The sequence below is a fragment of the Mesorhizobium sp. J428 genome (assembly GCF_024699925.1).
GTDB lineage: Bacteria > Pseudomonadota > Alphaproteobacteria > Rhizobiales > Rhizobiaceae > Mesorhizobium_A.
Genome location: NZ_JAJOMX010000001.1, coordinates 1,952,977 through 2,064,674 on the forward strand (window position 1 = coordinate 1,952,977; position 111,698 = coordinate 2,064,674).

Consider the following 111,698-nt stretch of genomic DNA (forward strand, 5'->3'; position numbering starts at 1 on the left):
GTCCCATCAGCGTCTCGGGCCGCGCACCGAACGATGCGCCGATGCGGCGCAGCTCTACGAAACCGCGCGTCACCAGTGCCGCCTGGGCGCTGGCGCCAAGCCCGGCGCCGACCACCGCGCCGGCGGCGATCGCGAGCACATTCTTCAGCGCGCCGCCGATCTCGACGCCGACGAGGTCATCCGAGGAGTAACAGCGGAACTGGGGCGCCGACAGAAGCCGCGCCAGCGTCGCGGCAAGCTCTGCGTCTTCGGCCGCCACGGTGACCGCGGTCGGCAGTCCTCGCGCCACGTCGGTGGCGAAGCTCGGTCCCGAGAGTGCTGCCGGCGGGTTGTCGGGCAGTATCTCGCGGATGATCTCCGACAGCCGCTTGCCGGAACTGCGCTCGATGCCCTTGGCGCAGATCACCACCGGCACGCCGGGACGGATGCTGCCGACGAGCCGCGACGCCACCTCGCGCAGCGCCTGCGCCGGGGCGACGGCCAGCACGCACTCCGCGCCGACGAGCGCGGCGTCGAGGTCGTCTGTCGCGGCCAGCTCCGCGTCGAGCGCGATGCCGGGCAGGTAGCCGGGGTTCTCGTGCCGTTCGTTGAGCGCACGCACCGCATCCGCATCGCGCATCCAGAAAGTGGTCGCATTGCCGCCGCGCAGCGAGGTGAGCGCCAGCGCCGTGCCCCAGGCGCCCCCGCCGAGAACAGCGACCTTCATGCCTTGGCTCCGCGCTTGCCGGCGCCGATCAGCGGCGCGGCACTTTCGTCCAGCGGCCAGCGCGAGCGCGGCGCGAAATGCATCGCCTCGTCCGGCTCGATGCCGGCGCTCAGCCGCTCCAGCCCCGCCCAGGCGATCATCGCCGCATTGTCGGTGCACAGCTTCATCGGCGGCGCGAGGAAACGGAAGCCGTTCCGCTCACAGACCAGTTCGAGCGCCGCCCGGATCGACTTGTTCGCCGCCACGCCGCCCGCGACGACGAGCGTCGGCTGGGTTTGGCCGGGGAACATGCCGCGAAACCGCGCCAGGCTGCGCGCGACGCGGTCCTGCAGCGTCTCGCCCACCGCTGCCTGGAACGACGCGCAAATGTCGGCGATGTCCTTCTCCGACAGAGGTGCGATCGCCGTCGCGGCCTGCCGAACGGCGGTCTTCAGACCCGAGAAGGAGAAATCCGGCCGCGCCTCGCCCTTCAGCGGACGCGGGAAGTCGAATCGCGAGGCATCGCCCGCAAGTGCGGCCTTCTCCACGTTCGGGCCGCCGGGATAGGGCAGTCCGAGCAGTTTCGCCGTCTTGTCGAACGCCTCACCCAGCGCATCGTCGATCGTCGAGGCCCAGCGCTCGTAGTCCCCCACCCCGCGCACGAGGATGATCTGCGTGTGGCCGCCGGAGACCAGCAGCACCAGATAGGGGAATGCAACGTCGTCGACCAGCCGCGCCGCCAGCGCATGGCCTTCGAGATGGTTCACCGGATACAGCGGCTTGCCGCTTACGCTTGCCAGCGCCTTGCCCGTCATCAGCCCGACGATCAGCCCGCCGATGAGCCCCGGCCCGGCGGTCGCCGCGATGCCCTCCATGTCGGCCAGACCCTTGCCCGATTCCTGCAAAGCGGCCTCGATGATCCCGTCCAGCGCCTCCACATGGGCGCGCGCGGCGATCTCCGGCACCACGCCGCCGAAGGCCGCATGTTCATCGATCTGGCTGAGCACGACGTTGGAGAGGATCTGCGGACGGCCGTCGGCGTCAAGCGCGACGACCGAGGCGGCGGTCTCGTCGCAGCTCGTTTCGATGCCGAGCATGAGGCGTGTCGGTTTCACCAGCTGCATTGCCGAATTGTGGACACCTGGCTAGGGAATGATACTGAGAGTGCCCGGCCGATCCGGACCGGCAGGGGTTATCACGGTCCGCACATCATGCAAACAGAACTGTTCAGGATAGGCACGCGAGGCAGCGCTCTGGCGCTGGCGCAGGCGCACGAGACGCGGTCCCTGCTGATGCAGGCACACGGCCTGCCGGAAGAAGCCTTCGCCATCGAGATCATCTCCGTCACCGGCGACCGCATTCAGGACCGCTCGCTCTCCGAAGCCGGCGGCAAGGGCCTGTTCACAAAAGAGATCGAAGAGGCGCTGCTCGACAGGCGCATCGACATCGCCGTGCATTCCTCGAAGGACATGCCGACCCGGCTGCCGCCCGGACTCGAACTGTCGGCCTTCCTGGAACGGGAGGACCCACGCGACGCGTTCATCGGCCGCACGGCACCGACGTTGAAAGGACTGCCGCCGGGCGCCGTGGTCGGCTCCTCCTCGCTGCGCCGCCAGGCGCTGATCCGCCGCATGCGGCCGGACCTCGAAGTCGTCACCTTCCGCGGTAACGTGCAGACCCGCCTGCGCAAGCTGGCCGAGGGCCAGGTGGACGGCACGATGCTGGCCAATGCCGGGCTCCGCCGGCTCGGCCTCGCGCACGAGATCACGGAACTGCTGCCGCTGGACGAGTTTCCGCCCGCGCCCGGCCAGGGCGCGATCTGTGTCGAGCAGCGGTCGGGAGACCTGCGCGCAGCGGCGATGCTCGAGCCGATCAACCATCGCGAGACCGCGACGGCGCTGGTCTGCGAGCGCGCCTTCCTCGGCGCACTGGACGGCTCCTGCCGCACGCCGATCGCCGGCTACGCCCGGATCGAAGGGGACCGGATCCTGTTCTCAGGACTGATCCTGACGCCGGACGGCACGAAATCGCACGACGTCGCGCTTGAAGGCTATGCCGCCGAGGCCGAGTCCATCGGCCAGCAGGCAGCCCGGATCGTCCGCGAAAAGGCCGGCGAGGAATTCTTTGACGGCTGGGCCTGAACCGCTGCGCCGCGTGCTCGTCACGCGGCCCGAGCCAGGCGCGTCGGCGACCGCGCGGGCGCTGCGGCTGGCCGGCTTCGAACCGGTCGTCCTGCCGCTGACGGAGATCCGCCCGCTGCCGGCCAAGCCGGTCGACGCGCAGGCGATCGACGCCGTCGCCATCACCAGCGCCAACGCGCTTCGCCACGCCTCTCCTTCGCTGCTGGCAGAGCTCGCGAGATGCCCGCTCTACGCGGTCGGTAAGGCCACCGCCGAGACCGCGCGCGAGGCAGGCTTTTTGAACATTTCTGTTGGGCCGGGCGACGCCGACGGCCTCGTCCGGCTCATATGCGACAGGCTGGGGGCGGACGCGACCGTCGCCTATCTCTGCGGCAGGCTGCGCCGGCCGGACTTCGAGGAGGGCCTTCGACAGCATGGCATTCGCCCGGTTCCCGTCGAAACCTACGACACCCTCACCGCCAGGATCGGCAAAGACGCTGTACGCCGGCTGGGCACGGCGCCCTTCTTCACTGTCCTTGTCCATTCCGCCGAAGCTGCGAAGGCGCTGGCAACGCTGGCCCCCGACCCGGCTTTTGTGCCATTGCTAGCGAACGCCCGACTAGTGGCAATCTCGCGCCGCGCGGCGGAGCCTGCCGCGCCTCTCTTCCCCGAGCGGATAGTGATTGCGGAGGAGCCGAACGACCGCGCGATGGCCGCGGCGCTGTCCGGGCTCCTCTAGCCGCGCCATACTGCCACCCTTTTCATCCTGTCGAATAGCCGGTAGTCATCGGACCGGTCCCGGAGGGTTCCGACATCGGCCGGCGTCAAGCGCGGGGAGCATGAAGATGGTGAATTCGCCGAAGATCCGGCATTCGAAGCCGCGTCGCGACCCGGTGACGATCGATCTCGACGCCGAGCCCGTGAAATCCGAACCCGTGAAGCCCGAAACGCCCGCGCCCGCAGCTTCGGCCAAATCGCCTGAGCCCACCCCGGAGGCGAAGTCTCCGGAAAAACCCTTGCTCGACGAGACCGTCTCGAAGCCGACCGCTGAAAGCGGCGCGAAGCCGCCGTTCGGCCGTGAGCAGCCCTCCGCATCGCCGCAGCAGACAGCCGGCGCCGACAAGTCCTCCCCGAAAACCCCGCCGCCGTCTCCGCCGCGTGCCGAACCGCGTCGTGGCGGCGTTTCGGCCATTGCCGCCGGCCTTCTCGGCGGCGTGGTCGCGCTCGCCGGCGCAGGCGCGCTGCAGTATGGCGGCGTGTTGCCGTCGCTCGGCGGGAATTCGACGGCGACCGCCGAGATCGAGGCCCTGCGCGGCGAGATCGGCGCGTTGAAGAACCAGGTCGCCGCTGTCCCGGCCACGGAAAACCTTGCTCCCCGGCTCGACGAGCTTGCCGCGGCGCTGAACGAGACCCGCACGCAGCTCCAGTCCCTGCAAGCCGGCAGCGGCGCATCGCCGGAAGCGGCAGCGGCGCTGGAGGAACGTTTCAAGGCCCTCGAAACGGCGCTTGCCTCCGTTCAGCAGGGCGGTGCGAACGTCGATCTCACGCCGGTGACACAGCGCCTCGATGCGCTCGATGCCGCCGTGGCAGAGGCGAAGCAGGCCGCCGCCGGTGCGGCGGCCCCTCTCGAACAGCGCCTCGCCGCGCTGGAGGCGCAGGTGGGCGAACTCGGGGGCAAGGTCGCCGAACAGGCGGAACAGCCGAGCGCGGCGCTGGCCATCGCAGCCTCCGCGCTCAAGGCCGCCATCGACCGCGGCGATCCGTTCATGACCGAGCTGGAGACCTACGCGTCGATCGCGCCGCAGTCGCCCGAGATTGAAGCCCTGCGCGGCATGGCGGCGACCGGCGTGCCCTCGCGCACCGCGATCGACGACGCTTTCCCGCCGGTCGCCAACGCGATGATCGCCGCCACGAATGTGCAGGATCCGAACGCCGGCTTCATCGACCGCCTGGTGTCGAGCGCCCAGTCGCTCGTGCAGGTGCGACCGGTCGGCACGGTGGAGGGCGAGGATGCCCCCGCCATCGTCGCACGCATGGAGGTCGCGCTGAAGAAGGGCGACTATGCCGGCGCCGGCGCCGAATACGACAAGCTTCCGGAGCCGGCCAAGGCGGCGGGCGCCGATTTCATCGCCAAGGTCAAGGCGCGTCAGGCAGCCGACGGGCTGATCGGCACAATCCTGTCCGCCGCGCTCAAGGCCTGAGCGCAAGTCCGTTTCCGGGGGTCGACCGATGTTCCGTATCCTGTCCTTCCTGATCCTCGTCTTCGCGCTCGGTCTCGGCTTTGCCTGGCTCGCCGAGCGGCCGGGCACGCTCCTCGTGACGTTCAGCGGCTACCAATACGAGGTGACGCTGATGGTCGCCGCGGCGATCGTGACTGCGCTTGTCGCCGCCGTCATGATCCTGTGGTGGCTGGTCAAGAGCATCTGGAACAGCCCCTACACGATCTCCCGCTATTTCCGCGTGCGCCGCCGCGACCGCGGCTACCAGGCGCTCTCGACCGGCCTGATCGCCGCCGGCGCGGGCGACGCCGATATGGCCCGCCGCAAGCATCGCGAGTCCGTCAAGATGCTGAGCGCCGACCAGGAGCCGCTGCTGCATCTCCTGGAGGCGCAGGCCTCCCTGCTCGAAGGCGACCATGCCGCCGCGCGCAAGAAATTCGAGACGATGCTCGACGATCCCGAAATGAAGCTGATCGGCCTGCGCGGGCTCTATCTCGAGGCCGAGCGGCTGGGAGACCGGGGCGTCGCGCGCCATTATGCCGAGCAGGCGAGCGCTGCGGCGCCGCAGTTGTCATGGGCCGCCAACGCCGCGCTCGAATCGCGTATGCGCGACGGCGACTGGGATGGCGCGCTGCGCCTGCTCGACGCGCGGAAGCCCATTGGCGCGGCCGAGAAGGAGGCCGCCGCGAAGAACCGCGCAGTGCTGCTGACGGCCAAAGCCATCAACCTGTCGCATGTCGATCCGCTCGCGGCGAAGAACGCGGCGATCGAGGCGAACAGGCTCGACCCGGGCCTCGTTCCCGCCGCCGTCATCGCGGCCAAGGCGCTCTTCCGCCAGGACGACCTGCGCAAGGGGGCGAAGATCCTCGAGGCAGCCTGGAAGAAGGAGCCGCATCCCGAGATCGCCGACGCCTATGTCCATGCCCGCCACGGCGATTCGGCGATTGACCGGCTCAAGCGCGCCCGCAAGCTGGCGGAGCTGCGCACCAACAACGCCGATTCCTCGCTCGTGGTCGCCCGCGCCGCGCTCGAAGCCGGTGAATACAGGGCCGCCCGGGAGGCCGCCGAAGCGGCGGCGCGGCTTGCGCCCCGCGAGGCGGCGTTCCTGCTGCTCGCCGATATCGAGGACGCGGACGGCGGCGACCAGGGCAAGGTGCGCGAATATCTCGGACGCGCGGTGAAGGCGCAGCCCGATCCGGCCTGGACCGCCGACGGCATCGTTTCCGAGAAATGGGCACCCTTCTCGCCGGTCACCGGCAGGATCGGCGCCTTCGAATGGCGCGTGCCGGTCGAGCGGATCGGCCAGGTGATCGAGCAGGCGCCGCAGGTCGTGGACGGCCCTGCCCCCGAGCCGGAGCGCGTCACCCCGCCTGCCATCATCCAGCGGTCGGAGCCTGCACCCGCCCGTGCGGAGGTGGTCGACGCCGAGATCGTCCCTGTGCCGGCCAACGACCGCTATCCGCCGATCCAGCCGCCGGAACCCGCCGCTGTCCCGCCTGCGCCCGCTCCGGAGACGCCGGCCAAGGCGGAGACACCTGTCGAACAGAAGCCGCAGAGCGCGCCGCCGGGGCCGCCCGCGCCGACCGTCGCCACGATCCTGGAAGAGCCCCCTGTTCCGCCTATTCCCGACGATCCGGGCGTCGATCCGGACTCCGCCGGGGAGAAGGAAGCCCGCCGCTTCCGACTCTTCTGACGGTTGCCGATCGGCCAGAACGCGTTAGATTTCAAAGGCGCCGATTCGGGCGTCGCAACTCCCTGCCTGTCGGTCCCACTTCATGTTCGAGCGTTTTCTTGCCTTCATAAGGGAACTCACCGGCGAGGAGACGGCCGGGCGCCGCCTCGGCACGGATCATCCAGCCGTGGCCGCCGCAGCGCTTCTCTTCGTCGTCATGGATGCGGACGGCGAGCGCGCCGAATCCGAGCGTAAGATCCTCGAGGAGGAGATCGCAGCGACCTACGACGTCCACGGCGAAAAGCTCGCCGAGATCATTTCTGCAGGCGAGAAGGCCCAGCAGGAATCGGTTGACCTCTACGCCTTCACCAGCATTCTCAACCAGCATCTCGATCACGAGAGCCGCATCGAATTCGTCGGCATGATGTGGGAGATCGTCTATGCCGACGGCGTCCGCACCGAAGTGGAGGACAACATCGTCTGGCGCGTCGCCGAACTGCTGCATGTCGAGAGGAGCGACAGGATCAGGATGCGGCACGAAGTCGAAGAGCGCCGGCCGGGATCATCTGGAACGAAAGATGAAGTCGAGACGGACTGAGATTTCCGAGCGGCCGAAGATCCTCACGGTCCTGCATCAGGAGCTGTCGAGCCCAGGCCGTGTGGGGCAAATCCTCGTCGCCAGCGGCTTCGATCTCGACATCCGCCGGCCGCCGCTCGGCGATCCCCTGCCCGAGACGCTCGAAGACCATGCCGGAGCGGTCATCTTCGGTGGACCGATGAGCGCCAACGACCCCGACGAGTTCGTCAAGCGCGAGACCGACTGGCTGGCGGTGCCGCTCGGCGAGAACAAACCGTTCCTCGGCATCTGCCTCGGCGCGCAGATGCTGGTGAACCATCTGGGCGGCAAGGTCGGCGGGCGCGAGGACGGCAAGGTCGAGATCGGCTGGTATCCGCTGAGGCCGACCGAAGCCGGCCGCGAGATCTTCGACTGGCCGGACATGGTCTACCACTTCCACCGCGAGGGCTTTTCGCTGCCCTCCGGTGCGACGCTGCTGGCCTCCGGCGAGCATTACGAGAACCAGGCGATCCGCTACGGCGACAATGCCTGGGGCGTGCAGTTCCACGCCGAGCTGACCCGCGCCATGATGCATCGCTGGGTGGTGCGCGGCGCGCAGCGCTTCGAGCTGCCGGGCGCGCAGGTCGGCCGCGATCATCTCGAAGGCCGCATGCTGTGGGACATCCGGCTGCGCGCCTGGCTGGGGGAATTCCTTGAGCGGATCTTCGGAGCCGCTGACCCGAGGCAGGCGGTGACGCGGGCGCGGAAAGCCTGATCCGCTGGCTTAGACCCGCCCGTTCAGGTGCCTGACCTTGCGCAGCGCCGGGAAGAGCACGCCCCACAGCCCGGCCACCGCGATCGCGCCGACGCCGCCGAAGACGACGGCCGGCACGGTGCCGATCAGCGCCGCCATTGTGCCGGCGCGGAATTCGCCGAGCTCGTTCGACGCGCCGACGAAGACCATGTTCACCGCATTGACCCGGCCGCGCACCCTGTCGGGCGTCCACAGCTGGATCAGCGTCTCGCGCACATAGACCGAGATCATGTCGGTCGCGCCGAGCATGGCGAGCGCGAAGATCGACAGCCACGGGATCGTCGACACGCCGAAGACGATGGTGAAGACGCCGAACATCGCGACGAAGAACAGCATGACCAGGCCCGCATGGTCGCGGATCGGATGGCTGGTCAGCCAGACCGCCACCATGATCGCGCCGATGCCGGGCGCGGCGCGCAGCAGCCCCAGTCCCCACGGGCCAAGCTCGAGGATGTCGCGCGCATAGACCGGCAGCAGCGCCACGGCGCCCGACAGGAGCACGGCGAAGAGGTCGAGCGAAATCGCGCCCAGCACGATCTTCTCCGACCAGATGTAGCGGAAGCCGGCGAAGATCGTCTCCAGCGATGTCTTCTCTGTCTCGGAATGCTGCGTCGGCTTCGGTATGCTCAGGATGAGCACACCGGCGGCCAGCATGAACGCCATCGCGACCGTGTAGGCCGCCTCCGCCGACAGGCCATAAAGCAGGCCTCCCGCCACCGGGCCGACGATCGTCGCCGTCTGCCAGGCGGATGAATTCCACGCCACCGCGTTGGCGAAATCCTCCGCCGGCACGAGATTGGCGACGAGCGAGGCAGAGGCCGGCGCGAAGAAGGCGCGCGCCACGCCGAAGACGAACAGGATCGCGAAGACCTCCGCGACGCCGGTGAGACCGCGCAGCGTCAGAAGCAGGATGGCCAGCGCGCACAGCGCCTCCAGGAAGGCGGCCAGCGCCATGATCAGCCTGCGCCCGAACCGGTCGGCCACGGAACCGGTGACCAGCACGAGCAGCAGCGACGGCGCGAACTGGATGATCCCGACGAGGCCGAGATCGAACGGATCGCGCGTCAGGTCGTAGATCTGCCAGCCGACGGCGACGGAGACGACCTGCGTCGCGAACGTGGTGAGAAACCGCGCCGCCCAGTAACGTGAGAAGGACGAATGGCGGAACGCGGCGAAGCGATGGGTGGAGGCGGAGGAATCAGGAGGCATGACCCAGGAGGGGGTGAGTTGGCGCCAGCATGAAGCCCCCTTAGACCAGTTCGAGCGACTGCGCGCGCGAAATCACGCGGCTGGCCCAATCTTTTGACGCTGCCTTGTCGACGGCCCACAACCCGCCATGATGGCACGTCAACCATTCAGGAGTTGGCGGAGACAGGAAATGCCGCGTCTAATTCTGCTTGTCGTCTGCGCCGTCGCCGGCGCAATCGCGCTGTACAAGCTCTACCAGTTCCTGCGCACACGCCAGTGGGACTGGACCGGCGTGGGCGTCGCCATCCTCTTCATCCTGCTCGCGATCTGGCTCCGTCACGAGACCGGCACAGGCGGACTGTTCGGCTAGGGATCAGCGCGACGACGAGCGTCCGGCGAAGAGCGCGGCCGCCAGGCCAAGCACGATCAGCCCGACCGCGACCGAGGCTGCCGGATGGCTCCTGACGCTCTCGCTTGCATACCTGGCTTGGCGGCGCATCTGATCCATCGTCGGCGCGAGCGAATCGCGAATTTCCTCCACGAGGTCGGCGGCGCTGTCGCGCGCATCGGAATAGGACTGCGCACCTCGCTTTCCCGCCTGGCGACGCAGCGTCTTCAGCTCTTCCTGCAGCGAATGGATCTGGTCCGCGAGGCGGCCTTCGACATCCTTGCGGGCGTTCAGGAAATTCATGGACATGGCAACACCTCGTTCGTCGTGACGATCGTCGCCACACAAACGCGGCCGCGCGGTTTGGGTTCCGCTCAGACGCCCAGCAGCAGCGCCGCCAACGCAAGCGCGGCCGGCAAGGCCTGGATGTAGAGGATCTTGATCCCCACGGTCGCAGCGCCGAAGAGGCCGGCGACGATCACGCAGCCGAGAAAGAACACCTTCACCGCGAAGCCGGCATCGCCGAGCCACAGGCCCCAGACGAGGCCGGCGACGAGGAAGCCGTTGTAGAGCCCCTGGTTCATCGCCAGCGTCTTCGAGGCGGCCGAGAACTCCGGCGTGGTGCCGAACGCCTTGCGGCCCGCGGGCGTGTCCCAGGCAAGCATCTCGAGATAAACGATATAAAGATGGATCAACGCGACGACGGCGGTCAGGACGTTGGCGATCATGGCAGGTTCCCCCGTGATCCCTTCATTGAGCATGCCACCGCCTGCCGCGCAACTTTCCGCTTGATCGCGCGGCGATGCCCGGCCCATCCTCCCTGACGCGGGAGAGGAACAGGGGGAGGAAGACGTGGCCGAACATACGGATGCCATCGTGGTGGGCGGTGGGCTTGCCGGGCTCGTTGCCGCCGCCGAACTTGCCGATGCCGGCAGGCACGTCGTCGTCCTGGAGCAGGAAGGCGAGAACTCGCTCGGCGGCCAGGCCTTCTGGTCGCTTGGAGGCCTCTTCTTCGTCGATAGCCCCGAGCAGCGCCGGCTGCGCATCAAGGACAGCCGCGAGCTGGCGTTGCAGGACTGGCTGGGCTCCGCCCAGTTCGACCGGCCCGAGGACGCGTGGCCGCGCAAGGTGGCCGAAGCCTTTGTCGATTTCGCCGCCGGCGAGATGCGCCCGTGGCTCCACGGCATGGGCATGCGCTGGTTTCCAGTCGTCGGCTGGGCCGAACGCGGCGGCGCGCAGGCGCACGGCCATGGCAATTCCGTGCCGCGTTTCCACATCACCTGGGGCACCGGCCCCGGCGTGGTCGAGCCCTTCGAACGGCGCGTGCGCGAACATGTCGTCAAAGGCCGCATCGAGCTGAAGTTCCGCCATCAGGCAAGCCGCCTCGTCACGACGAATGGCGCGGTCACCGGCGTCGCAGGCGAGATCCTCGAGCCTTCGACCGTGGAGCGGGGCCAGCAGTCCGGCCGCGCCGTCGCCGGCGTCTTCGAACTGTCGGCCGGCACGGTGCTGGTCACCTCCGGCGGCATCGGCGGCAACCACGAGCTGGTGCGCCAAAACTGGCCGGTCGCACGCCTTGGCCCCGCGCCGAAGCGTATGGTGTCCGGCGTGCCGCATCACGTCGACGGCCGCATGATCGCGATCAGCCAGGACGCGGGCGCGGCGGTCATCAATGCCGACCGCATGTGGCACTATACCGAGGGCGTCGCCAACTGGGCGCCGATCTGGCCGAACCACGGCATCCGCATCCTGCCGGGACCGTCGTCGATGTGGTTCGACGCGCGCGGCGAACGCCTGCCCGCGCCCTGCCTGCCGGGCTTCGACACGCTGTCGACGCTGAAGCACATCCTGTCGACCGGTTACGAATACTCCTGGTTCGTGCTCACCCAGTCGATCATCAAGAAGGAGTTCGCGCTGTCCGGCTCCGAGCAGAATCCCGATTTCACCTCGAAGAGCTGGCGCGCGGTGCTGAAGAACCGGCGCGGCAAGGGCGCGCCGCCGCCGGTGGAAGCTTTCAAGGAGAAGGGCGAGGACTTCATCGTCCGCAACACGCTTTCCGAACTCGTCGAGGCGATGAACGCGCTTGCGGGCGAAAGGCTGATCGACCACGACCACCTGAAGATGCAGATCGAGGCGCGCGACCGCGAGATCGCCAACCCCTTCGCCAAGGACGCACAGATCACCGCCATCAACGGCGCGCGAAGCTATCTCGGCGACAAGCTGATCCGCACCGCGAAGCCGCACCGCATCCTCGATCCGGCGCATGGGCCGCTGATCGCGGTCAGGCTCAACGTGCTGACGCGCAAGACACTGGGCGGCCTGCACACCAACCTCGATTCGCAGGTGCTCGACGCATCCGGCAACCCGATTCCCGGCCTTTATGCGGCAGGCGAGGTGTCCGGCTTCGGCGGCGGCGGCTATCACGGTTACAACGCGCTCGAAGGCACCTTCCTCGGCGGCTGCATCTTCTCCGGCCGCAATGCCGGCCGTCACGCCGCGCGCTCGGTCTAGCGGCGCGCCATGATCAGCCCCGACGCCCGCATCGCGATCGCCGGCGCCGGCTCCATCGGCTGCTATGTCGGCGCATGCCTCGCGCTGGCGCGGCGCAACGTCGTGCTTCTCGCCCGACCGCGGCTGGCCGATGCACTGCGCGACCAAGGCATGCGCATCACCGATCTCGACAGACGCGATCGAAGGCTTCTGCCGGGCGTTATCGAAACGACCGCCGACCCCGCCGCAGCACTGGCCGACGCCGCCGTGATCCTCGTCACCGTGAAGAGCGGCGATACGGCGGGCATGGCCGATCTGATCCGCCGCTTCGCACCGCCGAAGGCGCTTATCGTCAGCCTGCAGAACGGTGTCGACAACGTCCCGCTGCTGCGCGAGCGGCTCGGCGCAGACCGGGTCGTGGCAGGGATGGTGCCGTTCAACGTCGCCCAGACATGGCCCGGCGGCACACCTTCCTTCCATCGCGGCACCAGTGGCCACGTTGTCGTCGACGCCGGCCGACCCGACCTGCGCGCCCTGCTGGATGTCGAAGGCGTCGGCTGCGCGGATCATCCGGATATGGCCGGCCTCGCCTGGTCGAAGCTGGCGCTCAACATGAACAACGCGCTCAACGCGCTCTCCGGCCTGCCATTGAAACGCCAGCTCTCCGACCGTCCCTGGCGCCGCATCCTGGCCGCCCAGATCGACGAGCTGCTGCGCGTCACGAAGGCCGCCGACGTCGCTCTGCCGCCGATTGAAGGCGTGCGCCCGCGCACGATCCCGACCATCCTGCGCCTGCCGGACACCCTCTTCGGCCTCGTCGCCAGGCGCATGCTTGCGATCGACCCCACCGCGACCTCATCGATGGCCGAAGACCTGGCCGCCGGACGGCCGACCGAGATCGACTACCTGCAAGGCGCAGTCGTCAGGCTTGCGGAGGCGCACCGAACGCGCGCCCCGATATCGGAGGCGGTCATCTCGCTCGTCCGCGAGCGAGAAGCCGGTCGGGGGAGTATCGCTTCCGCTGAAGCCTCGTCGAGAATCAGCGCCTTCGCCGGAAAAACCCGCAGCGCTCTTCAAACGTCGACAGTTGAGAGTAGAGCAAAGGGCAGCTAGGCTGACTCTTACTTGGGGAAGAGGCGGTCAGCACACATGAAGCAAGTGCAACGAGCGATATCCTTCGTCGGGTTGCTTGTGGCCCTCGCCCTGTCGCAGTCCGCGATCGCCGACAGCAGCGTCGCGCGCGGTCCCGAGGCGCCTTGGGTCGAGATACTGGATGTTCCAGCCCCTGATCCGCTTTATGCCGACAGGATCCAGGGCGGACTTCATTACCTGCTATCGGAGTATCAGATCCAGCCGACTGAAGGCGGTTGGGAAACCTATAACCGCATTGCCTATAAGATCGTCGACCGCACCGGCCTGGAAAGCGCCGCCAGCATCAGTCTCGAGTTCGACCCGGAAGCAGAGACCGTTACGCTCAATCGGCTTAACATCATCCGGGACGGCGAAATCATAGACCAGCGCCAGGTTGCCAGGATCCAGACCGCGCGGCGGGAACCGGACGCGGAGCGCGGCGTGTTCGACGGCCGGCTGACCGCATACATCAATCTGGACGATGTCCGCATCGGCGACATCATCGACTGGGCAAGCACGTCCAGGCACAGTCCGGCGGTCGGCAAACACCTCTTTTACGCGGCATTCGAGGTGGAATGGACGGTGCCCGTGGGCCGCTTTCGCGTGAAAGCGTTTACGCCGCCCGGAAGGGAACTCGTCCACACATCCCGCGAGACCAAGCTTCAAGCTGATCTGGTGACCGAAGGCGGCATCAAGGCTCTCGTCTGGGACGTCATCAATCCCGAGCCGATTAACGATCAACCCAATGCGCCAGCGGACTTTCCCGTCCAGGGGCGCATTGAAATCTCGTCGACTCGAGATTGGGCTGACATCGTCGCCGCAGTGCGCCCGCATTACCAACTGAACCGGGCACTTCCGAAGACCTTCCAGACAAAGCTCGCGTCGATCGCCAACCGTTACGCCTCGGCTCAGGATCGGCTGATTGAGGCGATGCGCATCGTGCAGGACGATATCCGCTACGTCAGCCTTTCGATCGGCACCGGCACCTACATTCCGCGCAGCCCGGAGGAAGTGATCGCGAGCGGCTTCGGCGACTGCAAGGACAAATCGCTGTTGCTTGCGATCGCACTGCGCTCGCTGGGCATCGAAGCCGATGTGGCGCTCACCCATTCCTTCGAAGGGGCAGCATTGCTGCAACGTTTGCCTGCTGTGTCAGTCTTCAACCACGCCATCGTGCGGGCGAGAATTGACGGGAAACCCTATTGGATCGACCCGACGAACTATCTGCAGGGCGGGCGCGCCGACACGATCGTCGTCCCGCAGTTCGCCTACGCTCTGCCCTTGACCGACGACACGGCCGCCCTTGAGCCTATCCCCAGACCACGGCTGGTCGAACCGACGTCGAGTGTCCTGGAAACGTTCGACATGCCGCACGGCGAGGAACCGATGACGCTGCACGTCGAGACCACGTATCGGGCGGATTCCGCCGATTGGATGCGTTACAAGCTGATGAGTGAATCGCCGGCCAAACTGTCGAACAACTACCTCAAATATTACGACGGGCTCTATCCGGGCATAAGCCGTGTCGCCGCCCTGGACGTCAGCGACGACCGCGACGCCAACGTCGTGAAGGTTGTCGAGCGCTATGAACTCAGCGCCGCCAAGCTCAAGGCCGATGGCCTCATCAAGGAGTTCCCGCTCAAGGCCGACATCGCGCTCGGCGACTTTCCGACGCCGAGCAGCGTCGACCGCGTCGCGCCGGTCTGGATCGGACAGCCCGTGTTCAAGCAACACACCACGCTCGTACGCAACCTGAAGGCACGTTTCAGGGCACCGGAAAATTCGGCCCAAGATGTTGCGCCCTTCGCAGCACTCACGGCCGTCACCAAGGCGACCGATACCAGCTTCCAGGTCATCTGGACGTTCATGACCTTCACGGACCGGGTCTCACCCGCCTATCTGTCCAGATACTCGAAGCGACTGGACGACTTCTGGGCAAACTCGAAATGGACCTTCGACTTCACCTACGTCGCCAAGCCGGGCGAATAGTCTACTCCGCCGCGCTCTTGAACGCGCTGGCGCCGGTCTCGAACTGGAGCCGCGCCAGGCGTGCGTAGACGCCGCCCTTGGCGACCAGCGAGGCGTGCGTGCCTTCCTCGACGATCTCGCCGCCATCGAGCACGATGATGCGGTCGGCCTTGAGCACGGTCGCCAGCCGGTGCGCGATGACCAGCGTGGTGCGGCCCTTCATCAGCCGTTCCAGCGCCGTCTGCACCAGCGTCTCGCTTTCCGCGTCGAGCGCGGAGGTCGCCTCGTCGAGCAGGAGGATCGGCGCGTCGCGGAGGATGGCCCGCGCGATCGCGATGCGCTGGCGCTGGCCGCCCGACAGCGTCACACCGCGCTCGCCCACGACCGTCTTGTAGCCGGCACCGAGCTTGTCGATGAATTCGGACGCCAGCGCATCGTGCGCCGCGCGCTCCACATCGATCTGGTTGGCCTCCGGGCGGCCGAAGGCGATGTTGTCGCGCACCGAGGTGGCGAAGATGGTCACGTCCTGCGGCACGATGGCGATGCGCCGGCGCAGTTCCTGCGGGTCGGCCTGGCTGATATCGACGCCGTCGACGCGGATCCTGCCCGACTGCGGGTCGTAGAAGCGCAGGATCAGCGAGAAGATGGTGCTCTTGCCGGCGCCGGACGGGCCGACGATGGCGACCGTCTCACCCGGCTCGACCGTGAAGGAGACCGAGGTCAGCGACGGCATGTCGCGCCGCCCGGGATAGGCGAAGGATACGTCCTCGAAGGACACGCGCCCAAGCGCCGGCGAGGGAAGCGCCTTCGGATCGGCAGGCGCCGCGATCTCAGGCTCCTCGGCGAGGATCTCGGTCAGCCGCTCGGCGGCGCCGGCCGCCTGGCTGAGCTCGCCCCACACTTCCGACAGCGCACCGAGCGCACCGGCCGCGAACACCGAATAGAGCAGGAATTGGCCAAGCGTGCCGGCCGACATCGTGCCGTCCAGCACGTCGCGCGAACCGAACCAGAGCACGGCCACGACCGACGCGAAAATGGTGAAGATCGCGAAAAAGGTGAGGATCGACCGGGCGAAGACCGACGACCGGGCTGCGTCAAACGCCGCGTTGACCGCGCGCTCGAAGCGGGAGACCACGATCGGCTCGGCGGTGAAAGCCTGCATCGTGCGCGGCGCGCCGATCTGCTCGCTGGCATAGGCGGTCGCCTCCGCAAGCGTATCCTGCGCCTGCCGAGACTTGCGCCTCACCGACCGGCCGAAGGCGACGAGCGGCATGCGATCACCGGGATCGCGGCGACGACGAGGCCGGAAAGCTTCGGACTGGTCACGACCATCATCCCGACCGCGCCAAGCCCCATGATGGCGTTGCGCAACGCCACCGAGGACGTCGCCCCGACGGCGGACTTGATCTGCGTCGTGTCGGCGGTCAGGCGCGAGACGATCTCGCCCGATTGCGACCGATCGAAGAAGGCGGGCGACAGGGTCGTGACATGAGCGAAAACGTCGCGGCGTATGTCGGACACGACACGCTCGCCGAGAGTGATGACGAAGTAGTAGCGGCAGGCGGACGCCAGCGCGAGGACGGCGGCAATCACCACCAGCATGGAGAAGTAGTTGGCGATGAAGGCGGAGTCGCCGCCGTCGCTGAAGCCGTTGTCGACCATGCGGCGCACCGCGATCGGCAGCGTCAGCGTCATGGCCGCCGCGAGCAGCAGGAAGAACACCGATGCAGCGACCATGCCCTTGTAGCGGCCGAGATAGGGGAACAGCCGCGCCAGCGGCTTGAGCGAGCGGCGCCTTTGCTCGTCCTGGGTCGGTGTGTCTTCGGCCATCGCTCTGCGTTCCTCGTCCCGTCGGTCCGGGATCTGTTCTCATCAACGGTTCAGACGAGCCTAATCGTCCATTTCGGCGTCACGAAGCCTTGACGGAAATCAATTCGGCCTTGGCGCCCCTTCCGGCGCCAAACGATCGTGCCTTATACGCACAAGAGCCGTAATGGGCACGTGCCGTATTGTCGGCGGGGCGGACTTGTGCTTCTCGGGGTCGTGCTGTATAGGGCACGCCGACCGTTTTCGAAGCCGTAGCCGTCCATGGCCGCGGCTTCAAGCTTTAGAGACCGGGCGCATCGCCGCACCGCTGTTCAGGACGAGACCGATGAAAGACAAGATCCACCCCGACTACCACACGATCAAGATCGTGATGACCGACGGCACCGAGTACCTGACGCGCTCCACCTGGGGTAAGGAAGGCGACACGATGAACCTCGACATCGACCCCACCACGCACCCGGCCTGGACCGGCGGCAACCAGAACCTCCTTGACCGCGGCGGCCGCGTCACCAAGTTCAAGAGCAAGTTCGCCAATCTCGGCATTTAAGCCCGACGGCAGCGTCAGACATGAAAAAACCCCGCTTCGGCGGGGTTTTTTCATGTCAGGGCTTCTTGTCGAGATGCCCAAGCTGCTTTTCCGGCCACACCTTGTCGCGCAGTCGCCGCTTGAGTTCCGCCGCCTCCGGAAAGCCGCCGTCGCGCTTGCGCTCCCAGATCAGCTCCCCGTCGCAATGTACCTCGTAGATGCCGCCCGTGCCGGGCACCAGCGTCACCTCTGCGAGATCCGTGCCGAAGCTGGAGAGCAGTTCCTGCGCCATCCACGCGGCCCGCAGCATCCAGCTGCACTGGGTGCAATAGGTGATGCGGATGGCGGGTTTATCGCTCACGCCGCGCTGAGCTTTGCAAGTGTGGCGTCGTCCACCTCGAAGTTGGCGTAGACGTTCTGCACGTCGTCGTCGTCCTCAAGGGCTGCCACCAGCTTCATCAGCGACTGGGCGCGTTCTTCATCGACCGGGATGTTGTTCTGCGGCTTCCAGATCGTCTTCACCGACTGGGCCTCGCCGAGCGAGGCTTCGAGCGCGGAGGAGACATCGCCGATGCTCTCGAAGGCGCAGATGATCACGTGGCTCTCCTCGTCAGACTGCACATCGTCGGCGCCCGCCTCGATCGCCGCTTCCATCGCCTTGTCGGCCGATGCTGCGGATGCCGGGTAGACGATCTCGCCGACGCGGTCCCACATGAACGACACCGAGCCGGTTTCGCCGAGCGCCCCGCCGGCCTTGGTGAAGCAGGCGCGGACGTTGGAGGCGGTGCGGTTGCGGTTGTCTGTCAGCGCCTCGACGATGACGGCGACGCCGCCCGGCCCGTAGCCCTCGTAACGCACTTCGTCATAGTTCTCCGCATCGCCGCCGGCGGCCTTGTTGATGGCGCGCTGGATGTTGTCCTTCGGCATCGACTCGGCCTTGGCGTTCTGGATCGCGAGCCGCAGGCGCGGATTGAAGTTCGGGTCGGGCGCGCCCATCTTGGCCGCCACGGTGATTTCGCGCGCGAGCTTGGAAAAGGCCTTGGAACGCATCGCGTCCTGGCGGCCTTTGCGATGCATGATGTTCTTGAACTGGGAATGACCGGCCATGAGCCCTTCAGGTCCTGCAATGGTTGGATTTGGTGGGCTGCCTTACACCAGAAGCCTCGCTTTCGTCCAGAACCGCTCGTTCGGAACTCTTCTCGCGCAATCGTGATGACGGGATCGGCGCGAGCTTGACGATACTCTCGGTCAGACGAACCGGGAGACCCGACATGCGCCGCTTCCGCCTGGCACTCGTGGCCGCAGCATTGCTGGGAGCCTTCACGGCAGCCTCACACGCCCAGCAGGAGGATCCCGTTCCCTCCTCCTGCATCGCGATGGCGCAGTCGCTGCCGAACGTGGTCTACGCCAACTTCACGCCGCAGCTCGCGCAGGCCGACGTTGCCAAGGGCGAGGTAACCATCACCTATGTCGGCCATTCCACCTACTTGATCGACACGCCTGGCGGCGTGCGCGTCGCGACGGATTTCTCCGGCCGCTATCCAGTCGATCCGGTGCCGCGTGTCGTCACCATGAACAAAGCCCATTCCGGCCATTTCACCCGCGCGCCCGATCCATCGATCGAATATCCGCTCAACGGCTGGGCCGAGGGCGGCGAGCCGGCAAGGCACCGCGTCGTGGTCGGCGACCTTTACGTCCGCAACGTGCCAACCGACATCCGCACCTGGGAAGGCGGCATGGAGGTCAACGGCAATTCGATCTTCATCTTCGAGGTGGCCGGCCTGTGCATCGGCCATCTCGGCCATCTGCACCACGACCTCACCGACGCGCATTACGCCGCTATCGGCCGGCTCGACGTCCTGATGGTGCCGGTGGACGGCGGCATGACCCAGTCGCTGACCAATATGAGCAGGATCGCCGAGCGGCTCTATTCCTCGGTCATCCTGCCGATGCATCGCCACGCGACGCCGATCGGCGAGTTCATCTCGCTGATGGGCGAGGGCTTCGCGTCCGACTTCCGCTCCGAGCGTTCGATCAGGCTGTCGCTGTCCAATCTCCCCCGCCAGCCGACGATCGTCATCCTCGACGGCGTCTGAGCCCTATTGCAGGCACCTGACATAGTCGCCGGCGTTGCGCGCGCGGCGCTCGATGATGTTGGCGATGCGGCGCATGCTGGCCGACGGCTTCGCCGGATTGCGCAGGATCGGGTTAGGCAGCGCAGCCGTGAGAAGCGCCGCCTCGCGACGCGACAGGTTCTTCGCCGACTTGCCGAAATGGTGCTGCGCGGCCGCCTCCGCGCCATAGATGTTCGGCCCCAGCTCCGCGATGTTGATGTAGATTTCCATGATACGGTGCTTGGGCACCATGAGGTCGAAATAGACCGCCAGCGGCAGTTCGATCACCTTGCGCACGGACCCCAGCGGACGGTGCCACAGGAACAGATTCTTCACCGTCTGCATGGTGATGGTCGAGGCGCCGCGGGTCAGCTCGCCTTCCATCGCGTCGTTCAGCACAGCGCTCAGTTCCCGCAGGTCCACGCCGTAATGCGAGCAGAACTGGCCGTCCTCCGACATCACGATCGAATGGAGCAGCGGCGGCGCGACCTCCTCCAGCGACACCCATTGCCGGTCATAACCCTGCAGGGTCGCCAGATCCTTCAGCATCAGCGTCGAGACGGGATGCACGAAAGGCAGGATGTAGAGAAAGGTCAACACAAAGGGCAGCGCCGCCAGCACCACGAGCCCGACGACGATTCGCCTGACCCAGCCGCGCCTGCCTTGCCCTGCCCTCACCCTTCCCGCGGCCATGTCCGGCTCCGGATCGACGGCGGGCATGCTCGTCTTGGGAGTGCCTTTTGCCATTACAGACGGCATAAAGGCGCGACTTGCGGCTGGCAATCACCCCCCGCGCTTCACGGCGCGCTTTCCCGTGCTTGACCGCGCCGGGGAATGGCGGCAAGCGTCGCCGCCATGGAAAACGCACCGGTCACAAGCTTCGAGGAACGGCTTTCGGGCCATGCCGCCCGCGTCGAGCAGGAACTGCGCCGCCTGCTCGACGGACGCGACCGGACCGGCGAAATCGCTCGGCCGGAACGCCTGCTCGCTGCCATGCGCCACGGGGTTCTCAATGGCGGCAAGCGGCTGCGGCCGTTCCTCGTCATCGAGAGTGCCGCCCTGTTCGGCCGCGCCGGAGAGGACGTGCTGGCGACGGCGGCCGCGCTCGAATGCGTCCATTGCTATTCGCTGATCCACGACGACCTGCCGGCCATGGACGACGACGATCTGCGCCGCGGCCAGCCCACCGTCCATAAAGCCTATGACGAGGCGACCGCCATCCTTGCCGGCGACAGCCTGCTGACGCTCGCCTTCGACATACTCGCGACGGAGAGCGGGGAGGCAGCGCGGCCACCGCTCTCGCCGCGCCAGCGGCTCGACTTGGTGAAGGGCCTGGCGGTGGCGTCCGGTATCGGCGGCATGGCCGGCGGCCAGGCGCTCGACCTTGGGGCTGAGAGGGACCGGCCCGACGAGGCCGGCATCATCCGGCTCCAGGCTATGAAGACCGGCGCGCTGATCCGCTATGCCTGCGAAGCCGGCGCGATCCTCGGCGGCGCCACCTTCGCCGACCGCGAGCGGCTGGCCGAGTTCGGCTCGGCGATCGGGCTCGCCTTCCAGCTTGCAGACGACCTGCTCGACCTGACCGCCGACGCCGCCGCCATGGGCAAGGCGACCGGTAAGGATGCCGCCGCCGGCAAAGGCACGCTGCCCGCTTTGCACGGCGCAGAATGGACGCGGCAACAGCTGAAGGGCCTCGTCGACCAGGCACACGACCTGCTGGAGCCGTTCGGCGCCAAGGCCGCCGTGCTGAAGCAGGCCGCGACCTTCATCGCCGAGCGCAAGAGCTGATCTACCGGTTCCGCATCACCACGCAGGACCCGCCGGCCGTGCGAAGCGTGACGCAGATTTCGTCCGCCTCCCGCCTCGAGTCCGCTCCAATGCGCACCGCATAGATTCCACGTCGCCCGATCGGCGAGCGCACCCGGCTGACCACCGGCTCATGATCCGCGAGCACGCTGCTGAACCGCGCCTTCAGACGCTGGAACTGGCGAACCGCCGCGTCGCGTCGGAAATTGCCGGCGACCTGGACGCCCCACGGCTTGGTGTGCACGCTCGCCATCGGGATCACGGCGCTCATCGTCGCCGGCATAGCCCGGCATGCCGCATCGAACCCTGCCTCGGCGTCCAGCGGCTCGATCTTGCCGGCATAGGCGGGATCGGTGAACACGTCCGCCGGCTCGCCCATGATGTCGAGCACATAGTTCTCGGTCTCGAGCGGCAGGAAGCCGCCGGAGGACAACCAGCGCGTCACTCGGGTCTCGCCCGAATTGTAGGCCGCCGCCGCGAGCCCCAGATTGCCGAATCTGGCCTTGAGCTCGCCGAGATATTTCGCGCTCGCCGGAATGGCGAGGTCGGGATCGAAGGAATCGGTGAGCCCCCGCATCGCGGCTGTCCCGGGCATGAACTGCGCGATGCCTTCCGCGCCCGCCGGACTGATCGCGCCCGGATCGAACCGGCTCTCCTTCCAGATCAGCCGCGCGAAAAAATCCTCCGGCAACCGGTTCACCCGCGCATGGACCCAGATCAGGTCGCAGATACGGCCGATGGTGACGGCTGGCCTCGCGGGCTCGGCGCGGGCGTCCGGGCTGCAGAAGAGCAGCAGAAGTGCGACAAGGCTACTCCGCCGCCTCACTCGGAGCCTGCCCGAAGCGCTGCTCGATGTAGCTCGCCACCATCGCCTCGAACTCCGCGGCAATGTTTGCGCCACGCAACGTCGCGGCCTTCTTGCCGTCGATGTAGATGGGGGCCGCCGGCGTCTCGCCGGTGCCGGGCAGCGAGATGCCGATGTCGGCATGCTTGGATTCGCCGGGACCGTTGACGATGCAGCCCATCACGGCAACCTTGAGCTCTTCCACGCCCGGATATTTGGTCTTCCAGACCGGCATGTTCTTGCGCAGGTCGGCCTGGATCTTCTCGGCCAATTCCTGGAAGACGGTCGAGGTCGTGCGGCCGCAGCCCGGGCAGGCGGCGACGATCGGCACGAACTGGCGGAAGCCCATCGTCTGCAGCAGCTCCTGCGCCACCTGCACCTCGCGGGTGCGGTCGCCGCCCGGCTCCGGCGTCAGCGAAATGCGGATCGTGTCGCCGATGCCCTGCTGCAGCAGGATGCCCATCGCGGCCGACGACGCGACGATGCCCTTGGTGCCCATGCCCGCCTCGGTGAGGCCGAGGTGCAGCGCGTGGTTCGATCTCTCGGCGAGGTCCCTGTAGACGGCGATTAGGTCCTGCACGCGGCTGACCTTGGCCGAGAGGATGATCTTCGAGCGCGGCAGGCCGATCTCCTCGGCAAGCTCGGCCGAGAATAGCGCCGACTGGATGATCGCCTCACGCGTCACCGCGTCGGCCGTCATCGGAAAGCCGTTCGCCTGGTTGTCGTCCATCAGCCGGGTCAGCAGCTCCTGGTCGAGCGAACCCCAGTTCACGCCGATGCGCACCGGCTTGTCGTAGCGGATCGCCGTCTCGATGATCGCACCGAACTGCCGGTCCTTCTTCTCCTTGAAGCCGACATTGCCCGGATTGATGCGGTATTTCGCCAGCGCCTCGGCACAGGCGGGATGGTCCGCCAGGAGCTTGTGGCCGATATAGTGGAAATCGCCGATCAGCGGCACGAACACGCCGACGCGCTCCAACCGTTCGCGGATGCGCGGCACGGCGGCGGCGCTCTCGTCGCGGTCGACGGTGATACGGACCAGTTCCGAGCCGGCGCGATGCAGTGCGGCCACCTGTGCGACGGTTGCGTCGACATCGGCCGTGTCCGTATTGGTCATCGACTGGACGACCACGGCGGCCCCGCCGCCCACCGTCACGCCGCCGACATCCACGCCGACGGTGGCGCGGCGCGGCGCGGGCCCGGCTTGGCCGACGGCTTGTATCGGGGCGGCGATGGTCATGTGTGGTCTCCGCGACCGGATTCTACGGCATTCAGGTGGCGGAGGCGCTCCGTCATGTCAAGCTTGCGGGCCGAAGACGACGCTTCTGTGTCAGGAGCGGCGCCCGCTCGCAATGCGCGGCAACCGTTCACGGATCATGTCACGCTCGTCCGCGCTGAGGATCGTGGTGTCGAACAGCTTCATGCTCAGCAGCCCCTCCACGGCGAAGAAGACGACGAGAAGGTCGGCGGGATCGGACGATTCGGATTTGAGCCGGTCGAGCAGCCGGCGGCGATGCTGCCTCACCGGCACGAGGAAATGCGGATCCTCTGCCATGGCGGAGAATATCCACGATGCGGTCTCGTCGTCCTCGCATTTGAGCATGCTGAGCCGCAGATAGGCGGCCAGCAGCGTTTCGCCTTCCACGACGGCCTTGTCGAGTTCGCGCTCGAACTCCTCGACATAGCTCGCCACGAGCGCCTGCATCAGCTTGGCCTTGCTCGGGAAATTGTAGAGAAGTCCGCCCTTCGAGACGCCTGCGCGGTGAGCCACCGCATCGAGAGACAGGCTTCCCGGACCGGTTTCGCGCGCGACCTCTGCCGCAGCGGCCAGTATCCGTTCACGGGAATTTGCTCTCGGAGTCCTCATCGAATTTGCTGCACTGCACCTACAACGAATTGACAATACCGTCTAGACGGTACAGTTACGATAGGTGAATCAGATTGCGGAATCCAGCCGTTCGGCTGCATAGTTCCCCGCTCGCCTTTCCCGGAGTGCCTCGTGATCAAGCGTCTCATCATCGCCATCGTGCTGCTCGTGCTGGTGGTCGGCGGGATCGTCGGTTTCAACATGTTCCGCGACAACGCCATCCAGCAGTTCTTCGCCAACATGCCCGTCGTGCCGTCGCCTGTCTCCACCGTGAAGATCGAGCCCGTGAAATGGACCCCTGGCATCCAGGCGATCGGCACGGTGAGTGCCTCGCGCGGCGTGGATCTCACCGTCGAGACCAGCGGCATCGTCAAGGACATCAAGTTTGCCTCGAACCAACGCGTCGAGGAGGGTGCGCTCCTGGTGCAACTTGACGACTTGCAGCAGCAGGCGGACCTGTCCGCCCAGCGCGCCCAGGCGGCGCTCGACAAGCAGAACCTCGACCGCGCGATCGAGTTGCAGAAGCGCGGCGTCGGCTCCGAGACCACCGTGGAGCAGGCGCAGGCCGCCGCGACCGCGTCCGCCGCCCAGGTCACCAAGCTGGAGGCGGTGCTGGAGCAGAAGCAGCTTACCGCGCCCTTTGCCGGCACGATGGGCATTCCGAGGATAGACCTCGGCCAGTACCTCACTCCCGGCACCACGGTCGCCACCCTTCAGAACCTCGACGTGCTGCGCGCCGACTTCTCCGTTCCCGAGCAGAGCCTGAACCTGGTCCGGATCGGCCAGCCGGTCCGCTTCGGCGTCAACGACGCGGACATGCCCTTCCGCGGCGCGATCGTCGGCATCGAGCCGAAGGTCGACCCGTCCACCCGCCTGGTCCTGATCCGCGCCGAGATCGCCAATCCCGAAGGCAAGCTCGCGCCCGGCCAGTTCGTGCAGGTGCGCGTCGAGCTGCCCGAGGAGGACAACGTCATCGCGGTGCCGCAAACGGCCGTGGTGAGCAGCCTCTACGGCGACTTCGTCTACGCCGTCCGCCCGGCCGAAGCCAAGTCGGCCGCGGCGCCTGCGACGGAAGGGGAAGCCAAGCCCGCAGCCACGACGGCGGCCCCGGCACAGGCCGCGCCCGGCCTCGTCGCCCAGCAGATATTCGTCAAGCTCGGCCGCCGCTCCGACGGCCGCGTCGAAATCCTGGAAGGCCTGAAGGACGGCGACGAGATCGTCACGGCCGGCCAGAACCGCCTTTCGAACGGCGGACCGGTCGTGGTCGACAACACCGTCCAGCCGCAGCCCTCGGGCGACGCACAGGCAGACGCGAAATGAGCTTCTCCGACATCTTCATCAAGCGGCCCGTCCTGTCGACGGTGCTCGCCTTCCTGATCCTGCTGCTCGGCGCGCAGGGCATCTTCAACCTGCAGATCCGCGAATATCCGGAGGTCGAGGAGACGGTCATCACCGTCACCACCACCTATCCCGGCGCCAGCGCGGACCTGATCCAGGGCTTCATCACCGCGCCGATCTCGGCTGCGGTGTCGACTACGGAGAACATCGACTACGTCACCTCGCAGAGTCGCCCGTCGGCCTCGGTCGTGACCGTGCAGATGCGTCTCGGCGCCAATCCCGACGCCGCGCTCACCGAGGTCATCGCCAAGGTCAACCAGGTGCGCGGCCAGTTGCCGTCCGATGCCGAGGACCCGGTCATCGTCAAGGGCACCGGACAGCAGTTCGCGATCATGTATCTGGCGATGCAGAACCCGAACATGACCGGCGAGCAGCTCACCGAATATATCGAGCGCGTCATCCGCCCGCGCATGTCGACCATCGAGGGCGTCGCCGAGGTGCAGGTGCTTGGCGCCAAGGAATACTCGATGCGGGTCTGGATCGACCCGATCCGGCTCGCCTCGCGCGGCGTCACCGCGGCGGAGGTGCTCTCGGCGATCAACTCGTCGAACTTCCTCTCCGCGCCCGGCAAGACGCAGAACAAGTTCGTCTCCAACTCGATCACGGTCCAATCGACCCTGCAGAGCGCCGATGCGTTCGGCCAGCTGCCGCTCAAGTCGGATGCCGACGGCGTCGTGCGCCTGAACGAGGTGGCGAAGGTAGAACTCGCCGCCGCGAGCGAGGACACGCGCGTCAACTTCAACGGCAAGGAAGGCACCTTCATCGGCATCTTCCCGACCCCGTCCGCCAACCCGCTCGACACGTCGGCGGGGGTCGTAGGGCAGCTGCCGGCGATCCAGAACTCGCTGCCGGACGGCATGTCGATCAGCCTGGTCTACGATGCAACGGAGACCATCAGCGCCTCGATCGAGGAAGTATTCAAGACCATCGGCGAGGCGGTGCTCATCGTCGTCGTCGTCATCCTGCTCTTCCTCGGTTCGTTCCGCTCCGTGCTGATGCCGGTGGTGACGATCCCACTGTCGCTGGTGGGCGTCTGCTTCTTCCTGTTCGTGGCCGGATACTCGATCAACCTTCTGTCGCTGCTTGCAATGGTGCTGGCGATCGGCCTCGTCGTCGACGACGCGATCGTGGTGCTGGAGAACATCCACCGCCACATAGAGGACGGCATGACGCCGATGCAGGCGGCCTTCAAGGGCATGGCCGAGATCACGACGTCGGTCGTCGCCATGACCATCACGCTCGCCGCCGTCTTCGCGCCGCTGATGTTCACCGGCGGCCTGACCGGCTCGCTCTTCCGCGAGTTCGCCTTCACGCTCGCTGGCGCCGTGGTCATCTCCGGCCTGGTCGCCTTGACGATCACGCCGATGATGTCAGCCCGCATCCTGAAGTCCGGCAACCACAGCCGCTTCCAGAGGGCCGTCGATCACTTCTTCGACCGCTTCGCCAATGGTTATGAGCGTCTCGTCACAGGCTCGCTGAAATACCGGCCCGTGACGCTTCTGGTCGTCATCGCACTGGTCGGCGCGACGGCCTTCATGTTCGTCAAGACCTCCAGCGAACTGGCGCCGGAAGAGGATTCCGGCGCGCTGTTCGCGCTCATCACCGCCCCGCGCTACGCGACGACGGACTACACCCAGCTCTATGTCGACCAGATCCGCGAGCTGACCAAGGACATCCCGGAGGTCAAGGCCAACTTCTCCATCGTCGGCCTCGGCGGCGATACCAGCTCCGGCTTCTCGGTCTGGGCGCTGAAGGACTGGTCCGAGCGCGTACCCGCTCGCAAAAGGAGATCCAGGCCGACATCCAGGCGCAGCTCGCCAAGGTGGCGGGCGTGCAGGCGCTGGTCTTCGCGCCCCCCTCGCTGCCCGGCGCGGGCGGCGGCCTGCCGATCTCGGTCGTCATCCGCTCCACGGGCGAGCCGAGCCGCGTCTACGAGGTGGCCGAGCAGATCCGGCTGGAAGCGCAGAAGTCCGGCCGCTTCATCGTCGTTCAGAACTCGCTTGCCTTCGACGCGCCGCAGGTGACGGTCACCATCGACCGCGATCGCGCGGCGGCGCTCAACCTGCCGATCCGCGAGATCGGCACGACGCTCGGCCTGCTCGTCGGCGGCGGCGCGGTGGCGCAGTTCGACCGCGATTCGAACAGCTACGACATCATCATGCAGGTGCCGCAGGAATATCGCGACAATCCGGAGAAGCTCGGCCAGTTCTTCATCCGCTCGGTCTCGGGCGACATGGTGCCGCTGTCGGCGGTTGTCTCGGTCTCGACCAACGTCTCGCCGGCCTCGATCGAGCAGTTCAACCAGCTCAACGCCGCGACGATCTCGGCGCTGCCGCTGCCAGGCGTGTCGACCGGCGACGGCCTCGCGGCGATCGAGAACATCGCCCGGCCGCTGCTGCCGGACGGCTTCTTCATCGACTATTCCGGCCAGTCGCGCCTCGAGAGCCAGCAGGGCAACACGATCGCCATCGCCTTCGCGCTGGCCGTCGTCGTCATTTACCTGGTGCTCGCGGCGCAGTTCGAGAGTTTCCGCGACCCGTTGATCATCATGATGTCGGTCCCGCTGTCGATCTTCGGCGCCATCCTGCCGCTCAACCTGGGGCTCGGAACGTTGAACATCTACACGCAGGTGGGTCTCATCACGCTGGTCGGCCTGATCACAAAGCACGGCATCCTGCTGGTCGAGTTCGCCAACCAGCAGCGGCACATGAACGGACTTGGCCGGCGTGACGCGATCATCGCCTCGGCCAAGACCCGCCTGCGGCCGATCCTGATGACCACGGCGGCGATGTCCCTCGGCGTCGTGCCGCTGATCATCGCCTCCGGTGCAGGTGCGGCGGCGCGTTCGGCGATGGGAATGGTGATCTTCACCGGCATCCTCGTCGGCACCGCCTTCACGCTGTTCGTGGTGCCGATGTTCTACACCTTCATTGCGGCCAAGGACGCGCCACAGGACGCAGAGGAACCGTCGGCTGAGACGCTGGCCATGCCAGCGGAATAACACCGTAGAACCACGGCATTGGCTTCCCTGGTGCGACGCACTATCTCTGCTGCGCCGCACAAGTCCATTGAGGAGAATGCCATGCCAAGGGTAGCTATCGTCACCGGATCGACGTCCGGGATCGGTCTCGCCATCGCCGAGGCGCTTGCTGACCTCGGCCACACAGTCGTCGTCAATTCCTTTTCCGACACCGAGGCCGACCATGCGGTGGCGAAAGCCATCGCCGACGGCACGGGTGCGAAGGTCGTCTACCGCCAGGCCGACATGTCGAAAGCGGACGAGTGCCGCGCCCTCGTCGCCTGGACCGAGAAGGAGTTTGGCTCCGTCGACATCCTCGTCAACAATGCCGGCATCCAGTATGTCGCGCCAGTCGAGGAGTTCCCGGTCGAGCAGTGGAACCGCATCATCGCGATCAACCTCTCCTCCGCCTTCCACACCACCGCCGCCGCCCTGCCCGGCATGAAGGTCAGGGACTGGGGCCGCATCGTCAACATCGCCTCCGCCCACGGTCTGCGTGCCTCGCCGAACAAGTCGGCCTATGTCGCCGCCAAGCACGGCGTCGTCGGCCTCACCAAGACGGTGGCGCTGGAGAATGCCCGCTCCAACATCACTTGCAACGCCGTCTGCCCCGGCTTCGTGCTGACGCCGCTGGTCGAGAAGCAGATCGATGACCGGGCGAAGGAACTCGGTCTCGACCGCGAGACCGTCATCCGCGACGTCATCCTGGAAAAGCAGCCAAGCAAGAAGTTCGCCACGGTCGGCGAGATCGCCGCCGCGACGCTCTACCTCGCGTCGGAGGGTGCTGCCTCCGTCACCGGCACGACCATCTCGGTCGACGGCGGCTGGACGGCGCAGTGATGCGCAAGCCGGTCAACCTGGCGCTGCAGGGCGGCGGCTCGCACGGCGCGTTCACCTGGGGCGTGCTGGACCGCCTGCTCGAAGACGGCCGGCTCGACTTCGCGGCCGTCTCCGGCACCAGTGCCGGCGCGATGAACGCCGCGGCGCTCGCCGACGGCTGGATGCGCGGCGGACGCGAGGGCGCGCGCGAGCGTCTCTCATCCTTCTGGAAGAGCGTCGCGCGCAAGGGCCGCTTCTCTCCCGTGCAGCGGCTGCCCTGGGACATTTTCTGGGGCAACTGGTCGGTCGAGAATTCGCCCGGCTACATGTTCTACGACGCCATGTCGCGCATCTTCTCGCCTTATATGGCCAATCCCCTGAACGTGAACCCGCTCCGGGAGGTGGTCGAGGAAGAGATCGACTTCCGCAATGTCCGCAGCTGCAAGGGCATCAGCGTCTTCGTCTCGGCCACCAACGTGCAGACCGGCCGCCTGCGTGTCTTCTCCGGCGATGAGCTGAGCGCCGACGCCGTGATGGCGTCCGCCTGCCTGCCGCAGGTCTTTCGCGCCGTCGAGATCGACGGCGAGCCCTACTGGGACGGCGGCTACGGCGGCAATCCGGCGATCTTCCCCTTCTTCTACACCAACCATGTCGAGGACGTGCTTCTGGTGCAGATCAATCCGGTGATCCGGGAAGGCGCGCCGAAGACGGCGCAGGAAATCCAGAACCGCGTCGACGAGATCACCTTCAATTCCGGCCTGCTGCACGAAATGCGCGCGATCGCCTTCGTCAACAGGCTGATCGAGGAAGGGCGCGTTTCGCGCGACGAGTACCGCGCCATCCGCATGCATCGCATCGACGCCGACGAGGCATTCAAGGACCTGTCCGCCTCCTCGAAGATCAACGCGGAATGGGCCTTCCTGGAGTATCTGCGCGATCTCGGGCGCAGCGCCGCCGAGGACTGGCTCGCGGCGAACTACGATGCCGTCGGCGAGCATGCCACGCTCGACGTGTCGGGAGAGATTTCGGGAACGCCGCAACTCAGATCGCGCGGCCTCGGCGCGCGCACGCGTGAATTTCTGGCGACCCGCAGGAAGCCCGCCGCCTGACCTTCAGGTCGGCGTGACCGCGCGAGCTGTCATTGACACGAGGCTGCGCGCCGCCACGCGCAATTCGTCGAGGTTCTGCAGGCGCGCCTTCATGCCTTCGATCGCATCCCAGAACAGGCTTGCGAGCGTTTCCGCCGAATAGCCGCGGGCGGCCAGGTCGACGCCGCTGTCGCGGGCTGCGCGATCGAGCGCCTCGGCGACGAGGCTGGCCATTGTGCTCTTCCAGCCCGCGAGCACCTCGGCGGCCAGTTGGTTCTTCATGTCGAGGATCTCGGGGCCGTGCGGCGACCGCATGAACTCCTCCATCATCGCGAAAATCGATCTCTCGAGCAGAAGGTTCAGCCGCTCGTCGATCGGGCCGTCTCCGGCCAGAACCTGTCGTGCGCCCGCCACGGACGCATCGAAATAGCTGAGCGCGATGGCCTGGTAGATGTCGATCTTGTTGCGGAACAGCAGGTACAGCGCCGGCCGCGACATCTCCGCGGCCTTGGCGATGTCGTCCATTGTCGTGCGCTGAATGCCATAGGCGAGGAAAACTTTCGCCGCGCGCTCCAGGATGCGCTGGCGCTTCAGATCGTCTGGGCTGGCACTGCTATCGTTCAAGGGAGTTTCCGTCCGCCACATATCTCTTGACATAATGACGAAATTTGTCAAGTTGTCTCGGCAAGGCAAAAGCGTAATGCTCGCAACCCAGCCCAAGGAGGTGCTTATGCGTCTGACGGTCGATGGACAAGAGATCGAGGTCGACGCGGAGCCCGATATGCCGCTTCTGTGGGCCTTGCGCGACCTCGCCGGCAAGACAGGGCCGAAATTCGGCTGCGGCGTCGCCGCCTGCGGCGCCTGCACGGTGGTCATCGACGGCCAGCCCGTGCGGTCCTGCTCCATTCCGGTCGGCGATGTCAGCGGCAGCGTGACCACCATCGAGGGTCTCGTCGTCGACGGCAAGCTGCACCCGGTCCAGCAGGCCTGGCTGGAAGAGCAGGTCGCGCAATGCGGCTACTGCCAGGCCGGCCAGATCATGAGCGCCTACGCGCTGCTGGAAGAGATCGAGAGCCCGACCGACGAGGACATCGACAATGCCATGGGCGGCAATCTCTGCCGTTGCGGCACCTATCCGCGCATCCGCGCCGCCATCAAGAAAGCGGCGAACCTCAAGCTGGCGAGGGCCTGACCATGGCAAGCATCGGCAAGATCGCACGGCGCACCTTCCTGTTCGGCATGGCCGCCGTCGCGGGCGGCGTGGCCGTCGGCTACTACTATTACCGCAGGCCCTATCCGAATCCTCTCGAAGGCGAACTGGCCGAGGGTGAGGTCACCTTCAATCCCTATCTCAAGATCGGCTCCGACAATACGATCACGGTGATCGCGCCGCGCGCCGAGATGGGTCAGGGCATTTCGACCACGCTCGCCGCCTTCGTCGCCGAGGAACTCGACGTGACGCTCGACCGCCTCAAGGTCGAGCACGGACCGCCGTCCTATGCCTACTACAATGCCGCGATGCTCGAAGAGGGCGCCGGCTTCAACTTCTGGGACGACAGCTTCACGGCCGAGACGGTGCGCGGGCTGATGGGCGCGGCGGGCAAGATGCTGGGCCTGCAGGCCACCGGCGGCTCGACCGCGGCGCGCGACGGCTTTGACCGGATGCGCCAGGCCGGCGCGGCGGCGCGCATCATGTTGATCGAGGCGGCCGCCGCCCGGTTGGGCGTGCCTGCGCGCGACCTCGCGACCGACAACGGCACGATCGTCCACAAGGCGTCCAACCGCAGCGTCACCTATGGCGAGGTTGCGCTCGACGCCTCGAAACTGTCGCCGCCCTCGACCGTCGCGCTGAAAGAGAAGGCGGACTGGAAACTGCTCGGCAAACCGCAGAAACGCGTCGACATGCTGGCAAAGGTTACCGGCGCGCCGATCTTCGGCATCGACGTCCGGCAGCCCGACATGCTGTTCGGAACCGTTCGGATGAGCCCGGTCTTCGGCGTGAAACCCGTCCGTGCGGACACCTCGGCGGCTGCGAAGATGCCCGGCGTCGTCAAGATCGTGCCGATCGACTCCAGCTATGGAAGCGGCTTCGGCGTCATCGCGGAGAACACCTGGGCCGCGTTCAAGGCTGCCGAGGCGATCGATGTCGAGTGGGGTAAGCCGGATTATCCGCTTTCCAACGACGAGATCATGACCCGGATCGCGGACGCCGCCAAAACCGGCGAGGCGAGCCCGATGCGGGACGATGGCGATGTTGACGTCGCCTTCGCCGACGCGCCGCAGGATCGCGTCATCGAGGCGGAATACAGCGTTCCCTACCTGTCGCATGCTCCGATGGAGCCGATGAACTGCACGGCGCGGCTGAAAGACGGCGTCCTCGACGTCTGGGCGCCCAACCAGATGCCGGTGCTGGTGCGCTGGTTCTGCTCCGACATCGCCGGCGTGCCGGGCGATAAGACCATGGTGCACACCACCTCCATGGGCGGCGCCTTCGGCCGCCGTGGCGAGCTCGACTATGCGCTCTACGCCACCATCCTCGCCAAGGAGACGAATGGGCGTCCGGTGCAGGTGACATGGACCCGCGAGGAGGACATGCGGCGCGGGCCGTTCCGGCCGGCATCGGTTGGGAAGTTCCGGGCCCGCATCGGCAATGATGGCCTGCCGGTCGCCGTCGACATGCGGGTGGCGGCGCAGAACATGATGGCCTCGCTGATGAGCCGGACCTTCACGTCCCTGCCTGCCGGCGGCTCCGATCCCTCGATCACCGACGGATCGCGCAACCAGCCCTACACCATTCCCAACTACCGCGTTTCCGAGATCCAGGTGCCGGATCTGCCGATCCCCGTCACCTTCTGGCGCTCGGTCGGCAATTCCGTGAACGGCTTCTTCCACGAATGCTTCATGGACGAGATCGCTCAGGCGGGAGGCATCGATCCGGTCGAGATGCGGCGCAAGCTGATGGCGAACCATCCGGCCGCGCTCGCGGTCGTGAATAAGGTCGCGGAAATGTCCGGCTGGGGAGAGGCCCTGCCGGAAGGCAAGGCAAAGGGTTTCGCCTTTACGCTCTCCTTCGGCAGCTGGTGCGGACAGGTGATTCAGATCGCCGATACCCCTTCGGGTATCAAGCTCGAGAAGATGTGGATCGCCGTTGAAGTCGGCACGGCTCTCGACCCAGGCATCATCGAGACGCAGATGACGTCCGGCGCGGTCTACGGCCTGTCGGCAGCGATGGGCCAGGCGATTACCTTCGAGGACGGCCGGGTCGTCCAGTCGAACTTCCACGATTTCGACGCCATGCGCATCTTCCAGGCGCCCGAATTCGAGGTAGCGATCCTCGAGAATTTCCACCGCATGGGCGGCGCCGGCGAAGTCGGCGTGCCGCCGGCCGCACCCGCCCTCGCCAACGCGCTCTTCGCCCTCAAGGGCCAGCGCTTCCGCTCGCTGCCGCTGTCGAAGGAGGTCGCGTTCGCATGAAGTTCGTGCGCACATTGCTGACGGCCGCCGCCATCGCCGCGGCCGCCGCCACCGCCTTCGCCCAGGAGACGTCGCCCGCGACCGATTCCGCCGCCGGCCTCGCCTCCTGGGCCAAGGTCTATGAGGTCTTCTCGCATCCGCGCTGCGCCAACTGTCATGTCGAGGACGATCGTCCCCGCTGGTCGAGCCCGCACTACGGCGCGACGCGGGTTCACGCGTTCAACGTGCAGCGCGGAGCCGACGGCTCCGGTTTCGGCAATCCCGGCCTGCGCTGCACGACCTGCCATTTTGCAAGCAATTCCAGCGTGCTGCACGGGCCGCCCGGCGCCGAAGGCTGGCATCTCGCCCCGCCGGAAATGGTCTGGTTCGGCAAATCCTCGGCTGAGGTCTGCGCCCAGATCAAGGATCCTGCGCGCAATGGCGGCCGCACGCTCGACGAGGTCGCGGTGCATGTTCGCGACGACGGCCTCGTCGCCTGGGGCTGGAACCCCGGACCCGGCCGCGAGCCAGCGCCGGGCTCCGCGCAGGCCACGTTCGAGGCGCTCTCGGCATGGGCGGCCGCTGGGGCGCCGTGTCCATGAAGGCCGCCGCCGAAGGAGCCGGCCACGGTCGGCTTCTTTACATTTCTTTACAATTCGCAGGACTTTTCGAAACACGCAGGCACTAGTATGGCCTTCCGGATACCGGCCCGACTCATGACAGCAAAGTGTCAGGAGCAACGGACGAATGTATCTTTATGACTATATTGCGCTGCAAACTTGGAGTAAGAAACCGCCCGCTCCGGTCCGGATGCGTTCAGGATTGCAAGATGGCCGATGCGGCCCCACCTGAATGCACGGAGCGGCCGCGACGCGTAACGCGTCTTTCGCCCGACATGGGGATTTTTCGATATGGCGAAGTTCAGGTTCCACAAAGTCGCGGCTGTTGCTGTGCTCATCGGATTTGCCGCCTGGATGGGAACCGGAAGGTTCTCGTCGGTCGGTTCCGCATCGACGGAAACGGGGGCCGCGCAGGGCGAAGCAAAGCCGGCGGCTGTGGAGGCTGCGCCTAAGGCCCCGCGCACCGTCGCGGTTGTTACCCCGCCCCACATCCAGCATGAGCGCGCGATTCACCTTTCCGGCCAGACCCAGGCCGACAAACGCGCTGTGCTCGCCACGCGCGCGGCCGGCATCATCGAGCAGCTCACCGTCAAGCAGGGCGACAAGGTCGCCGCCGGACAGACCATCCTGGTGCTGAACGCCGAGGACAAGCCGGCGATGGTCGAGACCGCAAAGCAGCTGGTCAAGCAGCGGCAGGCCGAGCTGGAGGCCGCGCAGCGGCTGGCCAAGACCGGGACACTCGCCAAGCTCAGCCTCGACACGGCCGTATCGGCTCTCGCCCAGGCGGAATCGCAGCTCAGGGCTGCACAGGCCGATCTCGACCGCCTCACCATCGTCGCCCCGTTCGCCGGCATCGTCGACAGCGTCGACGTCGAGCTCGGCAGCGCCGTCGCGCAGGGCGCCCAGATCGCCACGCTGCTCAGCCTCGATCCCGTCGTGGTGAAGGGCGAGATCAGCGAGCGCGACTTGACCTACATCAAGGCCAACGACAAGGCCGACGCCTTGTTGGTCAACGGCGAACGCGTCACCGGCACCGTGCGCTACATCAGCCGCGAGGCGGCCGCGGCGACGCGCACTTTCCGGGTCGAGGTGGCGATTCCCAATGCGGACGAGCGCATTCCCGCCGGCATGACGGCCGAGATCACCGTGCGCGCGTCGCCCGCCGATGCGGTGATCCTGCCGCGCTCGGTGGTGACGCTCAGCGCCAATGGCGATCTCGGCATCCGCGCGGTCGACAAGGACGGCAAGATCGTCTTCTACCCGATCGACCTCATGGACGACCTTACCAACGGTCTGGTTCTCGGCGGCGTTCCGAAGGATGCGCGCATCGTCGTGGCCGGCCAGGATCTGGTCACCGAGGGCGATATCGTCAATCCGGTCACTGCCGACGAGCAGCTCATCAAGAAGCTGGTCGGCGAAGTCGCCGGCACCAATTGAGCGGCGCCCGGTCATGGATATCGTCAAGCTTGCCATCCGCAACGCGCGGCTGACGCTTTCGGTCCTCGTCTTCCTCGTCATCGCGGGCGCTCTCGCCTATCGTGCGGTGCCGAAGGAGGCCGAGCCCGACGTCGCCATTCCAATCATCTATGTGAGCCTCGCCTATCAGGGCATTTCGCCGGAGGATTCCGAGCGCCTGCTGCTGCGCCCGGTCGAGACGCAGCTGAAGAGCCTGAAGGGCCTGAAGGAGATGCGCTCCGCCGCCTACCAGGGCGGCGGCTATGTGCTGGTCGAATTCGACCCCTCGACCGACCTGTCGGACGCGCTGATCGATGTGCGCAACAAGGTCCAGGACGCCAAGCAGGATATTCCTGATGGCGCCGAGGAGCCGACCGTCAACGAGGTCAACGTCTCCGAATTCCCCGTGCTCGTCGTGACACTGTCGGGCGACGTGCCCGAGCGCGTGCTGACGGTTGCGGCCAAGTCGCTGCGCGACAAGATCGAGGAGGTTCCGGGCGTCCTCGAGGGCACTATCCAGGGTTCCCGCGAGGAACTGGTCGAGGCGATCATCGATCCGGTCAAGCTTTCGTCCTACGGCTTGAGACTCGACCAGCTCATCCAGGGTGTCGGCGCGTCGAACAGCCTCGTCGCCGCCGGCGCGCTGGAGGGCAGCGAGGGCAAATACGCCATCAAGGTGCCCGCGCTGATCGAGACGCCGGAAGACGTGGCGCGCCTGCCCGTCGTCGCCAACAACAACGCGGTGGTGCGCGTCCAGGACCTCGCCACCGTCCGTTCCACCTTCAAGGACGCCGAGACAATCACGCGGCTGGACGGCAAGCCCGCCATCGCCATCGAGGTGAAGAAGCGCATCGGCGCCAATATCGTCGAGACGATCGAGGGCGCGAAGCACGTCGCCGACGAGTTTGTCAAGACCGCGCCTCCTGGCATGGAGGTGACCTACACCCAGGACAAGTCGGTCTTCGTCAACCAGCTCCTGAACGACCTGCAGAACCACGTGCTGATCGCGGTGATCCTGGTCTTCATCGTCATCCTCTACGCGCTCTCCGGCCGGGCCTCGCTGCTGATCGGCCTCGCGATCCCGTCATCCTTCCTGATGGGTATCCTGGCGCTGGCGCTGATGGGTTACACGATCAACATGATCGTTCTGTTCTCGCTGATCCTGGCCGTCGGCATGCTGGTCGACGACGCGATCATCGTGACTGAATATGCCGAGCGGCGCATGTCCGAGGGCGCACCGAAGGAGCTGGCTTTCGAGGAGGCAGCCAAGCGGATGGCCGGTCCCGTGATCGCCGCTACCATGACCCGCATCGCCGCCTTTTCGCCGCTGCTCTTCTGGCCCGGTATTATCGGCGACTTCATGAAGTTACCTGCCGATCACGCTGATCGTCACGCTCGCCGCTTCCATGGCCTATGCGCTGATTTTCGCTCCGACGCTGGGCGCGATTTTCGCCAAGGCGCCGGAACATCCGGAGGGGCACGGTCGCGACGGCCTCTATATGGCGATCGTCAACAAGGCGGTGCACTACCCGGTCACCGCGCTGATCCTGACCGTGGCGTTGCTCGGCGGCGGCATGTGGTCCTACGTGAAGTTCGGCAACGGCGTGGAGTTCTTCCCCACCGTCGAGCCGGATTACGGCCTGCTCTACGTCCATGCCCGCGGCAACCTGTCACTTGCCGAGATGGACGCGGCGACCCGCGAGGCCGAAAACCGGCTGCTCGGCTGGCCCGGTGTCAAATCGGTCTACACCCGCGCCGGCAAGTCGCGCGGCGGCGGGCAGGATATCCCCGAAGATGTCGTCGGCGTGATTCAGCATACGAGTTCGTCGACTGGCGGGAACGTAAGTCTGCGCATGAGATCCTGGACGAGTTGCGTGTGAAGATGGCGGGCATTCCCGGCGTCGACGTCGAGGTGCGCGTGCCGGACGCCGGCCCGCCAACCGGCAAGCCCATCCAGGTCCGCCTTTCGGCCGTCAACCCGGAAGGGCTGAACGAGCATGCCGCAAAGGTCGCCGCCGAGGTCGCCAAGGTACCCGGCGTCATCGATATCTCCGACGGCCTGCCGCCGCCCGGCATTGACTGGGCGCTGGAGGTCGACCGTTCGAAGGCCGCGCAATACGGTATCTCACCAATTGCCGTCGGCACGGTCGTGCAGCTCGTCACCACCGGCCTGAAGCTGACCGACTACCGGCCGGCAGGTGCCGACGACGCAGTCGACATCCGGCTGCGTCTGCCGGAAGACCGTCGCACGCTCGCTTCGCTCGACCAGCTCCGCATCGAGACCGCGCAGGGCTCGGTGCCGATCTCGAACTTCGTCTCGCGCAAACCCGAGCAGACGGTCGGCATTCTCAACCGCATCGACGCCAAGCGCACGATCTCCGTACAGGGCAACGTCGCGTCCGGCTTCCAGGTCGCTGCGGTGCAGGCCGAGGTGTCGAAGGTCGTGGCAGGCATGGAGCAACCGGGAATCGAGTGGAAGCTGGCTGGCTCCAACGAGGACAGTGAGGAGGCCGGGGCGTTCCTGATGAATGCCTTCGGTGCGGCGTTGTTCCTGATCTTCATCGTGCTGCTCGCGCAGTTCAACAAGTTCACCAGCGTGGTGCTGGTGCTGACCTGCGTGGTCATGGCGGTCATCGGCGCGCTGCTCGGCATGCTGTTGACCGGCCAGGCCTTCGTCATCGTCATGTCCGGCATTGGCATGATCGCGCTGGCGGGCGTCGTGGTGAACAACAACATCGTGCTGATCGACACCTACGACCGGCTGCGCGACGAAGGCTGGGAGAAGCTCGACGCCGTGCTCGAGACCTGCCGCCAGCGTGCCCGCCCGGTCGTGCTGACGGCGCTCTCCGCCATCCTCGGCGTGCTGCCGATCGCCTTCGGCCTCGGCCTGGAGATATTCCACCACGAGACGACGATCAACGCACCCTCGACCCAGTGGTGGGTGGCCCTGTCGTCGGCGATCGTGTTCGGCCTGTCCTTCGCGACCGTGCTGACGCTGATCGTCACCCCGTCGATGCTGATGGTCTTCACCCGCGACAAGCATCGCAGGAAGCGCGGCTGGCTGTCGCGGCTGTTCCGCCGCAAGGACGATACGGTGGTCCCGGAAGTGTCGGCCGACGCCCCCGACCTGCCGTCGATGCCCTACCCGAAGGCTGCGGAATAGCCGGCGAAGGGCCAAAGACGGGCGCCGGAACAAAATTCGGCGCCCGTGCATTGTGATGCCATTCAGAGATTTTTCTCGGAAGGGGGTACTCACATGACTCTCAGCACAATCCTTCTCATCATCCTGATCCTGATCCTGCTCGGCGCGATTCCCGCCTGGCCCTATTCCCGGGGCTGGGGCTACGGACCCTCCGGCATCGTCGGCGTGATCCTCGTGATCCTGATCATACTGGTCCTGATGGGGCGGATCTGATCCGCGATCGAAACTGATCCAACGAAAAACGCCGCCCGAAACCACGGGCGGCGTTTCTCATGGTTCGTCGGGTTCGACGTCAGGCCGGCTCGAATTCCAGCGCGACACCGTTGATGCAGTAGCGCTGGTAGGTCGGCGGCGGACCATCCGGGAAGACATGGCCGAGATGGCTGCCGCAGGTGGCGCAATGCACCTCGGTGCGCACCATGCCGTGGCTGCGGTCGGTCGTCGTCTCCACGGAGCCCGGCAGCGGGTCATTGAAGCTCGGCCAGCCAGTGCCGCTCTCGAACTTCAGCGTCGATTCGAACAGCGGCGTGTCGCAGCCGACGCACTTGAACGTGCCCGGCCGCTTTTCGTAGAGCAGCGCGCAGCTGCCCGGCCGTTCCTACCATGCTCGCGCATGATGTAATACTGCTCCGGCGTCAGCTTCGCACGCCACTCGGCATCCGTTCGGGTGACGGGGAAGGTGTGGGTGTCCATGAGATTCTCCATCGGGCGCTGTCGCTGCCAATATGGGTATTTGCGGCGCACCCGGCAATGCGCCGTCGCGGTTGGCCGAAGACTCGGTGCGCAGAAAACAGCAGCCGGCGACATCAATTCGCCTTTGACAGTCGGCACTCAGGGCCCATCTGAAATCGCGAGATCGTCGGTGCGGACATTTTCTGGTTTATCCTTTGCCTCGCGGTCTGCTTCGCAGCACACGGCGCAAGCGCCGATCCGTGGAAAACCGTCGAGCCGGAAACTGCCGGCTGGTCCGTAAGCGCGCTCGCCGAGGCCAGGGCATCCTCGCTTGCCTTGAAGCCCACCGCACTCCTGATCGTCCAGGATGGCAAGGTGGTCGCGAGTTGGGGTGACGTCTCCAGGCGCGTCAATGTCGCGTCCGTTCGCAAGAGCCTGCTGAGCGCGCTCTATGGAATCGCCATCTCCGAAGGGCGCATCGATCTCGGCAGCACGCTTGCCCAACTGGACATCGACGACACACCGCCGCGCCTCACCGCGATCGAGAAGCAGGCCACCGTGCGCGATCTGCTGATGTCCCGCTCCGGCGTCTACCATCCGGCAGCCTATGAGACCGCCGACATCAAGCGCAAACGGCCTCCGCGGGGCAGCCATGAGCCCGGATCGTTCTGGTTCTACAACAACTGGGATTTCAACGCCCTTGGGACGATCTACCGGAAGCAAACCGGCGAAGACATCTTTGAAAGCTTCGAGAAGCGGATCGCCCTGCCGCTCCAGATGGAGGATTTCTCCGCGCGCGACGGCGAATATGTCAAGGAGAAGGCGTCTGAGCACCCAGCCTACCCCTTCCGCCTGAGCGCGCGCGATGCGGCTCGCTTCGGCCAGCTTTTCCTTGACGGCGGGCGGTGGGACGGTAGCCAGGTCGTGCCGGCAGCCTGGGTCAGGGACGCGACAACCGCATATTCCTTCACCAAGCGCGGTCGGCAGGGATACGGCTATATGTGGTGGTCGCTTCCGTCCGATGTCTGGGGCGAGAATGCCGCCTATGCCGCCGGCTATGGCGGCCAGGTCATTGCATTGCTGCCGTCGAAGCGACTGGTCGTGGTCCAGACCGTGGATCTGCGGCAGAACCCGAAGGGCATCCGAACCAGCAGCTTCCTCGATCTCCTGAAGAAGATCGTCGCCGCGGCCCCATAGAGGTCAACCCCTGAAAAGCGGCCACCGCCCGCTCAGTGCTTCCGCGACAATTCCTTCGTCGCGCTTTCCAGCCCCTGCAGCGTCAGCGGATACATCCGGTCCGTGAAGATGTCGCGGATCATCTGGATCGAATGGGTGTAGCCCCAGTGCTTCTGCTGCACCGGGTTGATCCAGATGGCGTTCGGCCAGTGCTGGATCACGCGATTCAGCCAGACGATACCGGCCTCCGGATTCCAATGCTCGACCGAACCGCCAGCGATGGCGATCTCATAGGGGCTCATCGAGGCGTCGCCGACGAAGATCACCTTGTAGTCGTGGCCGTATTTGTGCAGCACGTCGTAGGTCGGCGTCACCTCGTTGTGCCGGCGGCGGTTGTCCTTCCATACGCCCTCGTAAAGGCAGTTGTGGAAGTAGAAGAATTCGAGCTGCCGAAACTCCGTCCGTGCCGCCGAGAACAGCTCCTCGACCACCTTGATGTGATCGTCCATTGAGCCGCCGACGTCGAAGAACATCAATAGCTTCACCGCGTTACGCCGCTCGGGTCGCGTCTGCACGTCGAGATAGCCGTGCTCGGCCGTAGCGTGGATCGTGCCCGGAATGTCGAGTTCCTCATCCGCGCCCTCTCGCACCCAGCGGCGCAGCCGCTTCAGCGCCACCTTGATGTTGCGCGTGCCGAGCTCGACCGTATCGTCGAAATTCCTGAACTCGCGCTTGTCCCAAACCTTGACCGCGCGACGGTTGCGGCTTTCGTGCTGGCCGATCCGCACGCCTTCCGGGTTATAGCCATAGGCGCCGAAGGGCGACGTGCCGGCCGTGCCGATCCATTTCGAGCCGCCCTGATGGCGACCCTTTTGCTCCTCCAGCCGCTTCTTCAGCGTTTCCATCAGCTTGTCGAACCCGCCCAGCGCCTCGACCAGCTTCTTCTCCTCCTCGGTCAGGTGCTTTTCCGCGAGCTTGCGCAGCCATTCCTCCGGCAGGTTGGCAACGTCGATGCCCCCCTCGCCCGACAGCGCTTCCAGCCCCTTGAACACGTGCCCGAACACCTGGTCGAACCGGTCGATGTGCCGCTCGTCCTTCACAAGTGCAGCCCGCGCCAGATAGTAAAAGCCCTCGACGTCGTAAGTGACGAGATCGGCTTCCATCCCCTCCAGAAGGGTCAGATATTCCCGCAGCGACACCGGAACGCGTGCTGCTTTGAGCTCGAGGAAGAAGGGGATGAACATGGGCTAGACCGAAAGCTGCTTGAAGTTGTCCCGGAAGTTAATGCCAATTTCTAGCATGAAGGGTGGATCGAACCGGCGAATAGTGTCGTATAACGTTGGCCAACGATCCACCAACACGGCGCAACACCTACTCATGGCGGTCTTCTGATAGGCAGGCGCCAAGACAATGCCGCGCAAGTTTGCTCGTCGGAACGCGTGTGCTTCCGCTCGATTGCGCCTAATTCGCTGATCCCCGGTGATCACAAGCCACGTGTCGCCAGATACTGCGAGAAATTCGATCCACTCGACATCCTTGGGATCCTTCAATGGAAGCTCCCTAAGGTGGATGGCTTCGTGCCCAGAGCTTCGTATGAATCCGTCAAGCGTGCTGGCCATAACAGGTGAAGTGCAATTGTCAAACAGCACCTTCATGCAGCAGCTTTTAGTGAATCTTCAAACTCGACGGCACGACGAATTGCGGTAGGAGACACATGCCAAAGCATAGCAGCTCTATCGACGTCTCCTTCCGCTTTTGCGGCCGCGGCAAGCACCGACGTTGGAACGCCGGTATGAGATTCAATCGGTTGGCCAAAGGAACGCTCAGGATCAATGACGATTCCCTTGTCTCTTGAAACCGGCCACCACCTTGCAGGAACGGAGTTCTCGAAATCGACACCGCGCAAGCTTGCTTCGATAATTCGCTTGAACACAAACTGGCGTTTGAAGAGATCGATGAGTTTCGGGTCGCCGTCGTCCGTGGCGATCTCGAAAAATATCGAACGACCATCGGTCTTAAAGGTGCTCGTGGAAAGCGGTCGTTCGTCGTTCACGTAGCGTCGCGCTTCCACAATGGCGCGACGGATCATAACTGCGCTGATACCCGCCTCCATGAAAGCATGGGCGGTTCTCAATTCAATTAGGTCGCGAAACCCCAAGTAAGTCCTGCCATCACCGATATCGACTTGGGGTGTCCACAGAGGCTCATAATGCCGACCACCGATATGATGACCGCTTAGCCAACGGACGATCTTGCCGCCCGGTATGCGCAGAAGTCTGCTCGCTTCGGCGGGCGTATACAACCCAATCCCGAGCAACTTGTCCGCCTTGACGTCCGGCATTCTATTCATTTCATCATAGTACCACGATTTGCAAACCACGGGAATCCACGGGCGGCATCACCTCTCATACTCGATGAACCCCGTCCTTCTCGCGATCCGATCATAGAGCTGCCGGGCCGTCGCGTTGGTCTCGTGCGTCATCCAGTAGACATTGGTGATGCCCTGCCGGTCTGCCTCGGCGTAGACCGCCTCGATCAGCCTGCGCCCGACGCCCGTGCCGCGAACATCCGGGTCGGCATAGAGGTCCTGCAGGTAGCAGTTGTTCTTCGCCGACCAGCAGGTGCGATGGAGGATGTAGTGGACGAGGCCGGCCGCGCGGCCGTCGACCAGCGCGATAAAGCCGTTCGGCTCGTATTCGCCAGGATCGAACAGGCGCTTCCACGTCGTCACATAGGTCTCTTCCGGCAATACGGTCTTGTAGAAGGTCAGGTAGTCGGTCCACAGACGCTTCCAGTCGGCATGGTCGGACTGGCGCAAAGGACGGATTTCGACACTCGGCATGGCTGCTCCTGATGTCCGCCAATGCAATTCGCTGGTTGTCAGCGGCCCGGAGCACAGCTAAGCCGGACCGCGAAAACCCCGCAAGGGACGTGCGACGGCAAAGGATGGTCCAGTGCTGAAGAAGACCGACGCGGCGACGGACGACGGGCTGCACTTTCCCTGGGCGGAGCCGCCGGCCGGCGAGGCCTTTGTCGAAGTGGCTCCCGGCATCCTCTGGTTCAGGATTCCGCTGCCGTTCCGGCTCGACCACGTCAACATCTACCTGATCGAGGACGGCGACGGCTGGGCGGTGCTCGATACGGGAATTTCCAACCAGGCAACGCGCGACGCCTGGGAGCGGATCGTCTCCGGCCCGCTCGCAGGGCGCCGGCTGACCCGGCTGATCGTCTCGCATTTCCATCCGGACCATATCGGACTGGCGGGCTGGATGTGCGAGCGGTTCGAAATGCCGCTGCTCACCAGCCAGACCGGCTATCTCGGCTGCATCAACATCTCGCTCAGTCCAAACGCCATGGGCGAGAAGCCCTATCAGGATTTCTACCGTTCGCACGGCATGTCGCTGGAGACGGCGCAGCTCGTCGCCACGCACGGCAACGGCTACCTGCGCATGGTCTCACCCCTGCCGCCGACATTCCGCCGGCTCGTCGCCGGCGACGAGCTGGAGATCGGCGGCCGCCGTTTCGAGGTGCTTTCGGCCGACGGACATGCTCCGGAACAGCTTATGCTCTATCTCGCCGAGGAGAACGTGTTCCTGGCATCGGATCAGGTTCTGGCGAAGATCACGCCGAATGTCAGCGTCTGGGCGGTCGAGCCGGAAGGCGATCCTCTCGGGCTCTACATCAGGTCGCTGCGCGTCATCGAGAATGCGATTCCCGGCGATGCGCTGGTGCTGCCCGGCCATCAGCTGCCGTTCTACGGCTTGCATGAGCGGGCGCGCCAGCTCGCCGCCCACCACGCCGAACGCTGCGAGCGTATCGCGAAGGCCTGCGAGGAAGGCGCGAAATCGGTGGCGGACCTTGTGCCTGTCCTCTTCCCCCGTCAGCTCGATCCGCACCAGCTCAGCTTCGCGTTCAGCGAAACTCACGCCCATGTGAACTACATGGTTGGGCGGCGCGAACTCGTCTGGGATCGCGCGGAGCCGGAACGGCTCCGCGTCATGCTTGCCTGATCGGGCAGATTAGCCGCTGCGCCGCGCCATGAAGGCCAGCCGCTCGAACAGGTGGACGTCCTGCTCGTTCTTGAGCAGCGCGCCGTGCAGCTTGGGCAGGGCGTTCTTCGGGTCGGAGCGCAGCGTCTCGGGGTCTACGTCGTCGGCAACAAGCAGACGAATCCAGTCGAGCGCCTCCGAGGTCGACGGCTTCTTCTTCAGCCCCGGCATCTCGCGCACCTCGTAGAACTGGGTGAGAGCCGCGCGCACCAGGTTCTGTTTGATGCCCGGATAGTGCACGTCGACGATCTTCTGCAGCGTGTCGACCTCGGGGAAGCGGATATAGTGGAAGAAGCAGCGGCGCAGGAATGCGTCCGGCAATTCCTTCTCGTTGTTCGAGGTGATGATGACGATCGGCCGGTTCTCCGCACGGATCGTCTCGCCGGTCTCGTAGACGAAAAACTCCATCCGGTCGAGTTCCTGCAGGAGGTCGTTCGGAAACTCGATATCGGCCTTGTCGATCTCGTCGATCAGCAGCACCACCTTGCGGTCGGTAGCGAACGCTTCCCAGAGCTTGCCCTTCTTGATGTAGTTGCGGATGTCGTTGAACCGCTCGTCGCCGAGCTGGCTGTCGCGCAGGCGCGACACCGCGTCATATTCATAGAGGCCCTGCTGCGCCTTGGTCGTCGACTTGACGTGCCATTCGATCAGGTCGAGCCCGAGCGCAGCGGCCACCTGGCGCGCGAGCTCCGTCTTGCCGGTGCCCGGCTCACCCTTCACGAGCAGCGGCCGCTCCAGCGCGATTGCCGCGTTCACCGCGACCATGAGATCCTTGTCCGCGACATAGGCCGCCGTTCCTTCAAAACGCATCCGTCACCGTCCAGTCTATTGAGCCGGCGCGACAGTAGGGACAGCGGAAAGAGAGGGCAAGCGTCCGGCTTTCGAACGCGGATAAGAAGTGCCGCTGGGCTTGGCGCTTCTGTCCGAAAATGCGAAACGCCCGCGCCTCGACGGGAGACACGGGCGTTTTCGGGTGGTCGATCGGGCGTAAGCCCGGCCGTCAATGGCCCGAATAGTTCTGGTTCAGGTTGATCAGAAAGCCGTCGGCGCCCGGAACAGTCGCGTTCTGGAGCGAAGAGACCGAGAGACCGCCGCCAACCGGAGCCGTGCCGGCATTCTGGACGTTCTGCGCGAAGGCGTCGCTGTAGATCAGAGCGGGAGCTTCCTGGGCCGCGGCAACGCCGGAAAGGCCGAGGACGGCGACGGAAGCGAGGAGGAACTTGTTCATGGGAGGATACCTTTCAGGTGGTTGGTTGAATCGGCCTGCGGATCAGGCCGGGGGCCTTAGCGGCCGCCCTGGTAGTTCGGGTTGTTGCGGATGTCGCTGATGGTCTGTCCGGCGCTCTGGACAGGCACGCTTGCATTGCGCTGCGATGTGACGGTCAGGCCGCGGTCGGCCGACGGAACACCGGCGTTCTGGACGTTCTGCGCGAAGGAGTCGCTGTAGATGAGGGCAGGAGCTTCCTGTGCGGCGGCGATGCCCGAGAGGCTCAGCACGGCGGCCGAGGCGATGAGGAACTTACGCATTGTTTTATCCCTTTTGCTTCGAGGCCTCCCGACATTTCGGCAAGGCCTTCGTCTTTCTTGAAATCGAGGCGGCGATAAGTGCGTCGTCCGATGACGCTCAGATGGGCCGTTCCGGGCTGACTTTCAAAACAACAGAAAGGGAAACAAGGTTGACGGTCTGATCGCGATTTCGTGACCGGATTTCCCTTGAAAAACAGAGCGTTCACCAACCGTCGCCCCTGACGCAGGGTGAGCCGTTTCAAGGCTTCGCAAACGTCTGGCGGTCGCGAAGCGGAAGGCCTATATTGGCGTGGACGGTCTGCGCTTCGCGGCAGGAGTAACACTTCCCCGGGGCCTTATTGATCCCAAGGGAGCTGTCCCTGGGGAGACCCGTGGGTCTCTTCATACGGCGCCCACCTACTTTGTAGGCACCCGGGATCAACCTCTCCACCGGTCTGCGTGGATCGTCGCTTCCCCTTCGCTAATCCGCACAATGAAGTCGCATGCCGGCTGTCCCGCGGCCGGAGGATGGATATTGTCGGGCGAGGAGGGACCGTCATGGACGATCGCGCGATCAAGAAGAAGCTCCGGCAGGAGGCGCTCGCCCGACGCGACGCGTTGTCGCCGGAATGGCGGATCGAGGCCTCCCTCGGCATGGCGGACAGGGCCGGCGAGATCGGCGTCGAGCCGGGCGCGGTCGTCTCCGGCTTCTGGCCGATGCGCTCCGAGGTCGACGTCCGCCCGCTGATGTTCGCGCTGCGCGAACTCGGCGGGCGCCTCTGCCTCCCCGCGATCCTCGACAAGGATACGATCGTCTTCCGCGAACTCGTGCGCGGCGCGCCGATGATCGACATGGGCTTCGGCACCGCCGGCCCGGGCCCCGAGGCCGAAGTGCTCCAACCGACCCTCATGCTCGTCCCGCTCGCCGCCTTCGACCGGCGCGGCCACCGCATTGGCTATGGCGCCGGCTATTACGACCGCGCGATCGCGCGTCTCCAGGCCAGTGCTCGTCCGCCCCGCCTGGTCGGCATTGCCTTCGATTGCCAGGAGGTCGAAAAGGTCCCGGACGAACCTCATGACATCGTCATTCCCGAATTCCTGACGGAATCCGGCTTGCGCAGCTTCGCGCCGGCTCTATAGAAGCCGGATGCGTCTTCTCTTTCTGGGCGACATGGTGGGCAGAACGGGCCGCACGGCGGTCTGGGAACGCCTTCCCGGTCTCATCTCCGACTTCGGGCTCGATTTCGTCATCGTCAATGGCGAGAACGCCGCCGGCGGCTTCGGCATCACCGAAGAGATCTTCCAGGAGACCTTGCAGGCCGGCGCTGACGTCGTCACCACCGGCAACCATGTCTGGGACCAGCGTGAGGCGCTGGCGTTTGCGCCGCGCGAGGAACGCTTCCTGCGGCCCGCCAACTTTCCGAAGGGCACGCCGGGCCGCGGCTCGGGCGTCTACCTCGCAAAGAACGGGGCCCGCGTGATGGTCTCCAACATCATGGGCCGCGTCTTCATGCACCCCGAGCTCGACGATCCGTTCGTCGCCGGTGAGCGCGAGCTCGCGGCCTGTCCGCTTGGCGAGCAGGCGGACGCGGTGGTGATCGACTTCCACGCCGAGGCGACCTCGGAGAAGATGTGCTTCGCCCACTTCGTCGACGGCCGCGCCAGTCTCGTCGTCGGCACCCACACGCACTGCCCCACCGCCGACCACCAGATCCTCAACGGTGGCACGGCATATCTGTCCGATGCCGGCATGTGCGGCGATTACGATTCCTCGCTCGGCATGGACAAGGAGGAGCCGCTCAACCGTTTCCTGTCCAAGGTTCCGAAGGGCCGCTTCGAGGCCGCAACCGGCCCCGCCACGATCTGCGGCGTCGGCGTGGAGATTTCCGACCGCACCGGCCTGGCCGAAAAGATCGGCCTGCTGCGGCAGGGTCCCCGCCTCGAGGAAACCCTTCCCTCCTTCTGGACCTGAACGGTCGCACCGCGACTGAAAGCCCTTCCGCGAATTTCCTCGATGTAGGAGTTTCTCCTACATTGACGTTTGCCGGGGTGCTCCCTACTTCTCGGGCAACCCTCACCGCGCGCCCCTTCGGGCCAACACGGAACATCACAACAATGGAATGGCTTCTCGGCTTCTTCGACTGGACGAGCGATCCGACGGCATGGGTGGCGCTCGCCACACTCGTCATTCTCGAGGTCGTCCTCGGCATCGACAACCTCATCTTCATCTCGATCCTGACCAACAAGCTGCCGATCGAGCAGCAGGCAAGGGCCCGGCGCCTCGGCATCAGCGCCGCGCTGATCATGCGATTGATGCTCCTGGCCACGATCTCGTTCATCGTGCAGCTCACGACGCCGCTGTTCACCTCGTTCGGCCATCCGTTCTCGTGGCGTGACATCATCCTCATCGCCGGCGGCCTGTTCCTGGTCTGGAAAGCGACGCGCGAGATCCACCACACGGTCGATCCGCAGGACCACAAGGAGGACATGGTCGGCGGTGCGGTCTCGATGACCATCGGCGCCGCGATCTTCCAGATCCTGCTGCTCGACCTCGTCTTCTCGATCGACTCGATCATCACCGCTGTCGGCATGACCGACCACATCGCGATCATGTATATCGCCGTGATCTGCGCCGTGACAGTGATGCTGCTCGCGGCGGAACCGCTGTCGAAGTTCATCGCGAAGAACCCGACCATCGTCATGCTGGCGCTGGGCTTCCTCTTGATGATCGGCATGACGCTGATCGCAGACGGCTTCGGCTTCCACGTGCCCAAGGGCTACATCTACGCCGCAATGGGCTTCTCGGCCCTCGTCGAGGCGCTTAACATGCTGGCGCGCCGGGCCAAGACGAGGCAGTGACGTGGCCGCCGCGGGCAGCTGCCTGCGGCGAATCGCTTTTTTGCCGGCCGGGACTGGCCAAATCCCGGTCGGGCGTGTATAGGCACGCCACTTTCAATCAACCGCCGTGTGCGATGCCCGATTTCGGGTTCCCCGGCTTGTGAGACGCCCGGAGCAGTACAATGGCAGTTCCTAAACGAAAGACCTCCCCGTCGAAGCGCGGCATGCGCCGCTCGGCCGATGCGCTGAAGGCCCCGACCTATGTCGAGGACAAGAATTCCGGCGAGATGCGCCGCCCGCATCACATCGACCTGAAGACCGGCATGTATCGCGGCCGCCAAGTTCTCGAGCCCAAGGAAAGCTGATCGGCGCCCTTCGGGGCTTGACGATCCATCGAAGGGCCGGCGCTTGCGCCGGCCTTTTTGCATGCACGCTTGACGCGGCGAGGCGGGACCGCTCTACAAGCGGCTGAAGCCTTTGCGGAGGATCGCATGATCGGCAGCATTCCCCTCATCGTCGTCCCATTCGTCCTCTACAACATGGGCCTCGTCGGCCTGTTCGGCGGCGAGGCCGATCCTTGGGCGCAGGTGCTGTTCTCGATCCGAATGATGTCTGGCGGTACCTGGTCGATGACGCTCGGCGACCTGATGGTGCTCATCGGCCTGTTCTTCCTGTTCATCGAGATCATGAAGTCGACGCGGACCTCCAACGCCTCCGTCATCGATCACCTGCTCTCGACCTTCGTCTTCGTCGCCTTCCTGGTCGAGTTCCTGCTGGTGCCGGGAGCCGCGCACTCCGTGTTCTTCACGCTGATGATGATCGCGCTGGTCGACGTGCTCGCAGGCTTCTCGGTCTCGATCCGCTCGGCCGGGCGCGACGTGAACTTCCGCTGAGACGATGCGCGACTTCCAGCGCCCCGGCCGCTCGCCCGTCATCGCCGGGAACGGCATGGCCGCGACGTCGCACCCGCTTGCCACCGCCGCGGCGATCGATGTGCTGAAGTCCGGCGGCAACGCCGTCGATGCCGCGGTCGCAGCGTCGGCCGTGCTCACCGTGGTCGAACCGCATATGACCGGCATCGGCGGTGACTGCTTCGTCATCCTGGTCGAGCCGGACGGTTCCGTGCACGGGCTCAACGGCTCCGGCCGGGCGCCCGCGGGTGCGAGCGCCGAGGCCTATCGCGCGCGCGGGCTGACGGAAATCCCAGAATTCGGCGCACTCTCGATCACAGTCCCTGGCGCGATCAAGGCGTGGGAGACGCTGCTTGCGCGCTTCGGCACTCGGGGCTTCGACGCGCTCTTTGCGGACGCCATCCGCTACGCCGAAGAGGGCTACCCGGTCCATGCCCGCGTGGCGTGGGACTGGGCGCGGCAGGTCGACGCCCTGTCGGCAGACGAGGGCGGTTCTATGCACTACCTGGTCGACGGCCGCTCTCCGGCTGCAGGCGCCCGACACCACCAGCCGGCGCTGGGCGCAACGCTGCGTGCGATTGCCGCGAAAGGCTCTCGCGCCTTCTATGAGGGACCGATCGCCGCCGAGATGGCCGCCGTCGTGCAGGCCAAGGGCGGCTATCTCGCCGAGGAGGATCTCGCCGCCGTCGCCGCCGACTGGGTGACGCCGATCTCGACGCATTATCGCGGCCACGACGTGCTGGAGATCCCGCCGAACGGTCAGGGCATCACCGCGCTGATCATGCTCAACCTGATGCGCGAACTCGGCGTCGAACATCTGCCGCCCGACAGCGCGGAGCGCTACCATCTCGAGATCGAGGCGGGCCGAATCGCCTATTCAGTGCTGCACCGAGAAGTCTCCGATCCCGCCACGATGAAGGTCGCGGTCGAGACCGTGCTGGCGGACGGCTTCACGCGAGATCTGGCGCGGCAGTTTGACCCCGCGCGGCGCAACCCGGCCGTCGCCTTCCCTAAGAACCCGGCCTCCGACACGGTCTATCTCTCCGTGGTCGACCGCGACCGCCGCGCCGTCTCGTTCATCAATTCGACCTACGACGCCTTCGGCTCGCGCGTGGTTACACCGGTCGCCGGTATCGCGCTGCAGAACCGGGGGGCCTGCTTCAACCTGGTCGAGGGCCATCCCAACGAGATCGGCCCGCTCAAGCGGCCGCTGCACACCATCATCCCCGCCATGGCGATGAAGGACGGCCGCGCCTTTGCCTCCTTCGGCGTCATGGGCGGCGACTTCCAGCCGATGGGCCATGCCCACGTCTTCTCCAACCTCGTCGACCACGGCATGGACCCTCAGGCCGCAATCGACCATCCGCGCCTGTTCTGGGGCGAGGACGGCGTGCTCGACGCCGAAGCCGGCATCTCGCCCGTCGTCCGCGACGGGATGTTGGCGCGCGGCCATCACCTCCGGGACGCCGCGCGTCCGCACGGCGGCGGCCAGATGATCGTCATCGACGAGGCGAACGGCTTCCTGGTCGGCGGCTCCGACCCACGCAAGGACGGCTGCGCGATGGGGTGGTGAGGGTGAGAAACGGTTCGCGGAGCGAACGAAAAGCCCCTGAATGGGCTTTTGGAGCGACGAACGCCCGGAACCGTAGCGGAGGGTTGGGGTCGCGCCTCTAGGGCTGGACCTGCTGCTTCGCAGGCCCGCCCGTTCGAAGCCTTTCGCCATGCCCATCGACATGGCGAATTCTCCTCCGGCGAGCCGGTTTACTTCCCGAGTTGCTCCAGCTTGCGCTGCATCGCCGCGATCTGGTCCTTCAGCTCAGCAAGTTCATCGGTCTTCTCGGCCGCCCTGCGCGGCTTCGGCGCTTCCTCCGGCTCGGGCGCGGTGGTACCGGCTGCCGGGAAGGCGGTGAACATCTTCATAGCATTCTGGAACATCTCCATGTTCCGCCGCGTCTGCTCCTCGATCGCCTTGATGGACGTTGGCATGCTCATGAAGTCGATCGGCGACTTGCCGAAGGCCGACGTCATCTGCTCGCGGAACCGCTCCTGCTCCTTGGAGAAGGCGATCATCGACTGCTCGAGGAAGCTCGGCACGATCATCTGCATCTGGTCGCCGTAGAACGAGATGAGCTGACGCAGGAAGGAGACGGGCAACATGTTCTGCCCGTCCTTGTTTTCCAGTTCGAAGATGATCTGGGTCAGGACGGGATGGGTGATGTCCTCGCCGGTCTTGGCGTCCTGGACATTGAAGTCCTCGCCCCTTTTGACCATTTCGGCGAGGTCTTCGAGCGTCACGTAGGTGCTGGTGCCTGTATTGTACAGGCGACGGTTTGCGTATTTCTTGATGACGACCGGCTCGTCCTTAACGGGCATCGAGGCCCTCCCGATATGGCCGGCCCGTTGCGTGGCCAGCCAGCTGCGCTCAATTGCTGCACAGAGGATATGCGCAATTCCGGACCAATTGAAAGCAGTTTGTGCACTGCATAAGCACGTCATGCGCTGCGGCAAGTGCAAGAGCGCAAAGGCAAACTCCCTTTCGACCTTGGTCGCGGAGCGCCGGCGCGACCATTTTCCGGTTTGACTCGGGGTGCGGAAAGGGCAAGAAAGTCGCGATCCTGCGGCGTCTGCTTGGGACGCCGGTTCCTCGGAGATTCCTGATGTCTGCTTCCTCCTCCATCGTCATCGCCTCCGCCGCCCGCACGCCGGTCGGCTCGTTCAACGGCTCCTTCGCTGCGACGCCAGCGCACGAACTCGGCGCAGTCGTGATCAAGGAAGTCCTGGCGCGCGCCGGCGTGGACGCGAAGGAGGTCGACGAGGTCATCCTCGGCCAGGTGCTGACCGCCGCCGCCGGCCAGAACCCGGCCCGCCAGGCCTCGATCGCAGCCGGCCTGCCGATCGAGACGACCGCCTGGGGCCTTAACCAGGTCTGCGGTTCGGGCCTGCGCACCATCGCCGTCGGCATGCAGCAGATCGCCAATGGCGACGCCAAGGTCATCGTAGCCGGGGGCCAGGAATCGATGTCGCTCTCGCCGCATGCGCAGCACCTGCGCGCCGGCACCAAGATGGGCGACCTCAAGCTGATCGACACGATGATCAAGGACGGCCTGTGGGACGCCTTCAACGGCTACCACATGGGCAATACCGCCGAAAACGTTGCCCGCCAGTTCCAGATCACCCGCGAGGCGCAGGACGAGTTCGCGCTTGGCTCGCAGAATAAGGCCGAAGCCGCGCAGAAGGCCGGCAAGTTCAAGGACGAGATCGTCGCCGTCACGCTCAAGGGCCGCAAGGGCGATACGATCGTCGACAGCGACGAATACATCCGCCACGGCGCGACCATCGACGCCATGCAGAAGCTGAAGCCTGCCTTCGACAAGGAAGGCACGGTCACCGCCGCCAACGCGTCGGGCCTCAATGACGGCGCCGCCGCGGTGCTCCTCATGACCGAAGACGAGGCGAAGCGCCGCGGCATCACCCCGCTCGCCCGCATTGCCTCCTGGGCGACCGCCGGCGTCGACCCCTCCATCATGGGCACCGGCCCGATCCCGGCCTCGAAGAAGGCGCTCGAAAAGGCCGGCTGGTCCGTCGGCGATCTCGATCTCGTCGAAGCGAACGAGGCCTTCGCCGCGCAGGCTTGCGCGGTCAACAAGAGCCTCGGGTGGGATCCGTCGATCGTCAACGTCAACGGCGGCGCCATTGCCATCGGCCACCCGATCGGCGCCTCCGGCGCGCGCATCTTCAACACGCTTGTCTACGAGATGCGTCGCCGCGGCGCGAAGAAGGGTCTGGCCACGCTCTGCATCGGCGGCGGCATGGGCGTCGCGATGTGCGTTGAAGCGATGAACTGAGCTTGAATGGCGACGTTCGTCCACATCGCTCCTGAGCACGCTATTTCGCGGATCAGGCGCGGCGGCGTTGCCACTACGCGTGAAAGGCTCAGGTCAGGTACACGTGTCGGCGTTTTCGCAATGCCGGTGACCAAAGACTTCGCCTTCACGCATCAATGGGTCCGGGAACTGAGACGATTCCATTCGGGGCGCCTTTGCGGAGTTTACTTTCGCATAGGCGACGACGAAGTGGTTCTCGTCGGACACTACTCCAATCAACCTGTCGAGATGAGCGTGGCGGAAGCCGTGGCGCTCACGTCGCGCGACGGTGAGGCGGGATCCCAGATTATGGTTCCGCGTAGGATCGACTCCACCGAAATCACGCGTGTCTCCGCGCTACCGCAAATCGTAGGCTGGAGATATTTTCCGCAGGCCAAGGGTCGCGAGCCTTGCGGTTGTCCTTCCTGCCAGTACGGTATGTATGGCGCACGCAAATTGCGCGCGGCATTTGAAGCCAAACAAAGCAGTTAACAATCGAAACGGGGAGGATCTCAGAATGGCACGTGTAGCACTGGTCACGGGCGGCTCTCGCGGCATCGGGGCGGCGATCTCGATCGCGCTGAGGGATGCTGGCTACAAGGTCGCAGCGAACTATGCCGGCAACGACGAGGCCGCCGCCGCCTTCAACAAGGAAACTGGCATTCCGGTCTATAAATGGTCGGTCGCGGACTACGATGCCTGCGTCGCCGGCATCGCCCAGGTCGAGGCAGATCTCGGCCCGGTCGAGGTGCTGGTGAACAATGCCGGCATCACGCGCGACGCAATGTTCCATCGCATGACCCGCGAGCAGTGGAGCGAAGTGATCAACACCAACCTGAACGGCGCCTTCAACATGACGCATCCGGTATGGAGCGGCATGCGCGACCGAAAGTTCGGCCGCGTGATCACTATCTCCTCGATCAACGGCCAGAAGGGCCAGATGGGCCAGGCGAACTATTCGGCGGCCAAGGCGGGCGACATCGGCTTCACCAAGGCGCTGGCGCAGGAAGGCGCCAAGGCCGGCATTACGGTCAATGTCATCGCCCCCGGCTACATTGGCACCGATATGGTGATGGCGGTGCCGGAGAAGGTGCGCGAATCGATTATCGCCCAGATTCCGGTCGGACGATTGGGCGAACCGGCAGAGATCGCGCGCTGCGTGGTGTTCCTTGCCTCGGACGAGGCAGGTTTCATCACAGGATCGACGCTCACCGCCAATGGCGGCCAGTACATCACCTGAGCGAAGCGCGGCGTGCCGCGATCCTCGGCGATCAGCCGAGGATGTCCCTGCGGGCCCAGTGCAGCAGTTCCGAGCGGTCGGCGCGCATGTCGGACAGGTCGCGGTTCGACAGCGCGTTGATTTCCGCGACGGCGCGGTTGTAGCGGCGCTGCTTTTCGATTCGGTTCTGCGCGCGCGCAATGAGATCGTTGAGGATCATGATACGGTTCCTTGCATGACGGGGCCGCCTCGGCCCATGCGTGGTTCCTCCCGTATGCGTTCACGATCTCATATGGCACTGCACAATGGAATTGGAAATTGCTGCAGTGCAGCAATGCACTCGGCGCATGGCTCCGTTAAGGTTTTCTGAACCGTTGCCGCAACGCCGCTACGTCACCACATCGATTTTGCATAGGCGTCGTCGAGCCAGAGGTCCATCGCCTCGGCCGACTGGTCCAGCGCGAGCTGGTCCTTGAGGATCTGGCCGAGCGTCGGCAGCGACTTCCGGTCGGGCCAGCTCTCGGGATGCCAGAGCTGCGAGCGCATGAAAGCCTTGGCGCAGTGCATGTAGGTGGCCTCGACCGTGACCACGATCACCGCCTGCGGCAGCTTGCCGTCGACCTCGAACCGGGCGCGCAACGCGTCGTCCGCAGTGATCTTCGCCTTGCCGTTGATGCGCAGCGTCTCGTCCATGCCGGGAATGAGGAACAGAAGCCCGATCGCGGGCTCTTCGAGCAGGTTTTCGAGCGTGTCGAGGCGGTTGTTCCCCGGGCGATCGGGAATTGCAATGGTGCGATTGTCGAGCACCGCGACGAAGCCGGGCCTATCGCCCTTGGGCGTCACGTCCGCATGGCCCTTGCCGTCCGTCGTGCCGATCAGCACGAAGGGGCTACGGCCGATGAAGGAGGCGGCGTGGCTGTCGAGCGCCTTGAGTTCCTTGCGCAGCGATCCTTCGCTTGCGGGTTTGTAGACGCTGCGAAGCTCTTCGCGGGAGGTGATGAACTGCATGGCCGGCTCCTGTCTGCGGAGCGGAATGTGCCAAATCGCGCAGCGGCGCGCCACCCGCTTCAGGTGGCGCGCCGGCGTTTTTGTCAGTCGTCGCCGAAGACGGCCTTGTGCACGACGCCGGCGATGGCTGCGCCGACGATGGGGGCGACCCAGAACAGCCACAGCTGCGCCAGCGCAGGCGTTTCGGCAAACAGCGCCACGCCGGTGGAGCGGGCAGGGTTGACCGAGGTATTGGTCACGGGGATCGACACGAGGTGGATCAGCGTCAGTCCGAGGCCGATCGCGATCGGGGCGAAGCCCGCCGGAACCCGGCCGGTGGTGGCGCCGAGGATGATCATCAGGAAGACGAAGGTCATCACGACTTCCATGACCAGCGCGGCACCCAGCGAGAACTTGCCGGGCGAGAATTCGCCGTAGCCATTGGACGCAAAGCCGCCGACGCCGGCAAAGTCCGCCTTACCGCTGACGATGAAGTAGAGCACCGCCGCCGCGACCACCGCGCCGACGAGCTGTGCGATCACGTAGGGGATCAGGTCCTTCGCCGGGAAGCGGCCGGCGACCAGGAGGCCGACGGAGACCGCCGGGTTGAAGTGACCGCCCGAGATGCCGCCGACGGCATAGGCCATCGTCAGCACGGTGAGGCCGAAGGCGAGCGACACGCCAAGCAAACCGATACCAACATCCGGAAACGCGGCGGCGAGAACGGCGCTGCCGCAGCCGCCGAACACAAGCCAGAACGTGCCGAGGAATTCGGCGAAGAGACGCTTTTGCATGGACCCCTCCATCGGAGCAAATCGCGATCATGGACCGGCGTGCGCCGGCCGGCCGCGCGAGGGCCGAGCGGCTGCTTCAAAAAGAGTCACGGTTTTGACCCAACGGCAAGCCGGATCGTCCACCTTGGTGTGCAATCCCCAACAAGCTTATGGAAGGCGCTGCAGATGCCCTTCGATGTCCCGTTTCGGCGCAGCATGGTTAACGTGGCATCGGAATCGGATAGGTTGCGTCCGGTCGAGAATGACCCCGTTTGTGACGCTCCCCACCGCAAGCCACCAGATGTTGCGGTGAACGGATCGGAAACCCCGCACGAAAGCTGATTCGTCGCCGATTCGTTCCGGCTTTGAGCGGTTCGTTAACGCGGATCGCCTCGGTGACCGACCGCGGCGTCATGTCCGGTTAAGATTGCCTAACAATTCCATAAGCTTGGCCGCGAGCTGAGCGTCTTCGGAAGGTGCGGCGGCCACCTGCTGCGCGAAAGGTTAACGCCTGCCTGTCTCACCGCCTGACGAACAGTCGAAGCGATTCAGCATGTGGTGGAGAATCGCGATTCAAATCAACATCTTGCGGTGAACAGAACATGAATCTGGGCGAGTCAGTGATTCGTCGCTGATTCGTTCCAGACTCGTTCCGGTTGTTAATGTCGCAGCGTGGGAGCGGAATAGGCCGCCGGCGACCGTGCCGTTGTGCAATGCCCTTGCTGCCCTATATTGATGGCAGTCGGTCCCCCGCCGGCTGTACCGCACAGGCTTTCCACGGTGCGCCAAAGGCCTTCCGACTGATGAATGTCCAGCCCCGACCGAAAGATGCGATGATCCTGTCCGGACGCGGCGTGACCGCCGTGCTCGGCCCGACCAACACGGGCAAGACGCATCTCGCCATCGAGCGCATGGTGGCGCATCCCTCCGGCATCATCGGCCTGCCGCTGCGTCTGCTCGCGCGCGAGGTTTACCAGCGCGTCGCCGACAAGGTCGGCATCGCCAACGTCTCCCTCGTCACCGGCGAGGAGAAAATCTTGCCGCCCGGCGCGCGTTATTCGGTCTGTACCGTCGAGGCCTTGCCGCGCCAGACCAACGCCGCGTTCGTCGCGATCGACGAGGTTCAACTGGCCGGCGACCTGGAGCGCGGCCACATCTTCACCGACCGCATCCTCCACCTGCGCGGCCGCGACGAGACGCTGCTTCTCGGCGCCGGCACGATGCGCGGCATCCTGGAGCACACGCTGCGAGGCCTGTCGGTGGTGACGCGGCCGCGCATGTCGCGGCTCGAATATGCCGGCCAGAAGAAAATCACCCGCCTGCCGCGCCGCTCGGCCATCGTCGCCTTCTCCTCGGAGGAGGTCTACGCCATCGGCGAGCTGATCCGTCGCCAGCGCGGCGGGGTGGCGGTGGTGCTCGGCGCGCTGTCGCCGCGCACCCGCAACAAGCAGGTCGAAATCTACCAGTCCGGCGACGTCGACTTCCTCGTCGCCACCGACGCCATCGGGATGGGCCTCAACCTCGACGTCGACCACGTCGCCTTCGCCCAGAATCGCAAGTTCGACGGCTACCAGTACCGTGAGCTCACCGCCGCCGAGATCGGCCAGATCGCCGGCCGCGCCGGCCGCCACGTCCGTGACGGCACCTTCGGCGTCACCGGCCAGGTGATCCCGTTCGACGAGGAGCTGCTGGAGAAGATCGAAGGCCACGAGTTCGATCCCGTCCGGGTGATGCAGTGGCGCACGCCCGATTTCGACTTCGCGAGCCTCGAAGCCCTGCGCCGCTCGATCGAGACGCCGCCGATGGTGGACGGCCTGACCAAGGCCCTGCCGGCCGTCGACCAGAAGGCGCTCGAATATCTCGCCCGCGATCCAATGATCCGCGATCTGGCGACCAACCCTGAGCGGGTAGCACTGCTGTGGGACGCCTGCGCCCTGCCGGATTACCGCCGCATCGCGCCCGCCCAGCACGCCGACCTGATCGGCTCGATCTATGTTGACCTCGCCGAGCGCGGCCATGTCGACGAGGCCTACATGGCCGAGCAGGTGCGGCGTGCCGATTCCGTCGAGGGCGACATCGACACGCTGTCCCACCGCATCGCCCAGATTCGCACCTGGACCTTCGTGTCGCACCGGCCCGGCTGGCTTGCCGATCCGGCACACTGGCAGGAAAAAACGCGCGAGATCGAAGACAGACTGTCGGACGCGCTTCATGACCGGTTGACGAAACGCTTCGTAGACCGCAGGACATCCGTGCTCATGAGGCGCCTTAGAGAAAATACGATGCTCGAAGCCGAAATCAGCCCAACCGGAGAGGTCTCCGTCGAAGGGCACCATGTCGGGGAACTGCAGGGGTTCCGCTTCACCGCCGACAGTTCCGCCGGCGGCGAGGACGCGAAGGCCGTGCGGGCCGCCGCGCAGAAGGCGCTGGCGACCGAGTTCGAGACGCGCGCCGAGCGCTTCTCGGCCTGCGCCAACGGCGACCTTGCGCTCGGCAACGACGGCACGCTGCGCTGGCTCGGCCAGCCTATCGGCACGCTGGCCGAGGGCGAGGACGCACTGAGGCCGCGCGTCATCCTGCTGGCGGACGAGCAGCTCACCGGGCCTGCCCGCGACAAGGTCGCCGCGCGCGCCGAGCGCTTCGTCGCCTGGCAGATCGAGTCGCTGCTCAAGCCGCTCGTCGACCTCAAGGCCGCCGACCAGCTCGCCGGCATCGCGCGCGGCCTCGCCTATCGCCTGGTCGAAAGCTTCGGCCTGCTCAACCGCCGCGACGTCGCCGACGAGATGAAGTCGCTCGAGCAGGACTCGCGCGCGGCGCTGCGCCGCCTCGGTGTGCGCTTCGGCGCCTATCACATCTTCCTGCCCGCACTGCTCAAGCCCGCCCCTGCCGGTCTCCTGACCTTGCTGTGGGCGCTCAAGAACGACGGCAAGGACAAGCCCGGTTTCGGCGACCCGGTCAACGCGCTCGCAACCGGCCGAACCTCCGTTGTGGTGGACCAGCAGTTCGACCGAGAGTTCTACAAGCTCGCCGGCTTCCGTATCCTTGGCCGCCGCGCGGTCCGCGTCGACATTTTGGAACGCGTCGCCGACCTGATCCGTCCCGCACTTGCCTGGAAGCCCGGCTCGGCATCGCGCCCGGACGGTGCCTACGACGGCAACGCCTTCCTCGTCACGCCGCCGATGATGTCGATACTCGGTGCCACCGCGACCGACATGGAGGAGATTCTCAAGGCGCTCGGCTATCGCGCCGAGCCTAAGCCTCAGGCCGAAGTCGCCGAGCGCCTCGCAAAGTTCGATGCCGATGCGGCGGAAGCCGCCCGACTGAGGGCAGAGGCGCATGCTGCGGCGGAAGCGGCGAGGGCCGCCGAAGCAGCCGCTGCGTCCGATGCGACGACAGAGCCTGTCGCGGCGGAAGCGGAAACCGCGCCTGTCTCCGCCGATGCGGTTGACCTGCCGCAGGCCGTTGTCGAAGGGATGGACGCCGCCCCGCTTGCGGGCGCCGACCTTGCCGCGGAGGCGATCGCTCCCGTGGCCGTCGAGGAGGCATCCGAGGCCGAGAACAGTGTCGCCGCCGAGGAGGTCTCCGCGGAAGATCCGTCCGAGATCGCGGCGGAGGCTATCGCTCCGGTGGTCGTCGAGGCGGCGGCCGACGTCGATGCTCCCGCATCGTCCGAACCGCCTGTCCTGCAGGATGTTCCTGCAGCCGACACGACCGCTGCCGAACCTGAAGAACCGAAAGTCGTGCTCCTGTGGCGGCCGGCCCGCAACGAGAACCGCTTCCGCCACCAGCGCCAGGGCGACCGCAACGGCGCGCCGCAGGGCCGCCGTGACCGCGGTCGCGGAAACAAGGGAGCCAAGCCGGAAGACAGCGCGCCGAAGGAGCCGAAGGTTCTCTGGCGCGCCGACGATCCGCAGTTCCAGCGCAAGCCGCGTCCCGAAGGCGAGCGCGACAATCGCAACCGCAACCGCCAGGACGGCAAGCACCACGAGGGCAAGCGGCGTGATGACCGGCCCGAGCGCAAGTTCGAGCACCAGAACCGGCCCCGCGAGGAGAAACCGGCGCGTATCGATCCCGATTCGCCCTTCGCCAAGCTCGCCGCGTTGCGCGACCAGCTTCGCAAGTAGGTCATGGCGGTCGCCGGCAGCCAGCGCATCGACAAATGGCTGTTCTTCGCGCGGGTGGTGAAATCGCGCTCGCTCGCCGCGAAGCTGGTCCAGTCCGGCGGCGTGCGCATCAATTCGCTCAAGGTCGACCAGCCCTCGGCCACCGTGAAGCCCGGCGACGGCGTCACGGTGACGCTGGAGCGCAGGATTCTGGTCTACCGCGTGCTATCGGGCGGCACGCGGCGAGGGCCGGCCGAGGAGGCGCGGACCCTCTATGAGGACCTAACTCCGCCGCCCACGCCACGGGAAGAACAGGTCGTGACGGCCGAGCGCGAGGCCGGCAGCGGCCGCCCGACCAAGCGCGATCGCCGCCTGACCGACAGGCTGCGTTTCGAACAGGACTGACCTTCGCGTCCCCCGGCCTTGGAATTCCATTCCTCGTCGGCCCGCCTGCGCGGCAAAGCGCCCCTTGCACGGCCATGTCAAAGCCGTTACCCAACCGGCCTAGAGCCCCGCGCGTCCTGTCGGCCGCGCGAAGGATGCTTGAGAATTTGAGACCATCGCATCGGCTTGGAACCGGAAGGCTCTTCGGCTGGCGCGATGGAGTTCCGGAGCCGATCCGATGACATACGTCGTCACCGACAACTGCATCAAGTGCAAGTATATGGACTGCGTCGAGGTCTGTCCGGTCGACTGTTTCTACGAAGGCGAGAACATGCTCGTCATCCATCCGGACGAATGCATCGACTGCGGCGTGTGCGAGCCGGAATGCCCGGCCGACGCGATCCGTCCGGACACTGAGCCCGGTCTCGACAAGTGGCTCAAGATCAACACGGAATACGCCTCGTCCTGGCCGAACATCACCCAGAAGGGCGAGGCGCCGGGTGATGCAAAGGAATTCGACGGCATCGAAGGGAAATTCGAGAAATATTTCTCGCCCGAGCCCGGCAAAGGCGACTGACGTCGCCCGATACGCATCGATCCGATTAACCTTTACCGTGCCGGAAACGGCCGCGGCGACTTCGCGCATGCGGCAAATTGTTGATTTCGACACGAAATTATGTTACACGCTTCTACATGCCGGTGACACGACGTCTCTTCATGGCGGTGAGCCTGAATCATCGAAAGGTTTGAACTGAATTCGGACCAGGGCGATCCGCGCGCGGCGCGTCGTCTGTGCGCGTGGCGCTGCTTTGTTTCCGAAGCCGTTCTCCCCATGTCCCGCATAGCGCATGGCCCGCGCCTGGGCTGCAGCATGTTGCCTTCCGGCCCGTTCCGGCGGCACGAACAGGAGTTTGAAGCGTAATGGCAATCCCGCAGAAGAAGACTTCGGCAGCCCGCAACGGTTTCAAGACCGGCGAATTCATCGTCTATCCCGCTCACGGCGTCGGCCAGATCGTCTCGATCGACGAGCAGGAAGTCGCGGGCCACAAGCTTGAGCTCTTCGTCATCGATTTCCAGAAGGACAAGATGCGCCTGAAGGTTCCGGTCGCCAAGGCGACCTCCATCGGTATGCGCAAGCTGTCCGAGACCGACTATGTCGACCGCGCACTCAAGGTCGTGCAGGGTCGCGCTCGCGTGAAGCGCACCATGTGGTCGCGCCGCGCGCAGGAATATGACGCGAAGATCAATTCGGGCGACCTGATCTCGATCTCCGAGGTGGTGCGCGACCTCTACCGCGCCGACAATCAGCCTGAGCAGTCCTATTCCGAACGCCAGCTCTACGAAGCCGCGCTCGACCGCATGGCCCGCGAGATCGCGGCCGTGAACAAGATGTCCGAGACCGAGGCCGTGCGCCTGATCGAGACCAACCTGAACAAGGGCCCGAAGCGCGGCGCCAAGGCGGCCAACGAGGCGGAAGCCGACGGCGACGCCGATCTCGACACAGAGCAGGAAGAGGCGGCCTGAGCCGCCCTCGCCCACCGACACAAAACCCGGCCTCGCGGCCGGGTTTTTTGTTTCAGCCGGCCATCTCGCCGATCGCCCTGAACAGCGCGATCGTCTCGTGTTCGCGGTAGGACGTCTCGTCGTTCGTCGTGCCGTAAAGGCGGCTCGCCGAGAGCTTGACGATGGTCAGTCGCCGCGTCGGATTGACGTAGACAAACTGGTTGTAGACGCCAATGGCGGCATATTCCCCTTCGCCGCCGTCGATAACCCACCACTGGTAGCCGTAGCCGAACAGCGGGTCGACGACGCCCGGCGCCAGATGCGGCGCATCGGGCGTCACCGAGGCCTCGACCCATGCGGCGGGCACGACCTGCCGTCCCTGCCAGGCGCCGCCCAAGCGGTAGAGCTCGCCGATCTTGGCGTAGTCGCGCGCGGTGGCGTTGAGGCAGGCATAGGCCATCTCCATGCCGGTGTCGTCGAGCAACCAGTGGCCCGACGCCTCCATGCCGAGCGGGTGCCACAGCTTCTCCTGCATGTAGTCCGCGATCGGCCGGCCCGTCGCGGCCTTCAGCAGCATGCCGAGCACCTGGGTGTCCATGCTGTTGTAGTGGCAGACACTCCCCGGCTCCGTCGCCCGCTTCAGCGTCGGCACGAAGTCGGCCATCGCGCCGCCTGCCGCCGATACTCTCGCGAAGCGATTGATGTCGGATTCGGGGTCTGAATAGTCCTCGTCCCAGCCGGCACCCGACGACATCTGCAGGATGTCCTTGATCCGCACCCCGTCATAGGCAGAGCCGGCGAGGGATGGGACATATGCCGTCGCCGGCTCCTCGATCGAGCGGATCGCTCCATCGGCCAGCGCGATCCCGAACGCCGCCGAAATGAAGCTCTTGGCCACCGACATCGACACCCATCGCGTCCCGCGCCCGCCGAAATCAGCGTAACGCTCGAAACGAATTGTGCCGTCCGTCAGCACCAACAGAGCCATCGTATCTGTCTCGGCGAGGAAGCCCTCGGTCGAACGCCGCTCACCGAGATAAACGTAGGTCGACGGCAACGCAATCGGAACGCCGTCGGGGAAATCATGCGGCTTGGGCGACGCGCTCATCTCCGCGGCCGGGATGAATTCGCGCAGCCGCGAAAAATTGTCGTGCTGGGGTGCGCCCGTGAACAGGCTGGCGATGTAGTCGGCGCGGTTCATCTTATGATCCCGGGATGCGACGTCGGAACCGTTTGATAGACCGGATCGCCTCGAAGGAAAACCGGAGGCGACGCGCGAAGCGTCTCCTCCGGCCGGTAACTCAGGCGAGCCTGGCGTCCAGCGACACGTTGATCGCGCCGAGCGCCTTCGACACCGGGCACCCGGCCTTCGCCTTCTCGGCCAGTTCCTTGAACTTGTCGGCCGTGATGCCCGGCACCTTTCCGGTCAGCGTCAGCGCGCTGCCGGTGATCCCGGGCACCCGGCACCAGCGTCACCACGGCTTTGGCGTCGAGGCTCTCGGCCGGCGTGCCGTTCTCGGCAAGGAAATGCGACAGCTGCATCGCGAAGCATCCGGCGTGCGCCGCCGCGATCAGCTCCTCGGGATTCGTGCCGGACGTGCCGCTCTCGTCCTCAAAGCGCGCCTTGAACGAATAGGGCAGCGCCTTCAGCGCGCCGCTCTGCGTATCGAGCGTCCCGGCGCCCTCCTTGAGATTGCCCTTCCATACGGCTGTGGCGTGACGGTCCATCGCGATCTCCCTTGCTATGATCGGCCGGTCTTCCGGCATGGCAGGAACATAGCGCGGCGGCGCGCACTTGCCACGACACTTTCGCGACGATCTCCTCGAAGTTCAGATCGCCTCACCGCGGAGCAGCCGCGGCGCGCCGGAGTTGATGCCCGAGGCTTGGCCGATAAAGAAGCTCTTCATCCGCGGCATCCGCTCGACGAGCCCGAGCCCGATGTCGCGCAGCGCCCGCAACGGCCCGAAATCGTTGGAGAACAGCCGGTTCAGCACGTCGGTCGTCACACCCATCTGCACCGTGTCGAACCGCCGCCAGCGCTCGTATTCCTGCAGCACGTCGATCGCGCCGATGTCCCGGCCGAGCCGGTCAGCCTCAACCACCACCTCGGCCAGCGCGGCGGCATCCCGAAAGCCGAGGTTCAGCCCCTGTCCTGCGATCGGATGGATGCCGTGCGCGGCGTCGCCCGCCAGCGCGAAGCGCGGTGCGACGAAGGCGCGGGCAAGCGTCAGGCCCAGTGGCCATGCCTTCCTCGGACCTTCGGCATGGATCTCGCCGAGCTTCAGCCCGAAGCGCTGCTCGAGCTCGGTTTCGAAGACGAGGTCATCCTCGGCAACGATCCGGTCCGCATCTTCCGTGCGCTCGGTCCAGACGATCGAGGAGCGATTGCCGCCTTTCTCGTCCGGCTTGAGCGGCAGGATCGCAAACGGCCCGGCCGGCAGGAAGTGCTCCTCCGCCCGGCCGCCATGCGGCCGCTCATGCGCCACACGGATAGACGATCCCGGACTGGCCGTAGTCCCAGTGAACTGTCTTGATGTCGGCCATGTCGCGCAGCTTCGAGCGCACGCCGTCGGCCGCAACCAGCAGCTTCGCATCGATGCTGATGCCGTCGGCCAGCGAAACCGTGACATGCGACGGGCCGGCCTCGAAATGGTCCACCGCCACGCCCTCAATGATGTCGATGCCCAGCGTCGTGGCCCGCTTGCGCAGCGCGCCGTTGAGCACCTTGTTGTCGACCATGTGGGCAAAGGGCTCGCCCGGCGCGACCTCCCCGCCGAAGGTCAGGAAGACGGGACGCACCGGGTCGGCCGTGCGCGAATCCGTCACGACCATCTCGGTGATCGCCTGCGCCTGCGGCTCGATGTCTTCCCAGCAGCCGAGCTGCTCGAGCATCCGACAGGCGGCCGCGGCGATCGCCGAGGAACGGCCATCCTTGCGCCAGACCTCCGGCGGGGCGGCATCCACCACCGCGACCCGGAGCGACGGGCGTGCTGCGACCATCGCCACCGCCGTCGCCAGTCCGACATAGCCCGCGCCGGCGATCATCACGTCGAACCGCATTGCGGAAACAGCGGGGTTGGGTTGGATGGTCTTCGGCATTTCCATTTCTCCGCGGAAGGGCCGCGGCCTTGACATCCGCGCATCACCTGTCCGAAAGCCTCACACCGCCCCTTGCGAGGCGTCTGCCCACGGAAGCAGCGACGATGACGGCCGAACCGCAGACGATCCAGTCCATTCTCGAACTCGAGCAGCTGGAACACAACCTGTTTCGTGGTCGCAGCCCCGAGACGTCGTGGCAGCGCGTGTTCGGCGGCCAGGTTGTGGCCCAGGCCCTGGTCGCGGCGCAGCGCTGCGTCGAGGAGGAGCGCTACGTGCACTCCCTGCATTGCTACTTCATGCTGCCGGGCGATCCGTCGCTCCCCATCATCTACCAGGTCGAGCGGCTGCGCGACGGCAGTTCCTTTGCGACCCGCCGCGTAACGGCGATCCAGCATGGTCAAGCGATCTTCTCGTTCGAAGCCTCCTTCCAGTTGGACGAGGCGGGGCTAGATTTTCAGATGCCGACGCCGCCCGATGTGCCCGACCCCGACGACTTGCTCAGCCAGCGCGAGATCATCGAGCGGTTCGGCGATCGGATCCCGAGTGGCATAGCACGCTTCTGGCGGCGCGAGCGGCCGATCGAGCTGAGGCCGGTGGGTCTGGAGCACTATACCAGCCGCGAAAAGCTAGATCCGCGCCAGAACATCTGGGTGCGCGTCAAGGAACAGGTGGCTGACGACCGCCGCGTCCAGGCGGCGGTCCTCGCTTACCTGTCCGACATGACGCTGCTCGACACGTCGACCTTCGCACACGGGCGGATCCTGGCCGACCCGGACATTCAGGCCGCGAGCCTTGACCACGCCATGTGGTTCCACCGCCCAGACAGGCTCGACGATTGGCTTCTCTACACCCAGGACAGTCCCTCGACCTCCGGCTCGCGTGGCTTCACCCGCGGCGCCCTCTATTCGCGCGACGGCACTTTGGTGGCCTCCGTTGCACAGGAGGGACTCATCCGCCTGCGAACGAAGCAGAAGCAGTAAGCATTCCTTAATATATGCCTATTTTTTGGGCAATGCCTGCTTGCACAAAAAGCGGGCAGGTTTGCCGGCTGCGCGCATTGACAAGGATTTCACCGATTTAGGCAGCCTCCACGCCAGTTGGCACGGACCTTGAATCCTCGTGCGTCAGTCTCCGCCGTCTTCGGGCGCCGGCGATGGACGAAACGCGGGGGACCCGCACTAGTGAAGGGTGAAGCCTAATGAAAATCGTGATGGCAATCATCAAGCCGTTCAAGCTCGACGAGGTTCGCGAAGCGCTGACCGCCGTCGGGATCCAGGGCCTGACCGTCACCGAAGTCAAAGGTTATGGGCGTCAGAAGGGGCACACGGAAATCTATCGCGGCGCGGAATACGCCGTGAGCTTCCTCCCCAAGCTCAAGATCGAGATCGCGGTGAGCTCGGACATGGCGGAGAAGGCCGTCGAAGCCATTTCCGGCGCGGCCAAGACCGGCCAGATCGGTGACGGCAAGATCTTCGTCTACCCGATCGAGCAAGCCGTGCGCATCCGCACGGGCGAAACCGACAACGACGCGCTCTAAGCCGCCAATCCCGATTTCATGGAGAGAAGCATGACTATAATGCAACGAATTGCGCCGATGGCGCGCACGGCGGCGCTCGGAGCGCTCGCCCTGGGAGCGATGGGCACCCTCGCCGCCTTCGCACAGGAAACCGCTCCAGCCGCAGCCCCGGCAGCCGAGGCGGCCGCGCCCGTCATGGACAAGGGCGATACTGCGTGGATGCTCGTGTCCACCATCCTGGTCCTGTTCATGATCCTGCCCGGCCTCGCACTCTTCTACGGCGGCCTCGTGCGCGCCAAGAACATGCTGTCCGTGCTGATGCAGTGCACGATGATAACCGCGGTGGTGATCATCGTCTGGGTGCTGTGGGGCTATTCCTTCGCCTTCGGCGGCGGCACCGGCGCCTTCTTCGGCGGCTTTGCCAAGGTCTTCCTGTCCGGCGTGACAGCCGACAGCACCGCGGCGACCTTCTCGGACGGCTTCGTGTTGCCTGAATACGTCTTCATCGCCTTCCAGATGACCTTCGCCTGCATTACGCCGGCCCTCATCGTCGGCGCCTTTGCCGAGCGCGTGAAGTTCCGCGCGGTGGTCCTGTTCGTCATCCTGTGGGTGACCTTTGTCTACTTCCCGATCGCGCACATGGTGTGGGATGCCAGCGGCCTGATCTTCACCGGCGCCCATGCCGGCGGCGTCGCGGCGCTCGATTTTGCGGGCGGCACGGTCGTGCACATCAATGCCGGCATCGCGGGTCTCGTCGGCTCGATCCTCGTCGGCAAGCGCCTCGGCTACGGCAAGGACAACATGGCTCCGCATTCGATGACGCTGACCATGGTCGGCGCCTCGATCCTCTTCGTAGGCTGGTTCGGCTTCAACGCCGGCTCCAACCTCGAAGCCAATGGCGGCGCTGCGCTTGCGATGATCAACACCTTCACGGCCACCGCCGGCGCGATCGTCGCCTGGGTGGTCATCGAAGGCATGATGCGCGGCAAAGCCTCGATGCTCGGCGCGGCGTCCGGCGTTGTCGCCGGCCTCGTGGCGGTCACCCCGGCGGCCGGCCTGATCGGCCCGGTCGGCGGCATCTTCCTCGGCGCGATTGCCAGCGCGGTGTGCTACTACTTCGTGTCCGTCGTGAAGATCAAGCTGGGCTATGACGACTCGCTCGACGTGTTCGGCATCCATGGCATCGGCGGCATCGTCGGCGCTATCGGGTACCGGCATCTTCGCCTCCTCCTCGCTCGGCGGCATCGGCTATGCCGAGGGCGTCGGCATGGGCGCTCAGGTCTACTCGCAGATCATTGCGGTCCTGATCACCATCGTCTGGTGCGGCATCGGCTCGGCGATCCTCTACAAGATCGTCGACCTGATCGTCGGCCTGCGTCCGACCGTCGAGGCAGAGCAGCAGGGCCTCGACCTCACCTCGCACGGCGAAGTGGCCTACCACTCCTAAGACGAGACATCCCGGCGCGGCATCGCCCGCGTCGGCGTCCTCCCGGACGATGGCCTCGGCCATCGCACCTCAAGCCCGGCTCCGGCCGGGCTTTTTCTTGGACGCCGGGCGCATGGTTAATGCAGCCTTAACCTTCCCCCCGATACCTTCGGCGACACTGCGTGCCATGCGATTCCGGCGCGCTTCCGCACGATCGACACGGGGTTCTCCATGCGCTCCAGCAGCCCGACCAGTTCCGCCCTGATGGACAGTGGCGCAGGCCTAGCGGCTTTCGCACGCCGGCAGGTGGAGCGACTGGGAGGCTTCGCCCTCATCCTCCTGTCCGCTGCGGGCGTCGGCGCGCTGGCGACCTGGAATGTGCAGGACCCCTCCTTCAGCCACGCCACCGACAATCCGGTCACCAATGCACTCGGCTATCCGGGCGCGGTCTATTCCGACATCGCCATGCAGTTCTTCGGCCTCGGCGCGCTGATCACGCTCCTGCCGCTGCTCGCCTGGGGCATCCTCTTCCTGTCCGCCCGCGGGATCGACCGCTTGCCGAAGCGCGCGGTGGCCTGGCTCGGCGCGTCGATCCTGACGGCGGGCATCACAGGCTGCATCGAGCCTCCGGCGAGCTGGCCGCTCCCCTCCGGCCTCGGCGGCGTGTTCGGCGACGTGGTGCTCAAGCTGCCCTCGCTGGCGCTCGGCGGCTATCCGAACGGCATCGCGGCGATGCTGATCGCCATCGTGCTCGCCGGCCCCGCGCTCTGGCTGCTCGCCTTCGCCGCCGGCATCACAGGCAGGCAGGCGATCGCGCATGACCGTCCCGCCTCGGCGCGCAAGGCGGCCGAGGAAGACGATGAGATCTACGCCGAGGATGATGACGATGAGCAGAGCGGCGGCATGCTGGCGCTTGGTGCCATCGCACACTGGTGGCTCTCGGGTCGCGCATGGGTCCGCCGCCACTTCGGCCGCGCGCTGGAAGCGCGCCGGGCCGAGCCGGCCGCGACTGCGCGCCGCGAGGCGATGCCCGCCCGCTCCTCGCAGCGCATCGAGCCCGGCTTCGACACGCAGCCGGCCATGTCCGCGGATTTCGAGGCGGAGGAGGACTTCGCCGACCACTATGACGAGGCGGAGTTCGCCGAGCCGGAGGCGGCCGCCGCCCCCGTTGCGCGCCAGGCGCCGGCCGCCCGGCCGGGCGCGGTGCGCGTCGACGCGCCTGCGGCCCGTCCCGTCCAGGGCGCCCGCGCAAAACGCGAGGCGCAGCCTTCCATGTTGTCCAGCGACGGCTACGAGATGCCGCCGATCCATTTCCTTGCCGAGCCGAAGAACATCACCAAGGACCCCGCGCTGTCCAAGGACGCGCTGGAGCAGAACGCCCGCCTCCTCGAAGGCGTGCTGGAGGATTTCGGCGTCAAGGGCGAGATCATCCATGTCCGCCCCGGCCCCGTCGTCACCCTCTACGAGCTGGAGCCCGCGCCCGGCATCAAGTCGAGCCGCGTCATCGGCCTTGCCGACGACATTGCCCGCTCGATGAGCGCGATCGCCTGTCGCGTCGCCGTGGTGCCCGGCCGCAACGCCATCGGCATCGAGCTGCCCAACGCCAAGCGCGAGACCGTCTACCTGCGCGAGATTCTCGCCAGCCGCGACTTCGAGCAGTCGAAGCACAAGTTGGCCCTGGCGCTCGGCAAGACGATCAACGGCGAGGCCGTCACCGTCGACATCGCCAAGATGCCGCACGTGCTCGTCGCCGGCACCACCGGCTCGGGCAAGTCGGTCGCCATCAACACCATGATCCTGTCGCTGGTCTACCGCATGACGCCGGACCAGTGCCGCCTGATCATGATCGACCCCAAGATGGTAGAACTGTCGGTCTATGACGGCATCCCGCACCTGCTGACGCCGGTCGTCACCGAGCCGAAGAAGGCCGTCGTGGCGCTGAAGTGGACCGTCCGCGAGATGGAGGACCGCTATCGCAAGATGGCGAAGCTCGGCGTCCGCAACCAGGAAGGCTTCAACCTTCGCGTCGCCGAGGCCCAGGCCAAGGGCGAGATGCTCAAGCGCACGGTGCAGACCGGCTTCGACCGCCAGACCGGCGAGGCGATCTACGAGACGGAGGAGCTCGATCTCGAGCCGATGCCGTTCATCGTCGTCATCATCGACGAGGTGGCCGACCTGATGATGGTCGCCGGCAAGGACATCGAAGGCGCGGTGCAGCGTCTCGGCCAGATGGCGCGCGCCGCCGGCATCCACGTCATCATGGCGACGCAGCGACCGTCGGTCGACGTCATCACCGGCACGATCAAGGCGAACTTCCCCACCCGCATGTCCTTCCAGGTCACGTCCAAGATCGACAGCCGCACCATCCTGGGCGAGCAGGGCGCCGAACAGCTGCTCGGCATGGGCGATATGCTCTACATGGCCGGCGGCGGCCGCATCCAGCGCGTCCACGGCCCCTTCGTCTCCGACGGCGAGGTGGAGAAGGTCGTCAGCCATCTCAAGCTGCAGGGCGTGCCGCAATATCTCGACGCCATCACCGAGGACGACGGCGACGAGGACGAGGACGGCGGCGGCCGGAACGGATCGGGGGGCGGCGGCGTTTCGGGCGTGTTCGAGGAGTCCGAGGATCCCTACGACCAGGCCGTGGCCGTGGTGCTCCAGGACGGCAAGGCGTCGACCAGCTACATCCAGCGCCGGCTCGGCATCGGCTACAACCGCGCCGCCTCGATCATCGAGAAGATGGAGAAGGAGGGCATCGTCGGTCCGGCCAACCATGCGGGCAAGCGCGAGATTCTCGTGCCGACCGAACAGGACAAGATGTGATCGCGGCGTGAACGGCCGTTTGCAGGCTGCCGCAGTCGCGCCCAACTAAAGCCCAACTGGAATCCTAACCGCACTGACGAACGACAGGAGACGGAAGAGATGAACACCGCACCCAATCAGGCCCTCGCTCTCGCGCAGCGCGCGGCAAGGCAGATGGTCCGCCTCGGTGCTGTCCTCTCGATCGCCGGCCTCGTGGCAGGCCTGGCGGGGACCGTGCACGCACCGATGGCGCCCGTCGCCACGGCGCACGCCGCCTCCGAGGCCGCCCAGAAGATCGCCGACCATTTCTCGGGCATCAAGACCATGTCCGGCGAGTTCGTCCAGTTCGGCCCGCGCGGCGAGAAGACCGGCGGCAAGTTCTTCATCCAGCGCCCGGGCAAGATCCGCTTCAACTATGAGGCGCCATCCGCCTACCGCGTCGTCGCCGACGGCAAGTCGGTCGTGATCAGCAACGCCAAGCTCAAGACCGCCGACCTCTACCCGCTGTCCAAGACCCCGCTGAAGCTGCTGCTCGACGAGCGGATCGACCTCACCGGCAGCCGCGTCCAGAAGGTCACCGAGGACCCGGACCTCACCACCATCGTGCTCGCCGACAAGTCGGTCTTCGGCAATTCCCGCATCACCATGATGTTCGACCCGAAGAGCAGCGAATTGCGCCAGTGGACCATCACGGACGCTCAAGGGAAAGACACGACGGTGATGATCTTCAACGTGCAGTCCGGCATGAAGCTCGATCCGAAGTTCTTCGAGATCGACTACCGCGACGTATCGGACAAGAACCAGGCGATGGGCCAGCGCTGACGCCCGCGCCTTTCCGTTGGACAGGCACATCCTTTTCTTGTCTTGAGCCGTTCCGGCTGGCAGGTTCCGCGCGATTTGCCGGAACCCGCCATGACGTTTTCGCTCGCCACCTGGAACATCAACTCCGTCCGCCTGCGCCTGCCGCTGGTGACGGAGTTCCTGCGCCGCTACGCGCCGGACATCCTGTGCCTGCAGGAGATCAAGTGTCCGGACGAGTTCTTCCCCTACCAGGCCTTCCATGACGCCGGATATCCGCATGTCGCGATCAGCGGGCAGAAGGGCTATCACGGCGTCGCCACCATCTCTCGCCTGCCGATCGAACTGGTCGAGCGCCGCGATTTCTGCGCCAAGGGCGATTGCCGACATCTCTCGACGATCTTCCAGGCCGGCGGCCTGAACGTCCTGTTGCACAATTTCTATGTGCCGGCCGGCGGCGACGAGCCCGATCCGGAGATCAACCCGAAATTCCGACACAAGCTCGACTTCATCGAGGAGATGCGGCTGGTCACCGCTGAGCAGGGCGAGACCTCGGCCTCGATCCTCGTCGGCGACCTCAACATCGCGCCGCTCGAGGCCGACGTCTGGTCGCACAAGCAGCTGCTCAAGATCGTCAGCCATACGCCCGTCGAGACCGCCGGCCTGGAATCGATGCGCACCGGCGGCGGCTGGGTCGACCTGATGCGCCAGGCCATCCCCGAGCCGGAGAAAATCTACACCTGGTGGAGCTACCGCGCCGCCGACTGGGAAGCCTCCGACCGCGGCCGCCGGCTCGACCATATCTGGTCCTCCGCCAACCTCTCGCCGAAGCTCAAGGGTATCGAGGTCCTGCGCCACGCCCGCGGCTGGGACCGCCCCTCCGACCACGTGCCGGTGATCGCAACCTTCGAGCTGTGAGGCCGCCGCGGCTCAGAGGAAAGTCTGCGGGATCGGCATCCAGGTCCCATCCGTCTGCGTGAATTGCGGGATATGCGCGAGGCTGCGGATAAGGTCCGCATCCTCGCCGAGCGTCTCCTGCCAGTCGCGCGCCTCGGTCAGGATCACACCTATCCCGACCACGTTGCCTCCAGCTGCCCGCACAAGGTCGATAGACCCCTTGAGGCTCGATCCCGAAGCGACGACGTCATCCACCACGACCACGCGCCTGCCCGCGAGCAGCGGCACCGAACGGCGGTCGAGCAGCAGCCGCTGCTCGCCCTTCGACGTGATCGAGGCGATCGTCTGGCTCAGCGCATCGGCAAGGTGCAGCTTCGGTGATTTCTGCAGGATGACATAGTCATCCAGCCCGAGCGCGCGGGTGACTTCGATCGCGACAGGGATCCCGAGCGTCGCGGCACCGACGACGATCTCCGGTTCGAGCGGCGCGAGCTTCTCGGCAAGCCTCGCCCCCACATGGGCGCCGAAGCGCACGCCGAGGTCGATCACCATCATCAGCGAGATGGCGAAGTCCGGCTTGATCGCGACGATCGGCAGGTCGACCGTCAGGCCGGCGACGTCGACGCTCCAGCTCTGGTCGGTCACGGGGGAGAGTGCGTTGGTCATATTTATCCGGTCCTGGGAAGACGATGGTCGACGAGAAGTCCGACCTCGCGCCACGTGGTGCGCTTCCGCGACAGGTCGAAGCCGTAGATCGACAGCGACAGCGAGATAGCATGCGCGAGCCGCACAGCCTCGATGAGCAGCGGAACGCCGCGTGCCAGCGCGAAGCGCAGCCGCAGGACGAAGGAGACGTCGTCTATCTCCATACCCCTGGCGCGCTGCGCGTTGGCGATGCGCTCGAAATCGTTGCGCAGCATCGGGATGATGCCGAAGGTCAGCGACAGGACCAGCGTCGCGATTGGCGGGAGGCGGGCCGCGCTCGACGCCGCGAGGATCGACCCTGGCGTGCTGGTCTCCATCACGAAGAAGAATACCGCCGTCGTGGTCACCAGCCGCGCCGCCATCGACAGCGACATTCCCAGCGCATCCGCAAGGCTTTCGCCCTGGATCGTCAGGTTGACGATCCAGCTCGCCATCACCAGCAGCACCAGCAGCGACGCGCCCTTCAGGTAGGCCCGTAGGCCGGGAACGCGAAACACTGCGAGCAGCGCGATCGTGACCAGGGCCAGCGGCAGCGAGCTGCGCCAGTCGGGCAGCAACCAGGCCACGGCCATGATCGCGAAGGCGGCCGCCAGCTTGACGAAGAAATTGACGTCGTGGACGCGGCTCATGCGGCCATCCCGTTCGGCAGGAACGCCGGCGCCGGCCAACCCAGCTCACGGAAGGCGGCGCACCGCCACGCCTGCGCGCTCGTGCCGTCGAACACGATCCGCCCGTCCTCGAGCAGCAGCGTGCGCGTCGACACCTCGTCGATGAGGTCGAGGTCGTGCGAGATCAGCATCACGGCGCGCCCCGCCTCCGTCATCGAGCGGATGAACAGGTCGAGCATGGCGCGTCCGGCGATGTCGCGCGCCAGAAGCGGCTCGTCGAGGATCGCAACCACCGCACCAGTGGCGTCCGCGCAGGCAAGGCCGAGCAGCGCCTGCTGGCGCGCCGACAGCGCGAAAGGATTGGCCTCGCCCAGGGCGCCGAGCCCGTAGCGGTCGAGCGCGGTCTGCGCCGCAGTGCGGGCCGCATCGTCGCCCGGCCGGCCGGCGGTGATGGCGAAGAGCACCTCCTCGGTCACCGTCATGTTGAACAGGATGCGGCGCATGTTCTGCGGCAGGTAGGCGACCCGGCGGGCGCGGCGCGCCACGGTCCAGCCGCTCGCGTCGACGCCCTCGATCGCGACGCGTCCGCGCGCGATCGGAGCAAGCCCGAGAATGGTCTGGAACAACGTGGTCTTGCCGGCCCCGTTGCGGCCGATCAGGCCGACCACCTCGCCGGCGCGGATCGACAGGCCGGCCCCGTCCAGCACCGGCTGGCCGTCGGCGCGGCGCAGCGCGGTCGTGACGTCGCGGACTTCGAGAAGCTCGCCCCCGGGGGCGGGCGCCGGCAGCGGCGACCGCCGTCGCCGCGGCGGCAGCACTCCGGCCTGTCGCCACGGCTCTTCGTCGCCGACCACATCGCGGAAGCCGAGCCGCCCGGACACCCTGCCGTCCGCAAGGAACCGGACCGACGTCGCCATCGCTTCAAATGCGCCCGGGTCCTGCTCCGAGACCAGTAACGCCGCGTCTCCCTTGACCGTCTCCGCCAGCGTCTCCGTCAGCCTGCGCCGCGCCGCCGGATCGAGCCCGGTCGTCGGCTCGTCAAGCACCAGCAGGCGCGGCGACAGCACCATCGCCGCCGCGATGGCGACCATCCGCCGCTCGCCGCCCGACAGGGTGAGCACGCGCCGTCCCCGCAGCGCATCGAGATGGAAGCGCGTCAGCAGCGCGTCGACGCGGGCGCGTATCTCGCCGCGCGCCACTCCGCGGTTCTCCAGCGGGAAGGCGATCAGGTCCTCGACGCCGAGGTCCCACAGCTGCTCCTCCACGCTCTGCATCACCAGGCCGATCCGCGCAAACAGATCGTCCTTGGCCATGCGCGCGACCGGCTGCCCCTCGATCGTCACCTCACCCGCGAACTGGGCAGGGGTGACGAGGCGTGGGATGATGCCGGACGCGACGGCGAGCAGCGTCGACTTGGCCGACCCCGCCGCGCCGCAGACCAGCAACCGCTCGCCTGCCGCCAGCTCCAGCGCAGCACCTGTCAGGACAGGGGCCGCGCCGAAGCCGACGGTGACATCGCTTAGGGTAAGCACGGCCTGCTTCAGAAGCGCTTGAAGCCCCCGGGCAGGGCGCTCTTTAGCATCTTGTAGGCCGGGATGACGAGCAGCGGCGTGCCGATCAGCATCGGGACGATGTCGGACAGGCCGAGATAGCCCATCGCCCACCAGAACGGGAAGATGCCGAGATAGGCCAGGCTCGCCGAGACCGCCGCCACCATGACCAGCCCGACGATCAGGCAGACTGCAGCAATTTTGATCAGCACGGTGCGGTCGAAGGTCTGCTTCGCCGGGTCGAAAAGCAGGCCCGGAACGAGGCCGGTCAGGCCGACCATGATGCCGTCGACGATGAGCGAATGGGCCGGAATGAACGTGCCGGCCAGCAGCGACCAGACGATCGTGCCGAGATAGCCACAGATGAAACCGCTCTTCCAGCCGAGCAGGATGCCCACCAGCGGCGGCAGAAACGCGAAAATGCGCCACTGGATCACGCCCGGCACGAGCTGGATCGGATTGGCATAGGCCCACAGAACGCCCGTCGCCGCCGCGGCGACGATGGACAGGACGATCGGAAATAGCGTGTTGCCCTCGACGGGCGCAGCAGTGGTGGTTGACATGACGTGCCCCTTGATCCTTTCCCCCCAGAAAAACGATGCAAGCGCCATGCCATTCGGCGCCGTTGCCAGGCCCGACGGACGGGCAGGGGAGCAATATCATGGCGGCGGCCAACTCGACCCTCGCGTCCCTTCCTTCTCCCTGTTCATGGGGAGAAGGTGCCCGAAGACGGATGAGGGGCATAGCGTCGGCTTCGAGGTTCCACGCTGCCCCTCACTGTCCTGCCGGACATATGGAATTACCCCCACCCCTAGCCCCTCCCCACAAGGGGGAGGGGATACGGTGACGATCCCGTCAATGCCTGGAAAGCAGTCAATGCCAAATGCGGTGGCCCGACATCATCTCCCTCCCCCTTGTGGGGAGGAGTTAGGGGGTGGGGGTATCAAACCAGCCGCGCAAAATCGTCGACCGCGGTGCAATTTTTCGCGGAAGCAAGCAGGATCGGTCTGAGGCATGTACTTTTCCTGCATGAGGGCAGGACGAGTGCTTCTCAGGACGTATCGCGCAGCTCGACCGGCGAGACGACCGCGTCAGCCAAGCGCAGAAGGGCGGCGCAGTGTAGCCCACCCTCATTGCCAGCCTCGTCGGAGGCCTGCCCCTGGTGCAGGAACGACAGGCGGCACAGCTGCGCCGCGATGGCCTGCATGTAGAGCCCGAATGCCCTGAGTGAATCGGCGATGTCCTCGGCATCGAAGGGATTGCTGCCGAAGCCGGCCGGCATCGGGACCGGTGTCCAGGTTCCGCGGGCGGAGCTCCGGAACGTGCCTTCGACATAGGCGCTCAGTAGCTCATTGGCCTGCCAGGCGGCCCACAGCACGCACCAGCGGACCCAGAACGAGCGGCCGGCGGCCTGTTCGGCCATGTCGGCGATCGAGAACAGGCGCATGACGATCCGCGCCTTTAACGCCTGTCCCCTCCCCGCCTTCGCCCTCCAGCCCATCGCCGGCTCCCGTTTCACCGGACACAGTTTCGGGCATGCTGGAAAGGGGTGGATGAAAAGATTCGGCGGGCCAACGGGAACAAGGGGTTAGCGGGAAACGGACGGAAATCGATCCATCAGAATGATGGTCCATGCTTCCCGCACCCTAGCCTCGCCCGCCCCCTCCACCACGCTTCGCGTGGTCCCCTCCCCCGTAAACGGGGGAGGATCAGGGCGCTCAGCCGTCGCGTTTTCTAACCCTTGATGAAGGCTGCGGCGGAAGACGCGGCGGCAGCCGATCCTCCCCTGCGAAGCGGGGGGAGGGGACCATGCGCAGCATGGTGGAGGGGGCGCAGATTGGGGGGGAACCGTCGGAGACCGTGGTGCCACCGGCACGATGAATTCGCCTGCAGCGAACCGCTCCTGCCCTGCCCTCGGCTATGGCCTCGGGCGCTCGGCGGCTATGAAAGGTCCACCGGACCTTTCATTTCGCCTGCGGCGCCTCCGCTACACGGACCGCCCGGGGCGGGGCCCGCTGCCTTCGGCAGCTCCCGCCCGTTCGAGCCCTTTCATCGTGCCACAGGCACGATGAATTCGCCTTCGGCGAACCGCTCCCGTCCTGCCCTCGGCTATGGCCTCGGGCGTTCGGCGGCTATGAAAGGTCCACCGGACCTTTCATTTCGCCTTCGGCGAACCGCCGCCTCACCCATGCGCGATCATCACGTGGCGGACGGCGGTGTAGTCCTCCAGCGCGTAGAGCGACATGTCCTTGCCGTAGCCGGACTGCTTGACGCCGCCATGCGGCATCTCGTTGACCAGCGCGAAATGCGTGTTGACCCAGGTGCAGCCGTATTGCAGCCGGGCCGCCGTCGCCATCGCCCGGCCGACATCCCTGGTCCAGACCGAGGAGGCGAGGCCATAGTCGCTGTCGTTGGCCCAGGCGACCGCTTCGTCGACGTCGGAAAAGCGCGTCACCGAGACGACCGGGCCGAACACCTCGCGGCGCACGATCTCGTCCTCCTGCAGCGCGCCCGCCACCACGGTCGGCGTATAGAAATAGCCGCCGCCTTCGCCCGGCTTGCCGCCGGTGGTGATCTCGATGTGCTTGAGCTCCGACGCGCGCTCGACGAAGGAGGCGACGCGGTCGCGCTGGCGCTTGGAGATCAGCGGGCCGATCTCGTTTTCGGTGTCGTCCGGCCGGTTGAACTTGATGGTCGAGACCGCCGACGACAGGTCCGCGACCAGCTTGTCGTAGACCTTTTTCCCTGCGTAGACGCGGCAGGCGGCGGTGCAGTCCTGCCCGGCATTGTAGTAGCCGAAGGCGCGCAGGCCGGCGACCACGGCGTCGATGTCGGCATCGTCGAACACGATGACCGGCGCCTTGCCGCCAAGTTCCAGATGCGTCCGCTTCACCGTCTTCGACGCCGCCTGCAGGATCTTCTTGCCGGTCGCCACGTCGCCGGTGATCGAGATCATGTTGACCTTGGGATGATTGATCAGCGCGTTGCCGACCGTCTCGCCGCGGCCGGTGACGACGTTGACGACGCCTTCCGGCAGAATGTCGGCGAGGATCTTCGCCAGCTTCAGCGCCGTCAGCGGCGTCTGCTCGGACGGCTTGAACACCACTGTGTTGCCGCCCGCAATCGCCGGCGCCAGCTTCCAGGCCATCATCATCAGCGGATAGTTCCACGGCGCGATGGAGGCGACGATGCCGATCGGGTCGCGCCGCACCATCGAGGTCATCCCGGGCATGTATTCCCCGGCCGACACCGCCGGCATGCCGCGCACCGCGCCGGCGAAGAAGCGGTAGCAGTCGACGATCGCCGGCAGCTCGTCGTTCAGCACCGCATTGATCGGCTTGCCACAGTTGAGCGCTTCAAGTGCTGCGAACTCCGCCGCCTCGGCCTCGATGCGGTCCGCGATCTTGAGCAGGTAGCCAGAGCGCTGCGCCGGGGTCGTGCGCGACCAGTCGGAGAATGCCTTCTCCGCCGCGGCCACCGCCGCCTCGATCTGGCCCTGCGAGGCCTCGGGAAGGTTGAGGATCGTCTCTCCGGTCTTCGGGTTGAAGATCGTCTCGTCGGCTTCCGTGCCCTTCTCGAACTTCGAACCGATCAGCATTTGGGTGTCCATGGGTTTCTCCCTGTGTTCAGGGGCAAATGGCGAGTGGCGAGTGGCGAGTGGGGCCGATCAGACGGTCATTCCCCATTTGCCATTCGCCACTCCCCATTCGCCGTTTCATTTCCCCGCCCCGGCGATCTGGTCGCCCTCGCGGGTGAGATAGTATGCCGCCAGGATCGGCAGGAACGTCACCAGCACCACCACCATGGCGACGACATTGGTGACCGGCCGCTGCCGCGGCCGCACGAGTTCCTCCAGCATCCAGATCGGCAAGGTCTGCTGCTGGCCGGCGGTGAAGGTGGTGACGATGACCTCGTCGAAGGACAGTGCGAAGGCGAGCATGCCGCCCGCCACCAGCGCAGTGCCGATGTTCGGCAGGATCACATAGCGGAAGGTCTGGAACGCGTCGGCGCCGAGATCCATCGACGCCTCGATCATCGAGCCCGACGTGCGGCGGAAACGGGCGACAGCGTTGTTGTAGACCACGACCACGCAGAACGTCGCGTGGCCGAGCACGATCGTCCAGAACGAGAACGGGATCTCCGCCAGGCTGAACGCCGAGCGCAGCGCGATGCCGGTGATGATGCCTGGCAGCGCGATCGGCAGGATGACCAGCAGCGAGATCGTCTCGCGGCCGAAGAACGACGTGCCCGAGATCGCCGCCGCGCAAAGCGTGCCGAGGACGAGCGCGATGGCGGTGGAGATGGACGCCACCTGCACCGACAGCGTCAGCGCCTGCCACACGTCCGGCCGGTTCCACGTCACTGCGAACCACTGCGTGGTGAAGCCCGGCGGCGGCCACTGGTAGCTCTTCTCCTCCGTCGTGAAGGCGTAGACGAAGATCAAAAGGATCGGCAGGTGCAGGAACAGCAGGCCTGCGGCGGCGGCGCTCTTGAGGCCGAGGGGTGCGGACTGGCCGCGGTCAGAGCGCATGGAGAGCTCCATTGCAGAAGTCTCCGCTGCCCCTCATCGCCCTGCCGGGCACTTCTCCCCGTGAATGACGGGGAGAAGGGCGCAGCTTCAACCTTGGCGATCCCCCTCTCCCCGCGTGCGGGGAGAGGGGCACGGGTGAGGGGCAATCGGCGGTCACAGCGCATCGAACGCCCCCTGACGCTTGGCGAACCAGAGGTAGAAGCCCATGACCACAATCGGCACCACGGTGAAGGCGGCTGCCAGCGGAATGTTGCCGGCGGTGCCCTGATGCGCGTAGACCGCCTGGCCGATGAACAACCGCGACGTGCCGACGATCTGCGGGATGATGTAGTCGCCCATCGTCAGCGAGAAGGTGAAGATCGAGCCGGCGATGATGCCGGGCATGGCGAGCGGCAGGATCACGTTCCGGAACGTCTGGCGCGGTGCGGCGCCCAGGTCCGCCGACGCCTCGATCAGGTTCGCCGGCACGCGCTCGAGGGCCGCCTGCATCGGCAGGATCATGAACGGCATCCAGACATAGACGAAGACGAGGAACGTGCCGGTGTAGGAGACCGATAGCGAGTTGCCGCCGACGATCGGCAGCGAAAGCCAGGCGTCGAGCAGGAAGGTCAGGTGCAGCTTGGCGAAGATCCAGTTCAAGATGCCTTCCTTGGCGAGGATCAGCTTCCAGGCGTAGACCTTGACCAGGTAGCTCGACCACAGCGGCAGCATGACGCCGAGATAAAACGCCGCCTTCCATTTCCCCTTCGCATAGCGCGCCGCGTAGTAGGCGATCGGAAAGGCGACGATCGCCGAGGCGACGGTCACCAGCGCCGCCATCAGGACCGTCCGGACCACAATGTCTACGTTCTGCGGCAGGAACAGCTCACCATAGGTCTTGAGCGTGAACTCGCGGTTGATCAGGCCGGAGAACTCGTCGATCGCGAAGAAGCTCTGCAGCAGGAGCGCGAACAGCGAGCCGATATAGATGATGCCGAGCCACAGCACCGGCGGTGTCAGCATCAGGAACAGGAACATCTTCGGGTGGCGCCACACCCAGTCGGACAGCGTGCCGAAGACGCCGCCTCGGCCGGCGAGGATGGCGGGGGCGGCTGAGCGGGGGAGGGCGATGTCAGCCACGGCGCTCACCCTTCGCCCTCCATCAGGTTGACGTTGTCGCGATTGAAGCTGACGGTCACCTCGTCGCCGGGCGACGGCAGCACCCCGCCGGAATCGACCATCGCGTTGAGCCTCAGCCCCTCGGCTTCGAGCGCCACGCGGGTGCCGGCGCCGAGATAGTTGAGCGAGACGACGCGCCCCGGTATGCCCGTGCCGCCGGATGCGATGCGGACGTGCTCGGGCCGCAGACTGCCCCAGCGCCGCTGGCCGGCATGGCGCTGCACGAAGTCGGGCGGCAGGATGTTGGCCGAGCCGACGAAGTCCGCGACAAACCGGGTAGCCGGCCGGCGGTAGATCTCCTGCGGGCTGCCGACCTGCATGATCCTGCCGTCGTTGAAGACGGCGACCCGGTCGGCCATCGACAGCGCCTCGCCCTGGTCGTGGGTGACGAAGACGAAGGTGATGCCGAGCCCTCTCTGCAGCGACTTCAGCTCCTCCTGCATCTGCTCGCGCAGCTTGAGGTCGAGCGCGCCGAGCGGTTCGTCGAGCAGAAGCACGCGCGGCTTGTTCACCAAGGCGCGGGCCAGCGCCACGCGCTGCCGCTGGCCGCCGGAGAGCTGGCCGGGCTTGCGCGCGCCGTAACCGGGCAGCTTGACCAGGGCCAGCGCCTCTTCCGCCGCGCGCCGCCGCTCCTCGCGCGCGACGCCCTTCACCATCAGCCCGTAGGCGACATTGTCTGCGACGTTGAGATGGGGGAAGAGCGCATAGTCCTGGAACACGGTGTTGACGTTGCGCCGGTAGGGCGGAACCCCGACGGCGTTCTCGCCGAAGATCTCGATATGGCCCGAGGTCGGCTGCTCGAAGCCCGCGATGAGCCTGAGGCACGTCGTCTTGCCCGAGCCAGAGGGACCCAGCATGGCGAAGAATTCGCCGGCCGCGATCTCGAGGTCGACAGCGTCCACGGCGCGGACGCTGCCGAAGTGGCGCGAGACTTTGGCGAAGGAGACGGCTGGGGTCATGGATCGTGTAACTCTGCTGAACCTAGAAGCACCCCCTCACCGTCACGCTTCGCGTGCCACCTCTCCCCCTGTCCGGGGGAGAGGAGACGCCAACCGCCAAGGGGCGCTACGCCGACGCTGCTACTCCTCTCCCCCGAGAAACGGGGGAGAGGTGGATCGGGCGAAGCCCGAGACCGTGAGGGGGCCGGCGCGGACCGGCCGCGCAAAGCCCCAGGTCACCGGCCGCCGATCACGCCGATATAGTCCGACACCCAACGATAATACGGCACGCAGGCATCGCCCTGGGTGGCGCATTTCGAGGTCGGCGTCGTCCAGAACTTCACCTTCTCGAAATTGTCCATGCCGTTCGCGGTGCAGGTTTCCTTGGTCGACATGCCGCTGCCGTTGGTGCAGGCGGCCGGCACCGAGGGGTTTGCACCGAACCAGACGCCGAGGTCGCTCTGCAGGTTGGACGACAGCTGGTGCTCGAACCACATGTAGGAGCAGTTCGGGTTCGCCGCGTCGACATGCATCATCGTCGTGTCGGCCCATCCGGTAACGCCCTCTTCCGGGAACACGGAGGCGACCGGCTGGTTCTCGCTCTTCAGGAGGTTGACCTGGAACGGCCAAGAGCCGGAGGCGACGACGCCCTCGTTCTTGAAGTCGTCGATCTGGATGAAGGCGTCGTGCCAGTAGCGGCCGACCAGCGTGCGCTGCTGGCGCAGCAGGTCGAGGGCCGCCTTGTACTGGTCCTCGGTCAGCTGATAGGGATCCTTGATGCCGAGGTCGGGCTTGTGCGTCATCAGGTAGAGCGCGGCGTCGGCGATGTGGATCGGGCCATCATAGGCCTGCACCCGGCCCTTGTTCGACTTGCCGTCGTCCAGCGTCGTCTCCTCGAACACGACCTTCCACGAGGTCGGCGGGGTCTTGATGACATTGGTGTTGTACATCAGCACGTTCGGGCCCCACATGTAGGGCACGCCGTAGTGGACGCCGTCGACCGTGTGCCAGGGCGCATCCTTCAGGCGGTCGTCGATCGTAGACCAGCTCTTGACGAGATCGACATTGACCGGCTGCACGCGCTTCCCGGCGATGAGGCGCAGCGACGCGTCGCCCGAGGCGGTGACGAGGTCGAAGCCGCCCTCGTTCATCAGTGCGACCATTTCGTCCGAGGTCGCGGCCGTCTTGACGTTCACCTTGCAGCCCGTGGCAGCCTCGAACTTGGTCACCCAGTCGAAGGCCTTGTCGGTCTCGCCACGCTCGATATAGCCGGCCCAGGCGACGATGTTGAGCTGGCCCTCGCCGGCGCCGATCTCCTTCACCTGCGCAAAGGCCGGAGCCGCGAAGGCGACGGCCAGCGTCATGGCGGTGCATGTCTTCAAAAGCGACTTCATGCCGAATTCTCCCATTGATCAGGGGCCGCGCTTCATCGGCGGCTTGGACCCTGTATGAAGAGTGCCATAACCGTGTCCGTTCGCAATTTCATTATACAGAACGGTGATATCGGATTTTCCGATGTTTCCGCGTGCAAGAACGCTTATACCGGGCCGTTGCACTTGGCGCGGTTAGAATGTTTCGAGTTCGGACAGCGTGAGCACGATGCCGGGAACCGACATGGACTCGATCCTGTCGGTTTCGGCATGCTGACTGATTTCGCCATATCCTTCGAGACGAGGCTGGCGGTGGACGTGAATGACCCGCGACAGCGCGTCGATCACCCAGAGTTCCGGAATGCCGAAATCGGCGTAGATGCGGGCCTTGCGCCCCAGATCCCACCGCAAGCTGGAATCGGCGACCTCGATGGCAAGCAGGGCCGTGCGTGGACTGAGGTTCGCCAAACCTTCGGCCGCGCGGAAGATGATGAAGTCTGGCTCGACGAAACTATCCTCGTTCAACCGAAAGGTGGTTTCCTGAGCGACACGGAAATCGTCGGGGACAGTCCTCACCAGATGATAGTTGAGCGCGGTCTTGATGACCTCGTGCTGAATGCCCTTCGAGTTCATGGGCACGATCTCCCCGCCGATCAGCTCGAAGCGCTCGTCCTCATCGAACAGTCCAAGCCGTGTCGCCTCCTCGATTTCGGCAACACTCCAACGCCGGCGAGGCAGGCCTTCAGCGGCTTGCGTCGTCATCGACAGGTCCGGCGATCGGAACGGCTGGTTCATGGCGGCACTCTAACATCGAACCCGCATGAGGCCAATTACCCGAGGCTCAGCCTCACCGCTGCCGCAGCGTCCTCTGTCCCTGCGCGATGCCGATGAAGTCGCGTGCGGATTGCTGCAGGCCGAGGCCGCGGCGCCACACCATGCCGACCTGCACGACCGGCAGAGCCCCCGAGATGTCGCGGCTCTCGATGCGGTCGCCTTCGAGGGACCATGGCCGGTAGACGAGGTCGGGCAGGAGCGCGACGCCGGCTCCGGTCGCCACCAGGCTGCGCACGGCCTCGACCGAGCGCGTGCGGAAGGCGACGTGCGGCCGGGCGCCCAGCGCCATCAGCAGCTTGCCCGTGTTCTCCTCGATCTCGTCGATGGTCAGCATGATCAGCGGCTCGGTGGCCACGTCGGCCAGCGAGATGATCTCGGCCGTCGCCAGCGGATGGCCGAGCGGCAGCCACAGCCGGTAGGGCGAGGTTTCGAGGATCTCCGCCTGCAGCGCCATCCGGTCGCGCAGGTTGGAGATGACCATCACAGCGATGTCGAGCTCGCCGCCGACCAGCAGGTGCTCCAGATAGTCGCCATTGTCCTCGATCGCCGTGACTTCGACGCCCGGAAAGGCGCGGCGGTAGCGCGCAAGCAGGTCGGACAGCACGTAGCCGGCGACCAGCGAGGTGACGCCGAGCTGAAGGCGCCCCGACGCCTGCTCCGCCTCGCCGGAGAAGGTGCGGCGCGCGTCGGAGACGTCGGCCAGGATCTTCGTCGCGTGGCGCAGGAACTGGTGCCCCTTGTGGGTGATGTTCAGGCCGCGCGGATGGCGCTCGAACAGGTTCACGCCGAGATCCGTCTCCAGTTCCTTGATCGCCTCGGTCACGGCGGACTGGGAAATCGACAGGATCTGCGCCGCGCGCGACACGCCGCCCTGCTCGGCGACGGCGACGAAATACTGCAGCTGGCGAAGCGTGAAGGCCATGGTGCCGACTTTGACCATGCCGCACCGGAATTGGGAAGCTTGACGGAGCGATGATTCGTAACTATTAAAGTTACATGAAACGCAACTCGCGACTCTCCGCCTCCCTACACGCGCTGGTGCACATGGCCCAGGTGCCGGACCGTCCGATGACCTCGGAGGAGATCGCCGGCTGGCTCCACACCAATCCGGTGGTCGTGCGGCGCATGGTGGCGGGCCTGCGCGAGGCGGGCATCCTCTCGGCCGTGCGCGGTCATGGCGGCGGCTGGACGCTCGCAAGACCGGCCTCGGCCATTTCCCTGGCGGACGTGGCCGCCGCACTCGAGGAGAGCTTCCTGTCGATCAACACGGAGGCGGAAAACCCGAGCTGTCTCGTCGAGAGGTCGGTCAACCATCACCTCGACGGCTTCCGGATCGAGGTCGAGCAACTGCTGGCGGCGAGACTGGCGCGCGTGACGCTCGCCGACATCGCCGCCGAATGCGGCGAGGGCATCGCCGCCTACAAGGAGAACAGACATGCAGTATGACGTTGCAATCGTGGGCGGCAGCTTTGCCGGCCTGTCCGCCGCCCTCCAGATCGCCCGCGGCAAGCGCAAGGTGGTCGTGGTCGACGCCGGCCTGCCGCGCAACCGCTTCGCCTCGCACTCGCACGGGTTTCTGACGCGCGATGGCGCGACGCCGCCCGACATGCTGCGCGAGGCGCGCCGCCAGCTGCTCGACTATCCGACCGCTGAAATCGTCGACGGTCTCGTCGACGCCGCAGAGGGACGGGCAGACGACTTTTCCCTGCGGCTCGCGAATGGCGCCACTCTGTCGGCGCGCAGGCTGGTGCTTGCCGGCGGTGTCAGCGACACCTTGCCGGATATTCCGGGTCTCGCCGCGGAATGGGGACGCCGCGTCATCCACTGCCCCTATTGCCATGGTTACGAGTTCGGTGAAGGGCCGTTCGGCGTGCTGGCGACGGAGCCGATGGCCTTCATGAAGGCGCTGCTGGTGTCCGACTGGGGGCCGGTGCAGCTCTTCCTCAACGAGGCGCTGTCGCCCGATGCCGACCAGGCCGCGAAGCTGCGGGCGCGGGGTGTGAGTATCGTCCCCGGCCGCGTCGAAAGCGTCTCCTCGCGTGAAGACGGTCTTTCCATCGAGGTCGCCGGGGCAGCGGCAGTATCGGTCGCGGCCCTGTTCGTGGCGCCGAAGACCGTTCTTTCGAGCGACCTGCCGCACCAGCTGGGCTGCGTGTTGGCGGAGGGCCCGATGGGCGCGTTCATTTCCGTCGACGAGCGCAAGAACACCAATGTGCCCGGCGTATTCGCCGCGGGAGACATCGCGCGCCCGATGCCGACGGTCGCGCTGGCCGTCGCGGACGGTGCGATGGCGGGCGCGGCGGCGCATCAGTCGCTGATCTTCGAATAAGCGCGCGTTGACAAGCGGGCATCGCATGCGCGAGATGCCCGCGACCATCGATCGCGCACCTGGACAGATGATCGACCCCATCACCCGCATAGCCGTGCTGCCGCTCTGGACAGGCGAGGTTCATACGACCCTTCTGCCGGGCGGACTGGGCAACCAGAGCTATATCGTCGAGGACGCCGGCCAGAAATATGTCGTGCGCTTCGGACGCGACTATCCGGTGCAGCATGTCTACCGCGCCTGGGAGCTGATGGTCTCGCAGGCGGCGCACAAGGCCGGCTTCGCCTCGGAGATCGTCTATACCGGCCCCGGAGTCTTCGTCGGTGTCTATATCGACGGCAAGAACTGCTCGCCGCAGGAGGTGCGCGCCAAGGCTGACGACATCGTCCGCCTCGTCAAGCGGTTCCACATGGAGATGCCCCCCTATATCTCCGGCGCGGCGCATATGTTCTGGCCATTCCATACGGTGCGGGACTATGCCCGCACCATGCGCGTGGAGCGGCACCGCAATGCGCGCATGGCGGACGAATGGTTCGCGGTGTCTGAAGAACTCGAGAAGGCTCAGGCCGCGTTGCCGATCATCTTCGGGCACAACGACCTTGTCTCCCGCAACATCGTCGACGACGGCGAACGGATCTGGTTCGTCGACTATGAGCATGCCGGCTTCACCACCTCGGTCTGCGATCTCGCCGGACTTGCCTCGCATTCGTCCTTCGACGAAGCGCAGATCGACCATGTGCTGGATCTCTATTTCGGTGCGGAGCTTACGCCGGACGTCCGCCGCTCCTTCGACGCGGCCTTCGCGATCATGCCGCTGCGCGAGGCGCTGTGGGGCATGCTTGCGGAGACGCATCTCGACATTCCCCAGGTCGACTACGTCGCCTATGGCGCGCAGAAGCTCGAGGTCCATCGCGAGGCGCTGGAGCGTTTCCGGAGGCGGTGGGGCTGAATCTGCCCCATCAGTATCGAGACTCGTCCCTCATCCTGCGCACGAGGTCGGCAGAAGATTCGGTCGAGAACGGGATCGAAGAAGTCAACTGCCTCAGGGCGTCGATGTCGATCGGCTCCCGCAAAGCGTTGGCTCCCGCCGGACTCTGTCGCTTGAACACGAACGCCTTCACTGTCACCTCCGGCTCGGCCACCGCGAAGGCGCGGAAGGACGGGCTTTCCTCGACCGGCGCCCAGCACCCCGCCCGTTCGAGTTCCTCGAACCTGGCTCGGAATCCGCCTGTTTCGAGCACGCTGTCCCTCACGGTGAAGATGAGGACGCCGCCGGGTCGGACGATGCGGGTGAGTTCGTCCAGGCTCGAAGCCGGCGCGTGGCCTTCGGTGAACACGCCTGTCGAGAAGGCGGCGGCATAGGCGCCGTCGGCGATCGGCAGCCTGCCGCCGAGCGCGGCGTCGATGAGGTTGCGATAGACGCCCCGGCCCCGCGCCAGCGCCAGCATATCGGCCGACATGTCGAGCCCGTCGATCTCCCGGTATCCCAGCGCGGCGAGATACGGCCCGGACAGGCCCGTGCCGCAGCCGGCATCCAAGAGCGGTCCGGCATCGACCGGCACATGCCGCGCGACCCAGGCCGCGATGACGAAAGGCAGGCAATAGCCGAGCGCGGCGGTCTCGCGGTCGTAGCCGTTCGACCAGGCAGCATAGGCTGCGGCAAGCTCGGCCTCGCTCCTCGCCGCATAGACCTGGTTCAACGCATCGCTTGCCTCGTCCGCGCTCATGCCTCGCTCCTGTGGCGCATTCTCCGTTCAACGCCCCTCAGCGCCAGCGACAACGATATCGTCAGCAGCAGGTAGATGTAGGCCACGATCGAATAGGTCTCGAAGAACCGGAAGGAGCCGGCGGCATAGACCTTGCCCATCTGCGTGATGTCGGCGACGCCGAGCACGGAAACCAGCGAGGAATCTTTCACCATCGCGATGAAATCGTTGCTGTAGGGCGGCAGGATGGTGCGGAACGCCTGCGGCCAGACGATCAGACGGAACCGCTGCGCACGCGTCAGACCGAGGGTCTTGGCGGCGTCTATCTGGCCTTCCGGCACCGACTGGATACCGGCCCGGAAAATCTCGGCGATGAAGGACGAATAGGCGACCATCAGCGCGATGACCGCGCGCCAGAGCAGCGACACGTCGCGCACCTGCATTTCGCCGATCAGCCCGGCGGCCTGGAGCGGGGCAGTCAGCGCATTCCACAGCGCGACGAAGGCCGGCACGCCGGCAAAGGCGATCCAGAACAGGAGGACCAGGATCGGCACGCCGCGGATGATCTCGATGTAGAAACGCGCGACCTGGCTCAGCACCTTCGACCGCGACAGGCCCATCAATGCCACGCCGAGCCCCAGCGCCGAGGCAAGCGCGAAGGCGATGATCGTCACGAAGATGGTGATGCCGATCCCCTTCGCGACGGTGACGAAGATCTGGGCGTAGAGATCGCTCGCCGCGATCGACAGCGCAGCCGCAGCCCCGCAGAAGGCGGCCGCGACGAGCCAGTAGGGAAAATCTCGTGAAGCGGGTGGAACCACGTCAGCGCGCCTTGCGGCGGACGAAGAACTGCTCGCGCACGCCGCTGCTCCACTGGTCCTCGTCGCTCTCCGACACCAGCTTGAAACCGTGCCGTTCGTAGAGCCCGCGCGCCGCGTCGAGCCCCGCGAAGGTCGTCAGCCACACCTGCGGCATGGCGTGCCTGTCGCAGAACGCGATGGCGCGGGACATCAGCTCCTTGCCAAGCCCCTTGCCGCGCGTTGCCGAGGACACGATGAACCAGCGCAGGTGCGCGCCCCGCGGTCCGCCGCCGGAGATGTCGATCGTCACCGAGCCGGCGAGGCGTCCCTTTCCGTCCCATGCGGTCAGGAAGAGATCACGATCCGGCTCCATCCTCCGCAGGAACTCGGCCATCTCCAGCGCCACCTTGGTCTCGAACTCGATGCCGAAACCCCACATGTCGCGGTAGTAGTCCATATGCAGGCCGAGGACGCCGGCAAGGCTGCCGGGTCTGTAGCCGTCGAATGTGTATTCGTTCACCACGGCCCGCTCAGGGCTTGTAGTCGACGAACCATTTCTGCGTGATCGCGTCGAACGTGCCGTCGGCCTTCAGCGCCGCGATGCCGGCATTGATCGGCGCGACGAGGTCCGAGCCCTTGGGGAAGATGAAGCCGAACTCTTCCGCCTGCAGCGGTGCGCCCACCATCTTGAGCTTGCCGCTGGAGGCCGCAACCAGCGCCTTGCCGCCGGCGCTGTCGGTGAGCACCAGATCGACGTCGCCCGCCTGGAGTGCTGCGACCGAGGCAGCGAAGGTCTCGAACAGTTTGATGCGCGGATTGGACTCGTTGCCGTCGAGCACGTTGTAGACCGCGACGTAGAAGGGCGAGGTGCCGGCCTGCGCGCCGACCAGGAGCTTGTCGTCGGCTGCAAAAGCCTTCGGCTCGGAGAAGCGGCTCTCGTCGGCCCTGACCAGCATGAAGATCTCCGAGAGCATGTAGGGGTCGGAGAAGTCGACCTTCTCCTTGCGCTCGTCCTTGATGGTGATGCCGGTCATGCCCATGTCGTACTGCTTGTCGGAGACGGCCTGGATCATCGCGTCCCACGACGTGTTCTGGTATTCGACGGTGAAGTTGAGCTTCTTGGCGAGAGCCGCCATCGCATCATATTCCCAGCCGCCAGGCTGGCCGGTCTTCGGATCGACGAACTGCAGCGGGAAGTAGGCGTTCTCGGTGACGACCACGATCTTCTTGCCGCCGAGATCGGGGAGAGCCTGGGCGAACGCCAATGCCGGCAGCAGGATGGCCCCGACGAGGCCGGCAAGAAACACTCTCAGCTTGGTCATCTCGAACTCCGGACGTTCTTTGAAGGGTGATGCAAATCTACCCGCCCGGCACGGGCTTGCAAGGCATGGAGCGCCGACAGGGGCCTGACAGACGAAAAAGGCGCGGATCTCTCCGCGCCTTTCCGGAATACAGACTGTGGAGCCGAGCCTTACTCGCTGGCGGCTTCCGCTGCCTTGGCGGCCTCGGCAGCAGCCTTGGCCTCGGCGGCGTCCTGGGCGGCCTTTTCCTTGGCCAGCGCCTCGGCGGCGGCGATCTTCTCGGCCTCGATGCGGGCGCGCTCGGCGTTCAGCGCGTCACGCTCGGCGTCGTTCAGCTTGCGGGCGCGCACGCCGGTGTTCTCGGAGATGCGGGCCGACTTGCCGCGACGATCGCGCAGGTAATAGAGCTTGGCGCGACGCACCTTGCCGCGGCGGACGATCTCGACCGCCTCGACCAGCGGCGAATAGACGGGGAACACGCGCTCGACGCCCTCGCCATAGGAGATCTTGCGGACGGTGAAGCTTTCCTGGAAGCCGGCGCCCTTGCGCGCGATGCAGACGCCCTCATAGGCCTGCACGCGGGTGCGGCTGCCTTCGGTGACGCGCACCTGGACGCGAACGGTGTCGCCGGGCTGGAATTCGGGGAACTTGCGCTTTTCTTCGATCTTCGCGGCCTGCTCGGCCTCAAGCTGACGGATGATATCCATCGTCGGAACCTTTCTTCGTTGTTCGCCAGCCAGAGCGCCCGACGCTTGCCGATCAGTTCCTGACCGTTCGGCTATGCCCTCCGACAAAGGAGAAGCAGGGGCGAATTCACTTGGGTCTTGGTTATGGCACCGGGAATTCCCGATTTCCGGGCGTGCGGATACACCATCGCGGGCCGATTGTCACCACTGCGCGATGATTTTCTGCGACGAGCCGCAGAACTTCCCGGGCTGGGCGGTCAGGAAGTCGTTACGCCCGGGTGAGGCGTATTCGCAATTGAACAGCGCAATTTCCGACGCTATATTGCGTCAGAACAAGTGGCAGTATCTGAAGGGTGATGCGAATGACCCTCGCGCAATATGCAGAGAACGGAGTGTTTGCGCCGCGCAAGATTGCGGACGCACTCCACACGACCAGCGAAGAAGTCGCACGTACGGCGGGACTTGGCAAAGATGCGATCCAGCGAAAGGATCGGGTCGGGTCGGTCAGGACACAGCGGCGTCTGCGGGAAATGGTCGAGGTCATCAACAAGGTGGAGCCGCGTTTCGGATCACCTCTGGTGGCCTATGCCTGGTATCGGTCACAGCCGCTTCCGGGCTTCTCCGGACGGACCGCGATGCAGCTGGTTCGCGAGGGGCGCGTGGACGAGGTGCTCGACTATGTCGACGCCGTCGACGCCGGCATCTACTCGTAGGTGGTGTCGTTCCACTATGTAGGCAAACTCTATCGGGCGCTGAACCCGATCTATGCCCGTGAGCCGCTGTCGGGACGCGGAGCAGAACTCTATGGCGGACGCTTCAATCCCAAGGGTGTGCCGGCTCTCTATTGCTCCCTCTCGGCCATGACGGCGCTGAGAGAAGCCAATCAGGTCGGCAGCCTACAACCAACGACGCTGGTGTCCTATGATGCCGAGATAAGAGAGGTCTTCGACGCCAGGGACATGACCGCTCTTGCCAGCGAAGACGTGACAGCAGCGGAACTGGCGGCCACCACGTGGCGCGACCAGATGAAAACATCAGGCGAGGCCAAGACCCAAGCCTTCGCCCGACGGCTCATCTCGATCGGCTACAACGGCCTGCTGGTCAGAAGCTTCGCGCCAGGCACGACCGCAGACGACTTGAACCTCGTGCTCTGGAAATGGGGGCCGGTGACCCCTGCGCGCCTCGTGCTGATCGATGACGAGAATCGTCTCTCATGAGGCCCAACGCAGCCGGCCCGCTACTTCGCGGGCGAGGCAAGCGGCTTGCCGCGCTCGATGACATAGATGCCGAGCACTTTCACGGGCTTCTCGCCGACCGCCTTGGCGTCATGCGGCACGCCGGCGGGGATGGTGTAGGACTCGCCCGCCTTCATGGTGATGTCCGGCTGGCCGTCGATGGACAGCACCGTCTCGCCTTCCAGCACGTAGCCCGTCTCGATGCCCGGATGGGTATGCCGTCCGGCCGATACGCCCGGCGCGATTTCGGCGAGGCCGGTGACGGTCGTGTAGTTGTCCGGGAAATCGATCTTCTGCAGCGGCGTGCGCTTGATGCCGGACGAGGCGTCCTGCGCGGACGCGAGCGCGGTGGTGGCGACGATGGCCATGACGGCAAGTGAAAATCTCAGCATGTAAATCCTCCCTCAGGAAATCGTTCGCCTCGACTTTAGTGGGTCGCCGACCGGCCGCAAGTGTCCGCTTGATATGTGCGGCCGGACTCATCGGCCTTGCCGTGCGCGCCGTCGCTGACTACAGCAGCGAGGTCACCTCAACCGGATGATCGCCTTGACGCTCTTCGACGCCGCCTTGCTCTTCGTCTCCGCCGTCGTCGCCGGCGCGGTCAATGCCGTCGCGGGCGGCGGCACCTTCCTGACCTTCGGCGCGCTCTCCGTTGCCGGCATACCGCCGATCGTCGCCAATGCGACGTCGTCCATCACCCAGTTTCCGGGCTACATCACCTCGACGCTGGCCTATTGGAGCGACATCAAGACGTTCTGGCGCGGCGCGCTGCTGCTGTGCGTGATCTCGGCGCTGGGAGCGCTGGCGGGTGCCTCGATCCTGCTTGCGCTCGACAACCCGTCCTTCCGCGCGCTGGTGCCCTGGCTGCTGATCGCCGCGACCGCCATCTTCGCCGCCGGCCCGTGGCTCAAGCCCAAGCCGAAGCCGGGCCAGGAGGCGGCGGTGGGCGGCTTCGTCGGCTCGGTTGTGCAGTTCGTCACCGCCGTCTACGGCGGCTTTTTCGGCGCCGGCATGGGCGTGATGATGCTGGCGACGCTCGGGCTGACGCAGGAGGGCGACTACCATCGCCTCAACGCGCTGAAGAACATGCTGTCGATCGTGATCGCGGCGGTGGCGATCGTCGTCTTCGTTTGGGGCGGCGTGGTCGCCTGGCCGCAGGCACTGGTGATGATCCCGGCAGTGGCGATCGGCGGCTGGTGCGGCGTGTGGATCGCGAAGCGCGTGCCGCAGCCCATCCTGCGCGGCTTCGTCATCGCGGTGGGCCTGCTGCTGGCGGTGTATTATTTCGTCACGGGGTGAGCGTCCGCGTAGTAGATATCCAACTCCAAGCTGATCCCGCGTCGACCGAGTTCGACCAGAACCATAGGGGCCAAGTTCACGCCCTGACCGGGTTCATCCAGCCAGATACCGCAAAACATATCAACGCGATAGCGCTGCACGAGGTCAGTCCAAACCTCGTGGTCTGAAGAAGTTTCCGCAAGGAGTTGGGAAATCTGATCACTCAGATGTGCTCCATCCTGGCGCTCGATCCGGAGTTTCCATCCTCCCTGCCTCGCCGAGATGTTTCCCCGCGGACCCATCGGCTCGCCTCGCTTCTCGGCGCTGGTTGGAGAACAACCTAGGAGACGCGAGATCTCGACCGGATCGAGCCGTTCGCCAAAGATTCGCAATGTCGCGCTTGTTGCGACTACCTCAGCCATCAGATCGCTTTTCCGGCAACAGTTCGGGGCGCCGCTCGGCAGTCAGCTTTTCCGACTGCTGCCGTCGCCAGGCGGCGATCTTTCCATGATTGCCGGACATCAGCACGTCCGGGATAGGCCGGCCGTCCCATTCCGGCGGACGCGTATAGTGCGGGTGTTCGAGCAGGCCGTTCTCGAAGCTCTCCTCGCCGCCGGACGCCTCGTTGCCCATCACGCCCGGCAGGAGCCGCACCACCGCATCGAGCAGCACCAGCGCCGCCGGTTCGCCGCCCGACAGGATGTAGTCGCCGATCGAGACTTCCTCCAACCCCCGCGCATCGATCACACGCTGGTCGACGCCTTCGAAGCGGCCGCAGACGATGATCGCGCCCGGCCCGTCGGCGAGCTCGCGCACGCGCGCCTGCGTCAGCGGCTTGCCGCGCGGGCTCATCAGCAGCTTGGGGCGCATGTCGCCGGCCGGGGATGCATGGTCGATGGCAGCGGCCAGCACATCGGCGCGCAGCACCATGCCCGCCCCGCCGCCGGCCGGCGTATCGTCGACGGCGCGATGACGGCCGAGGCCGAACTCACGGATCTGCACCGTTTCGAGCGACCAGTCGCCCCGCTCCAGCGCCTTGCCGGCAAGCGAAAGACCAAGTGCGCCCGGAAACATCTCCGGATAGAGCGTCAGGACAGTGGCGCGGAAAATCACCGGTTGCCGCCCGCCGATTTCGGCCCGCGCGGGCGCTTGTCGACCGCCTTGCGGTCTTCGGGATCATCCTCGTCGTCCGTGTCGACGAGTCCGGCCGACACGGGATCGACCTGCACCTTGCCGGCCAGCACATCCACCAACGGCACGGCAGCCTTGGTGAACGGCACCAGCACCGTCGACCTTGTCGTGCGCGCGATTTCCAGAATGTCGCCGCCGCCGAAATTGTGCACTGCCATGATTTTCCCGATCGGCGCCTCCTCCAGGTCGACGGCATCGAGCCCGATCAGATCGGCGTGGTAGAATTCCTCGTCCTCCAGATCCTCCGGAAGCATGTCGCGGTCGACGAAGAGCGCGGTGCCGGTCAGGGCCTCAGCGGCGGACCGATCGTTGACGCCCTTGAAGCGCACCACCGCCATGTCCTTCTGCATGCGGATGTTGAGGATGGTGAAGGCACGCCCGTCTTCCGTGTAGAGCGGCCCGTAGTCGTCCAGCGCCAGCGGATCGCCGGTGTAGCTCTTGACGCGCACCTCGCCCTTGATGCCGTGCGCGGCGCCGATGACGGCCATCTGGATCGGATTTTGCGGTTTGGACATGCTCGTCTCCTCGCCAGTCTCCTAGCTCTCGGCGCAGCGCAAGACAATCTGCGGCCGGTTTCACCCTCTGGTAAGATCGTGAACTCAGCATGGCGCGAGATTCGGAGACGGGCAAACAGACGTGGGCGAGATCCTCATCACGGCCAGGGACGACCTACACAAGGCGCGTGGCGACTGGCTGAAGATGCTCGCGCGCGAACGCAGGCTGTCGCAGCTCACCGTCGAGGCCTATGAGCGCGACACGCGGCAGTTCCTGCTGTTCCTCACGGAGCATTGCGGCGGCCCGCCCGGCCTGAAGGACATCGCCGCGCTGCGCACGGCCGACCTGCGCGCCTTTCTGGCGCGGCGGCGCAACGAGGGAGCGGGCGCACGCACGCTTGGACGCGGGCTGGCCGGCGTTCGTTCCTTCCTGCGCTGGCTGGAGAAGCGTGGCCTGGCGAACGCCGCGGGCGCTGCCGCCATGCGCGCGCCGAAGCAGCCGAAATCGCTGCCCAAGCCGCTGACGGCGGCCGATGCGAAGCGGGTCGTGGCGCTCGGCGAACAGTTGAACGAGGAGCCCTGGGTCGCTGCCCGCAATGCAGCCGTGCTGACGCTGCTCTATGGCTGCGGCCTGCGCATTTCCGAGGCGCTCGGCCTGACGGGCGCACAGTTCGCACATGGCGAGACGACGCTGCGCGTCACCGGCAAGGGCAACAAGACGCGGCTGGTGCCGCTGCTGCCCATCGCGTTGCAGGCCGTCGCCGAATACCGCCGGCTCTGCCCTTATCACATCGACAGCCAGGGCCTGCTGTTCCGCGGCGCCAAGGGCGGGCCGCTGCAGCCAGCGATCATCCAGCGCGAGATGCAGAGGATGCGCGCCGCGCTCAACCTGCCGGACACGGCCACGCCGCATGCGCTGCGACACTCCTTCGCCACCCACCTTCTCGGCCGCGGCGGCGACCTGCGCACGATCCAGGAACTGCTGGGCCATGCGAGCCTGTCGACCACGCAGGTCTATACCGGCGTCGACACCAAGCGCCTGCTCGACATCTACGACGCGGCGCATCCACGCGCCTGACCCCACGCATTTGCGCGGGGCCATTAACGGAAAAGCCGGAATTGGCGCGGTAGCCTGTCGCGCATGAAGAAGCCTGTCGCCATCGCCGACCGCGCCGCCAGCGTTTCGCTCTGGCTGGTTGCGCTTGCCAATATCCTGTTTCTGCTGGCCTTCCTCGCCACCCTCCTCGCCTTGTCGGGCCGGGCAGAGGCAGCCACACCGGTCTGCAGCGGCAAGAACCTGATCGAGGAAATGGCGACCTCCGATCCCGCCGCGCTCGACAGGATCAGAGCGGAGGCGGCGAAGACGCCGAACGGAGCCGGGCTGCTCTGGAAGATCGAAAAAGAGGGCGCAGAGCCCTCTTTCCTTTTCGGCACGATGCACATGACCGACCCGCGCGTCGTCACGCTGCCGGCCAGCGCGCAGGCCGCCTTCGACGCATCGTCCACCGTCGTCATCGAGACCACCGACGTGCTGGACCAGAAGAAGATGATGGCGAGCTTCGCGTCGAACCCGGAACTGATGATGTTCACGGACAAGACCACTCTCACCTCGCTCCTGCCCCCCGAAGACAAGACGATGGTCGAGGAGGCGCTGGCCAAGCGCGGCATTCCGCTGGCGAGCGTCATCAAGATGAAGCCCTGGGTTCTGTCGGCGATGATCGCGCTGCCGGCCTGTGAGCTTGCCCGCAAGAGCGCCGGCGAGCCTGTCCTCGACATCAACCTGGCGAGGCAGGCCGAGAGTGCCGGCAAAGAGCTCGGCGGACTGGAAACCGCGAAGAGCCAGCTGGAGGCGATGGCCTCGCTGCCGCTCGAATTCCATGTCGAAGGGCTGGTCGAGACATTGCGGCTCGGCGACGGGATCGACGATGTCATCGAGACGATGATCGACATCTATCTTTCCGGCGAAACCGGCATGTTCTGGCCGTTCTTCGAGACGGCCCTTCCCTCGGGCGAAGACGGCAAGTCCGGCTACTCGGCCTTCGAGGAGACCATGATCACCGCCCGCAACGGCGTGATGGCGAGGGAGGCAAAGCCTTTCCTCGACACCGGCCGCGCCTTTATCGCCGTCGGCGCGCTGCATCTTCCCGGCAGTGAGGGTGTGATCGAACAGCTGCGCAAGGAAGGCTACACCGTCACCCGCGCCGATTGATCACGCAAAGCGTGATTTTGCGTCCCTGTCCGTCGATGTTAGCGTTTTGCCATCGACCAGCACAGGAGACGACGATGAAGACACTGCTCGCCGCTGCCGCACTGCTTGGATTGACCGCTTCGGGCGCGCTCGCCGCCTGCGGCCACGACATGGTCAAGACCGAAACCACCAAGTCGGTCGCGACCCTCGATATGTCGACCACTGCCTCCACCACGCCCGAGACGACGGTGAAGGAAGAGAAGAAACCCGCCGAAGCCAAGTAAGGTTCTGCGCAACGATCGGACAGCGGCCGGCCTTTGTGTCCGGCCGTTTTCATTCGTGAAAACACGGTACTCACGCCGATTTGAACCAATCCGCCCGTTCGACGTTGTGGCTGCGTAGCAGCAATGGAGAACCAAGATGGTGGATCCCCTCAATCCTGATCCGCGGGGCACCCCTCCCCCTCATCCGGCCGCCGATCCAGGGCGGGTGGACAACCGCACTGTGGTGCAGTCCCGCAGTGGCGGAACCGGCGTGCTGATCGCGGCCGTCGTGATCATCCTCGCGATCGTCGCCTATTTCGTGTTCGGCAATACCGGCCCGGCGCCCGAAGCGCCTCCGCCGCCTGCCGCGACCGAACCAGCGCCCGCGCCTGCAGCCCCTGCCCCGCCGCCGGCAGCCGAGCCTGCACCGGCTCCGACGCCTCCTCCGGCAGCCGAGCCGGCTCCTGCCCCGACGCCGCCCCCGGCAGCCGAGCCTGCCCCGGCACCGACGCCGCCCCCGGCCCAGCCTGCCCCCGCGCAGTAAGGTCGCTCAGGCCCGAAACGACAACGGCCCGCCTCACCGGCGGGCCGTCTTGCATCGGAATGAAGCCGATCAGATATGGATCGGCTTGAAGAACGCCGCGAGCGCCGCCTCGCGCACCGCTTCCGACATCGTCGGATGCGCATGCGTGGTCCGCGCCAAATCTTCAGACGAGCCGCCGAATTCCATCAGCACGGTCAGCTCATGGATCATCTCGCCGGCGCCGAAGCCGACGATGTGCGCACCAAGCACGCGGTCGGTCGCCTTGTCTGCGAGGATCTTCACCAGGCCTTCGGTGTGCAGCATGGCGCGCGCCCGACCATTCGCCGTGAAGGGGAACTTGCCGACCTTGTAGTCGATCCCGGCCTTCTTCAGCTCCTCCTCGGTCTTGCCGACGGAGGCGACCTCGGGGCTGGTGTAGACCACGCTCGGGATCGCGTCGTAGTTCACGTGCCCACGCTGCCCCGCGAGGATCTCGGCCACCGCGATGCCCTCGTCCTCGGCCTTGTGAGCGAGCATCGGGCCGGCGATCACGTCGCCGATGGCGTAGATGCCCTTGACGTTCGTCTGGTAGTGCGCGTCCGTCTTGACCTTGCCGCGCTCCAGCTCGACGCCGACCTCCTCGAGACCGAGGCTGTCCGTGTAGGGCCGCCGGCCCGTCGCGATCAGCACCACATCTGCGGCAAGCGTCTCGGCCGCGCCCCCCTTCACCGGCTCGAAGGTCACCGTCGCGCCCTTCTTGCCCTTCTCGACCGCCGTCACCTTGGCACCAAGCTTGAAGTCGATGCCCTGCTTGGCGAGCATGCGCTGGAACTGCTTCGAAATCTCAGCGTCCATGCCGCCGAGGATGGTGTCGAGATATTCGACGACCGTCACCTTGGAGCCGAGGCGCGCCCAGACGGAGCCGAGCTCCAGCCCGATGACACCGCCGCCGACGACGACCAGATTGGCCGGCACCTTGTCGAGCGCGATGCCGCCGGTCGACGACACGATCACCTTCTCGTCGATGTCGACCTTGACGCCCGGAATGCCGGCGACGTCCGAGCCGGTGGCGATGACGATGTTGGCGCCCTCGACCTCGGTCACCTTGCCGTCCTCGCCGGTGACGGCGACCTTGCCGGGGGCGACGATCCTGCCCGTGCCACGGAAAGCGTCGATCTTGTTCTTCTTGAACAGGAAGGCGACGCCGCCGACATTGGACGCGACGGTCGCATCCTTGTGCGCCATCATCTTGGCGAGGTTGAGCTTCGGCTTCACGCCCTCGATGCCGAGCGCGTCGAAGGAGTGCTCGGCCTCGGCGAACATCTCGGACGCATGCAGCAGCGCCTTGGACGGAATGCAGCCGATGTTGAGGCAGGTGCCGCCATAGGTCTCGCGCTTTTCGACCACCGCCGTCTTCAGGCCGAGCTGTGCCGCCTTGATCGCGCCGACATAGCCGCCGGGGCCGGTTCCGATAAAGATCACGTCATAGGCCATTGCCGGGTCTCCTGTCGTGCTGGTTCAGCGCCCGCCGCTCACGTCGAGCGTCGCGCCGGTGATATAGGATGCCTCGCCGGACAAAAGCCAGACGACGGCCGATGCAATTTCCTCAGGCCTGCCTTCCCTTTTCATCGGGAGTCCGGCGCGCACCTTCTCGATCCGGTCCGGCTCGCCGCCGGAGGCGTGGATGTCGGTCGCGATGATGCCCGGCCTCACGCCGCAGACACGTATGCCCTCATCAGCGACCTCAAGCGCAAGGCCGGTGGTCAGCGTGTCGATCGCGCCCTTCGAGGCGGCATAGTCGACATACCAGCCCGGGCTTCCGAGACGCGCCGCAGCCGACGACAGGTTGACGATGACGCCACCCTGCCCGCCATGCCGCGTCGACATGCGCTTCACCGCCTCGCGGGCGCAGAGGAACGACCCGACGACGTTGACGCGCATCATGCGTTCGAGCCGCGCGGCGCTCATCTCGTCGACGCGCGCCCTGCGGTCGACGATGCCGGCATTGTTGACCAGCCCGTCGAGCCTGCCGAAACAGGCGTCGACGGCGGCGAACATGGCGAGCACGTCCGCTTCCGCGCCCACATCGCCCTGGACTGCGAAGGCTTCGCCACCGCTGGCTTCGATCTCCGCCACGACGGCGTCCGCGGATGCCCGGTCGGCGACATAGTTGACCGCGACACGCCAGCCCCGCGCCGCCGCGAGCCTGGCGGTCTCGGCGCCAATGCCTCGGCTGCCGCCGGAGACGAGGACGACCTTTCCGCTCACAGCTCTCAATCCTTCACCTTGTAGACACGGGCGGTCGCCAGCACCGTGCCACACGGCCGCCGTTCGCCCTTATTCACCACATAGATATCCGCGGCACCGACGGAAACCGTCTTTCCGGCCATCAGCACGCGGCCCTCGGCGAGAAGCTCCTCGCCCTGGGCGAGGCCGGTGTTCTTGACCGTGTAGTCGAGCGTCGCGCAGGCGTGCCCGGCGGGCGCGACCGCATAGCAGGCGGCGATCGCGGCGACATCGCCGACCAGCCCGACCATAGCCGTCGGAAACAGGCCGGGAGGCGTCGAATAGGTCGCGTCGAAGGGCATGCGCACCTGCGTGACGCCATCCTCGATCGCGACCAGTTCGACGCCGTGATTCCTGACGAAGGGCAGGGCGTTGATGATGGCCCCTATGTCGGCGCGGCTCGCCGTCATTCCTGGCATCCCGACATCTTGAAGACATCCCAGGGCATCTTCGACACGCCGGCCATGCCATAGGCCGAGGACTGCCTCAGCGCCGGCGCGAAATCCGGCAGCAGCAGCTGCTCCGCCGCAGCCGCGCCCTGGAGGGGAAGCAGCTCGACCTTGCCCTGGCCGTCGACGGCGTAGACGACGCCCTGCCAGACGGTGCAGGCATCGAGTTCCTCGCCGGTCACGTCGCCCTCCGGGCATTTGTGCATGACGATGCCCATCGGCCGCGCAACGCCTTCGGTCCACATCACGATGCCGTCGAGGATGACGGCGTTTTCGGGGAACTTGATCTTGAAGCTATGCGAGATCGAAGGATTTTCGCTCGCCGGCGTGAATTCGAGCGAGGCATTCGCCTCGGGTTCGGAGTAAACGGAGAGTTCCTGGGGGCAGGCGGCAAAGGACGGAGCGGTGAAAGCCGTAACGATCGTCGCGGAAAATATGATCGAGACGGTTCGCAGAAACAGTGCCCACTCGGAGCTTTCGCACATGCTGTGGGGCATAGCTTGCCTCAGGCAATCATCAGCTTGTGGACCTCTGCCTGGCGCTCGCAGTCGCGACGCAGCGAGTCGGCACCAAAATCGATCTCGTAGCCGGTGTCGTCCAGCCACGAGATTGAGTGCCCGTATTCATCGAGGCTGAATTTTGCGAAATTGCCCGGCAGGCGCAGCCAGGCGAAGACGTCACCCTCGCCGATCAGTGGTCGGAGGTCGACGACACCGACATAGCCGTCGGTGAAGACAAGTTTGAGGACACCGTCGATCACCGGTTCGGCAGAAGAAATACGGGGCAGCTTCTTCATTCGATGGATCCAATTCTCTGACGCGCCGTCGCCTGAAGGAAAGCGGCGCGCAGAGCGTCGCGCCGGGGCATCGCCCATTCCTGTACGATACGTCGTTTCGACGCTGGCAGAAAGCCTCTCACCATCCGCAAGTTCTCGATCTCGAAGATCGCGTGATGCTCTCCAAACTCCGCATGGAAATGTGCCGGTGGGTGGTCGTTGTGATAGATGATGATGGCAACGCCATCAACGACCGCCACCGTCGGCATGTTACAGATCCAGCACGAGCCTTTCCGGATCCTCCAGGCTTTCCTTGACCCGCACCAGGAACGTCACCGCTTCCTTGCCGTCGACGATGCGGTGATCGTAGCTCAGAGCCAGGTACATCATCGGGCGGATGACGATCTGGCCGCCGACCACGACCGGGCGATCCTGGATCTTGTGCATGCCGAGGATGCCGGACTGCGGCGCGTTGAGGATCGGGGTCGACATCAGCGAGCCGTAGACGCCGCCGTTGGAGATGGTGAAGGTGCCGCCCTGCATGTCGGCCATCGACAGCTTGCCATCGCGGGCAGCTATGCCAAGCCGTCCGATTTCCTTCTCGATATCGGCGATCGACATGGCGTCGGCGTTGCGCACCACCGGCACGACGAGACCCTTGTCCGTGCCGACCGCCACGCCGATATGGGCGAAGTTCTTGTAGATGATGTCGGTGCCGTCGATCTCGGCATTCACCGCCGGGATTTCGGCCAGCGCATGCGTCACCGCCTTGGTGAAGAAGCCCATGAAGCCGAGCTTCACGCCGTGCTTCTTCTCGAAGACATCCTTGTACTTGGAGCGCAGCGACATGATCCCGCTCATGTCCACCTCGTTGAAGGTGGTGAGCATGGCCGCCGTGCTCTGGGCGTCCTTCAGCCGGCGCGCGATCGTCTGGCGCAGGCGGGTCATCTTCACCCGCTCCTCGCGCGATGCATCGTCGGCGGGCGACGGCGCACGGGCCGTGACCGGCACGGCCGGCGTCTCGGCGGGCTGCGACGGCGCGCCCCTGGCGATCGCGTCGAGCACGTCGCCCTTGAGCACCTGCCCGCGCTTGCCCGAGCCCGCAACCTGGTCGGCCGAGAGGTTGTTCTCGGCGAGCAGCTTCGCCGCGGCCGGGGCCGGCGGCATGTCACGCTTCTCGACGGGGCCCTCGCCGGCGATCTTGGCCGTCTTCTCGGCCGCCTCCTTCGTGGTGTCGGCGCCGGAAGCTCCGGCGGCCTGAGCAACGGCTTCCGGCTTCGCCTCGGCCTTGGCCGCCGGCTTTGCGGCAGCACCGCTGCCCTCGCCGATGGTGCCGAGCAGAGCGCCCAACCCCACCGTCTCGCCTTCCTGGGCAGTGATTTCGGCAAGCACACCCGCGGCCGGCGCCGGCACCTCGACCGTCACCTTGTCGGTCTCGAGCTCGAGCAGGGTCTCGTCGGCGGCGATGCTGTCGCCCGCCTTCTTGTACCACTTGCCGACGGTTGCCTCGGTGACGGATTCGCCGAGTGTCGGAACACGGATTTCGGTGGCCATCGGTCTGCCTTCTCGCTGTGTTCAGTTCAGTTGCCGAGCGCGTCTTCGAGGAGCGCCTCGAGCTGCGCCAGGTGCTTGGACATCAGGCCGGTCGCGGGCGACGCGGCGGCCGGACGGCCGGTGTAGCGCACGCGCTGATGCTTGGCATCGATATGAGCCAGCACCCATTCCAGATACGGATCGATGAAGGACCAGGCACCCATGTTCTTGGGTTCCTCCTGGCACCACACCATCTCCGCGTTGCGGAAGCGCGACAGCTCGGTGATCAGCGCCTTGGCCGGGAACGGATAGAGCTGTTCGACGCGCAGCAGGTAGATGTCGTTGATGCCGCGCTTCTCGCGTTCCTCGTAGAGGTCGTAATAGACCTTGCCCGAGCAGAGCACGACGCGGCGTATCTTCGAATCCTTCACCAGCTTGATCGGCTGGTCCGGCAGCATCTGCGCGTCGTCCCACAGGAGGCGATGGAACGAACTCTCGCCCGACATCTCGGCCAGCGTCGACACGGCACGCTTGTGGCGCAGCAGCGACTTGGGCGTCATGACGATCAGCGGCTTGCGGAAATCGCGCTTGAGCTGACGGCGCAGGCTGTGGAAGTAGTTCGCCGGCGTCGTCGGATAGATGACCTGCATGTTGTCTTCGGCGCAAAGCTGGAGGAAGCGCTCCAGACGGGCCGAGGAATGTTCCGGACCCTGGCCTTCGTAGCCGTGCGGCAGGAGGCAGACGAGGCCCGACATGCGCAGCCACTTGCGCTCGCCCGACGAGATGAACTGGTCGAACACCACCTGCGCGCCGTTGGCGAAGTCGCCGAACTGGGCTTCCCACAGCGTCAGTGCCTTCGGCTCGGCGAGCGAATAGCCGTATTCGAAGCCAAGCACCGCCTCTTCCGAGAGCATCGAGTTGATGACCTCGTAATTGGCCTGCTGCGGTCCGAGATTGTTGAGCGGGATGTAGCGGTTCTCGTCGCGCTGGTCGTAGAGCACCGAGTGGCGCTGCGAGAAGGTGCCGCGCTCGGAATCCTGGCCGGACAGGCGGATCGGATTGCCGTCGAGCAGGATCGCGCCGAAGGCAAGCGCCTCCGCCGTCGACCAGTCGATGCCTTCGCCCGTGTCGATCATCTTGCGACGCGCGTCGAGGAAACGCTGGATCGTCCTGTGCGCCTCGAAATCCTTCGGGATCTCGGTCAGCTTCTTGCCGATCTCCTTCAGCGTCTTCACTGGCACTGCCGTCTTGCCGCGGCGCAACTCGTCCTGGCTGTCGGCAGTCCGCAGGCCGGACCAGGCACCGTCGAGCCAATCGGCCTTGTTGGGCTTGTAGGACTGGCCGGCTTCGAACTCCGCCTCCAGATGTGCGCGCCAGTCGGCCTTCATCTTGTCGACCTCGGCCTCGCTGACAACGCCCTCGGCGATCAGCTTGCTGGCATAAATCTGCAGCGTCGTTCTGACGGCCGCGGATGTTCTTGTACATCAGCGGCTGCGTGAAGGCCGGCTCGTCGCCCTCGTTGTGGCCGAAGCGGCGATAGCAGAACATGTCGACCACGACCGGCTTGTGGAACTTCATCCGGAACTCGGTCGCCACCTTGGCGGCATAAACCACAGCTTCCGGATCGTCGCCGTTCACGTGGAAGATCGGCGCCTCGATCATCTTCGCCACGTCCGACGGATAGGGCGAGGAACGCGAGAAGCGGGGATTGGTGGTGAAGCCGATCTGGTTGTTGATGATGAAGTGGACCGTGCCCGCCACGCGATGACCGCGCAGGCCCGACAGGCCGAGGATTTCCGCGATGACGCCCTGGCCGGCAAAGGCGGCGTCGCCATGCAGCAGAAGCGGCATCACCTTGGCGCGCTCCTCAATCGGCACCAACTCTTCGCGGGTCCGCCCGTAGAGCTGGTCCTGCTTGGCGCGGGCCTTGCCCATTACCACCGGATCGACGATCTCCAGATGCGACGGGTTCGCCGTCAGCGACAGGTGCACCTTGTTGTTGTCGAACTCACGATCCGACGAGGCGCCGAGATGGTACTTGACGTCGCCGGAGCCTTCGACGTCGTCGGGGGCGTAGGAGCCGCCCTTGAACTCGTGGAAGACGGCGCGGTGCGGCTTCGCCATCACGTTGGTCAGCACGTTCAGGCGGCCGCGATGGGCCATGCCGAGCACGATCTCCTTGAGGCCCAGCGAGCCGCCGCGCTTGATGATCTGCTCGAGCGCCGGGATGAGCGACTCGCCGCCGTCGAGACCGAAGCGCTTGGTGCCCTTGTACTTGACGTCGATGAACTGCTCGAAACCCTCGGCCTCGATCAGCTTGTGCAGGATCGCCTTCTTGCCGTTGGCGGTGAAGAACACGCCCTTGTCCGGCCCTTCGATGCGCTCCTGTATCCAGGCCTTTTCGGCCGGATCGGAGATGTGCATGAACTCGACGCCCAGCGTGGAGCAATAGGTACGCTTCACGATCTCCAGCATCTGCCGGATGGTGGCGTATTCGCCGAGACCCAAAACGCCGTCGATAAAGATCGGACGGTCGAGATCCGCTTCGGTGAAGCCGTAGCTGGCCGGCGACAGTTCGTCGTAGTCTTCCAGTGGCTTGGCGATGCCGAGCGGGTCGAGGTCGGCGTGCAGGTGGCCGCGCATGCGGTAGGCGCGGATCATCATCAGCGCCCGGACGGAATCGCGCGCGGCGCGCTGCACGTCGGCATCGGTCGCCGTCGGCGCGGCCGCAGCGCCGTCGGCCGCCTTGTCGCGGATCTTCTTCTCGACGGCCTTCTCGATCTGGCCCCAGTTGCCATCGAGCGCCGAGACCAGCTCGCCGTTCGCCGCCTGCGGCCAGCCCTTCTGCCGCCACGAAGCGCCTTCGGCGTTCTTGACCACAATCGCCGCATCGTCCTTCAGCGCACTGAAGAATTCGCGCCACTCTTCGTTCACAGAGGCGGGATTGTTCTGCCAATCGGCATAGAGCTGCTCGATGTAGTCCGCGTTCCCGCCATAGAGGAACGATGTCACCGAGAACTGGTCGTTGGCCTGATCTTGCCTTGCCATTGTCGTGTCGGAGCGCCGCGCTCCGTCTCCTGATTAGGGGAGTAGGGGAATAAGGCAGTAGGGTAGTAGGGAAATTCCGCCCTCTCAGCCCTGCTCCTTATTCCCCTACTCCATACTCCCTTAACTCTTAATCGCTTCCACCAGCGTCTTGCCGAGACGCGCCGGCGAGGGCGAAACCTTGATGCCCGCGGCTTCCATCGCCGCGATCTTGTCTTCCGCGCCGCCCTTGCCGCCGGAGATCACCGCGCCGGCGTGGCCCATCGTGCGACCGGGAGGAGCCGTGCGGCCCGCGATGAAGCCGGCCATCGGCTTCTTGCGGCCGCGCTTTGCCTCGTCGCGCAGGAACTGCGCCGCGTCTTCCTCGGCAGAGCCGCCGATCTCGCCGATCATGATGATCGACTTGGTCTCGTCGTCGGCCAGGAACATTTCGAGCATGTCGATGAACTCGGTGCCCTTTACGGGATCGCCGCCGATGCCGACCGCCGTCGACTGGCCAAGGCCTTCGTTGGAGGTCTGGAAGACTGCTTCATAGGTAAGCGTTCCCGAGCGGGAAACAACGCCGACCGAGCCCTTCTTGAAGATGTTTCCGGGCATGATGCCGATCTTGCACTCGTTGGGCGTGACGATGCCCGGGCAGTTCGGTCCGATCAGGCGGGACTTCGAACGGTCGAGCCGCGCCTTGACCTTGACCATGTCCATGACCGGGATGCCCTCGGTGATGCAGACGATCAGCGGCACCTCGGCCTCGATCGCCTCGATGATCGCCTCGGCCGCGCCCGCCGGCGGAACGTAGACGACCGAAGCGGTTGCACCGGTTGCTTCCTTGGCCTCGCCGACGGTGGCGAAGATCGGCAGGGTCTCGCCCTTCGAACCGGTCCACTTTTCGCCGCCCTTCTTGGGATGGATGCCGGCGACCATCTGGGTGCCGTAATAGGCCAGCGCCTGCTCCGTGTGGAACGTGCCGGTCTTGCCGGTCAGGCCCTGCACGATGACCTTGGTGTTCTTGTCGATGAGAATGGACATGCGGAACGTGACTCCCGGGGGATCAGTTGTTCTGGAACGAACGGCGGGCCAGCGCGACGCTAGCCCTTCACCGCCGCGACGATCTTCTTGGCTGCGTCGTCGAGATCGTCGGCCGAGATGACGTTGAGGCCGCTCTCGTTGATGATCTTCTTGCCCAGCTCGACATTGGTGCCTTCGAGGCGCACGACCAGCGGCACCTTGAGGCCGACTTCCTTGACCGCCGCGATCACGCCCTCGGCGATGATGTCGCACTTCATGATGCCGCCGAAGATGTTGACCAGGATGCCCTTCACCGCCGGATCGGCCGTGATGATCTTGAACGCCGCGGTGACCTTCTCCTTGCTCGCGCCGCCGCCGACGTCGAGGAAGTTGGCAGGCTCGGCGCCGTAGAGCTTGATGATGTCCATCGTCGCCATGGCGAGGCCGGCGCCGTTGACCATGCAGCCGATATTGCCGTCCAGCGCCACATAGGCCAGGTCATACTTGGACGCCTGGATCTCCTTCTCGTCCTCTTCGGTCGTGTCGCGGAGTTCCATGATCTCGGGGTGGCGGAACAGCGCGTTGTTGTCGAACGACACCTTGGCGTCGAGCACGCGCAGGCGGCCGTTCTTCATCACGATCAGCGGGTTGACCTCGAGCAGGCTCATGTCCTTCTCGACGAACGCCTTGTAGAGGATCGGGAACAGGCTCTCGCCGTCCTTCGCCGCGTCGCCCGACAGGCCGTAAGCGGCGTTGATCTTCTTCACGTCGTCGGCCGTCACACCCTTTTCGGGGTCGATGGCGATCGTGACGATCTTCTCCGGCGTGTCATGGGCAACCGCCTCGATGTCCATGCCGCCCTCGGTCGAGACGACAAAGGCGACCCGGCCGACGGAACGGTCGACGAGGATCGAGAGATAGAGCTCGCGATCGATGTCGGCGCCGTCCTCGATATAGAGGCGGTTGACCTGCTTGCCGGCCTCGCCGGTCTGCTTGGTGACCAGCGTGTTGCCCAGCATCTCCTTGACGTTGTGCACGACCTCGTCGATCGACTTGGCAAGGCGCACGCCGCCCTTGGCGTCGGGGCCGAGTTCCTTGAACTTGCCCTTGCCGCGGCCGCCGGCGTGGATCTGGCTCTTCACGACGTAGAGCGGGCCGGGCAGCGAGCGGGCCGCGTTCTGCGCCTCGTCCGCCTTGAGGATCGCCACGCCGTCCGCGACCGGCGCGCCGTAGCTCTTGAGGATCTGCTTAGCTTGGTATTCGTGGATGTTCATGGGGCGCTCGCTTACTTGCCGAGGTTCGGGGCGATGGCGACGCAGGCCTCGCAAAGGCCCTGCACCGCGGCGACCGACTTGTCGAACATCTTCTGCTCGGCCTTGTTGAAGTCGATCTCGATGACGCGCTCGACGCCGCCGGCGCCGATCACCACCGGCACGCCGACATACATGTCCTTGAGGCCGTGCTGGCCGGAAAGATGCGCGGCGCAGGGCAGCACGCGCTTCTTGTCCTTGAGATAGGCCTCGGCCATCGACACGGCCGACGCCGCCGGGGCGTAGTAGGCCGAGCCGGACTTGAGCAGGCCGACGATCTCGCCGCCGCCCTTGCGGGTGCGCTCGACGATGGCGTCCAGCTTCTCCTTGGTGGTCCAGCCCATCTTGACTAGGTCGGGCAGCGGGATGCCGGCGACGGTCGAGTAGCGCACCAGCGGCACCATGTCGTCGCCGTGGCCGCCCAGCGTCATCGCCGAGACGTCTTCAACCGACACCTTGAACTCATCGGCGAGGAAGTGGCGGAAGCGGGCCGAGTCGAGCACGCCGGCCATGCCGACCACATGGGTCTTCGGCAGGCCGGAGAACTTCTGCAGCGCCCAGACCATGGCGTCGAGCGGATTGGTGATGCAGATGACGAAAGCCTTCGGCGCATACTTCTTGATGCCGGCGCCCACCTGCTCCATCACCTTGAGGTTGATGCCGAGCAGGTCGTCACGGCTCATGCCGGGCTTGCGCGGCACGCCGGCGGTGACGATGCAAACATCCGCATCCTTGATGGCCGAGTAGTCGTTGGCGCCCTGGAGGCGGGCATCGAAGCCTTCAACCGGAGCCGACTGCGCGATGTCCAGGCCCTTGCCCTGCGGAATGCCTTCGGCGATATCGAACAGAACGACGTCGCCGAGTTCCTTGAGCCCGATCAGATGGGCGAGCGTGCCGCCGATCATACCCGAGCCGATGAGGGCAATCTTGTTGCGTGCCATGCGAACCGTCCCTTGCGCATCGCCGGGTCCACTCGCGGCCGGCGGAGTTGAAACCGTCGGGGCTTATCCGCACAAATCGAAATCTGTGTGACATACGCCCGCGCCGCCGGCTCGGTGCCGACGAAACCGGCGGAGGCATTAGGCCGGCCTGAAGAAAAATTCAACCGATTCTTTTGGATCTAATAAATTCAATCGGTTAATACTTTTTTGATTTACGTAAACGTCAAAACATAAGTCAATAAATAGGCAACGTTCGGCAATGGAAACTGCGCGGGCAGTCAGATGGCGCAATCTGCCGCTGATTCAGGCACCCGCCCCCTCCACCCATTCCCGGCTCTGCATCTCGTTGAGGCGGGAGGCGGTGCGTGCGAATTCGAAGGCTTCCGTCACCCCTTCGCGCCCTGCGTAGAGACGGTCGGGCGAGGCCTCCGCGCTTGCGACCAGCCTTATGTGGCGGTCGTAGAGCGTGTCTATGAGCAGGATGAAGCGCTTGCTCGCATTGCGCCGGGTCTGGTCCATCACCGGGATATGGTCGATGAAGATCGTATCGAAGCGCTCGGCGATGGCGAGATAATCGCGCGCGCCGAGCGGCGCGTCGCACAGATCGGCGAAGGTGAAGCGGGCAGCCTTGCCGGAGGCGCGCGGCACATTCACGTGACGCCCCATGACCTCGAGCTTCACAGGCGCCTCGCTGCGCCCTTCGGTCGCCGCCGCCCAGGCCTCGTCCATCTGTCCGTCGGTCGCCGGGCCGAGCGGCGTGACGTAGACCGGCAGGTGGCTGAGCTTCAGCATCCGGTAGTCGGTCGGGATGTCGACCGCGACCACGTCGACATTGTCCTTCAGCGTCTGGATGAACGGCAGGAACAGCCCCCGGTTC

General features: G+C 65.7%; 107 protein-coding genes, 1 other RNA gene and 8 pseudogenes (2 of these 116 only partly in view). 55 read left to right on the top strand and 61 right to left on the bottom strand.

The genetic code is table 11. From position 1 onward, the window contains the following. A protein-coding gene (locus tag LRS09_RS09795) for an NAD(P)H-dependent glycerol-3-phosphate dehydrogenase (RefSeq protein ID WP_257805707.1) crosses the window boundary here: on the bottom strand, nucleotides 1-706 show its 5' portion. The gene continues 272 nt to the left of window position 1, outside the view; the window shows 706 of its 978 coding nt (coding positions 1-706); its start codon is at nucleotides 704-706; its stop codon lies off the left edge, out of view. Continuing rightward, on the bottom strand, nucleotides 703-1,782 hold the full coding sequence (gene tsaD / locus LRS09_RS09800) for a tRNA (adenosine(37)-N6)-threonylcarbamoyltransferase complex transferase subunit TsaD (RefSeq protein ID WP_257810167.1): 1,080 nt from the start codon (nucleotides 1,780-1,782) through the stop codon (nucleotides 703-705). The genes LRS09_RS09795 and tsaD overlap by 4 nt, the downstream gene beginning before the upstream one ends. Before the next feature lie 114 nt (nucleotides 1,783-1,896). Here tsaD and hemC point away from each other — a divergent pair, with 114 nt between their 5' ends. From hemC to LRS09_RS09830, 6 genes are all read left to right on the top strand, one after another. After that, a complete protein-coding gene (gene hemC, locus LRS09_RS09805) occupies nucleotides 1,897-2,826 on the top strand; it encodes a hydroxymethylbilane synthase (RefSeq protein ID WP_257805712.1) in 930 nt (309 codons plus the stop codon). Next, nucleotides 2,810-3,544, top strand: a complete 735-nt coding sequence (locus LRS09_RS09810) for a uroporphyrinogen-III synthase (protein ID WP_257805720.1) — start codon at nucleotides 2,810-2,812, stop codon at nucleotides 3,542-3,544. The genes hemC and LRS09_RS09810 overlap by 17 nt, the downstream gene beginning before the upstream one ends. Before the next feature lie 106 nt (nucleotides 3,545-3,650). Further along, nucleotides 3,651-5,006 carry a COG4223 family protein gene (locus LRS09_RS09815; protein WP_257805727.1) on the top strand — a complete coding sequence of 452 codons (1,356 nt, stop codon included), beginning with the start codon at nucleotides 3,651-3,653 and terminating at the stop codon, nucleotides 5,004-5,006. 28 nt (nucleotides 5,007-5,034) lie between these two features. Then, on the top strand, nucleotides 5,035-6,717 hold the full coding sequence (locus tag LRS09_RS09820; RefSeq protein WP_257805729.1) for a heme biosynthesis protein HemY: 1,683 nt from the start codon (nucleotides 5,035-5,037) through the stop codon (nucleotides 6,715-6,717). Between the two features lie 82 nt (nucleotides 6,718-6,799). Beyond that, nucleotides 6,800-7,294 carry a TerB family tellurite resistance protein gene (locus tag LRS09_RS09825; RefSeq protein WP_257805731.1) on the top strand — a complete coding sequence of 165 codons (495 nt, stop codon included), beginning with the start codon at nucleotides 6,800-6,802 and terminating at the stop codon, nucleotides 7,292-7,294. After that, nucleotides 7,275-8,027 (top strand): glutamine amidotransferase, encoded by a 753-nt coding sequence (locus tag LRS09_RS09830; protein WP_257805733.1) that lies wholly within the window; start codon nucleotides 7,275-7,277, stop codon nucleotides 8,025-8,027. Before LRS09_RS09825 ends, LRS09_RS09830 begins: the two co-directional genes overlap by 20 nt. Nucleotides 8,028-8,036: 9 nt before the next feature. Here LRS09_RS09830 and LRS09_RS09835 read toward each other — a convergent pair whose 3' ends face one another. Further along, a complete protein-coding gene (locus tag LRS09_RS09835) occupies nucleotides 8,037-9,275 on the bottom strand; it encodes an MFS transporter (protein WP_257805751.1) in 1,239 nt (412 codons plus the stop codon). Between the two features lie 169 nt (nucleotides 9,276-9,444). On the opposite strand from LRS09_RS09835, the gene LRS09_RS09840 reads away from it, so the two are divergent. Further along, nucleotides 9,445-9,624 (top strand): hypothetical protein, encoded by a 180-nt coding sequence (locus LRS09_RS09840; protein ID WP_257805754.1) that lies wholly within the window; start codon nucleotides 9,445-9,447, stop codon nucleotides 9,622-9,624. Between the two features lie 3 nt (nucleotides 9,625-9,627). Here LRS09_RS09840 and LRS09_RS09845 read toward each other — a convergent pair whose 3' ends face one another. Then, entirely contained in the window at nucleotides 9,628-9,951 is a 324-nt protein-coding gene (locus tag LRS09_RS09845; protein ID WP_257805755.1) for a hypothetical protein, read from the bottom strand. A gap of 65 nt (nucleotides 9,952-10,016) precedes the next feature. Continuing rightward, entirely contained in the window at nucleotides 10,017-10,370 is a 354-nt protein-coding gene (locus tag LRS09_RS09850) for a DUF1304 domain-containing protein (protein WP_257805757.1), read from the bottom strand. 124 nt (nucleotides 10,371-10,494) lie between these two features. Between LRS09_RS09850 and LRS09_RS09855 the strand changes: the two genes are divergently transcribed. From LRS09_RS09855 to LRS09_RS09865, 3 genes are read left to right on the top strand one after another with little or no spacing between them, the layout of a single operon-like run. Beyond that, entirely contained in the window at nucleotides 10,495-12,153 is a 1,659-nt protein-coding gene (locus LRS09_RS09855) for an FAD-binding dehydrogenase (RefSeq protein ID WP_257805759.1), read from the top strand. Between the two features lie 9 nt (nucleotides 12,154-12,162). Beyond that, nucleotides 12,163-13,245 (top strand): 2-dehydropantoate 2-reductase, encoded by a 1,083-nt coding sequence (locus tag LRS09_RS09860; protein ID WP_257805764.1) that lies wholly within the window; start codon nucleotides 12,163-12,165, stop codon nucleotides 13,243-13,245. A gap of 36 nt (nucleotides 13,246-13,281) precedes the next feature. Next, nucleotides 13,282-15,252 carry a DUF3857 domain-containing transglutaminase family protein gene (locus tag LRS09_RS09865; protein WP_257805766.1) on the top strand — a complete coding sequence of 657 codons (1,971 nt, stop codon included), beginning with the start codon at nucleotides 13,282-13,284 and terminating at the stop codon, nucleotides 15,250-15,252. Between the two features lies 1 nt (nucleotide 15,253). On the opposite strand, the pseudogene LRS09_RS09870 reads toward LRS09_RS09865, so the two are convergent. Beyond that, nucleotides 15,254-17,061 (bottom strand): annotated as a pseudogene (locus LRS09_RS09870) (ABC transporter transmembrane domain-containing protein). A gap of 322 nt (nucleotides 17,062-17,383) precedes the next feature. On the opposite strand from LRS09_RS09870, the gene rpmE reads away from it, so the two are divergent. Further along, nucleotides 17,384-17,605, top strand: coding sequence for a 50S ribosomal protein L31 (gene rpmE, locus LRS09_RS09875; RefSeq protein WP_085467382.1), 222 nt, complete (start codon nucleotides 17,384-17,386; stop codon nucleotides 17,603-17,605). 55 nt (nucleotides 17,606-17,660) lie between these two features. Here the strand turns inward: rpmE and LRS09_RS09880 are convergent, their stop codons facing one another. Both LRS09_RS09880 and LRS09_RS09885 read right to left on the bottom strand, forming a co-directional pair. Further along, a complete protein-coding gene (locus LRS09_RS09880; protein WP_257805768.1) occupies nucleotides 17,661-17,945 on the bottom strand; it encodes a SelT/SelW/SelH family protein in 285 nt (94 codons plus the stop codon). Then, nucleotides 17,942-18,691: a YebC/PmpR family DNA-binding transcriptional regulator gene (locus LRS09_RS09885; protein ID WP_257805771.1), complete on the bottom strand. Its 750-nt coding sequence runs from the start codon at nucleotides 18,689-18,691 to the stop codon at nucleotides 17,942-17,944. Before LRS09_RS09885 ends, LRS09_RS09880 begins: the two co-directional genes overlap by 4 nt. 164 nt (nucleotides 18,692-18,855) lie before the next feature. On the opposite strand from LRS09_RS09885, the gene LRS09_RS09890 reads away from it, so the two are divergent. Beyond that, nucleotides 18,856-19,680, top strand: a complete 825-nt coding sequence (locus LRS09_RS09890; RefSeq protein WP_257805772.1) for an MBL fold metallo-hydrolase — start codon at nucleotides 18,856-18,858, stop codon at nucleotides 19,678-19,680. Nucleotides 19,681-19,683: 3 nt separating this feature from the next. Here the strand turns inward: LRS09_RS09890 and LRS09_RS09895 are convergent, their stop codons facing one another. Further along, complete coding sequence (locus tag LRS09_RS09895; protein ID WP_257805780.1) at nucleotides 19,684-20,391, bottom strand: biosynthetic peptidoglycan transglycosylase; 708 nt, start codon at nucleotides 20,389-20,391, stop codon at nucleotides 19,684-19,686. Between the two features lie 162 nt (nucleotides 20,392-20,553). Between LRS09_RS09895 and LRS09_RS09900 the strand changes: the two genes are divergently transcribed. Continuing rightward, nucleotides 20,554-21,486: a polyprenyl synthetase family protein gene (locus LRS09_RS09900; protein ID WP_257805781.1), complete on the top strand. Its 933-nt coding sequence runs from the start codon at nucleotides 20,554-20,556 to the stop codon at nucleotides 21,484-21,486. 1 nt (nucleotide 21,487) lies between these two features. Here LRS09_RS09900 and LRS09_RS09905 read toward each other — a convergent pair whose 3' ends face one another. From LRS09_RS09905 to LRS09_RS09915, 3 genes are all read right to left on the bottom strand, one after another. Then, on the bottom strand, nucleotides 21,488-22,330 hold the full coding sequence (locus LRS09_RS09905) for a lytic transglycosylase domain-containing protein (RefSeq protein ID WP_257805784.1): 843 nt from the start codon (nucleotides 22,328-22,330) through the stop codon (nucleotides 21,488-21,490). Continuing rightward, nucleotides 22,314-23,588 (bottom strand): flavodoxin-dependent (E)-4-hydroxy-3-methylbut-2-enyl-diphosphate synthase, encoded by a 1,275-nt coding sequence (gene ispG / locus LRS09_RS09910; RefSeq protein WP_257805786.1) that lies wholly within the window; start codon nucleotides 23,586-23,588, stop codon nucleotides 22,314-22,316. Before ispG ends, LRS09_RS09905 begins: the two co-directional genes overlap by 17 nt. Nucleotides 23,589-23,678: 90 nt before the next feature. After that, the gene (locus tag LRS09_RS09915; RefSeq protein WP_257805788.1) at nucleotides 23,679-24,215 is read right to left on the bottom strand and encodes a TetR/AcrR family transcriptional regulator; all 537 of its coding nucleotides are present in this window, start codon (nucleotides 24,213-24,215) and stop codon (nucleotides 23,679-23,681) included. A gap of 132 nt (nucleotides 24,216-24,347) precedes the next feature. Here LRS09_RS09915 and LRS09_RS09920 point away from each other — a divergent pair, with 132 nt between their 5' ends. The 4 genes and pseudogenes from LRS09_RS09920 to LRS09_RS09935 all read left to right on the top strand — a co-directional run bounded on the left by LRS09_RS09920 (nucleotide 24,348) and on the right by LRS09_RS09935 (nucleotide 30,560). Beyond that, nucleotides 24,348-25,535, top strand: coding sequence for an efflux RND transporter periplasmic adaptor subunit (locus tag LRS09_RS09920; RefSeq protein ID WP_257805790.1), 1,188 nt, complete (start codon nucleotides 24,348-24,350; stop codon nucleotides 25,533-25,535). Further along, a pseudogene (locus LRS09_RS09925) lies at nucleotides 25,532-28,614 on the top strand (efflux RND transporter permease subunit). The gene LRS09_RS09920 and the pseudogene LRS09_RS09925 overlap by 4 nt, the downstream one beginning before the upstream one ends. A gap of 66 nt (nucleotides 28,615-28,680) precedes the next feature. Further along, on the top strand, nucleotides 28,681-29,472 hold the full coding sequence (locus LRS09_RS09930; protein WP_374684904.1) for a 3-hydroxybutyrate dehydrogenase: 792 nt from the start codon (nucleotides 28,681-28,683) through the stop codon (nucleotides 29,470-29,472). Then, nucleotides 29,472-30,560, top strand: a complete 1,089-nt coding sequence (locus LRS09_RS09935; RefSeq protein ID WP_257805795.1) for a patatin-like phospholipase family protein — start codon at nucleotides 29,472-29,474, stop codon at nucleotides 30,558-30,560. The genes LRS09_RS09930 and LRS09_RS09935 overlap by 1 nt, the downstream gene beginning before the upstream one ends. A 3-nt stretch (nucleotides 30,561-30,563) precedes the next feature. Here the strand turns inward: LRS09_RS09935 and LRS09_RS09940 are convergent, their stop codons facing one another. After that, entirely contained in the window at nucleotides 30,564-31,163 is a 600-nt protein-coding gene (locus LRS09_RS09940) for a TetR/AcrR family transcriptional regulator (RefSeq protein ID WP_257805796.1), read from the bottom strand. A 106-nt stretch (nucleotides 31,164-31,269) separates the two neighbouring features. On the opposite strand from LRS09_RS09940, the gene LRS09_RS09945 reads away from it, so the two are divergent. From LRS09_RS09945 to LRS09_RS09970, 6 genes and pseudogenes are all read left to right on the top strand, one after another. Beyond that, nucleotides 31,270-31,731 (top strand): (2Fe-2S)-binding protein, encoded by a 462-nt coding sequence (locus tag LRS09_RS09945; RefSeq protein WP_257805812.1) that lies wholly within the window; start codon nucleotides 31,270-31,272, stop codon nucleotides 31,729-31,731. 2 nt (nucleotides 31,732-31,733) lie between these two features. After that, nucleotides 31,734-34,013, top strand: coding sequence for a molybdopterin cofactor-binding domain-containing protein (locus LRS09_RS09950; RefSeq protein WP_257805819.1), 2,280 nt, complete (start codon nucleotides 31,734-31,736; stop codon nucleotides 34,011-34,013). Beyond that, nucleotides 34,010-34,594: a hypothetical protein gene (locus LRS09_RS09955; protein ID WP_257805821.1), complete on the top strand. Its 585-nt coding sequence runs from the start codon at nucleotides 34,010-34,012 to the stop codon at nucleotides 34,592-34,594. Before LRS09_RS09950 ends, LRS09_RS09955 begins: the two co-directional genes overlap by 4 nt. Nucleotides 34,595-34,903: 309 nt before the next feature. Continuing rightward, nucleotides 34,904-36,049, top strand: a complete 1,146-nt coding sequence (locus tag LRS09_RS09960) for an efflux RND transporter periplasmic adaptor subunit (protein ID WP_257805823.1) — start codon at nucleotides 34,904-34,906, stop codon at nucleotides 36,047-36,049. Between the two features lie 13 nt (nucleotides 36,050-36,062). Next, nucleotides 36,063-39,230 (top strand): annotated as a pseudogene (locus LRS09_RS09965) (efflux RND transporter permease subunit). Between the two features lie 93 nt (nucleotides 39,231-39,323). Then, nucleotides 39,324-39,482 (top strand): DUF3309 family protein, encoded by a 159-nt coding sequence (locus LRS09_RS09970; RefSeq protein ID WP_085467397.1) that lies wholly within the window; start codon nucleotides 39,324-39,326, stop codon nucleotides 39,480-39,482. A gap of 79 nt (nucleotides 39,483-39,561) precedes the next feature. Here the strand turns inward: LRS09_RS09970 and msrB are convergent. Continuing rightward, nucleotides 39,562-39,962: pseudogene (gene msrB, locus LRS09_RS09975) on the bottom strand (peptide-methionine (R)-S-oxide reductase MsrB). Nucleotides 39,963-40,277: 315 nt separating this feature from the next. On the opposite strand from msrB, the gene LRS09_RS09980 reads away from it, so the two are divergent. Further along, nucleotides 40,278-41,138: a serine hydrolase gene (locus LRS09_RS09980; RefSeq protein WP_257805825.1), complete on the top strand. Its 861-nt coding sequence runs from the start codon at nucleotides 40,278-40,280 to the stop codon at nucleotides 41,136-41,138. 32 nt (nucleotides 41,139-41,170) lie between these two features. Here LRS09_RS09980 and LRS09_RS09985 read toward each other — a convergent pair whose 3' ends face one another. From LRS09_RS09985 to LRS09_RS09995, 4 genes are read right to left on the bottom strand one after another with little or no spacing between them, the layout of a single operon-like run. Beyond that, entirely contained in the window at nucleotides 41,171-42,361 is a 1,191-nt protein-coding gene (locus LRS09_RS09985; protein ID WP_257805831.1) for a VWA domain-containing protein, read from the bottom strand. A 3-nt stretch (nucleotides 42,362-42,364) separates the two neighbouring features. Beyond that, entirely contained in the window at nucleotides 42,365-42,772 is a 408-nt protein-coding gene (locus LRS09_RS30250; RefSeq protein WP_374684828.1) for a hypothetical protein, read from the bottom strand. Next, nucleotides 42,769-43,458, bottom strand: coding sequence for a hypothetical protein (locus LRS09_RS09990; protein ID WP_257805833.1), 690 nt, complete (start codon nucleotides 43,456-43,458; stop codon nucleotides 42,769-42,771). The genes LRS09_RS30250 and LRS09_RS09990 overlap by 4 nt, the downstream gene beginning before the upstream one ends. Nucleotides 43,459-43,515: 57 nt before the next feature. Beyond that, on the bottom strand, nucleotides 43,516-43,959 hold the full coding sequence (locus tag LRS09_RS09995; protein WP_257805841.1) for a GNAT family N-acetyltransferase: 444 nt from the start codon (nucleotides 43,957-43,959) through the stop codon (nucleotides 43,516-43,518). A gap of 112 nt (nucleotides 43,960-44,071) precedes the next feature. Between LRS09_RS09995 and LRS09_RS10000 the strand changes: the two genes are divergently transcribed. After that, on the top strand, nucleotides 44,072-45,127 hold the full coding sequence (locus LRS09_RS10000; RefSeq protein ID WP_257805860.1) for an MBL fold metallo-hydrolase: 1,056 nt from the start codon (nucleotides 44,072-44,074) through the stop codon (nucleotides 45,125-45,127). 9 nt (nucleotides 45,128-45,136) lie between these two features. Here LRS09_RS10000 and LRS09_RS10005 read toward each other — a convergent pair whose 3' ends face one another. The 3 genes from LRS09_RS10005 to LRS09_RS10015 all read right to left on the bottom strand — a co-directional run bounded on the left by LRS09_RS10005 (nucleotide 45,137) and on the right by LRS09_RS10015 (nucleotide 46,693). Then, nucleotides 45,137-45,976, bottom strand: a complete 840-nt coding sequence (locus tag LRS09_RS10005; protein WP_257805863.1) for a MoxR family ATPase — start codon at nucleotides 45,974-45,976, stop codon at nucleotides 45,137-45,139. Between the two features lie 190 nt (nucleotides 45,977-46,166). Beyond that, nucleotides 46,167-46,394 (bottom strand): hypothetical protein, encoded by a 228-nt coding sequence (locus tag LRS09_RS10010; protein ID WP_257805865.1) that lies wholly within the window; start codon nucleotides 46,392-46,394, stop codon nucleotides 46,167-46,169. A 56-nt stretch (nucleotides 46,395-46,450) separates the two neighbouring features. Then, nucleotides 46,451-46,693 (bottom strand): hypothetical protein, encoded by a 243-nt coding sequence (locus LRS09_RS10015; RefSeq protein ID WP_257805866.1) that lies wholly within the window; start codon nucleotides 46,691-46,693, stop codon nucleotides 46,451-46,453. A 292-nt stretch (nucleotides 46,694-46,985) separates the two neighbouring features. On the opposite strand from LRS09_RS10015, the gene ssrS reads away from it, so the two are divergent. From ssrS to LRS09_RS10050, 7 genes are all read left to right on the top strand, one after another. Further along, nucleotides 46,986-47,142: non-coding RNA, 6S RNA (gene ssrS / locus LRS09_RS10020), on the top strand. A gap of 88 nt (nucleotides 47,143-47,230) precedes the next feature. Next, on the top strand, nucleotides 47,231-47,812 hold the full coding sequence (locus tag LRS09_RS10025; RefSeq protein WP_257805868.1) for a 5-formyltetrahydrofolate cyclo-ligase: 582 nt from the start codon (nucleotides 47,231-47,233) through the stop codon (nucleotides 47,810-47,812). Between the two features lie 7 nt (nucleotides 47,813-47,819). Next, the gene (locus LRS09_RS10030; RefSeq protein WP_257805869.1) at nucleotides 47,820-48,644 is read left to right on the top strand and encodes a YmdB family metallophosphoesterase; all 825 of its coding nucleotides are present in this window, start codon (nucleotides 47,820-47,822) and stop codon (nucleotides 48,642-48,644) included. 143 nt (nucleotides 48,645-48,787) lie between these two features. Then, the gene (locus LRS09_RS10035; protein ID WP_257805870.1) at nucleotides 48,788-49,531 is read left to right on the top strand and encodes a TerC family protein; all 744 of its coding nucleotides are present in this window, start codon (nucleotides 48,788-48,790) and stop codon (nucleotides 49,529-49,531) included. Between the two features lie 161 nt (nucleotides 49,532-49,692). After that, nucleotides 49,693-49,875 (top strand): 50S ribosomal protein L32, encoded by a 183-nt coding sequence (gene rpmF / locus LRS09_RS10040; RefSeq protein ID WP_006203806.1) that lies wholly within the window; start codon nucleotides 49,693-49,695, stop codon nucleotides 49,873-49,875. Nucleotides 49,876-50,001: 126 nt separating this feature from the next. Next, the gene (locus tag LRS09_RS10045) at nucleotides 50,002-50,403 is read left to right on the top strand and encodes a hypothetical protein (RefSeq protein ID WP_257805932.1); all 402 of its coding nucleotides are present in this window, start codon (nucleotides 50,002-50,004) and stop codon (nucleotides 50,401-50,403) included. Nucleotides 50,404-50,407: 4 nt separating this feature from the next. Continuing rightward, a complete protein-coding gene (locus tag LRS09_RS10050; protein ID WP_257805933.1) occupies nucleotides 50,408-51,994 on the top strand; it encodes a gamma-glutamyltransferase family protein in 1,587 nt (528 codons plus the stop codon). A gap of 188 nt (nucleotides 51,995-52,182) precedes the next feature. On the opposite strand, the gene phaR is transcribed toward LRS09_RS10050, so the two are convergent. Next, the gene (phaR, locus tag LRS09_RS10055; protein ID WP_257805941.1) at nucleotides 52,183-52,794 is read right to left on the bottom strand and encodes a polyhydroxyalkanoate synthesis repressor PhaR; all 612 of its coding nucleotides are present in this window, start codon (nucleotides 52,792-52,794) and stop codon (nucleotides 52,183-52,185) included. A 284-nt stretch (nucleotides 52,795-53,078) separates the two neighbouring features. Here phaR and LRS09_RS10060 point away from each other — a divergent pair, with 284 nt between their 5' ends. Genes LRS09_RS10060 through LRS09_RS10070 form a run of 3 tightly spaced genes read left to right on the top strand, consistent with a single transcriptional unit; the run spans nucleotide 53,079 to nucleotide 55,524 of the window. Continuing rightward, nucleotides 53,079-54,266: an acetyl-CoA C-acetyltransferase gene (locus tag LRS09_RS10060; protein WP_257805943.1), complete on the top strand. Its 1,188-nt coding sequence runs from the start codon at nucleotides 53,079-53,081 to the stop codon at nucleotides 54,264-54,266. A gap of 6 nt (nucleotides 54,267-54,272) precedes the next feature. Next, a complete protein-coding gene (locus tag LRS09_RS10065) occupies nucleotides 54,273-54,776 on the top strand; it encodes a hypothetical protein (protein ID WP_257805947.1) in 504 nt (167 codons plus the stop codon). A gap of 25 nt (nucleotides 54,777-54,801) precedes the next feature. Continuing rightward, nucleotides 54,802-55,524: a beta-ketoacyl-ACP reductase gene (locus LRS09_RS10070; RefSeq protein ID WP_257805953.1), complete on the top strand. Its 723-nt coding sequence runs from the start codon at nucleotides 54,802-54,804 to the stop codon at nucleotides 55,522-55,524. Nucleotides 55,525-55,555: 31 nt separating this feature from the next. Here LRS09_RS10070 and LRS09_RS10075 read toward each other — a convergent pair whose 3' ends face one another. The 3 genes from LRS09_RS10075 to aqpZ form a co-directional block, all read right to left on the bottom strand. Next, on the bottom strand, nucleotides 55,556-55,723 hold the full coding sequence (locus LRS09_RS10075) for a hypothetical protein (RefSeq protein ID WP_176247667.1): 168 nt from the start codon (nucleotides 55,721-55,723) through the stop codon (nucleotides 55,556-55,558). Between the two features lie 173 nt (nucleotides 55,724-55,896). Next, nucleotides 55,897-56,511: a pyridoxamine 5'-phosphate oxidase family protein gene (locus tag LRS09_RS10080; protein ID WP_257805960.1), complete on the bottom strand. Its 615-nt coding sequence runs from the start codon at nucleotides 56,509-56,511 to the stop codon at nucleotides 55,897-55,899. Between the two features lie 83 nt (nucleotides 56,512-56,594). Next, nucleotides 56,595-57,284 (bottom strand): aquaporin Z, encoded by a 690-nt coding sequence (gene aqpZ, locus LRS09_RS10085; protein WP_257805967.1) that lies wholly within the window; start codon nucleotides 57,282-57,284, stop codon nucleotides 56,595-56,597. A 782-nt stretch (nucleotides 57,285-58,066) separates the two neighbouring features. Here aqpZ and LRS09_RS10090 point away from each other — a divergent pair. From LRS09_RS10090 to LRS09_RS10105, 4 genes are all read left to right on the top strand, one after another. Continuing rightward, entirely contained in the window at nucleotides 58,067-61,387 is a 3,321-nt protein-coding gene (locus LRS09_RS10090) for a helicase-related protein (protein WP_257805971.1), read from the top strand. 3 nt (nucleotides 61,388-61,390) lie between these two features. Beyond that, nucleotides 61,391-61,771, top strand: coding sequence for an RNA-binding S4 domain-containing protein (locus LRS09_RS10095; RefSeq protein ID WP_257805973.1), 381 nt, complete (start codon nucleotides 61,391-61,393; stop codon nucleotides 61,769-61,771). Between the two features lie 217 nt (nucleotides 61,772-61,988). Continuing rightward, nucleotides 61,989-62,327 (top strand): ferredoxin FdxA, encoded by a 339-nt coding sequence (gene fdxA / locus LRS09_RS10100; RefSeq protein ID WP_257805976.1) that lies wholly within the window; start codon nucleotides 61,989-61,991, stop codon nucleotides 62,325-62,327. A gap of 344 nt (nucleotides 62,328-62,671) precedes the next feature. Beyond that, complete coding sequence (locus tag LRS09_RS10105) at nucleotides 62,672-63,274, top strand: CarD family transcriptional regulator (protein WP_257805977.1); 603 nt, start codon at nucleotides 62,672-62,674, stop codon at nucleotides 63,272-63,274. A gap of 52 nt (nucleotides 63,275-63,326) precedes the next feature. Here LRS09_RS10105 and LRS09_RS10110 read toward each other — a convergent pair whose 3' ends face one another. From LRS09_RS10110 to LRS09_RS10120, 3 genes and pseudogenes are all read right to left on the bottom strand, one after another. Beyond that, a complete protein-coding gene (locus LRS09_RS10110; RefSeq protein WP_257805979.1) occupies nucleotides 63,327-64,454 on the bottom strand; it encodes a serine hydrolase in 1,128 nt (375 codons plus the stop codon). Nucleotides 64,455-64,554: 100 nt separating this feature from the next. After that, nucleotides 64,555-64,981: pseudogene (locus LRS09_RS10115) on the bottom strand (OsmC family protein). A 102-nt stretch (nucleotides 64,982-65,083) separates the two neighbouring features. Continuing rightward, nucleotides 65,084-66,314, bottom strand: a pseudogene (locus LRS09_RS10120) (ubiquinone biosynthesis hydroxylase). Between the two features lie 143 nt (nucleotides 66,315-66,457). Between LRS09_RS10120 and tesB the strand changes: the two are divergent. The 6 genes and pseudogenes from tesB to LRS09_RS10150 all read left to right on the top strand — a co-directional run bounded on the left by tesB (nucleotide 66,458) and on the right by LRS09_RS10150 (nucleotide 73,813). Next, nucleotides 66,458-67,333 (top strand): acyl-CoA thioesterase II, encoded by an 876-nt coding sequence (gene tesB / locus LRS09_RS10125; RefSeq protein WP_257805983.1) that lies wholly within the window; start codon nucleotides 66,458-66,460, stop codon nucleotides 67,331-67,333. A 218-nt stretch (nucleotides 67,334-67,551) separates the two neighbouring features. After that, a complete protein-coding gene (locus LRS09_RS10130) occupies nucleotides 67,552-67,890 on the top strand; it encodes a P-II family nitrogen regulator (protein WP_085467423.1) in 339 nt (112 codons plus the stop codon). A 57-nt stretch (nucleotides 67,891-67,947) separates the two neighbouring features. Next, nucleotides 67,948-69,316 (top strand): annotated as a pseudogene (locus tag LRS09_RS10135) (ammonium transporter). Nucleotides 69,317-69,526: 210 nt separating this feature from the next. Beyond that, entirely contained in the window at nucleotides 69,527-72,118 is a 2,592-nt protein-coding gene (locus LRS09_RS10140; RefSeq protein WP_257805987.1) for a DNA translocase FtsK, read from the top strand. Nucleotides 72,119-72,217: 99 nt separating this feature from the next. Then, the gene (locus LRS09_RS10145; RefSeq protein ID WP_374684829.1) at nucleotides 72,218-72,919 is read left to right on the top strand and encodes an outer membrane lipoprotein carrier protein LolA; all 702 of its coding nucleotides are present in this window, start codon (nucleotides 72,218-72,220) and stop codon (nucleotides 72,917-72,919) included. Between the two features lie 90 nt (nucleotides 72,920-73,009). After that, entirely contained in the window at nucleotides 73,010-73,813 is an 804-nt protein-coding gene (locus LRS09_RS10150) for an exodeoxyribonuclease III (RefSeq protein WP_257805992.1), read from the top strand. A gap of 12 nt (nucleotides 73,814-73,825) precedes the next feature. Here the strand turns inward: LRS09_RS10150 and LRS09_RS10155 are convergent, their stop codons facing one another. The 12 genes from LRS09_RS10155 to LRS09_RS10210 all read right to left on the bottom strand — a co-directional run bounded on the left by LRS09_RS10155 (nucleotide 73,826) and on the right by LRS09_RS10210 (nucleotide 86,408). After that, complete coding sequence (locus LRS09_RS10155; RefSeq protein ID WP_257806000.1) at nucleotides 73,826-74,458, bottom strand: phosphoribosyltransferase family protein; 633 nt, start codon at nucleotides 74,456-74,458, stop codon at nucleotides 73,826-73,828. A 2-nt stretch (nucleotides 74,459-74,460) separates the two neighbouring features. Then, nucleotides 74,461-75,126, bottom strand: a complete 666-nt coding sequence (locus tag LRS09_RS10160; RefSeq protein WP_257806003.1) for an energy-coupling factor transporter transmembrane protein EcfT — start codon at nucleotides 75,124-75,126, stop codon at nucleotides 74,461-74,463. Further along, nucleotides 75,123-76,637 carry an ABC transporter ATP-binding protein gene (locus LRS09_RS10165; RefSeq protein WP_257806024.1) on the bottom strand — a complete coding sequence of 505 codons (1,515 nt, stop codon included), beginning with the start codon at nucleotides 76,635-76,637 and terminating at the stop codon, nucleotides 75,123-75,125. The genes LRS09_RS10160 and LRS09_RS10165 overlap by 4 nt, the downstream gene beginning before the upstream one ends. Before the next feature lie 8 nt (nucleotides 76,638-76,645). Then, entirely contained in the window at nucleotides 76,646-77,218 is a 573-nt protein-coding gene (locus LRS09_RS10170) for an aminotriazole resistance protein (protein ID WP_257806025.1), read from the bottom strand. 488 nt (nucleotides 77,219-77,706) lie between these two features. Then, entirely contained in the window at nucleotides 77,707-78,156 is a 450-nt protein-coding gene (locus LRS09_RS10175) for a hypothetical protein (RefSeq protein WP_257806026.1), read from the bottom strand. A 681-nt stretch (nucleotides 78,157-78,837) separates the two neighbouring features. Continuing rightward, nucleotides 78,838-80,265 carry a gamma-aminobutyraldehyde dehydrogenase gene (locus tag LRS09_RS10180; RefSeq protein WP_257806027.1) on the bottom strand — a complete coding sequence of 476 codons (1,428 nt, stop codon included), beginning with the start codon at nucleotides 80,263-80,265 and terminating at the stop codon, nucleotides 78,838-78,840. 105 nt (nucleotides 80,266-80,370) lie between these two features. Beyond that, nucleotides 80,371-81,186, bottom strand: a complete 816-nt coding sequence (locus LRS09_RS10185) for an ABC transporter permease (protein ID WP_257806030.1) — start codon at nucleotides 81,184-81,186, stop codon at nucleotides 80,371-80,373. A gap of 153 nt (nucleotides 81,187-81,339) precedes the next feature. Next, nucleotides 81,340-82,305 (bottom strand): ABC transporter permease, encoded by a 966-nt coding sequence (locus LRS09_RS10190; protein ID WP_257810169.1) that lies wholly within the window; start codon nucleotides 82,303-82,305, stop codon nucleotides 81,340-81,342. A 5-nt stretch (nucleotides 82,306-82,310) separates the two neighbouring features. Next, complete coding sequence (locus LRS09_RS10195; protein WP_257806032.1) at nucleotides 82,311-83,303, bottom strand: ABC transporter ATP-binding protein; 993 nt, start codon at nucleotides 83,301-83,303, stop codon at nucleotides 82,311-82,313. A gap of 215 nt (nucleotides 83,304-83,518) precedes the next feature. Continuing rightward, nucleotides 83,519-84,676 (bottom strand): ABC transporter substrate-binding protein, encoded by a 1,158-nt coding sequence (locus LRS09_RS10200; RefSeq protein ID WP_257806033.1) that lies wholly within the window; start codon nucleotides 84,674-84,676, stop codon nucleotides 83,519-83,521. Nucleotides 84,677-84,847: 171 nt separating this feature from the next. Beyond that, on the bottom strand, nucleotides 84,848-85,447 hold the full coding sequence (locus LRS09_RS10205; RefSeq protein WP_257806034.1) for a Uma2 family endonuclease: 600 nt from the start codon (nucleotides 85,445-85,447) through the stop codon (nucleotides 84,848-84,850). Between the two features lie 52 nt (nucleotides 85,448-85,499). After that, the gene (locus LRS09_RS10210; RefSeq protein ID WP_085467440.1) at nucleotides 85,500-86,408 is read right to left on the bottom strand and encodes a LysR family transcriptional regulator; all 909 of its coding nucleotides are present in this window, start codon (nucleotides 86,406-86,408) and stop codon (nucleotides 85,500-85,502) included. A 74-nt stretch (nucleotides 86,409-86,482) separates the two neighbouring features. Between LRS09_RS10210 and LRS09_RS10215 the strand changes: the two genes are divergently transcribed. Genes LRS09_RS10215 through LRS09_RS10225 form a run of 3 tightly spaced genes read left to right on the top strand, consistent with a single transcriptional unit; the run spans nucleotide 86,483 to nucleotide 88,761 of the window. Beyond that, nucleotides 86,483-86,932 carry an Rrf2 family transcriptional regulator gene (locus LRS09_RS10215; protein WP_257806035.1) on the top strand — a complete coding sequence of 150 codons (450 nt, stop codon included), beginning with the start codon at nucleotides 86,483-86,485 and terminating at the stop codon, nucleotides 86,930-86,932. Continuing rightward, a complete protein-coding gene (locus LRS09_RS10220; RefSeq protein ID WP_257806036.1) occupies nucleotides 86,922-87,815 on the top strand; it encodes an NAD(P)/FAD-dependent oxidoreductase in 894 nt (297 codons plus the stop codon). Before LRS09_RS10215 ends, LRS09_RS10220 begins: the two co-directional genes overlap by 11 nt. Nucleotides 87,816-87,840: 25 nt before the next feature. Then, nucleotides 87,841-88,761, top strand: a complete 921-nt coding sequence (locus LRS09_RS10225) for a phosphotransferase (protein ID WP_257806037.1) — start codon at nucleotides 87,841-87,843, stop codon at nucleotides 88,759-88,761. Nucleotides 88,762-88,771: 10 nt separating this feature from the next. Here LRS09_RS10225 and LRS09_RS10230 read toward each other — a convergent pair whose 3' ends face one another. From LRS09_RS10230 to rplS, 5 genes are all read right to left on the bottom strand, one after another. Next, complete coding sequence (locus tag LRS09_RS10230; RefSeq protein ID WP_308240292.1) at nucleotides 88,772-89,539, bottom strand: class I SAM-dependent methyltransferase; 768 nt, start codon at nucleotides 89,537-89,539, stop codon at nucleotides 88,772-88,774. Further along, entirely contained in the window at nucleotides 89,536-90,339 is an 804-nt protein-coding gene (locus LRS09_RS10235; protein ID WP_257806039.1) for an amino acid ABC transporter permease, read from the bottom strand. Before LRS09_RS10235 ends, LRS09_RS10230 begins: the two co-directional genes overlap by 4 nt. Before the next feature lies 1 nt (nucleotide 90,340). After that, nucleotides 90,341-90,838 (bottom strand): GNAT family N-acetyltransferase, encoded by a 498-nt coding sequence (locus tag LRS09_RS10240; RefSeq protein ID WP_257806043.1) that lies wholly within the window; start codon nucleotides 90,836-90,838, stop codon nucleotides 90,341-90,343. Nucleotides 90,839-90,848: 10 nt separating this feature from the next. Further along, nucleotides 90,849-91,640 (bottom strand): transporter substrate-binding domain-containing protein, encoded by a 792-nt coding sequence (locus LRS09_RS10245; protein WP_257806045.1) that lies wholly within the window; start codon nucleotides 91,638-91,640, stop codon nucleotides 90,849-90,851. Nucleotides 91,641-91,789: 149 nt separating this feature from the next. After that, complete coding sequence (gene rplS, locus LRS09_RS10250; RefSeq protein ID WP_085467446.1) at nucleotides 91,790-92,326, bottom strand: 50S ribosomal protein L19; 537 nt, start codon at nucleotides 92,324-92,326, stop codon at nucleotides 91,790-91,792. A gap of 341 nt (nucleotides 92,327-92,667) precedes the next feature. On the opposite strand from rplS, the gene LRS09_RS10255 reads away from it, so the two are divergent. Both LRS09_RS10255 and LRS09_RS10260 read left to right on the top strand, forming a co-directional pair. Continuing rightward, the gene (locus LRS09_RS10255; protein WP_257806048.1) at nucleotides 92,668-93,018 is read left to right on the top strand and encodes an MbcA/ParS/Xre antitoxin family protein; all 351 of its coding nucleotides are present in this window, start codon (nucleotides 92,668-92,670) and stop codon (nucleotides 93,016-93,018) included. Beyond that, entirely contained in the window at nucleotides 93,019-93,522 is a 504-nt protein-coding gene (locus tag LRS09_RS10260; protein WP_257806052.1) for an RES family NAD+ phosphorylase, read from the top strand. Nucleotides 93,523-93,542: 20 nt separating this feature from the next. Here the strand turns inward: LRS09_RS10260 and LRS09_RS10265 are convergent, their stop codons facing one another. Further along, a complete protein-coding gene (locus LRS09_RS10265; protein ID WP_374684830.1) occupies nucleotides 93,543-93,932 on the bottom strand; it encodes a cupin domain-containing protein in 390 nt (129 codons plus the stop codon). Nucleotides 93,933-94,086: 154 nt separating this feature from the next. Between LRS09_RS10265 and LRS09_RS10270 the strand changes: the two genes are divergently transcribed. Continuing rightward, entirely contained in the window at nucleotides 94,087-94,839 is a 753-nt protein-coding gene (locus tag LRS09_RS10270; protein WP_257806054.1) for a sulfite exporter TauE/SafE family protein, read from the top strand. Here the strand turns inward: LRS09_RS10270 and LRS09_RS10275 are convergent. Genes LRS09_RS10275 through rimM form a run of 3 tightly spaced genes read right to left on the bottom strand, consistent with a single transcriptional unit; the run spans nucleotide 94,821 to nucleotide 96,524 of the window. Then, entirely contained in the window at nucleotides 94,821-95,240 is a 420-nt protein-coding gene (locus LRS09_RS10275; protein ID WP_257806056.1) for a DUF4279 domain-containing protein, read from the bottom strand. The two genes, LRS09_RS10270 and LRS09_RS10275, sit on opposite strands and share 19 nt — an antisense overlap. After that, nucleotides 95,233-95,931, bottom strand: a complete 699-nt coding sequence (gene trmD, locus LRS09_RS10280; protein ID WP_257806057.1) for a tRNA (guanosine(37)-N1)-methyltransferase TrmD — start codon at nucleotides 95,929-95,931, stop codon at nucleotides 95,233-95,235. Before trmD ends, LRS09_RS10275 begins: the two co-directional genes overlap by 8 nt. Further along, entirely contained in the window at nucleotides 95,928-96,524 is a 597-nt protein-coding gene (gene rimM, locus LRS09_RS10285; RefSeq protein ID WP_257806061.1) for a ribosome maturation factor RimM, read from the bottom strand. Before rimM ends, trmD begins: the two co-directional genes overlap by 4 nt. Nucleotides 96,525-96,645: 121 nt before the next feature. Between rimM and LRS09_RS10290 the strand changes: the two genes are divergently transcribed. From LRS09_RS10290 to LRS09_RS10305, 4 genes are all read left to right on the top strand, one after another. Beyond that, nucleotides 96,646-97,581, top strand: coding sequence for a tyrosine recombinase XerC (locus LRS09_RS10290; RefSeq protein ID WP_257806062.1), 936 nt, complete (start codon nucleotides 96,646-96,648; stop codon nucleotides 97,579-97,581). A gap of 63 nt (nucleotides 97,582-97,644) precedes the next feature. Next, nucleotides 97,645-98,712, top strand: a complete 1,068-nt coding sequence (locus LRS09_RS10295; protein ID WP_257806070.1) for a TraB/GumN family protein — start codon at nucleotides 97,645-97,647, stop codon at nucleotides 98,710-98,712. Between the two features lie 74 nt (nucleotides 98,713-98,786). After that, nucleotides 98,787-98,975: a hypothetical protein gene (locus LRS09_RS10300; RefSeq protein WP_257806071.1), complete on the top strand. Its 189-nt coding sequence runs from the start codon at nucleotides 98,787-98,789 to the stop codon at nucleotides 98,973-98,975. A 205-nt stretch (nucleotides 98,976-99,180) separates the two neighbouring features. Continuing rightward, the gene (locus tag LRS09_RS10305; protein ID WP_257806074.1) at nucleotides 99,181-99,498 is read left to right on the top strand and encodes a hypothetical protein; all 318 of its coding nucleotides are present in this window, start codon (nucleotides 99,181-99,183) and stop codon (nucleotides 99,496-99,498) included. Nucleotides 99,499-99,567: 69 nt separating this feature from the next. On the opposite strand, the gene lpdA is transcribed toward LRS09_RS10305, so the two are convergent. The 12 genes and pseudogenes from lpdA to zapE form a co-directional block, all read right to left on the bottom strand. Further along, complete coding sequence (gene lpdA / locus LRS09_RS10310; RefSeq protein WP_257806076.1) at nucleotides 99,568-100,971, bottom strand: dihydrolipoyl dehydrogenase; 1,404 nt, start codon at nucleotides 100,969-100,971, stop codon at nucleotides 99,568-99,570. Nucleotides 100,972-100,995: 24 nt separating this feature from the next. Beyond that, nucleotides 100,996-101,745: an SDR family oxidoreductase gene (locus tag LRS09_RS10315; protein WP_257806077.1), complete on the bottom strand. Its 750-nt coding sequence runs from the start codon at nucleotides 101,743-101,745 to the stop codon at nucleotides 100,996-100,998. Nucleotides 101,746-101,750: 5 nt separating this feature from the next. Further along, a complete protein-coding gene (locus LRS09_RS10320; protein ID WP_257806082.1) occupies nucleotides 101,751-102,173 on the bottom strand; it encodes a PaaI family thioesterase in 423 nt (140 codons plus the stop codon). Further along, nucleotides 102,170-102,709 (bottom strand): hypothetical protein, encoded by a 540-nt coding sequence (locus LRS09_RS10325; RefSeq protein ID WP_257806084.1) that lies wholly within the window; start codon nucleotides 102,707-102,709, stop codon nucleotides 102,170-102,172. Before LRS09_RS10325 ends, LRS09_RS10320 begins: the two co-directional genes overlap by 4 nt. 8 nt (nucleotides 102,710-102,717) lie before the next feature. Beyond that, nucleotides 102,718-103,008, bottom strand: coding sequence for a DUF2442 domain-containing protein (locus LRS09_RS10330; RefSeq protein WP_257806087.1), 291 nt, complete (start codon nucleotides 103,006-103,008; stop codon nucleotides 102,718-102,720). Then, nucleotides 103,005-103,256: a DUF4160 domain-containing protein gene (locus LRS09_RS10335; RefSeq protein WP_257806088.1), complete on the bottom strand. Its 252-nt coding sequence runs from the start codon at nucleotides 103,254-103,256 to the stop codon at nucleotides 103,005-103,007. The genes LRS09_RS10330 and LRS09_RS10335 overlap by 4 nt, the downstream gene beginning before the upstream one ends. 1 nt (nucleotide 103,257) lies before the next feature. Continuing rightward, complete coding sequence (odhB, locus tag LRS09_RS10340; RefSeq protein ID WP_257806093.1) at nucleotides 103,258-104,541, bottom strand: 2-oxoglutarate dehydrogenase complex dihydrolipoyllysine-residue succinyltransferase; 1,284 nt, start codon at nucleotides 104,539-104,541, stop codon at nucleotides 103,258-103,260. A 26-nt stretch (nucleotides 104,542-104,567) separates the two neighbouring features. Further along, nucleotides 104,568-107,568: pseudogene (locus LRS09_RS10345) on the bottom strand (2-oxoglutarate dehydrogenase E1 component). Between the two features lie 120 nt (nucleotides 107,569-107,688). Further along, nucleotides 107,689-108,591 carry a succinate--CoA ligase subunit alpha gene (sucD, locus tag LRS09_RS10350; RefSeq protein ID WP_257806097.1) on the bottom strand — a complete coding sequence of 301 codons (903 nt, stop codon included), beginning with the start codon at nucleotides 108,589-108,591 and terminating at the stop codon, nucleotides 107,689-107,691. Nucleotides 108,592-108,650: 59 nt separating this feature from the next. Next, on the bottom strand, nucleotides 108,651-109,844 hold the full coding sequence (gene sucC / locus LRS09_RS10355; protein WP_257806102.1) for an ADP-forming succinate--CoA ligase subunit beta: 1,194 nt from the start codon (nucleotides 109,842-109,844) through the stop codon (nucleotides 108,651-108,653). 11 nt (nucleotides 109,845-109,855) lie between these two features. Next, nucleotides 109,856-110,821 (bottom strand): malate dehydrogenase, encoded by a 966-nt coding sequence (gene mdh, locus LRS09_RS10360; protein ID WP_257806104.1) that lies wholly within the window; start codon nucleotides 110,819-110,821, stop codon nucleotides 109,856-109,858. Between the two features lie 303 nt (nucleotides 110,822-111,124). After that, nucleotides 111,125-111,698, bottom strand: the 3' portion of a protein-coding gene (gene zapE / locus LRS09_RS10365; protein WP_257806105.1) for a cell division protein ZapE. It continues 581 nt past the right edge of the window; 574 of the gene's 1,155 nt are visible here — the last part of the coding sequence; the start codon falls outside the window, past its right edge; it ends in the stop codon at nucleotides 111,125-111,127.

Bases quoted from the DNA above. Each gene is read 5' to 3' on its own strand.
- tsaD (WP_257810167.1), bottom strand. From the start codon at position 1,782: ATGCTCGGCATCGAAACGAGCTGCGACGAGACCGCCGCCTCGGTCGTC.
- hemC (WP_257805712.1), top strand. From the start codon at position 1,897: ATGCAAACAGAACTGTTCAGGATAGGCACGCGAGGCAGCGCTCTGGCG.
- LRS09_RS09815 (WP_257805727.1), top strand. From the start codon at position 3,651: ATGGTGAATTCGCCGAAGATCCGGCATTCGAAGCCGCGTCGCGACCCG.
- LRS09_RS09820 (WP_257805729.1), top strand. From the start codon at position 5,035: ATGTTCCGTATCCTGTCCTTCCTGATCCTCGTCTTCGCGCTCGGTCTC.
- LRS09_RS09825 (WP_257805731.1), top strand. From the start codon at position 6,800: ATGTTCGAGCGTTTTCTTGCCTTCATAAGGGAACTCACCGGCGAGGAG.
- LRS09_RS09830 (WP_257805733.1), top strand. From the start codon at position 7,275: ATGAAGTCGAGACGGACTGAGATTTCCGAGCGGCCGAAGATCCTCACG.
- LRS09_RS09835 (WP_257805751.1), bottom strand. From the start codon at position 9,275: ATGCCTCCTGATTCCTCCGCCTCCACCCATCGCTTCGCCGCGTTCCGC.
- LRS09_RS09840 (WP_257805754.1), top strand. From the start codon at position 9,445: ATGCCGCGTCTAATTCTGCTTGTCGTCTGCGCCGTCGCCGGCGCAATC.
- LRS09_RS09845 (WP_257805755.1), bottom strand. From the start codon at position 9,951: ATGTCCATGAATTTCCTGAACGCCCGCAAGGATGTCGAAGGCCGCCTC.
- LRS09_RS09850 (WP_257805757.1), bottom strand. From the start codon at position 10,370: ATGATCGCCAACGTCCTGACCGCCGTCGTCGCGTTGATCCATCTTTAT.
- LRS09_RS09860 (WP_257805764.1), top strand. From the start codon at position 12,163: ATGATCAGCCCCGACGCCCGCATCGCGATCGCCGGCGCCGGCTCCATC.
- LRS09_RS09865 (WP_257805766.1), top strand. From the start codon at position 13,282: ATGAAGCAAGTGCAACGAGCGATATCCTTCGTCGGGTTGCTTGTGGCC.
- rpmE (WP_085467382.1), top strand. From the start codon at position 17,384: ATGAAAGACAAGATCCACCCCGACTACCACACGATCAAGATCGTGATG.
- LRS09_RS09885 (WP_257805771.1), bottom strand. From the start codon at position 18,691: ATGGCCGGTCATTCCCAGTTCAAGAACATCATGCATCGCAAAGGCCGC.
- LRS09_RS09890 (WP_257805772.1), top strand. From the start codon at position 18,856: ATGCGCCGCTTCCGCCTGGCACTCGTGGCCGCAGCATTGCTGGGAGCC.
- LRS09_RS09895 (WP_257805780.1), bottom strand. From the start codon at position 20,391: ATGGCCGCGGGAAGGGTGAGGGCAGGGCAAGGCAGGCGCGGCTGGGTC.
- LRS09_RS09900 (WP_257805781.1), top strand. From the start codon at position 20,554: ATGGAAAACGCACCGGTCACAAGCTTCGAGGAACGGCTTTCGGGCCAT.
- ispG (WP_257805786.1), bottom strand. From the start codon at position 23,588: ATGACCATCGCCGCCCCGATACAAGCCGTCGGCCAAGCCGGGCCCGCG.
- LRS09_RS09915 (WP_257805788.1), bottom strand. From the start codon at position 24,215: ATGAGGACTCCGAGAGCAAATTCCCGTGAACGGATACTGGCCGCTGCG.
- LRS09_RS09935 (WP_257805795.1), top strand. From the start codon at position 29,472: ATGCGCAAGCCGGTCAACCTGGCGCTGCAGGGCGGCGGCTCGCACGGC.
- LRS09_RS09945 (WP_257805812.1), top strand. From the start codon at position 31,270: ATGCGTCTGACGGTCGATGGACAAGAGATCGAGGTCGACGCGGAGCCC.
- LRS09_RS09950 (WP_257805819.1), top strand. From the start codon at position 31,734: ATGGCAAGCATCGGCAAGATCGCACGGCGCACCTTCCTGTTCGGCATG.
- LRS09_RS09955 (WP_257805821.1), top strand. From the start codon at position 34,010: ATGAAGTTCGTGCGCACATTGCTGACGGCCGCCGCCATCGCCGCGGCC.
- LRS09_RS09960 (WP_257805823.1), top strand. From the start codon at position 34,904: ATGGCGAAGTTCAGGTTCCACAAAGTCGCGGCTGTTGCTGTGCTCATC.
- LRS09_RS09970 (WP_085467397.1), top strand. From the start codon at position 39,324: ATGACTCTCAGCACAATCCTTCTCATCATCCTGATCCTGATCCTGCTC.
- LRS09_RS09985 (WP_257805831.1), bottom strand. From the start codon at position 42,361: ATGTTCATCCCCTTCTTCCTCGAGCTCAAAGCAGCACGCGTTCCGGTG.
- LRS09_RS30250 (WP_374684828.1), bottom strand. From the start codon at position 42,772: ATGAAGGTGCTGTTTGACAATTGCACTTCACCTGTTATGGCCAGCACG.
- LRS09_RS09990 (WP_257805833.1), bottom strand. From the start codon at position 43,458: ATGCCGGACGTCAAGGCGGACAAGTTGCTCGGGATTGGGTTGTATACG.
- LRS09_RS09995 (WP_257805841.1), bottom strand. From the start codon at position 43,959: ATGCCGAGTGTCGAAATCCGTCCTTTGCGCCAGTCCGACCATGCCGAC.
- LRS09_RS10005 (WP_257805863.1), bottom strand. From the start codon at position 45,976: ATGCGTTTTGAAGGAACGGCGGCCTATGTCGCGGACAAGGATCTCATG.
- LRS09_RS10010 (WP_257805865.1), bottom strand. From the start codon at position 46,394: ATGAACAAGTTCCTCCTCGCTTCCGTCGCCGTCCTCGGCCTTTCCGGC.
- LRS09_RS10015 (WP_257805866.1), bottom strand. From the start codon at position 46,693: ATGCGTAAGTTCCTCATCGCCTCGGCCGCCGTGCTGAGCCTCTCGGGC.
- LRS09_RS10025 (WP_257805868.1), top strand. From the start codon at position 47,231: ATGGACGATCGCGCGATCAAGAAGAAGCTCCGGCAGGAGGCGCTCGCC.
- LRS09_RS10030 (WP_257805869.1), top strand. From the start codon at position 47,820: ATGCGTCTTCTCTTTCTGGGCGACATGGTGGGCAGAACGGGCCGCACG.
- LRS09_RS10035 (WP_257805870.1), top strand. From the start codon at position 48,788: ATGGAATGGCTTCTCGGCTTCTTCGACTGGACGAGCGATCCGACGGCA.
- rpmF (WP_006203806.1), top strand. From the start codon at position 49,693: ATGGCAGTTCCTAAACGAAAGACCTCCCCGTCGAAGCGCGGCATGCGC.
- LRS09_RS10045 (WP_257805932.1), top strand. From the start codon at position 50,002: ATGATCGGCAGCATTCCCCTCATCGTCGTCCCATTCGTCCTCTACAAC.
- LRS09_RS10050 (WP_257805933.1), top strand. From the start codon at position 50,408: ATGCGCGACTTCCAGCGCCCCGGCCGCTCGCCCGTCATCGCCGGGAAC.
- phaR (WP_257805941.1), bottom strand. From the start codon at position 52,794: ATGCCCGTTAAGGACGAGCCGGTCGTCATCAAGAAATACGCAAACCGT.
- LRS09_RS10060 (WP_257805943.1), top strand. From the start codon at position 53,079: ATGTCTGCTTCCTCCTCCATCGTCATCGCCTCCGCCGCCCGCACGCCG.
- LRS09_RS10065 (WP_257805947.1), top strand. From the start codon at position 54,273: ATGGCGACGTTCGTCCACATCGCTCCTGAGCACGCTATTTCGCGGATC.
- LRS09_RS10070 (WP_257805953.1), top strand. From the start codon at position 54,802: ATGGCACGTGTAGCACTGGTCACGGGCGGCTCTCGCGGCATCGGGGCG.
- LRS09_RS10075 (WP_176247667.1), bottom strand. From the start codon at position 55,723: ATGATCCTCAACGATCTCATTGCGCGCGCGCAGAACCGAATCGAAAAG.
- LRS09_RS10080 (WP_257805960.1), bottom strand. From the start codon at position 56,511: ATGCAGTTCATCACCTCCCGCGAAGAGCTTCGCAGCGTCTACAAACCC.
- aqpZ (WP_257805967.1), bottom strand. From the start codon at position 57,284: ATGCAAAAGCGTCTCTTCGCCGAATTCCTCGGCACGTTCTGGCTTGTG.
- LRS09_RS10090 (WP_257805971.1), top strand. From the start codon at position 58,067: ATGAATGTCCAGCCCCGACCGAAAGATGCGATGATCCTGTCCGGACGC.
- LRS09_RS10095 (WP_257805973.1), top strand. From the start codon at position 61,391: ATGGCGGTCGCCGGCAGCCAGCGCATCGACAAATGGCTGTTCTTCGCG.
- fdxA (WP_257805976.1), top strand. From the start codon at position 61,989: ATGACATACGTCGTCACCGACAACTGCATCAAGTGCAAGTATATGGAC.
- LRS09_RS10105 (WP_257805977.1), top strand. From the start codon at position 62,672: ATGGCAATCCCGCAGAAGAAGACTTCGGCAGCCCGCAACGGTTTCAAG.
- LRS09_RS10110 (WP_257805979.1), bottom strand. From the start codon at position 64,454: ATGAACCGCGCCGACTACATCGCCAGCCTGTTCACGGGCGCACCCCAG.
- tesB (WP_257805983.1), top strand. From the start codon at position 66,458: ATGACGGCCGAACCGCAGACGATCCAGTCCATTCTCGAACTCGAGCAG.
- LRS09_RS10130 (WP_085467423.1), top strand. From the start codon at position 67,552: ATGAAAATCGTGATGGCAATCATCAAGCCGTTCAAGCTCGACGAGGTT.
- LRS09_RS10140 (WP_257805987.1), top strand. From the start codon at position 69,527: ATGCGCTCCAGCAGCCCGACCAGTTCCGCCCTGATGGACAGTGGCGCA.
- LRS09_RS10145 (WP_374684829.1), top strand. From the start codon at position 72,218: ATGAACACCGCACCCAATCAGGCCCTCGCTCTCGCGCAGCGCGCGGCA.
- LRS09_RS10150 (WP_257805992.1), top strand. From the start codon at position 73,010: ATGACGTTTTCGCTCGCCACCTGGAACATCAACTCCGTCCGCCTGCGC.
- LRS09_RS10155 (WP_257806000.1), bottom strand. From the start codon at position 74,458: ATGACCAACGCACTCTCCCCCGTGACCGACCAGAGCTGGAGCGTCGAC.
- LRS09_RS10160 (WP_257806003.1), bottom strand. From the start codon at position 75,126: ATGAGCCGCGTCCACGACGTCAATTTCTTCGTCAAGCTGGCGGCCGCC.
- LRS09_RS10170 (WP_257806025.1), bottom strand. From the start codon at position 77,218: ATGTCAACCACCACTGCTGCGCCCGTCGAGGGCAACACGCTATTTCCG.
- LRS09_RS10175 (WP_257806026.1), bottom strand. From the start codon at position 78,156: ATGGGCTGGAGGGCGAAGGCGGGGAGGGGACAGGCGTTAAAGGCGCGG.
- LRS09_RS10180 (WP_257806027.1), bottom strand. From the start codon at position 80,265: ATGGACACCCAAATGCTGATCGGTTCGAAGTTCGAGAAGGGCACGGAA.
- LRS09_RS10185 (WP_257806030.1), bottom strand. From the start codon at position 81,186: ATGCGCTCTGACCGCGGCCAGTCCGCACCCCTCGGCCTCAAGAGCGCC.
- LRS09_RS10195 (WP_257806032.1), bottom strand. From the start codon at position 83,303: ATGACCCCAGCCGTCTCCTTCGCCAAAGTCTCGCGCCACTTCGGCAGC.
- LRS09_RS10200 (WP_257806033.1), bottom strand. From the start codon at position 84,676: ATGAAGTCGCTTTTGAAGACATGCACCGCCATGACGCTGGCCGTCGCC.
- LRS09_RS10205 (WP_257806034.1), bottom strand. From the start codon at position 85,447: ATGAACCAGCCGTTCCGATCGCCGGACCTGTCGATGACGACGCAAGCC.
- LRS09_RS10210 (WP_085467440.1), bottom strand. From the start codon at position 86,408: ATGGCCTTCACGCTTCGCCAGCTGCAGTATTTCGTCGCCGTCGCCGAG.
- LRS09_RS10215 (WP_257806035.1), top strand. From the start codon at position 86,483: ATGAAACGCAACTCGCGACTCTCCGCCTCCCTACACGCGCTGGTGCAC.
- LRS09_RS10220 (WP_257806036.1), top strand. From the start codon at position 86,922: ATGCAGTATGACGTTGCAATCGTGGGCGGCAGCTTTGCCGGCCTGTCC.
- LRS09_RS10225 (WP_257806037.1), top strand. From the start codon at position 87,841: ATGCGCGAGATGCCCGCGACCATCGATCGCGCACCTGGACAGATGATC.
- LRS09_RS10230 (WP_308240292.1), bottom strand. From the start codon at position 89,539: ATGAGCGCGGACGAGGCAAGCGATGCGTTGAACCAGGTCTATGCGGCG.
- LRS09_RS10245 (WP_257806045.1), bottom strand. From the start codon at position 91,640: ATGACCAAGCTGAGAGTGTTTCTTGCCGGCCTCGTCGGGGCCATCCTG.
- rplS (WP_085467446.1), bottom strand. From the start codon at position 92,326: ATGGATATCATCCGTCAGCTTGAGGCCGAGCAGGCCGCGAAGATCGAA.
- LRS09_RS10255 (WP_257806048.1), top strand. From the start codon at position 92,668: ATGACCCTCGCGCAATATGCAGAGAACGGAGTGTTTGCGCCGCGCAAG.
- LRS09_RS10265 (WP_374684830.1), bottom strand. From the start codon at position 93,932: ATGCTGAGATTTTCACTTGCCGTCATGGCCATCGTCGCCACCACCGCG.
- LRS09_RS10275 (WP_257806056.1), bottom strand. From the start codon at position 95,240: ATGGCTGAGGTAGTCGCAACAAGCGCGACATTGCGAATCTTTGGCGAA.
- rimM (WP_257806061.1), bottom strand. From the start codon at position 96,524: ATGTCCAAACCGCAAAATCCGATCCAGATGGCCGTCATCGGCGCCGCG.
- LRS09_RS10295 (WP_257806070.1), top strand. From the start codon at position 97,645: ATGAAGAAGCCTGTCGCCATCGCCGACCGCGCCGCCAGCGTTTCGCTC.
- LRS09_RS10300 (WP_257806071.1), top strand. From the start codon at position 98,787: ATGAAGACACTGCTCGCCGCTGCCGCACTGCTTGGATTGACCGCTTCG.
- lpdA (WP_257806076.1), bottom strand. From the start codon at position 100,971: ATGGCCTATGACGTGATCTTTATCGGAACCGGCCCCGGCGGCTATGTC.
- LRS09_RS10320 (WP_257806082.1), bottom strand. From the start codon at position 102,173: ATGACGGCGAGCCGCGCCGACATAGGGGCCATCATCAACGCCCTGCCC.
- LRS09_RS10325 (WP_257806084.1), bottom strand. From the start codon at position 102,709: ATGCCCCACAGCATGTGCGAAAGCTCCGAGTGGGCACTGTTTCTGCGA.
- LRS09_RS10330 (WP_257806087.1), bottom strand. From the start codon at position 103,008: ATGAAGAAGCTGCCCCGTATTTCTTCTGCCGAACCGGTGATCGACGGT.
- LRS09_RS10335 (WP_257806088.1), bottom strand. From the start codon at position 103,256: ATGCCGACGGTGGCGGTCGTTGATGGCGTTGCCATCATCATCTATCAC.
- odhB (WP_257806093.1), bottom strand. From the start codon at position 104,541: ATGGCCACCGAAATCCGTGTTCCGACACTCGGCGAATCCGTCACCGAG.
- sucD (WP_257806097.1), bottom strand. From the start codon at position 108,591: ATGTCCATTCTCATCGACAAGAACACCAAGGTCATCGTGCAGGGCCTG.
- sucC (WP_257806102.1), bottom strand. From the start codon at position 109,844: ATGAACATCCACGAATACCAAGCTAAGCAGATCCTCAAGAGCTACGGC.
- mdh (WP_257806104.1), bottom strand. From the start codon at position 110,821: ATGGCACGCAACAAGATTGCCCTCATCGGCTCGGGTATGATCGGCGGC.